The organism is Paenibacillus sp. FW126-R14 (genome assembly GCF_058789495.1).
Genome location: NZ_JBYTBS010000004.1, coordinates 173,015 through 271,602 on the forward strand (window position 1 = coordinate 173,015; position 98,588 = coordinate 271,602).

Here is a 98,588-nt window from a genome sequence, read left to right on the forward strand (position 1 = left end):
TACAGGGAAATCCCGTCGCCTAACACTTCAAACCAGATGGTGCTTGGGCAGCCCTTGACGTTCTTTACATCGTCAATGCCGATAACAGCTTTAAACTTGCCGTATCCCCCGCCAATGTTATATTTGATCGTTGAAATCGCATGCGTTCCGATCCCTTTCTGATACGTTGTGCCATTGATTTTAATCGGCGTGCTGGCGCTGTTAACGGCATGGTCCTTGAGCGGCGGATGACCCGACCAACCGCTAGTTGCGCTAGTCCAGGTCAAATCGGAAAGATAAGCCGGTTTGCTTGCCGGTTCAGGAAGTGTTTGCTGGATGATATAGACGAATGAGGCAACATCGCTGTCGTAGTATCCTTCCTTCACGGCAACAGCCTTTAACGAAGTCGATTTGGCTATGTCGATTGCCCCTGTATACGGCGTGCTGTTTTTCGTTGGCGTTTCGCCGTTTGTTGTATAATAAATCGCTGCCCCTTCCGTTCCTGAAGCTAATGTGACCCGGAACGCCTCTGCGTATCGTCCTGCCGCCTTGCTTGCTGTCGGCGCATTGGTCTTAGGCGGGACTATGGTATAAACGAAAGTCGCCGCTTCGCTGTTTACCCAACCCTCCTTTAGCGCGATCGCTTTTAATGTAGTTGTTTTGGAAATTGCGATCGGATTCACGTATTTTGCGCTGTTCTTTGTCGGTGCCGTTCCGTCCGTCGAGTAATAAATGTCCGCGTCTGCTGTGGTCGTACTCAACCTGACCGAGAAAGGCGCATTGTACGTGCCAGCCGCTTGATTCACAGTCGGCGTTTCAACTGCCGGCGCGTTAATCGTATAAGCATAAGAAACGACGTCGCTGTCCAACTTGTCTTCGCTGGCGGAAAACGCCTTTAACACAGCGCTTTTTTGAATAACAAACGGTCCCGTGTACAAGTTTGAGTCTCTTGTTGGCGTTTTGCCGTCCAACGTGTAATAGATTTTGGTATTGGGCGTTAAAGCCGTTAAGGTTGTTCTTACTGTGTTGCTGTATGTGCCTGCAGGCTTGTCGCTGGAAGGCGCCGCCGCCTTATCCGCTGTGCCGGAGCCGGTTGCCTCCGCTTGAGCGGTTGAACCGACAGGAACCGAAGCCGTGATATAGCTTACCTTCGAACCATTCACTGTTTTATGAAGTGCCGTTAGGTTGGTTCCGTTAAGGTTAATCGATGGATAGTCGCCGTAAAAGCGTGCTTCCCATGTAAGCGGCCCCGTGCCCGTATTATTTTGAAGCACGGTTATGGTGTTGCCGGTGTGGGCAACGCTGATCCGGTTATCTCCGATTGGAAGAAAATCAACCTTCACGTCGGGAACCTCGCTCGTAACCAGCCTAGGCGCCGTCGCTACCGTATGATTAGGCGCGTCAGGTTCAATACCCATCAGCCCTTCAATAACGTTGCCGATAATGGTGTAGGAAATTTCTGGATATTCGCCGTTTGTCTTCGTTCCGTTGTTATATTGCTCGTGTCTGTTAACCCTTGTCTCCATGAGGAATTTAAGCCATTTCCAGCCCTCGTTCACCCGGTTGTACGGGTAAAACGTATCAGGAAGATAGGAATACGCCTCGATATTCGTTGGAGAATTCGGCTTATCTTTCGTTGCCGCCGAGTCCAGACTGGTATATTTCAAGCCATTACCGATTTGGTCGGAAATAAAGTCCAGATAATTGCTGTTTCTTTGGCCCGGTTCGGTGATAAGCTTCATCGGCATGAACCAGCTGTTCTCTTTGCCAAAATCGGTATATTTCGTTTCTCCGTCAAAATCCAATGCCCTCGCATAGTTGCCTGTCGTGTCACCGTTCTTGACGCTCCATTCGGTGTTAAAGTAATCTTTCAAATTTTGCGCTTTGACGAAAAACTTAGCCGCTTCGGCATCCAACCCTTTCGCTTTTAGCATGTTTGCATAGGCAAGGAAGGCTTGATACTGCGAACCGATCGCGTCGCCGGCTTCGATAATTTTTTCGCCGCTTCTTTCGTTATAGCTGACCGCGCCGGAGAAAATGCCGTTGCCTGTGCCCTCGGCTATGCCATTGCCATTCGTATCGTGTTCCGTAATGAAATCGGTAACAACCTTCGTGTAGAAATTCCACAAGTAGGGATCATTGATATAGTCTGTGTTTCCTGTCCACAGGTATTGCCTATAAGCCTTTTGTACGAGTTCAAACTGGGCCGGCACCTCGCGGACAAAATTAGTGTCGCTCTTCCAGTCGATCGTATAGTTAGAGCCGTCAAAGTTAAAGGCCCATAGGGTGTACCACTTCCGCGCCTCCGTCATCCCTTTTGCAAAAGTTTTGAACATGCTGAGGTTCTCATTATCAAGCCCGATCATGTGCGCACCAGCCGACTGATGCACAAAGTCACGGCTATAAAACGCCGTGCGGTGTTTATACCCCGCCCAGTAAGAGGGGATATAGGCGAACGGTCCCGCTTGACCGCCTCCGTTGTTCACATTGTTCGGTCCCGTTTTGCCCGTTTGGACAAACTCAAGCGCCTGACCCGTTGCCCATTGAAACGTATCGTTCAGCAACTTATTGGACGATTGCAGCTTGACGAGCTTCTCAGCATCCGATTGGGCATCAGCCGCTATAGCAGTCCCTTTACCTGCAGGAAAAGATGACGCTAGCATGCAAAAGACCAAAACCATCATACTTACAATCCATTTTCTCATCTTGGACAATGTGATTTCTCCTTTATTAAGATTCTAAAATCATTCTTGCGATGATCGCCAGGTCTTCAATATCCACTTTGCCGTCGCCGTTCAGATCTGCGATGCGATAAAGATTCCACTGCTGATCGGTTGAGTCTTTGCCGTAGTATTTCGCAACAATCGCCAAGTCGCCGACAGTGACTTTACTGTCGCCGTTCACATCCCCCGGTACCCCGGTAATGATCGAATCCTTGAATGCTTGCAGCGCCGCGCTCAAATCTGCCGCTGCCTGCACTACGATCTGCGGCGTAGCCGCCGGATTGCTTGCCACCTCCTGCGCTTTATCGATTGCCGCGTTTAAGGTCGCTTTCGATCCCGCCGGATATTGCCCCGGCTGTGTGCCCTCCACCGCTGCGTTAAGCGTATTGTGCGCGTCGGCAATGAGAGCATATAGCGCTGCTTTGTCTACAAGTGTGATGTGCAAGTCGCGGGACGTCCTGCCAAGCTGCGTCTCAACTCCCTCGCCGCTCGCAACGACCGCCGATGTGCTCAGGCTTGCGGTTGCCGGCTGCGTCAGCGGTTTGGCTTCGCCGTGAATGACCAGCAAATCGCCGTTCGCATTCGCGGCTTTGTCGTCTCCGATCGCAACCGCAAGGATGCGAAGCTGGCCGGACACCGCATGTTGATCAACGATCACGAGTCCGTCTTTCAAAACATCCGCTGAGCGCAGCTCGACTTTGGACGGATCGTAATCGACGGCAATATCATATCCGTAGATGCTGCCTTTCACATGCTGCGCTCCGACCGTCAAATCGAACTGGCCGCCGGCGTAGACACTGTCTGTTCCGTGCATGGTGACCTGCGGCGATGCAGAGACAGGCACACCAGGTACCTGCACCGCAATGGCGGCAGTTTCCGCAGTCGCTCCGTCTGACAGTCTGGTCACTTCCAGCACGACATTCACCGTTTTATTCTCGCTCGGAGGGACTATCGTGCCGTCCGTCTTAATGACGGTAGGGTCATCCGACTGTTTAATCCGAATCGCGAATCCGGCAGGAACGCTCGGAAGCGCCAAATTTGTTGCGCCTTGGGCAGGAGCAGGAATCGTTGCAATGCCCTTGGCAATCATCCCGGGCGTTATTTCCAGTACAGAAGTTAATTTCAAATAATCCCACGTAACCGCATACCCGCTGCTGCTTGCATTTTTTCCGGTAATCGCAAATCTGAATTTATGGTCGCCGGCGGCAGCAAAAGTTACGTTGCCGAGATTCGCCGATGCGAATCCTTGCGCGCTGGCATACTCGTCTATCGGAGCGCCTTGCGCAGTACCGTCAATCGATAACTGAACGGTCCCTCTGTTGTTATTTGTTTTATAGCCGAAAATAACGTTGTAGGTGCCGGCGGCAGACACGTTAACCGTATATTCCAACCAGTTGCCTACAGCCGGTGTTCCGGTAAACTGGCGGTACGATCCGCCGCTTGCAGCCGTATCCGCTGCTGTGCTTGTTCCCAGTCCCGAGGTTGTAAACGGTGTCGTTTCACCCTCGTAAATCTTAGTGATCGCTAGTATCGTTATCAAATAATCATTTTTCGTTACCCCATCCTGCGCGGTGACAATCAACCTATCCCCGTTGTCCAGAATGCCCGAAGCTTTGGTCGCGTTTACCGAATCCGTAACGGCATAAGTCTGCGCCGATCCAGTCGGAGATTCGATTTGATTGATCAGATCTGCAACTGTCGTTCCAGGCACTACCGAAAGCACGCGCGCCGCAAGATCCAGGGAAGCCACGTTCGGATGATTTGCCTTCAGCTGAATCGTTGCATCTGACGCAACCAGGATCGTATAGACCGCTATGTCGCTGCCAATTTTAGCCGAAGAGGTCAGCTTGTCTCCGGCCGCCAGCACATCCGACGGTTGTTTGGCCCTGCCGCCTGCGTCCGTTAAGCTGAAGTTGTGGACCGCACCGTCCACGCCGGATAGCTGAGCGGCAAGCTGGCCTAATGTTGTGCCTGACAGTGCTGTGATGACACGCCCTGCCGCATCAAATTGGTGGATGTTCGGATGAACGGCGAGCGGCTGGATCTCCGGGTTCGAGCTTTGGATATTCGCCGCGTTCGATACGGTCCATGCCGGACCGCTGCTTGCCGTAACATTGACATGATCGAAGGAAACCGAATCGGCATATTGGACGGTCGCTCCCGCCGTACCGCGCAGGTTGACGTTCTTCATCGTGACATTTTGGACATTGCTTCCGTCCAGTCCGATAATCTCGAGTGCCGAGCCATTCGTGCCCGGACCTGTGACGATGTTTTCATAGTGAAGATCCTTGAAAACCGGCAGAACCGGTGCCGCATCTCCGTCGTTGTTGACCGAGTAATTTGCCGAAATTCTTACAGCCAGTCTCGTCTTGGAAATTGTAATGTCTTTGAAGGTTACATCCTCAACGATGCCACCGCGACCGGCGCTCGATTTGATATCGATGCCCTCCCAACTGATCGAGCTTACGGTATTGTTTTGAATCAGCACGTGTCTGACCGAGCCGGACATTTCGCTTCCGATCACATAACCGCCGTTCGAGCCGTCGATCACGTTATCGGTTACCCGGATATATTCCGTAGGAATGCCTAAATTATAGCCTTCCAGGTTTTTGCCCGACTTGATTGCCACCGAATCGTCGCCGGTATGGAAATAACAATTAAAAATGTTCGCATGACTCGATGAATCAGGATCAATTCCGTCGCCGTTGGCAATCCGGTAGGACGAATTTTTGGAAATCAGCTTTACATTATCGAAGGTGACATGATCGCTATAGATGAAATGCGTGGTCCATGCCGGACCGTAGCTTACGGTCAGATCCTTGACGTATACGTTCTGCGCATTCATCATCATAATTGCGCGTCCGCGCGATCTGTTGCCTAATGCCGCTTTCTGGGCGTTTCCAAGATCCAGCCCGTTGCCGTCGATCGTTCCCGTTCCGGAGATGACGACATTGGAAATATTGTACGGCCCTTTGGCATCCCGACGTCCGAGTGTCAACAGAGAAGCATAGCCATTCAGCTCGAACCCTTCAAAGCGGGTCGGGATGACCGGATAATCTTTCAGATTCGTCGTCCCTTTGAGCGTACCGTCGATCTTCATCGTCATGTTGCTTTTCAAGAACAGCGCGCCGCTCATAAACGTTTTGTTCGGGGGGATATAGACCGTGCAGCTTTCCGGACATTCGTCGATCGCTTTTTGAATCGCCGCTGTGTTGACTGTAGAGCCGTCACCAACGGCTCCGTAATCCTCAACATTCAACGTACGGCCGGAAGCTTTCGTCCGGATCGTTAATCCGGCGCTTGCTTCAGACAAGTTTCCGCTCGTATCCCTCGTCTTTAGTGTGAACGTATAAGAAGTGCCGGGAGATAATCCCGAAACCGAGAATCCCATTTGAGTCGTTTCCCCGACTTGCACGCCGTCCCTGTAAACGACATACTTAGCAAAATTGGGGACGCTGTAAATATTGGCCGGTTTATCCCACAACAAGAGCACGGAACTGTCCGTTAGCGACTCTGGAGGAGAAAACGCATTTTGCGGCGCCAGCAAATGGACTGTACCTTCATCCGCAGCCACTGTTGCAGCCGATTGATCTCCCGCCGCAAGCGCTCCCGAAAACGGCAAAATTTGCGCAATCATCAAACAAATAACAATCCGTATTAACCATTTCCGCTTCATCATTTTACCGTTCACCCGCTTTCATCGATCGGCAAGCACCGAATGGTTCATCGGTGCTTGCCTGTAGTAGAACTGATATCAAACCTGGATTACTTTACTCAAAGTCGAGAATTTTCTGAGCGATCATCGCAAGATCGGCAATGTCGATTACGCCGTCATGATTGAGATCCGCGAACTTGTATTGATCCCAATCGCTGTCTGCAGACGATTTTCCATAGTACTTCGCTGCAATTGCCAAATCTCCGATGCTGAATTTGCCGTCCCCGTTCACATCCCCCGGAATGCCGGTAATGACCAAAGCCTTGAACGCTTGAAGCGCTGCGTCTAAGTCAACTGCGGATTGCCCCACTTGCTGCTGAGTAGCTGCGGGATTGCCGGCTACCGCTTGCGCGCTGGCAATCGCCGCGCTGAGCGCAGCTTTCGAGCCTGCCGGATATTGCCCTGGCTGTGTGCCCTCCACCGCAGCGTTCACGGTAGATTGCGCGCTGGCAATCAGATCGTTCAGCAGCGCTTTATCGACATACGTGATGTGCAAGTCGTGGAACGCGCTGGCGAGCTGCGTCTCTGTTCCATCGCCGTTTGCGACAACCAGCGATGCGCGAATGCTCGCGGTAGCCGATTGCGCAAGCGATTTCGCCTTGCCGTGAATAACGAGCAAATCGCCGTTTGCGCTTGCTGCTTTATCTTCTCCGATGGCAACGGCAAGGATGCGAAGCTGGCCGGAAGCCGTCTTTTTATCCACGATCATGAGTCCGTCTTTCAAGGCTTCCGCCGATACGACATCGATCGTGGACGGGTCAACCTCAATCGTGAGATCATAGCCGTAAATACTGCCTTTCACCTGCTTCGCCCCAAGCGTCAGATCGAACGCCCCGCCGGCATTGACGCTGTCCCTCCCGTTCAACGTAACCTGCGGGGAAGCGGGTGGCTGAGACGCTTTGATTAAGCGGGCATCCGCCCAGTCGCTTGAACCGCTAACTCGTGGATTTGCTCCATCCGCACGGCCAAGAACGACTAATTTAAGTTCATTGATGCCGGTAGTACTGACATCAATCTCTTTCGGAAGCGTGTACGGGTTGGTCCGCATGATGCCGCTGTCGAACAGCAGCTGTCCGTCACCGTAAACATAGAACTGCACGGCAGTCGGTTTATTCGGATTCGTCAAGGTATAATCGTCGGGTCCTGCTACCGCTTTGAATCTCGCGTACTGGCCGTTCAGCATGTAAATGATTTCCGAATCGACATGCGTTCCGATCCCTTTGGCATACTGAACGCCGTTTATTTTGATCGGGTTAACGGCACTTTGTTCGTTCCGGTCTTTATTGACTCTGTTGCTTCCGCTAGTCGCGGAAATCCAGTTCAGATCGCTGAGATATACCGTATCCGTCTGCTGATCTTTGGATTTCGCCGGCACGGTCACTTGAATGCCTGCAGTGCTTGCCGTTGACGAATAATCGGTGGTATCCGTCACTTCCAGAACGAGCGTAACCGTTACCGGGGCATCCGGAGGGGTAATCGTTCCATCCAGCCCGATAATATCCGGCTTATCCGAGCTTTTGATTCCGATAATAAAGCCTGCCGGCACTGTCGGAAGCGTTAACGATACGGCATCCTTGGCCGGAGCCGCAATCGCCGTGATCCCCGCCGCAACCTGCGCGGAAGTTAGAACGGCATTGCTTTTGGCAGGCACAACCACTTGAATGGCCCCCGTTTCCGAAGTGGAACCGTCCGAAGCTTTCGTCACTTCCAGCACAAGCGTTACCGCCATATCCATATCCGGTGGAATAATCGTTCCATCCGTACGAATGACGTCGGGATTATCCGATCTCTTAATCTTGATCGCATATCCGGCAGGTACTGCGGGAAGTGCTAACGTTCTAACATCTTTACCCGGCGCTGTAACCGACGTTATTTTGGAAGCAACTGTGGCTGCATTGGCTTCCCCGATGCCGATTCGATCAAGATCCGGGCCATAGGCCGTATTATTATAAAATTTAATCGTGTTGCTGCCTGCTTGAAGCTCAATCGATATCATCGCCGATAATACCGTATTGAAATCAGGGCCGTTTAGCGGCACTTCTATGCCTGCACCGTTGTTGACGCTGATAAAGAAAGATCTGGGAGCGCCCGTTAAATAGTCGATTCTCAAGTTGTATAAACCTGCGACCGGGGCATTGATATTCGAAAATAGAGCATAATTGGCTGCATTATTGCCTATATATCCAATCTTTTTGCCGCCGGAACAAGGTGTGCAGCTGGATACTTTCGTAGTCGTGCTGCCTAGGGTTGCGTTCTCCGCCTCATAGAAGGAAGTGATCGTGCTCTTGGCCGGAACGACGACTTGAAGGGCGGCTGTAGACGCTTTGGAGTTATCGAAAGAGCGAGTAATCTCCAATACAAGCGTCACAGTCGCCGGATTAACCGGCGGAACAATCCTGCCGTCGGCTCCGATAACCGTCGGTTTATCCGAGCTTTTGATCGCAACCGTATAGTTCGCCGGTACAACGGGCAAGGCCAGAGAAGTCGCATCGGGCAAAGGTGCTTGCAGGGACGTAATGCCTGCGGCGATTTCCGCCGGTGTTCGATCCGCTAGCAACGCTGCCAGGGAGGGTACGCCTTCCCCGTTGGAGTTGCTTGCCGTGACTGTGTAGTTATATTTCGTATCCATCGGCGCGTTTAAATCCGTATATTCCAAAGCGGTTATTCCTGAAGCGATTTGAACATACGGTCCGCTGCCTTCGGCATCAGCCGATTTCTTATAAACCGAATAGGAGGAAGCACCGAACGTACTATTCCATTTCAATTTAGCTGCGCTGGCGGAAGTCCGGGCAACCGATACCCCGCTTGGAGCTGCCGGAGGCACCGAGAGCTTCGTATAGAACATAAAGGTTCCGATCAGTTGTTCATTTCCTCCTGCAATAGCCGAGATTCTCCAGAAGTATTGCTTATCGTTCTGAAGACCGGTCACGACTTTTGATACGGTGTTCACGGTGTTGTTAAATACGATTTTAGAAAAATTGGAATCCTCTGCGATCGTTAATCTGTAGCTGTCTGCATTAGGCACAGCAGCCCAACTGAAATTCACAGCCGCAGCCGTATCGATATCCATAGCACCGTTACCCGGCACGACCGCCAGCGCCGATAGCGGAGTTACTTTTATCACTCTTGATCCATGCGAAGCGATGGCAGCCGAATATCCGCTGTTAAAGGTGCCAAGCTCGGAGTGACTCCACAAATCCCTTACCCACGCCGGGCCTTGAATGCCCAAATCCGACCAATTAACGGAAACATTCGCACTTGATCCTCCTGTACTAAATAAGGCAACGTTAAACGAACCATCGGGAAGTTTCTGGTAAAACACTTGCGCCGACGATGAATTGGAAAGCCGTTTGCCCGCAACGCCGCTCTGGTTGACACCAATAATTTCGTCGTTTGTCATTAAACTCACGCCGTAATCGTCGAGATTCGTGAGATCGCTGCCAAAGTAAAAATGGGATGCCCCGATGGCCCAAAGGCTCACATACGTTTGTTTCTCGTCATCGGTCAAACCGTCATTGGCTCCGTTCACTACGTTAATGGAATCAAAATCGCTCCAACCTCCCGGACCGGCATAGGGAGCCCAATTCGCCGCCGAGTTGAATCTGCCGGAAACATGGTTCCAATCCGTCAACGTGGCGCAGTAACATTCTACGTCTCCTTGCGTTCTCCATCCGTTGGCCAACTGCTTCCATGTAGCCCCATAATTGATGTTTAAGCTATTGGACAAAGCCAAATGAATCGGTCTTCCCGAATTTTTTAGCGCCTTGGACCATGCTTCGATATCCGGAATATCAAAGTCCCCAACGCCGTCGAGTTTTAGGAAATCCGCACCGTATGAAGCAAACAATCGTGCCCACGAGTCGATGAATTCTTGAGCTCCCGGCTTTGAATAATCGATGTAATACATGTTTTTGTAGTTATAATTCTTTTCTGTTTTGGTCGTATCCGCGATATCTTTGGCATAATAAGGTGTTCCTTCAATCGGCGTGTTTTTATCCACTGCGCCTTTGGGAATGCCCGGCGTTACATAAATGCCGAATTTCAGCCCCAAACTGTGGATGTAATCTCCCAATGCCTTCATACCGCTCGGGAATCTGGCAGGATCCACGACCCACCTGCCGTAAGCATCGACATTCGTCGTCCAGTTCAGCATATAGAAGTCATCCAGATTCACGTATTCGTAACCGTGCGACTTGAATTTTGCGGCCAATACGTCAGCTTGCGCTTTAATCTTCGCTTCCGTCGGATCCTTTCTGATAAAACTCCAGCTGCTCCAGCCCATGATCGGTTTTTGGGCCAAGCCGTTATCCGAAGCCTTCGCTTCTTGCGGCAAAGCGGCAAACATCGAGACAAAACCGCTTACGAAGATGAAAAAAGAAAGCAAAACGGCGATCGGCATTTTTAATATCTTAAACATACTTTTCCTCCCCTGTTATTTGATATCATTCGAAATTGAGCATCAATTTTGCAATAATGACGAGGTCTTCAATGTCAATTTTGCCGTCGCCATTCAGATCCGCAAATTTGCAAGTATTCCAATCCGCGTCTGCGTTCGATTTTCCATAGTATTTAGCTACAATCGCCAGATCTGCGACACTAACTTTACCGTCTCCGCTTACATCTCCAGGCATTCTGGTGATAACCGAAGCGAGGAATGTTTGCACGGCAGCGTCCAAGTCCGCTTTCGCTTGATCGACTTGCTGCTGCGAAGCCGATGCATTGTCGGCAATGGCCTTAGCAAGATTAACTGCCGTCTGCAGAGCTGCTTTCGATCCTGCCGGATATTGACCGATGCCGCTGCCTTCGGCTGCTGCATCGTGCTTGCTTTGAGCATCTGCAATCAAGGCGTTCAATGCGGCCTTATCGATATAAACAATTTCGATATTTTCTTGTACTCCAACGCCTTCAGGCGTGACTTCTCCATTCCCGTTCGTCCCATCGCCTGCAACAACGACATTGGACAAGGTGATTGGCGATGCCGTAGAGCCGGTTTGCGCTATTGCTTTCCAATGAAGCTTCAGCAGCGCACCGTCTGTATTCACCGCATTGTTCCCGCCAAGACTTGCCGCCAGAATTCGAACTTTCCCGCCGGACACCTTGGTATCAACGATGACGAGATCGGTTCTTAAGGATTCCGCCGATAAAAATTGTATCTTCTCAGGATCAAAGCTTAACGTAATATCCTGCGCTAAAATGCCATTCTTAACATGCAGCAGGCCATAGGTCAGATCAAAGGTTCCGCCGGCATAAACGCTGCCGCCTCCTTTTAATTCGGCAGTTAACTTGGTATCGACCACAAACTTCGGAGTCAGCTTAAAGATCCGATCGTCGTTTGCTGCGGGTTTCGCTCCTGTGCCCGTACGATTGCTCGTCGAAAAATACAGATTCCCTTTCCTATCCTCGAACACGTCACGGATTCGGCCATAGGTGTTTTTGAAATAGGATTGCTGCGTCACTCTGCCATTATCGTCGAACGTGACCAGCAGCAGCTGCGAGCCTCTCAAATTCGTGACCAACAACTTGCCCGCCCATGGACCGTTCTTGATAAATGTGATTCCTGAAGGCGCCCACGTGTCGGAGCCGGCATGCAGGATTGGTGCAATCGTATTGACACCGTTAACTTTGGTTACCGCATCCCCTTGAACGATCGGCCAACCGTAATTGGCGCCTTTGATGATTTTATTAATCTCGTCGTGCGCAGTAGCTCCGTGTTCGGAGCCATAAAGCTGGCCTGATGCATCCCAGGCAAGACCTTGCGGATTTCTGTGTCCCCAGGAGTACACATAGGAGCCGGGGAACGGATTGTCAGCCGGAACGTCGCCATCCAGCGTCATGCGCAAAATCTTTCCGCCATAACTATTCAAATCTTGCGCAATATTTTGGTTGTAAACTTCGCCGACTCCGATATACAGATATCCGTCCGGTCCGATTTTAATGCGTCCTCCGCTGTGATTGCCGTTGGCATCGCTTCCGGGCAGCTGATCGAGCATGATTTTATCAACCGCCGCTTTGTCGCCGGCAGCATTGACTTTTAAGCGCATCAACCGGTTATAAATTTTATTCGTTCCAGCCTCCTTGTAAGTGTGGTAGACGTAGAGCAGGCGGTTCGTTGCAAAATCCGGGTGAAGAGCCAATCCGAGCAACCCGCTCTCGCCGGTAACGAATGTATCCGGGAATGTTATCATAGGTGCCGACAACGGCTGGCCTTCGCGAATAAAATGCAATGTCCCTTTGCGGTCCGTGACATACAGCGTGCCTTCATTGTCCATGTCTAACGCCCACGGCACCCACATATTCTCAGCCAACATGACAGGGGCATTATAGGGCATGTCGGTACCGGCCGGCACAGCCAGAGTTATATTAAATATGGCTGACATGCCATTCTCGGCCGTGACGACGACTTTATCGCCTGAAACGATCATGCCTGTTGTTTTGGGACCGCTGCCTGTATGCTGAACGGTATAGACCTGCGTCGAACCGTCCGTAGAACTGAGCGTCGCCAATAAATCTGCAGGGGTGGCGCCGCTGACGGCCGTGATCGTATGGGCTGTATTGTTCACCGCCGTCAAATAAGGGTTGGTGTTCTTTAACCGGATATCCGTATTGTCCGATCTGTCGGATAGTCCGGCCGGCACTTTTACCAATTCGGTGAAGTCGAAAGTCGTTGCATACGCGGAGCTGGCCGCATTTTTGCCGGTTATGACGAACTTGAATTTATGGCTGCCTGCCGTTTGGAAGTTTACGCTTCCCAGATTCACTTGGGTATAAGCCTGAATCGTATCGTATTGATCTATCGGCTTGCCCAGAGAAACCCCATCGACGGATAACTGGGAAATCGATCTGTTATTATTGGTTTTATAGCCGAAGGTGACACTGTATGTTCCGGCTTCCGGCACATCGAGCGTAAATTCAATCCAGTCGCCTGCTTTAGGCGTGCCTGTAAACTGCCGGTAAGTGCCTCCGCTTGCAGCCGCATCGTTGGAAAGATTCGTTGAGATGGAAGAAGTAAATGCGGTTGTTTCACTCTCATATCTTTTGGAAAAAAGCGTATCAATTTCATAGCTGGCCAAAGTCACTCCGTCTGACGCCGTTACAAGCAATTGATCTCCTGTAACAAGCGCTGCCGAGCCTTTCGGGTTGTGGGCGGAATCAACTACGGCATAGCTCTGTATCGACCCGTCCGTTGATTGGATTTGAGCCGTCAAATGACTTGCAGTCGCTCCGCTAATCACATAGATGATATGCTTGACGGCATCTATATCCAATATTTGAGGATGTGAATCTTTTAGTTTGATGTTCGTATTGGCGTCCTGCGCGACGAGAGTTAACGTATACTCTGCGGTTGCAGCTGCGTCTTCGGCCGTTACGACCAACTTATCGTCAATCGCAAGGGCTGCGCCATTATTTTTAGGAGTGCGGTTTTTATCAATGACGCCATACGTCTGTGCCGAACCGTCCGCCGATTGGATCTGAGCAAGCAGTTGATTCGTCGTTGTGCCGGTTACGGCGGTGATGATACGTTTTGGAGCAACGGCAATAGATACGAGATTCGGATGAGAGGCCTGCAGTTTGATATCCGTATTGGCGCTACCGGCTGCCAGTGCGCCAGACACGGTGACAACGTTGCCTATAATGAGCGAAAGAAGCATGACCATTACACACATCTTCGTAAACAAGGCGGTACGGTTTTTCATTTTCGTTAACTCCTCTTTTAATTTTCAAAAATTGCCCTGGCTATGATAGCAAGGTCCGTAATGTCAATGAAGCCGTCCCCGTTCACATCGGCAGATTTGCATTGCTCCCAATCCGGATCGGCGCTCGATTTGCCGTAGCATTTAGCCGTGATGGCCAAGTCGCCGACAGTGACCTTGCTGTCTCCGTTCACATCTCCGCGCACACCGGTGTTGACAGACGCAAGGAAAGCTTCAAGCAAAGCGCTCAATGCCGCCGCCGCTTCATCCACTTGCTGCTGCGTGGACGCTGGATTGTCAGCTAAGCTTTTTGCGCTTTCGATCGCCGCTTGCAGCGCTGCTTTCGATCCGGCCGGATATTGACCGGTACTGCCGCCTTCGACTGCGCTATCATGCTTGCTTTGAGCGCTGGCGATAACGTTGTAAAGCGCTGTTTTATCGACGATGACTATGGCTGCGATCGAGACGTGATGTGAAACGCCCTCAACTTGGGTTTCAACGCCTTCTCCATTCGAGATGATAACGCTGGATAAAGTCATTGCCGTTATTCTCGATTGGCTGAGCGACTTGGCTTTCCAGCTCAGTTTCAGTAAATCGCCGCCGTTATTTACCGTATTTCCCGCTCCAAGGCTTGCCGCAATGATGCGGACCTGCCCCGTCGTTTCCTTCCGGTCTACGATCTGCAGTCCGTCTTTCACGGATACTGCGGAGACAAACTCCACTTTCTCCGGGTCATACGTAAAGGTAATATCCTGCGCATAAATGCTGTCATTCACATTCGACAATCCGTAAGTTACGTCGAATGATTCGCCTGCTTTAACGCTCTCCGTCCCGCTTAATGCGGACTTTGTTGCACCGCTATCACGGATTGCCGTTAACTTGATGTAATCAATAACGATCGAGCCTGCGCTTTTTGCAACGAATCTGACCGGGTAGCTGCCCGCAGCCGCAAAGGTAACCTGGCCCAGATCCACCGGAATAAACAGATTGGCCGTCGCATTGTTTTCGTTGACCGGGGAACCTTTGGCAACCCCGTTGACATAAGGCTGGACGGTAGCTCTTCCCGTCGTATTGGTCTTGTATTGGAAAGACATTTGATAAGTACCCGCCGCAGGAACGGCAATACTCAATTCAATCCACTCTCCGACCGGTACGGCATTCGTTTGCAAATAGCTGATTCCATTCGTCGAAGAAGTCGAAAGCGTAATGCTTGGGATGCTCTTCACAACTGAATTCAGCTGCGAATCGGCTTTCAGCAGAATCTCAAGCGGAACGAAAATACGATAACTTTTCTTTGTTGTCCCATCTTGAGCGGTTACGACAAGCAGGTCTCCTGTCTCAACTAGTCCCAAATTTTTCGCTTTGTTTGCCGAATCCGTGACGGCGTAAGATTGTACCGTTCCATCCGTCGATTCCAGTTGGTTGGTCAGATCAGCTACTGTGGTTCCCAACGTCGCTGTAATCGTGAAGGCGGAAGTATCTAAATTCGTCAGATTCGGGTGGACCGCTTTCAATTGAATCGATGTATTGTGCGGGTCCTGTACAGCGAGCGGATAGCTTTGTTTTCCCGTTACCGATACATGACTCAAGTCTGCTAGAGCAGTAAGCTGATTGCCCCATGTATTTTTGTAGTAGGAAGTATTTGTCATGGTTATGTTGCTTGCATCCTTTAACTGTATGACCTTCGGGTTAGCGCTCCCTTTGACCATTTTCACATTGTCCAAGGCCGCATTTTTAACATCATCCAGCACGATCGCATACCGGTCATCGTTTTTCTCAAATCTTGTCGTGACATTGGTAAATGTAAGACCGTCCACGTGTCTTGCCCAGAAGCCGTAGGATGGCTGTTCCCCAATATCTGAGATGTTGTACTTGCCGACACCCAGCTCCGGAGGACTAATTTCCGCATCGGCAATGCTGTTGCCGCCCTTGACTAACACATCCACATTGTCAAAATGCAGATTCTCGATATAGCCAATGCTGCGTCCATCCGGCAGAACCGGCCCGCCATCGCCTACTTTGTAGCCTGCAATGATCGGTGTTGCCTTGTTCTGATTCGTATATGGAACCCATCTCTTGGAAGGATTGCTGTACTGGCTTCCTCCATACACTTCTTCGATATTGACATCCTTAATGAAAATATTTCTGACATGTCCGATATTGACATTTTTGCTTAACAATTCATCTCGCTGCACGCCGTTCTCCATCCATTTCATTCTGACGGCGTCGCCGCCGATCACACGTCCCCTATTGGATATCGAGATAAAGAACGGTGCCCGTGTGCGTCTCATTTGCGCCTTATGGTGGACTGGACCTGTTTGACCATAATTCAAATAAATATTTTCCACCGTAGCGCCGTCATTCGTGGAAATGGAGAATCCGGCTTTATTTCCCGCCAACACATAAATATTATCGACGTAAGCATTTTTAATGTCGTCAACGGTTTCACTGCCGATTTGGAACAAATTGCAGTTGGTATCGCCGATAATATTGCGAACATAGAAATTAGCTGCCGGTTTTGTAAAACCTAATGAAGAGTCGCTGCCCGGCTTGACAATATCGTCGGAGGTGCCTTTAGCATAAATATTTTTCGCGTACACATTGCTGGTTTGCATGTAATCAAAAACGTCTCTGGCACTGCCGCTCGCATCTTTACCGTAATAGAAGTCATGTGTATTGACATTTTCCGAGCCTGTTGAAAGCATTGCAAAATGCCCTGCCCTATCCACTCTGAGCATATTGCTGATGTCTTTTTGCTTCACTTCATTATTGCCGTCCGGGTCAATGCTTTGAATATAGTACGGTTCGTCCGTCGTCGGCGAATTGGTCTCCTCGTACCACAGGTCAAGCCCGTTATCGAAGCCGCCGAATTCAACGTTCGTACATAGTTTTACCGTAAGCATCTTATCGCTGCGATTGTCCGGAGCATTGTTCATAACCCCGTCGCTTGTCGTCAAATTGCCGTTGCCTGTAATTCTGCCGTTGCCGATAATCTTGATATTGTCTAATCGTTCCCCAAAAAACATGCTGTTTCTAAAGTAATGGTGGCCAACGTCCTGCTTGGTTAAGTAATTTTCAGGATCTTTGTATGGACCTGTAGACGTTGCCGACGTCCCCGAGCGATATCCTAAATCCGAGAAATAAGTAGTCTCCGGGGCATCGCCGCCTTTTAAAGCGGATAGAGTCGCATCTTGATTGACATACAAGTAGACATTGCTTTGAAGATGGACCGTTCTTACGTTAAACGTGCCGTTCTCAAACAGCAGCGTACCGCCGCCCAAAGCATTCAGATACAAAATGGCGTTATCGATCGCTTGCGTATCATCCGCTTTACCGTCGCCTTTTGCGCCCATCAGTTTGGCGTTGAATTTGCCTGTGTAAAATTTGGCGATATTGGAGTCTCCCGCATTCACTCCTCCGGCAACTGCGAGTTTAAAGTAGTACTCGGTATTGGGAGAAAGGTTTGCAACCTCTATTTCCTTACTTTGCGCACCAACGGAAGCGTTGCTCTCGGTCCATGTTGCTCCTTTATCCGTTGACTGCATCAATTTCATAGAAGCGGCACCTTTGGCAGCGCTCCAGCTGAATTTTGCCTTCGTGTACGTGTCGGCTGTTTCCTTATACGTAAGGCTCTTATCCAATACTCGATTAAAGTCGCTTATTGTGCTGACTACGTTTAAAGTTGCTCCGCCCCATGGGCTTGTTAATACTTCCGGCTCGGAAGTCGTGTAGGAAACCGCAAATTCATAGCTGCCTGCGGTCACTGTCACACCCTCAAAAGTAATTTGAAGATCCGCTCCATTGGCCGGTCTTAAATCAAGTCCCCTCAATGTAATGAGCTGGCTTCCATCCTCTTGGTTATCAATAGCTGCCGTGCCCACCTGCGGGAATCGGTATCCTGCTCCTGTTCTGCCGACAGATTGAGTCGCTAGTCCTGAGAGCTTTACTTTGCCTCTGCCGATTACATTTACCGATGTGTTATCCATCGTCGCTCCAATCCCCTTCGGAACCTTGAGCGCAACTTCCGTTGCCGGACTTCTCATCCCTGCAAAGAAATTCAGCACGACGTCAGCTGGCGTATTTGCCGTGATTGTGCTGCCCACGAGCTCTGTCTTGCCTCTCAATGCGCCTTTGATGACCTTTATCGCATAAACGCGAGAATCCGGTCCCGCTGTTACCGTTACAATGTCGCCCTGCTCAATCGGGTCCGTCATTTGCTTCGTCCCTTTTGCGCCCTTGACTGTGTAAGTTTGAGGGGCAGATGACGAAGCCGTAATTGAATTGAGCAGTTCTCCCACCGTTTTTATAGTCAAAGTAGTGCGGCCAGCGCCTTCTGCCGTATCGACTGTATACATATAGGTGTCGCCCGATGTAATCGTAATGGCATCTTCTGTAATCCCACTAACATAGTTGTAGGCGGGTTCTTTCAAGCGAATGCCCGTCGTATTGTCTTGTTTTACGCTTTTCGCAGGAACTGATACCGGAATGCTTGATGTGAGCGCTGTGGTATGATCGGAAGTTCTCGTAACTTCCAGCACCAATGTCACGGTGGTGTCGGTTTTCGGAGGGAAAATGGTGCCGTTTGTTTGAATGACTGCCGGATTATCCGAGCTTTTAATCGCCAGGGTAAATCCGTCCGGCACGGCTGGCAGCGTTAAGCTGGCGGCATCTTGTGCGGGTGATGGAATGGAAGCAATCGTTGCGGCAACTTGCGCTGCAGTGGATCCGGCAGGCACATCGATCGCGGACATGGCGTAGGCAACAATCGGCGTAACCACCGGACCGATTACGATTCTATCGAAATCGGGAGCCCATGCCGTATTGTTATAGACTTTAATCGAGTTCGTTCCGGCATTCAGATTCATAATTGTAAACGTATTCAAGATAGGATTGAAATCAGTGCCGGGTCCGCTCACGGATACTTCGGACGGCTCGCCGCCATTGACGCTGATAAAGAATGATCTTGATCCGGAGCCTATGCCATAAGCCATTTGCATAAAATATGCGCCTGCGGAAGGGACGGTAACGTTCTCAAAAGTTACGTATCTGTCCGGACTGTTCCCAAGGTTCTTTAACTTTTGTCCGTTGCCGGTGCCGGAGCAAGGTGTAGTTCCGCTGCAACTTGCCGTCGTAACAGGCTGAGCGGCCGTATTGCTCGTTATTGTCGCACTCTCGGCTTCATAACCGGTCCAGGCGACACTTCCCGTTTTGGCCGGTACGCTCACTGTGATGCTGCCGGTAGTAGCGGTCGTTACAGGGGTATCTGTCGTTCTCGTCACGATGAAAGTCAAATTCACGTTCGTATTCACAGCCGGAGGAATGATCGATCCGTATAATTTAATGACATTCGCGTTGCTTGTAGAATTAATCCTGATTCTAAACCCGTCGGGTACCGATGGAAGAACCAAATACGGCGCATCGGCAGGCGGAGCTGCTACCGACGTTATGCTTGCCGCAACTTCGGCAGCTGTCGGCATGACGGCTGCCGATGCGGTATTCGTATCCGCCGGTGAGAAAAACACGCTCAAACTGATTAACAAAGACAGAACTAGTGACACTGTCTTTTTCACAAATATATCACCTCATAGAATAGTTTTTCCTTGCTTGCGACAAGCGAAATCTTCCTTGATAAGAATCTTAAATCTTGCGGAACCGAACCCTAATTCTGCTTTATGCCGGTTGCGCCAGCAGGCCGTGCTTCTTCACCTCCATTAGATTTCAGTGTGGCCGGCATTCCCGCTAGCTTGTGACGATACCTGACCGCCGCCCATTGCCCCTTACTGTACATCACTTCTCCAAAGAGATGTGATAGGAGATCTTATCGAAAATGTATAAAATTTTAAGATGCAGGCATCCCTTTCATTGGACAATCCGGCTGCGGTATTCCGTCGGCGTCTCGCCCAGATACCGTTTGAAGGTTTGCCCAAAATATCGTGGATTATCATAACCGATATAATCGGCCACTTCTTGGCACTGATAGCCACGCTGCAATAAGACGCAAGCAATTTCAAGCTTTCTGGAAATCAAATACGCAAGAAAGGTCTGTCCAAGCTTTTGCTTGAACAGCGCAGCCAGATAGGTAGGAGCAACATTCGCCTGCTTCGAAACTTCAGTTAAGGTAAGCCGTTTGCGAATGTTGGTGTCGATATATTTTAAAGCGACCGTAATCGGTTTCTCATTTCGCTTGCTCTCGGGCACGATGACAAAGAAGGGCAAATCATCATCGTCCCCAATCATGATGCTGACGACATGCGTCCCCTTCTCTTTTAAGCGCTTTAACAGCTCCAAGCCGTCATCCGCAACGACAATGTTCATGCTGTAATCCCCCCTTTAGAAATAAGCAAACGTTATACGTTGGATTGGGAAATTGGAATGCCTTCGCAGTCAAAAAGACTGTCCTCCCAAGCTAGGAGAAGTCAGTCCATGATGACATCGTTGTAATTATGATGGATGAAATCACCCTTTTACCGCTCCGGAAGAAAGCCCGTGAATAAAATATTTTTGGAGAAACAAATATACCGCAGCGATTGGCATAGCCCCCATAAAGGAACCGGCGGCAACCCAGCCGATGTTGTTGTTATATTGTCCGAAAAAGCTGGAAAGCGCCACGGTGATCGTACGCATGGCCGGTTTTTGCAAGAAAAAGACAGAGAACTGATAGTCGTTCCAAATTTGGACACCGGCTAAAATGATCACTGTCGCCGTAATCGGCTTCAGCAGCGGCAAAATCACTTTGTAAAACAATTCAAAGCGACCGGCTCCGTCCATCATGGCAGCCTCGTCAAGCTCTCTTGGAATCGTCCCGATGAAACCCGTATATAGAAAAATGGTAATCGGCAAAAAGAAGGTAACATGCAGCAGCACAATGCCCCAGAACTGATTCATGCCGCCGATATCGACCATAAATTTATAAAGCGGTACGAGAATCGTTAATGGCGGAACGATTAAGGCAGAGATAAACAGCGTGTAAATAAATTTATTCCATGCCGTTCGGTGCCGGGCTAAAGGATATGCGGCAATCGAACCAAGAATGATAAGCAAAGCCACCGATATGGACGTTACCGTCGTGTTGTTGATAAACGCACTGCCCAGATTCGCTTCCCGCCAGGCGTTTTGGAAGTTATCCCAATATAAGTAACCTGGCATAATCCATTTGGAGCTCGTATCGTCCGCAGCCTTGAAAGAAGTGGTGATCAGCACGTAGAATGGTAAAATATGAATTAGACAAATTAACAGGGCATAGAAGTTTTTCCACTTTTGGCTGCTTCTCATGCTGTAACCTCCCTGCGTCTCAAATAAAGTAAAGACGTTAGACTGACGACCGATATCATGACGAACATCAGATTTCCGATGGAAGCGGCATAGCCCGCGTCCTGACGGCCGAAGTAGAGCTGGTACATGAGCGTGGACAACGATGCGGATGCATACCCGGGACCGCTGTTCGTCATCGCCGTAATAATATCGAACAACTTCAGTCCCCCGATCAGATTGAGCACGATACTGATCGTGAACGACGGTGCCAGCAGCGGCCAAGTGACGTTGGTGAAGCGGGCGAATGCCCCTGCGCCGTCAATCGTTGCGGCTTCATAATAATCCTTAGGAATGGTTTGCAGGCCCGCCAGAAACAGCACCATCGCGATGCCCAGGTATTGGTAGGTGTTCACGAACGTAATGATCCACACGTTAATATTGGGATCGCCGAGCAAATTCACAGGTTGATCCTGGAACAGCAGGAGAAAGTCGTTGATTGCACCGCCTTGGAATTGAAAGAAGAAGTACCAGACATAGCCCATAATGAGCGGACTAATGATAACCGGCAAATAGATGACGGTTCTTGCAAGACCCCTCGTCCGGATGCTTTGATTTAAGAATAAAGCGTAGGCAAGCCCGATCATATTTTGAAAAACCGTACTCCCGATGCCGTAAATGATCGTATTCTTGATGACTTTGATAATATCGGGGTCCGTAAACATGCGTTTGTAATTGCTAAGGCCAACCCGTTTGTATTCCTGCGAGTAGCCATCCCAATTCGTAAACGAAATCTCGATTCCTTTAATAAACGGATAAAAGATAAAGATGCCGAATAAGATCAACGCTGGCAAATACAGCAAGTTGAGGACGCTTTTGCTGCGGATCGTTCTTCGCAATAACCCGCTTTTCGTCTGCCGTTCGGCGGAAACAGGCATGATGGTCGTCTTTGTCTGTGGCTCCGTCATTCGTGCCCCCTCCTTGGATCTATAAGGTTAGGAAAGAAGGAGGGCGGACGCCCTCCCTGTCCCGCAATTATTTGTTGCGCAAGCGTTCCACTTCTTGCTTCATCTTGTCGGAGTATTGCTTCGGTGTTACGCTGCCTGCCAGCAGAGCCGTGCCTGTTTTACACATCACATCCCACATGCCGTTTGGCAGGTAGACCCTGTCAAAGTACGGGAAAACCCGGATGCTTGCATATTTATTGTAGTATTCCGTAAATTCATGCTTGGATTCTACGCCTTTCAAGCCAGGAGGAAGCTTAGACGCGTTGGCGATTTTCGCCATATTCTCAGGCTTCGCAAAGAAAGCGATCACTTTCTTCGATTCTTCAATATGTTTGCCGTCTTTCCAAACCCCCATCGTATTGCGCTCTCCGCCGGAGAAGTTCGGCGCATCGCCGGCAACCATGGAAGGCACCGGCATGAAGCCGATTTGCAGATCAGGCTTCACTTTATGAACTTCATCCGCGAAGGACGGACCGAGCAAGGAGAAGGCGACTTTGCCTTGCGCGAATTGCTGTGGCAGATCGCTGTATTTTGCAGTCAGCACATCTTTGTTGATGTAGCCCTTCTTCTGCATTTCGAGCAGTTTCTCAGGCAGCGCACTCCATTTATTCCAGTCGAATTTGTTATCCAGCAAGTTCTGTCCCTCGTTTTGCTGCGGGCTGATCAAGAGCGAAGTAGCGAAGTAATCGAAGAATTGGCCGATCATCCAGTCGTCTACACCGGAGAAGAAGAATGGCGTAACCTCTCCCTTGCTTTCGGTTTTAAGCTTCTCGGAAGCGGCCAGCAATTCGTCGAACGTCTTCGGCGGCTCTATGCTGTATTTTTTCAGCAAATCCGCATTGTAGGTCAAACCATCCTTCGCTTCGCTCAAGACAAGAACATGCACTTTGCCATCCTTATCGGTTACGACGTTCTTAATCGTATCTGTCATATTGGATACCCAAGGCTGGTCTCTCAAATCGGCCAAATATTTGCCGTAACGAATAATCGCCCAACCGTGCGTATCAAAAATATCAGGCAGATCATTGGCCGCCATTTTGACTTTTAAAATATTTTCATACTCGGAACCCGGGAATTGCAGATCCACATCGATCTTCGGATTTTCCTTCGCATAGTCGCCGGCAATGCCTTTATACACGTCTTGAACGGGTTTATCATTCGTGTTGAGGTAAACGGTGATTTTCGTTTTGTCGCCGCCTCCGCTACTGACTGTATCCGTACTTTTAGGCGCTTGCGTCGGTGCAGGTGTGGCGGCAGCCGGTGCAGGACTTGTATCCCCACCTGCTTGTCTTTGGGAACATCCCGCCAATGTTACGGATAGGGCCAGCATGGATAACATGCCGCTTAGTAGAACTTTTCTCATCTTATGACTTCCTCCCTTTTTCAATTAAGTTGTAGCTACACTTCTTGTTCGATACAAATCGTAACATAAAAAAGAGCGCTTACACATGTACTAAATCTACGATGTAAGCGCTCTTTTCTACAGTGCTGCCCAGCTCGGAAATCGGATTGACATCTAACCTTTAATCGCTCCATCCACCATGCCTTTGACGAAATATTTCTGCAAAACTAAATATACGATCGTCAATGGCAGCATACCGATGAGACAGCCTGCGGCCACCCAATTAACATTGCTCTGGAATTGAGAGATGAAGCCGGACAGTGCGACCGGGATCGTCATCATGTCCTTTTTTTGCAGGAAAAAGACGGAGAATTGGTAATCATTCCATACCTGTACACCGATCAAGATAACGACCGTGGCTGTAATTGTTCTCAGCAATGGCAGAATGATTCTGAAAAAAACACCGAACCTGCTGCAGCCGTCGATCAGACCGGCCTCATCAAGCTCTCTGGGTACCGAATGAATAAAACCCGTGAATAAAAAAATGGTAATGGGCAGCGAAAACGTCACCTGAGTCAAGATAACGGCCCAATAGCTGTTGATCCCGTTCAAATCTACTACAAGCTTATATAAGGGCACCAAAATGGTAAGCGCCGGTACAATGAGACAAGCGACGCTAAGCGTATAGACGAAGTTATTCCATTTCGTTTGGTATCTGGCTAGCGGGTAGGAGGCAAATGCCCCAATAAGAACAACAAGTACGACAACCGAAAAGGTGATGATGCTATTATTCAAAATAGCTCGATCCAGCTGTGCCGCCCGCCAGGAGTTCGTGAAATTTTCCAGATAAATGCTTGTAGGAAATAACCACTTGCTGCTTGTATCTTGCGATGATTTAAAGGACATGTTGATCAAAATATAAAAAGGAATGATGTGAATGATAGCTATCAAAGCTGCTATCGTATAGGCAATCAGTTTCCCGCGTTTGTTCACATTTTCACTTCCTTTCTACGCAGCAAATAGAGCGCAGACAGGCCGAAAATACAAATAAATACGAACATCACATTGCCTAATGCTGCTGCATAACCCGCGTCTTGACGCGCAAAATATAAGTTGTACATCATCGTCGACAACGATTGCGTAGCATAGCCTGGACCGCCTTTTGTCATTGCCATAATGACGTCGAATAATTTCAAGCCGCCGATGATATTGAGAACTACGTTAATCGTAATCGCAGGCATCAAGAGCGGTAACGTAATGGTCGTCAATTTCGCCTTCCATCTAGCCCCGTCGATATCTGCAGCCTCATAATACTCCTTGGAAATCGATTGAAGTCCAGCCAAATAAATAATCATAGAAATTCCCATATATTGGAATGTATTAACACAGCTAATGATCCAAACGGCGCGCGGACCTGAAGATAACCAATCAACCGGCCCCTTATAAAATAACAGAAACAGATCGTTGACGGCTCCCCCGTTGTATTGGAAGAAGAAATAGCTGATATATCCCATGATTAGCGGACTGATGATCACCGGCAAATAGACAACGGTCCGTATGAAACCTCTTCCGCGAATTTTTTGGTCCAGGAACAGGGCATAGGCCAAACCAAAAATATTTTGCAATAGCGTGCTTCCCAAGCCGTAAATCAGCGTGTTTTTCATCGTTAGCAGTATTTTTTTATCCGAAAACATGACCTCATATTTATCTAAACCTACCCAAGAATACTGCTGCGAATAGCCATCCCAGTTCGTAAAAGAGATTTTGATCCCTTGAATGAGCGGATAGAAAATAAAAATGGCAAACAGCAGCAGCGCAGGCGCATACATGATATTTAATGCAGCCGGCGATTTGAGGATGTGATGCTTAGGAGTTCGTTTTTCTCCAAATTTCATGAGATCCCATCTTTCTGTTATGGGAACAGCCCGCAGTGACATCCCGGTCAAACTGCGGGCGATTCGGTTTCCCTTTATTTCACTGCCCGGAGACGATCAAATTCTTTTTTCATATTTTCGGAATATTGTCTAGGCGTGATGGCACCGGCCAGCATGTCCTGCCCGTTTTTGCACATCACGTCCCACATGCCATTAGGGAGATACTCCCTGTCAAAGTAAGGAATAACGGCAACATCCTTATACTTTTCGAAATCTTTGGTCAAACTGCCGGCATCAATGGCTACGCCTTTGATTCCCGGAGGAAGCGCTTGAGCTTTGGCTACTTTGGCTGCATTTTCAGGCTTGGCGTAATACGCAACGAATTTTTTGGCTGCTTCTTGGTTCGGCGAGTTTTTCCAAACGCCCCAAGTCGTTTTCTCGCCTCCTGCAAAAGTCACCTTATCGCCGGCAATTGCCGCTTGAATCGGCATTAAACCGCCTTTCACATTCGGATTCGTTTTCTTAGCTTCTTCAATTAAGAACGGACCGTAGATCCCGAAGGCGGCTTTCCCTTCTGCAAATGCTTTGGCGGAATCATCATATTTTGCAGTCAATACATCTTTGTTCAGGTAGCCTTTCTTTTGCATGTCCAGGAATAGCTGGGGCAGTTGGTCGAAATTTTTCCAATCAAAGGAGCCGTCTTTCAGCTCTTTGGAGTAATTTTTGTTCCCGCTGATAAAGTAGGAGCTTGCCATGAAGTCAAAAAATTGACCGATGGGCCAGCTGTCTGCGCCACCAATATGGATCGGGGTCACTTTACCCCCGCTTTTGGTCTTAATTTCCTCGCATGCCTTCAGCAGCTCCTCTACCGTTGTAGGCACCGCTATTCCGTATTGCCCAAGGATATCCGCATTATACACCGGACCTGATTTATCTTGATCGATCGGCAGCGCATACACTTTTCCTGCGGCATCCGTAACAGCCGGCTTGATGTTAGCGTCCAGCTGGCTTACCCAAGGCTGATCCTTCAAATCGGCCAAATAGTTTCCATAACGAATCTTTGACCAGCCATGCGTAGAGAAGACATCCGGTAAGGAGTTAGACGCCATTTTAATCTTCATAATATTTTCATACTCGGCGCCCGGTGCGCTAAACTCAACGTGGATCGTCGGATTTTCCTGTTCAAAACTTTTGGCGATGTCCTGCAGCACATTGGCCGGCTCACCGACGATGTTCGTTGCTACGGTTAATGTTATTTTCTTATCATTAGCAGCTTTGCCAGCTTCCGGCGTACCGGTAGCGACGCTCTCACCGCTATTTGTCGCGCTTCCGCATGCCGATAGCATGGAACCCGTAACGAGCATGACAGACAAAACAGTAAACATCTTTGACTTCTTCATATATATCCCCCTAATGACATCTTATATAGCTTTCTGAACTATACTAACCACATTCTATCAATTCTGATGACGCTTTCATATGAGCGAGATCAACACAAGAAGCGCTCTTTTCTACACATCAGCCCAAGAGCTGGACGAACAATTTTGAAGTTGACCATTTCCTTTTCAATCTATATCCTGTTGATAAAGGAGTGGTTCTATGACGTTCTTCCATACGCTGCGTTTTAAATTAATCGGCATCTACTTACTAACGATCGTTACCCCCTTTATCATACTAGCCTTTATTTCGCCTTACTTCGCTCAAAGCCTGATTACCAAAGAAACGGAGAAATTAACCGGCGGCATCGTAAACTCCTTATCCCGAAACATCGAAACGTATTTGGACGACCTTGAACGGTTAACTTCCTCTCCCTATCTGAACGACAATGTGCTGCAAGCCTTGAAATTAAAAGCCAGCAACCGTTATGAAAGCGCTGACGCTTATACCCGATTGCAAACGGACCGTGCATTGACCTCAACGCTGCCCAATTTTTTAATTAATACTAGAAACGATATCTTATCCACCATTACGATTACGAATAACGACGTTTTTTTAACAACAAGACTCAATTTGTCCGGACTTGTGCCTAACTTTCCTTTTAGAGAACAAGACTGGTACAACAAAGCGATTGAGGCCGACGGCAAAGCCGCCTTTATCAGCTCGCATCCTCAAAATTATATATCCAATTCCAAAGCTTCCGAGGTTTTCTCTGTCGCAAGACTCATTAAAGATCCGGATTCCAGACAACCTTTGGCGGTTATTCTGGCCGATGCCGATACAAGGGTTCTAGAGAAAATAACGAATGACACTACCTTCAATGTGAGCTCGATTATCGTCATTTTGGACGAGAACAAGCGCATCATCTATGCCAATAACTTTGTGCCGGATGACGTCAAACAGCAATTGGAAAACAGCCGGGATCTGGATTCCATTAACACCCCTAACTATGTAACCGTCTCCAATAAGCTTACTACTTCGAATTGGAACGTTGTTGTTTTATTAACAAGAGCTGAGGTAAAATCTAAGGTTAGATGGATTTATAATATCGCCGTGCTTCTGTCGATTGGTGGACTTTTCGTAACCTTCTTTGTTTTTCACTATTTTTCACGCTGGATCGTAACACCGTTCAAACGAATGATTGAGATTATGAGAGAAGTAAAGAAAGGGAATTTGCAAGCAAGGTTTACCGTCAAGAGCAAGGACGAGATTGGACAGTTGGGCGATTCCTTCAACAAAATGATCAATCAGCTTGACGACTTGATCAACCGTGAATATAAAGCGGTATTAGCTCAGCGGAACGCGGAATATCACGCACTGCAATCGCAAATTCAACCTCATTTTTTATACAACACCTTAAACGGCATTATTGGGCTCAACCGGGCCGGGGAAACCAAGAAACTTGAATCCTCCGTCTTATCGCTAAGCGGGATGCTTCGCTACATTTTGGAAGGTAAACAACTGGCCTCTTTTAAAGAGGAGTTTGAGTTTTTGCAAAAATATGCGATGCTTCAACAGCTTAGGTTCGAAGAACGATTGTTCATGACATTTGAGTTGGACGATTCCGTAGCTTCCTTCCATATTCCGAAGCTGCTGCTCCAGCCCATTGTGGAAAATGCCATTATCCATGGTGTGGAGCCGTGCGATGAACCGTGTGAAGTCAGCGTATCGGCGAAGACGATACAGGTCGATGAGAATTACTTTATACTTGTGGAAATTAAGGATAACGGCGTAGGATTTCAAACCAAATCTTCCCATTCAAAGCAGCACATCGGCATCTCTAACGTCAGATCACGACTGCTTATGTCTAATGAAAAAGCGGAAATGACAGTTACCAGTTCCCCCGGTGCGGGAACGACGGTCGTGATCCGGATACCGCTGAAGGAGCGAAGGCTATGAATATCATAATTGCCGATGACGAACGACTGATTCGTTCAAGTTTATCCAGCATGTTGGACGAATTGGAGATCCAGGTTCATGTCGTGGGAGAAGCTAAAAATGGCGAGGAACTCGTGGAACTCGTCGAGCGATTGGCACCCGACCTTGTATTTGTCGATATCAGAATGCCGAAACTGACTGGCTTGGATGCGATCAAAAAAGTGAAGGATACAGCCCCATCTACGCAATGGGTCATCTTGAGCGGCTTTGCAGATTTCGAATACGCACGGGAAGCGCTTCAGTTAGGTGTACAAGATTATCTCCTTAAACCGGTAACTCCCGAGGAATTACATAGTTGCGTAAGTAAAATGTACCGTGTTTTTAAAGAGGATATGGCGGCAGCCAACCGCGTTTTCGAACACGAAGTCATCTTATTCGTTAACGGAAGCCGGTCTGTCCATGATTTTAACGATGATCCGAACTTTAAATATTTGGGATATATTTTTTATTTTGACAGTTATCTGACAGAAAAAGAAAAAGTACATATCCGAACACAGTTCATTAACCGAATGCAGGATCAATTGGACGGCTTATTGAGCAGTAGAACGATAAGATTCAGCTTTGCAACTTTACAGAACGGTAATTTCGCCGTTATTATCGCTTGGAATTCCGACCCGCATTCCGATGGGGAGAAAGTTAAAACAGAGATGGAAAACGAGATTGAACAAACCGTTAATCTGTACAGCAACGATACCTTTCTTACAACCGCTTTCAAAACCGGGTCCTGCTCAGATTTGCAGCAAATCACCGATCACTTCAGAACTTTCGACAGGCTATCGATGCTGCGAAGTATAGTAACAAATCGCGTAGTTCCCCTTTCTGGCTTAAACCATTTGGAGAAACAGAGCGGATTGTTGAATGTGGCCTACCGCCTTGAAACGATGTACAAGTTTATTCAGGAAAAGGATTTTTTCAACTATTCAAAGGAACATGCGCTTTTCAGGAAAGGGCTTTCTGAAAATGGCGTGCAGACCACTGTGATTAGCGCTGTTTCTAACTTTTTGAACGTTTCCATTAATTTCAAGATTCCTTCCGGCTCTAGCCAGAATGAATGGTTGGCAGCCTTGATTAGCCATGTAGAGAATATGCTCAGGGAAAGCCCTGGCGAAGAACGGCTGCAAGGAGATTGGATTCAACAAGTTATTTATTATGTGAACGAGAATTATATGAAAGAAATCAGCATCGGGCAAATGGCCGGCGAGTTTCATGTAACTCCGAATTATCTGAGTTCGCTATTTCATAAAAAACACGGCACGACCTTTGTGAAATTTCTAACAGAGACACGGATGCTCAAAGCGAAAGAGCTCCTCTTAAAAAATCCAACGATGAAGGTACAGCAAGTGGCTGAAGATGTGGGTTATTTAAGCACACGTCATTTCACGAAATTGTTTGTTGAATATTTTGGCTGCTATCCTTCTGAGGTGAATAAGAAGAAATAAGCATTTAAAAAGCCAAGGGGCTGGGGCTGTCATTCGAACAGACCGAGTGTCCTTGGCTCTTGCTTTTATTTAAATTCAAAGCATGCGCATCAACTATAGCCCTTCTTCATTCTGAATTTCTTGAAGAATGTCTGCAATTACGCCTTCTTTCCCCTCTACAAGTTCTCTTTTAAACCACGAGATGCATTCTTCTGAAAGGTTTTTGTGTTCATTTTTCAAGAACGAATTCACCCATGCGAAAACCTGTTTCGTTTCGGTTATACCCATGTAGAACATCGGACGAATAGCTATTTTCAAAAGCGCTCGATCTAGATTCGGACGCGCGGAGACGATCACAGGGATGACTTCTAAAAAACCGTCCGCAGCTGCTTTACAATTGTAACTTGGTATCCAGTTTCCGACCATTTCGACAATTTGGTCATCTTCAAATTCACACGAGCCTGCTTTAATGCTATCTAGCAAATTGCAAATGTCTTCCCAAGTTATTTTTGTCAAAGTGGCCTCCTTCAATTTCATCGTTAGCCTTATTGAGTTCTCGCTTTCCGTTATTTAAGGAATAGCTTCCGCGGCATATTACTCCTGTTGTTCTACTAGTTTTCCCGTTAGCAGAACGGGTTATATTACCGTCACCTTCTACGTTACATCTTGAACTTTATCAACTCGTAAAATCAGGAAGTTCGAGGCTGATCTTGTTTAATTTTTGGATTGAATATTATTTTATAAATATTAGAATAAAATAACCAAAGGAATACTAATCCTATCAAAAAGCCAATAATATTTAATATGATATCATCAATATCAAAGACTCGATGCGCATAATATAATTGGATTATCTCAATGATAACAGTCGATAAAAAAGCCAAAATAAAAGAAACAATAAAATTATATACTGCTTTCTTTAAAAGTGGCATCATAATAATCGGAACTAAAAAACCAAAAGGTACAAATAAAAGAACGTTACCGAATACATTTTTTAGTACATACTCAATACTTTGAGATTCCATAATACCAATAATTGAAGGAGTCAGTTTATAAATCGGCTCCCCTCTATAATCACTCATGACATGATTTGAAAACAAAGTAAGATATAAGAGAGAAAACATATATAGCGCTAATATAATAACTACTGAAATATAACTCTTGTTCAAATGAAATTCCTCGCCTTTACTTTTAATTTTAATTAAAAAAACTAGAAAGCAACAGAGATATTGAGAACTCTTTGCTTTCTAGTAAATTGTACAGTTTAATTGCTTACTGTGCCACTTCCACTAATATCACCGTCATAAATTTCACTTCCATTCACAAATTCAGACCAAGTAATACTTGGTTTAGTCATCTTAAAATATATTGTACCAGATGGGACATTATTCCATGTCCCTACTAGAGAACCGCTTGTTACGTTATATTTTATGGAACCCATACTATTTCCATTTGCATAAAGAGTAATATGATAGTAATTATAGCTTGAGCCTGTCCAATCCTTGTCGCTTGTATCATCCCAAGATACGCTTGTAGTTGTTATTTTTACAGTCGAATTGCTATTAGTGATTGACTGAGAAATTAAACTTGAATCAAAGTTAAATGTAAAATTATACGGGATACTTTCACTCAACGCCGAAAAAGTTTTTGATTCTGCAGCAAAAATAGGTTTTGCCTCACCAATTACATTTAGATTAATTGAATCTATCGTATTATCTTGAGATTGTTCATAAGTCTGAATTACATTAGTTTGACTAATTGGAACTTCTTTTGCAAAACTTACAGGAATAGACAGCATAGCTAACATCGAACTAATTGCTAGAGATAGAACAATTTTTTTCAAAGTGCAACCTTCTTTCTGATTTTATTTGTAATAACATGGAAATACAACTGTTTTATCCTCCTTTTGTTTATTTCCCTTTTTTATACTGCATTTATTTCCGTATATTAGTCAATAGTTTTCCAATATTTTGTAAAATTTTTAAATGTATCCTCTTGCTATTAGTCTCTCAAAACTAATCGTACAGTTTGGATTGATATAGTACAGATACGGTATAGTTGTGCTAAAAAAGAGAATTCATATATGTATCCAATGAAACACCTGTCCGCTTAGCCGTAGAATACGAAAAACCGTCAGGTTCCTCCTGACGGTCATTTTAGGTATAGCGAACATTCGTAATTTTGTAATCGTGCTCACGTTATTTACTGGCCGATACTTCAATTAGAAGAACGCCCCTCAACTATAGTTCTCCGCTCCTCAGTTCTTACGAGCCTACTTTTTTGCTGCCTTCCGTGGTATATTACTCCTGTTGTTCTACTAAAGTTTACCGTTAGCGAAACAGGTTATATCACAGTTAAAATTTGATTTTTATGATGATTATCGTGATCGTTGAACTCATGAATGATGTAAAGCAGTGAATACGGTGTGCCAGTGTGCGGGCAAGTTTCTACGCCGTTCGCGGTTACATGTTTATCAGCAAGGTCGGGATTAGCTAATAAAATGTCAACCAGCCCAAGACGAGTTTGCTTAAATTCATCAAGCAGGCGATCTTTTGTAATTCCGGATCTGGCATAGTTATACGCTATTTCATTGAACGAATCAAAATCCGGAAAAACCATTCCTTGACCTTTTTTAATGGCTGGAATGATCGTAGAGATGAGGTAAGTATCCCAATTTTTAAGATGCGAAATAATTTCTCCTACCGATGCTTTATTTTCGGCAATAGGTTGCAACCAAATGCTCTCGTGTACTTCATGTAAGGTATCCGTCCATTCTGTAAACTCTTTATACCGAAGAATCGTACTATTACCCAGGCTAATCATATTAGAACCTCCAATTATCGTATCTATCAAAAAGAGACCCCCAACAACAGGTTGAAGGCCTCCGTTATTTGCAAATCATGAAAGCGTACGAACCGGCGATCCGGCTAAATAAGCTTGGATATCTTCTACCACGTCTCTGTAAAAAGCCTCATAATTCGCTTCCGATACATAGCCGATATGCGGCGTAGTGAGAAGATTCGGAAGCGACCGGTAGATATCGTCTTTCGGCAGCGGTTCTACCTCGAACACATCTACCGCGGCGCCTGCGATCCAGTTGTTCTGCAGAGCCTCGGCAAGTGCAGCTTGATCCACGATCGGAGCGCGGGACGTGTTGATCAGATAGGCCGATGGACGCATACGCTTGAGCTCGGCGGCACCAATCAGCCCTCTTGTCCGCTCGCTTAATACGAGATGAATGGACACGAACTCGCTGCTCTCCAGAAGCTCCTCCTTGGAAGAAGCTAATTTCACTCCAACCTCGTCGGCCCGCTCCTTCGTTAAATTCTGGCTCCACGCCACGACATCCATGCCGAACGCCTGGCCAAATTTGGCGATCTTGCTGCCCAATTTGCCGAGCCCCAGTACGCCAAGCGTCTTACCGTACAAATCCATCCCAATCGTGCTCTGCCATTGACCGCTGCGGATTGCGTTGTGCTCCGCCACGATGTTTCGGGCAAGCCCCAATATCAAAGCCCACGTGAGCTCGGCGGTTGCATTGCCTGCACCTCCCGTGCCGCAAACGATCACGCCTTGCGAAGCGGCTGCCGCCAGGTCAATCGACGCATTGCGCATGCCTGTTGTAATTAGCAGCTTCAAATTGGGAAGCCTGGCAAGCAGAGATGCGCGGAAAGGTGTCCGTTCACGCATGATCACAACAATTTCGCAGTCGGCAATCTGTTCGACCAGCTCATCCAGTTGATCGATATGCCGATCGATGCTCTTCACTTCTACTTTGTCCATAATCGGCGACCAATCCACGGCAGTCAGCGCCACCTGCTGGTAGTCGTCTAATATCGCACAGCGTAACTTCATCACAACTTTGCCTCCTTCATCGTTCTCCCTCTTTTATCAATTGAGAGGTTCTGGAACCCGCATGTCTTTTTCCATAATAAAATCATCCATGACAAATCCATTCCCGATATCTGCAACTTGTTCCCGTACGGTTCGGAAGCCTTTTTTCTCATAAATCGCAATACTGGATTCGTTATGGCGATTGACCGTCAGCCAAATATGGCTTAGGTTTCGGTCTTTACACAGCTGCTCCAGGAATGCAAAAGCTTGACTGGCATAACTGCGTCCCCGGTGCTCCTTGCCGATATAAAACTTGCTCAAGAAAAGCTTCCCCGCTTCTTGTTTAGCTGACATATAGCCGACTGTCGAGCCATCGTGACGGATCAAATAATACTCGTAGCCCTGATGATCGATTTGATCCGTAATTGCCGGAACCGACTGGAATTTGCCGATCATGTAATCTATCTGCTCTAGTGTAATTAGAGATACATAATATTCGCGCCATATTTCTGCCGCCAATCGAGCTGCCTCTGCGATTTCCTCCGCAGTATTCACGCGTTGAAACATTAAACTCATGACAAGTGCCCGCCTCTCCTGAAACTCTCATCCCATACATGTTTACAATTAGCTCAAATATTTTCCCGTAATCGACTGCTCCGCATGGATGATCTGCGAGGGTGTACCCTCGAACACGACTTGGCCGCCTTTGCTGCCTCCATCCGGCCCCATATCGATAATCCAATCACCTTGGCTGATCACATCGAGGTTGTGCTCAATGACGATCACCGTATTGCCGGCATCCACGAGGCGGTTCATGATCTCCAGAAGGTGACCGATATCTGACATATGCAGGCCGGTCGTCGGCTCGTCCATCACGTAGATGCTGCCCTTCTTATGCAGCTCGCTTGCCAGCTTGATGCGCTGGCATTCTCCGCCTGAGAGCGTACTTAGCGGCTGGCCGAGCGTAATATAGTTCAGCCCCACATCGCTCATCGCCTGAAGCTTGCGCACAACCTCTTTTAGCTCAAAAAATTCCAAGGCCTGCTCCACCGTCATCTCCAGCACTTCTGCAATTGACTTGCCGTTCAGCTTGTAGGCGAGCACCTCTTCCTTGAACCGTTTGCCTCCGCATACTTCACAAGGGAGCTTCACGCTGTCGAGGTACGCAAGGTCTGTATACACAACACCAAGCCCTTGGCAGTTCTCGCATGCCCCTTTGGAGTTGAAGCTGAACAAGCCCTGGTTAACCTTGTTGGCTGAAGCAAACGCCTTGCGCACATCATCCATAATGCCCGTATAGGTCGCGGGATTCGAGCGCGTTGACACGCCTACCGCCGATTGGTCGATAACAATCGCATCCGGGTGCTGGCTGAGAAATACGTCGTTAATCAGCGTACTCTTGCCCGATCCGGCGACACCAGTTACTACTGTCAGCACGGCGGTTGGAATATCCACACTCACATTCTGAAGGTTGTGCAGGTTGGCATCCTTGATAGACAGCTTGCCGGAAGGCTGCCTGCAGCCGTGCTTCAGCTGGAGCGCCCGCTTCATATGAGTGCCTGTCAGCGTACCTGCCTCCAGCAGGCCTTGGAAGCTTCCTTCATAGACAATGTTGCCGCCGCGGCTGCCGGCGTGAGGCCCAACATCGACAATATGATCAGCCAACTTGATCACATCGGGATCATGCTCGACGACGATTACGGTATTGCCCTTATCGCGCAGCTTCTGAAGCAATCGATTTAGCCGGTGTACGTCACGGGGGTGCAAGCCAACGCTAGGCTCATCGAAGATATAAGTGACATCGACCAGACTGCCGCTCAGATGCTTCACCATCTTGACTCGCTGCGACTCGCCGCCGGATAATGTATCCGTCTCACGGTCCAGCGTTAAGTAGTCAAGACCGATATCCACCAGATGCTGCAGCCGCTCCGCCAGCGACTTGACGACCGGCGCAGCAACCGGGTCGTCAATCTCCCGAATGATGCGGATGAGCTGTCCAACCTCCATGGAGGACAGCTGAGCGATGTTGAGTCCATTGATCCTGCAGCCCAGCGCAGCCTGACTAAGCCTCGCGCCGCGGCAGCTGGAGCAGGGTCCCTCTGTCATGAACGGCGCAACAGCTTGTTGTGTGCGCTCGGACTTGGTTTTTACATCCTGCTTGATGTACTTGTTAGTGAACTTCTCGATGACGCCTTCTACGGTAATGTTCACTGCCTTCCCCGCGAACTGCATCTCCACTTTTCTCGCCTTGCCATACAGCAATTGCTCCAGCTCGTCATGGGAATAATCGTTCAGCTTCTTGTCGGGATCGAAGAACCCCGACTGCACGAGCATCGACGAGTCCATGCTGTTCACCGCATAGCCCGGCAGCAAGATGGCCCCTTCATTCAACGACTTTGACTTGTCGAGCGCCTTGCTCATATCGACGCCAAGCCTGCGGCCGATCCCGTTGCATTCGGGACACATGCCTAGAGGGTCGTTAAAAGAGAACATGTTCGCTTGTCCAACATAAGGCTGGCCCACTCGGGAAAAAAGCAGACGGAGAATGGGAGAGATATCGGTAATCGTTCCCATCGTGGAATGAGAACCGCCGCCAAGCCGCTTCTGATCCACAACAACAGACATGCTCAGGTTCTCTATCGCATCTGCATCCGGCTGTGGAAAACGCGGCAGAAAGCTGCGGACGAACATGCTGAAATTTTCGTTCAGCAGGCGCTGGGATTCGGCGGCGATCGTATCGAACACAATCGATGATTTGCCTGATCCGGAAACCCCAGTAAAGATCGTGATTTTGCGCTTAGGAATGCGCAAGGATACGTTCTTGAGATTATTTTCCCTTGCAGCCGAAATTACGATATACTCCTGATTAGATTCACTCATGCTTAACATCCTTTCGATCGAGTTAATTTCTGCCTATCTTCACATTGTACCATTCATCCGTCCTACGAAGAAGAACACCGTTAGGTGCGCTGTAAATATAATTAAAAATTTCCACATACTAACTGTCAATCCGTTAATATTATCAAATTTTATTTATACACTGTTTATATTCAGTTTAAAGTTGCACGTTATCATGACCCTATAAACTTTGATTTGGAGGAACTACCATGGAGCTTCAATCCAGAAACACCTATGAGCCGAACAATGGCGATTTGGCCGTCGAGGCACTCGGGCTGGTCAAAACGTTTGGCGATAACCGCGCAGTGGACGGTGTAAATTTGAATGTACGCGCCGGCTCCATCTACGGCGTGCTTGGCCCTAACGGCGCAGGCAAAACAACCACGATTCGCATGCTCGCCACACTGCTTCGTCCGGATAGCGGATCGGCCAAAATTTTCGGGCACGACGTCGAAAAGGAATCGCAAATCGTACGCCAATTGATCGGCGTCACGGGGCAATACGCTTCGGTTGACGAATCGCTCAGCGCAACGGAAAATCTCATCATCTTCTCCCGGCTGCTCGGACTGGGACGGGCGGAATCCAAGCGCAAAGCCGCGGAGCTGCTTGAAGAGTTCGGATTGACGGAGGCCGCAAAGCGTCCGCTCAAAAATTTCTCCGGCGGAATGCGCCGCCGGCTGGATTTGGCGGCGAGTCTGATTGCACAGCCGCCGCTCATTTTCCTTGACGAGCCGACGACCGGACTCGATCCGCGCACGCGCTCGCAAATGTGGGACACGATCAGAAGGCTCGTGAACACAGGCTCTACGGTGCTGCTCACCACGCAGTACCTTGAAGAGGCCGATCAGCTCGCTGATCGCATTGCGGTCATCGACCGCGGCCATGTCGTCGCAGAAGGCACCGTCGACGAGTTGAAAGCCTCCGTCGGCACTTCGTCCCTGCACCTGCGCTTGGAAAACCCGCTAGATATCGAGAGTGCGCGCGAAACGATTGAGCACGTGCTGAAAGTGCCGTCTACGGTCACAGCGGAAGCGGCTAAAATCACGGCTCCGATGACCAATGCCGACCTGGTGACGGATCTGCTGATCTCCTTGCGCGAAAAAGGCATCAAGCTTTCCGAGATGAGCGTCCAAAAGCCGACGCTGGACGAAGTCTTTTTAACGATCACAGGCCATGGGGTAAACCATAGCACCTCCGGCGCTACTGAAGAATCGAAAGAATTGGAGGCCGCAAAAGCATGAGCAATTATACGGCTAAAACAAGACATGCAAGACCGTTGAAAAACCATACGAGCTTCGGCCAAACGGTCCGGAACTCCCTCACGATGGCTTACCGGGGAATTCTAAAAATTCGTCGTACACCGGAGCAATTATTCGACGTGACGTTGCAGCCGATCATTTTTACCCTCATGTTCACCTATATTTTTGGCGGTGCGATCTCCGGCGATGTCGTTAGCTATTTACCGGTCATCATTCCGGGCATTCTCGTGCAAACGGTGATTACGACGTCCATCGTCACCGGGGTACAGCTGCGGGAGGACATGGATAAAGGGGTCTTCGACCGTTTTAAATCGCTGCCGATTGCCCGAATTGCTCCGCTCGCAGGAGCCTTGTTAGCCGATACGGTCAGGTATACGATTGCAACCGTACTCACGTTTACCATGGGCTATATCATGGGCTACCGGCCCGGCGGCGGCATTGAGCATGTTGCGCTCGCTGCGCTGCTCGTCATTTTCTGCTCCTGGGCCATCTCCTGGATCTTCGCATTTTTCGGTGTGATTTCTCGTACAGCATCCAGCGTTCAGGGAATTTCCATGCTTGTCCTTTTCCCGCTGACGTTCTTATCCAACGCTTTTGTACCTGTAAACACAATGCCGAATTGGCTGCAATTTTTCGTAAAAATCAACCCGATCTCGCATATTGTCACCGCCGTCCGTAACTTAACGAATACCGGAACGGTAGGTTCCGATCTCGTAATCTCCCTTATCGGGGCCATCGTTATCGTCGCGATCTTCGCGCCAATAACGGTTCGAGCGTACATGCGCCGCACCTAAAACACAAATCCCCTTGATCGTTGGGAATGCCAACAGCAAGGGGATTTCTTTATTTGCTCTCTAAGGTGTGGCGACACTCACAACCCCTTCGTTCATTCTTCATGAACGAAAATATGTTTCTTTTTTTCTTTCCTGTCTTCCACCATCCGGTTTCTGCTTCCTTTTCGATTTCCTGTTTCCGTTGATTCATCAATATCTCCATATCAAACCTATTCACGTTCATAACACCTCTCTTTGTTTTAGATTTGAGGACGATCAACCATCAGCCATTTTGTTTGACAAGCAATTCTTTATAGTAGCCGTTTGATTCCAGCAATTCTGTATGGATTCCCTTTTCGATAATCGTGCCATTTTTGAGAACAAGAATCTGATCGGCATGCAGCACGGTTGAGAGCCTGTGGGCAACCATAATAATCGTTTTCTCACGATCAATTTGGTGAATCGATGTTTGAACGAGGCTTTCGCTTTCGTTATCAAGCGCACTCGTCGCTTCGTCCAGTAAGATAATAGATGGATTTTTTAAAAAGACACGGGCAAGCGCAATCCGCTGCCTCTGACCGCCCGATAGTTTGACGCCTCTTTCGCCAATTTCCGTCTCATAGCCATTAGGCAGTCCGGCAATAAAATCGTGGGCATACGCTTTTTTCGCCGCAGCTATAATTTCATCTTCCGCAGCATCAAGCTTGGCGATTTTAATGTTATCCATGACGGAAGAACTGTATAGAAAGCTATCCTGCGAAACGACTCCCATTTGCTCCCTAAGACTAAAAAGGGAATAATTTTTTATATTCACGCCATCGATCAGAACTTCGCCGCGATCCACATCGTAGAGCCGGGTCAGCAGCTGCAGCACTGTACTTTTGCCCCCGCCGCTGCCTCCCACAAACGCATAAGTTTTGCCTTTTTCGAGGGTAAAAGAGATATCTTTAAGCACATCGCTTTTTCCGTCGTATGCGAAGGAAACTTGATCGAACCGGATTGAATCGCGGAACGATGCCAGATGAACCGGTTGATCGATGTCTTTAATGGCTGACGGCGTAGCGAAGAAATCGAACACTCTTTGCAAAGCCACACTTCCTTCCGCAATCGTCGGAAACGCTTGAACCAAAGCTGTAACGGGACTTTTCATCCGATCCACATACGCGAAGAAAGCAATCAAGCTCCCAAGCGTTAAACTGCCGTCGATGACATACAAACTGCCGATGGCCACGACAATGAAAGGAGTTACATCGCTTAGAACGTTTACGGAAGCTAACGAAATCGCATTGAGTACGGCTTGCTTATCCGTAATTGTTTCATACCGATCCAAGTGCTGATCCAGCTCTTCGGCATCCTTCTTTTCGGAGGAGAACAGGTTGGATAAGAAGGAGCCTTGGATTTTCTCCATAATAAAGCCGCTAAGAACGGAGCGGTAATTCAGCATGGATCGCGTCGTTTGTTTCAGCCTCTTAGAAAGCAAATGTGCCAGCGCAAATTGAATGCCGGTCAGCAGCACGGAAAGCAGCGTCAATTTCACGTTCAGAGTAAGCATCACGCCAATCACAAAAACCAATACAATCGTTTCAATCCAAACATTAGAGAAAACGGCTGTCATGAACCCTCGAATCCTTTCGATATCATCGAAAAACCGGGTTCCGATTTCTCCGCTTTTATGATCCGCGAAATATTTGGCATCCAAGGTGTGAACTTTATGGAAGGCGTCTTTGCGAAGCGCTTTGATCACATTGTTATTGCCCTTATGCATGAAAAACTGTCTCACATACTCCATCGGCGCGCGGATTATCAAAAAGACAGCGACCATCATAACCGCAATGACTATTAACTGCGCGATTTTGTCCGTGCGGGATAAGGTTTCATTTTGAAGAAGATTATCGAACAAATATCTGAAAACGAGCGGAATCGTGAGCGGGATTAGAAAACGAAATAAGCTGCCGACAAAGCCCAGAATGTATAGCTTCTTTTCTTTATTTACATAAGGCAAAAAACTTTTGAATGTACTCAAACGAAAAGCCTCCTTTACACGTCTGCGATGTTTCAGGTATCCGGCACATCCGGCCGTTTCCCCGTCTGAAAAATACCCTCCCGCAGGATTCACGTCCTCCTATAAGGCAGACCCAGCTGCCAGTTGTTTGTTATGAGACCATCATATACCCGCTTCGAACCTCCAAACGCGCAAAAGATGCACCGTCCCCGCGCAATTATTTGCGTCTTCGCGCAATTGTCACCTCGTCCCGACCGGCGGCATGTACCTAAAAATGCAAACAAAAAATGACGCCGCAATCGACGTCATTTCCACAATCATTCAATATAAGTCCTCAGTCGGTAAAATCCCCAGACTCTTGGCTTTTTTAATCACCTCAACACGCGAGCTCGCCTGCAGCTTCTGGAAAAGCTCCGTCAAGCTGTACTCGAGTGAACGCTGGCTGATCAGCAGCGCTTGTGAAATCTCCTTGTTGCTCTTTCCCTTCGCAAGCTCGCGCAGCAGCTTATCCTCCTCCTGCGTAATGGTCGTTTCCTCCCGCCCCTTCTCGCCCTGGACCACGATTTCCTGTCGTCTGAGCTGCTTCAGCAGAAACATCGGAACGATAGCTTCCTTCCTCGCGGCGCAGCGGATCGCTTGGATGAGCTGCTCTCTCGTGGACGTTTTGGCGATGAATCCGGACACGCCCGATTCCATCAATAAATTAAAATGCGGTGCGATCTCAAACCCCGAATAGATGAGGATGACTGCGTCGGGAACATAATCAAGTATTTTTCTCGCAAGATCTGCGCCATTGATACTCGGCATATAGAGGTCGAAAAGCATAACATCGAATTTCTTGAGACGCACGATATCAGGGACGCAGTATACATCCGTTTCGATCGTAACCTTCATGCCCGGCTCGGATTCTATCAACATCTTCGTCCCTTCCACGACCGAACGATGATCATCCACCAATAAAATTTCCATAACCCTCACCTATACGCTAATTTTTTGGAAAAGAAATCATGACCTGAACACCTTGCTGCGGTGCCGACTGAAACTCGATCTTCCCCTCCAGACTGAGCACGCGCTTCTCCATGCCGGCAAGACCCATATGCTGGAAAGACCCATCGAACGCAGATAAGTCCATGCCGATGCCATCGTCGGAATAAGTAAAATGCATACGGTTCCCATTTTCGCTCAATGACATTGTGACCTTCTCCGCCTTCGAATGCTTGGATGCGTTATTGAGCAATTCTTGAACGATCCGGTATATGCCGAGTATTTGTTCTTCGCTCAAGCCTTCCGATTGCTGCCCGGCATTGAATTCAATCTCGTAATTGGCGAACATCCTCGTATATGCGAACAGGCTTTTGAGAGATTCGACCAGTCCCATTTTCAAAAGAAAAGGCGGGCGAAGCTCGTTGCAGGTAATGCGGATTTGATGGATCGCATCGAGCAGCCCCTCTTCGATCTGCTTCAGCTCCCCCTGCGCCTCCGTACCGAACATGCCGTCGGAGCGCAGCGACTCCAGCCTGCGGTACCAGATAATCAGATCCTGCAGGACGGAATCGTGCAAATCGCTCGACAAAGCGAACCGCTCCTTCTCCGACAGCTTGAACAAGAGTCGCAGCATCCACTTCGGCGTCTGACTCGTTGTTACCAGATCCTCCAGCCGCTTCATGAGGTCTTCGATCAGACGAAGATTATCGTAAAGCAGCGTTACATAGCGGACGGCGGTCTCGAGCCACTGATTCTCAATCGGCAGGAAGGCATTCCTTGCAGCGATCCGCAAGTAAACGGGATGCTTTTTCTCACCGATCGGAATCCAGGTGTCCTTCGCGTCCATCGCGGCAGCCTCCTGGCCATGCGGCACTTCCTCAATCGAAGCGTCACTCACCTGCAGAACAGCAAGGACCTCCTCAAGAAGACGATGCTCGAGCTCCGATACCTTCATCACATTCGCCAGGTCGTTCGAAAGGCCATTCAATCTTTGCTGCAGAAATTTGTGCCGCTCTTCACTCTGGACAAGCTCCTGTTCCTCAAACTTTCTTCGCGTAATATCCTTGACGATCCCGTGAATCCCGTTCAAGCTGCCGGATAAGTAGATCGGCACGAACGTAATACTGGCAATCCGCTGCCCGTGATGGCTTAAGAGGCGGCATTCCAAATCCCGCGGCTTGCCTTGCTGCATAACCTCAAGGATAGCTTCGTAGATTTGCGGATGATCCTCATCATAGATCGTTCCCAGAAAGCAGCGGCCCTTCAGCTGCGATAGCGGGGCCCCGATAATATTTTCAAACGACCGGTTCGCATTCACAAAGTAAAAGCCGTTCAGTTCAATGGAGAAAACGCCATCCAAATTGTTCTCGAACAAAGACTTGTATCTCTGCTCGCTTTCCTCAAGCGCCAGCTCCGAACGCATTTTATCTGTAATATCAAGCAATAAACCGTTCAGACGTTCAACGACCCCAGCATGATTCTTCCATGGATGGATGATCAGCTCCCCCCATCTGATTTCTCCCTCCACATGGATGTAACGAATGGCTTGGCGGATTGAAAGGCCTTCATCCAGCTTGCTTTTGACCTCCCCCATAAGAATTACGTTGTCATCGGGGTGGATATGATCGTGCAGCCGTATCGGGTTGTTCATGATTTCTTTGCGAGGGATGCCCGAAATGGCCTCGATGCTCTCCGAGCAAAAGGAATATCTTCTAAAATCCTTATCCGTTGACCATACAGCCGCATTGACACTATTCAAAATGTTCTCCAAGAGTTCCTCGGATTCCTTGCGCCCGGAAATATCTCTGGCTACGGCCACAACGTACTTAACTTCACCGCTGCCGTCCAGCACAATCCTCACACTTGCTTCGATATGAACCAAATAACCTTCTTTATGAATCAGCCGATACGCGAGTTGTGTCGATTGCTTGGCCTGTACGGCATTCTGATGAACGGATCGTACCCGCTCCCGATCCTCGGGGTGGATGATATCGAAAGCATCGAAACCCTCATACTCATGTACGTGATACCCGCTTAATGTGAGAATGGAAGGAGACACGTAATGGACGATAGCTTGATGATCTACCAGCACAATCGTATCCGAGGTGTTCTCTGCGATAATCCGGTACCTGGCCTCCAGCTCCCAAGCTTCTGAATCTTCCTTGACTACTACGGAGTAAGCGACAGTCTCATCGTTCTCATTCACAATCGGTATCCTTTGGACTGCCGCCTTCACAGGGGGGACATTTACCTTTCCGTAGGTGGCCTCGTAAGCCTTATTGCCCCAAAGAAATCGCTCATGCAGGTCAATCACATACACGGGATCCGGCAAGTTCAGCAGCCACTGCCGTGCTCCCTTGATCACATCCTCAAATGCGCCCATGATGTTCTCCTTCTAAACTAATGAATTGGATACCCTCATTATAGCGGATTCCCGCTCATCCAATCGCGCAAAAAAATAGGGATGGCCCGCAAAATTTCAACGGTAATTAGGTAAGGAACAACATACCAATGACAGTTTGGACGATAAGTCTTAAAATTTTAGTAGAGTTGAAATTCATATTTTCATCTATGCTGACTTCATAGACTCACGCTGGAAGGGATGAAAGGATGAAAACTAAGAAACTTGTTATTGTCGCTATCATTCTGATCTTATTTTCCAATTGGAATTATGTTTATGCAGCAGATACTCCGGAACAGAGCGCCCAAGATTTAATCGCAACCTATAATCAACGTTTACAAGTGATCCAAAACTTAAGCAGTGAGCAAACGGAGATTCAAGGCCAGCTCGCATCGATTAACCGGCAAGTTTTTGAATACGATAAATTGGCTGCCGAGCTGCAGCCTCAGATCGATCAAGTGAAGAGCCAAACGGAGTCCTTGCAGAAAAATATAGCCGATGTTCAAAAAGATATTGACGCCCGCGATCTCCTGCTCAAAAATCGGGTAAATTATATGTATACGAGCGGAAATTTGTCTGCTTCTTATATGGATGTGCTTTTAGGCTCTTCCAGTTTTAGCGATTTCATAAACCGGATCAGCATGTTAATTATGATTCTCGGCCAAGATAAGCAAATTATCGATACGAAAACAGATGATAAAACCAATTTGACTAAAATGAAGGAAGAACTGGACCAGCAGCAGTCTTTACTAGTCGCCCAGCAAAATACGCTAAATGCTGCAAAAGCCGATCAAGAAAAAAAGGTCGGGGAACGTCTTGCTTTATTAAAGCAGCTGCAGCAGCAAAGCCAGAGTGAAGTTGACATGGCTCAGAAAGATGTGGAAAATTTATCGCTCGTCGATTCCCAGCTTGCACCCGAAGTGAAAGAACAGCTGAAGGCTGCCCTGGAAAAAGAAATTCAGAGCGACGGCACGTGGGTATGGCCGGTCCCCTCTTCCCATACCATCACTTCGGACTTTGGCCCCCGCGGCGAGGAATTCCACGCTGGAATCGATATCGGAGCGCCTATTGGTACTTCCATTGTCGCGGTTGATAACGGAATTGTGCTCTACGCAGGGAAAGCCAACGGGTTCGGCAACTGGGTCGTCATTAAACATCCCAATGGGTTAATGAGTGTGTATGGCCATATGTACGGAGATGGCATCTATGTATCCGTGGGCCAAGAAGTGCAGCGCGGCCAAGTCATCGCAGTTGTCGGCAATGACGGTCAGTCGACAGGACCTCATCTGCATTTTGCCGTGGCAGCAGGCATTACCGGCAATCAAATGAACTACATCGATCCTCGCCCTTACTTGAATAATCAGTCTATGTAAAAAAACAGCGGCCAACTAAGACTTGAAAATAAGGTCTTAGTGGCCGCTTTTTCGATTGCGCTCTCGTCTCAGTTGACTTCGTAGTTTACGATGTTGTCACATCAGCGGAGGTTTGCGTTACCGGCTTCGTCATATTAGAAACGAAACGATTATGAACAATGGCATGTCCGGCTTGCGTACCCAGCCTCTGACCCAGGCTGTTTCCCAATATTCCTCCGACGACTGATCCAACAACAGTCCCCACACCAGGGAGAACCGTTGTCCCCAGCATCGCTCCGTATTCAATTCCGGCCATGACGCCGACTGCTCCTGTTACATTTCCCGCTGTTTTCACAGTAAATTCTTTTTTATCCATTTGTCCGTTTGATAAATTTTTCACATCTTGGATTTCGGATATGCCTCCAGAAATAAGACCTGCCCATAATGAACCGCCTTGTAACATAGTGATCGCTCCTTCATGTTCATTTCACACAGTAGAAATTGTGCCCTATTTATTAAACAAATCATCCGTTAAAATATTTCCAGCATTTCCTCTTTATATCTCATTAGTAACGGGCTCTTCTACATCCTTCTTCCCCTCTATTTGTAAAGCTGCAAGATCCGATGTAAGCTCCTTGACTTGATCCTTTAACTCGAACCATGCTCCCGTACCTTTTACCGCAAATTTGCGTACGGCTTTTCTGCCTTGTGGAGAAACAGCCAGTGCAACAGCTGCCGCACCGAGCAGAATCGCGAAAAGTGATTTATTTTTCATGAGTTAACCCTCCATTGAAATTTATTTAAATAATTCCATAAAATGAAATTTTTTATTCGAAGGAAGGTTAAGTTTCGGGAAATAACCGATTGCATATTTCAAATATGGACTGTGAATAATAGCCTAACCAACGAAACAAGATCATTTCAACAAGGGGGAAGGAGAGTACAACATGTTGTCATTGCAAAGCAAGAACAGATTTCTCCACGTCTTGCCGGGGAGAATACGCTTGGAAATCAGCGGCCTGAAAGGCTGCAAACATACGGCTGATGAGCTTGTCCGAAGGCTCTCGGCATGTCAAGGAATTTACAAAGCAGTGCCTTGCACACTTTCAGGCAGACTGCTGCTGCTTTACGACGAGAAGCGGATTACTCAGCAAGACATATTCGAGATCATCCGCAATATGGAAGAGCAGATTGTTCTGCCAAAAAAACCGGTCACTATCTCTGATCAGACGGTTTATGCCGGGGAAGACATTCAGCAGGAAGTTGCAGCTGCAGCCGATATCAGCCATCGACCGCCTGAAGACATCCGAATTTTCCCTCATTTCCAAAACCGGGACAGGAAAAAAGCCATGGATTCAATCCCGCTTCCGCTGGTATTATCCATGGGCGGACTAGCTATTCTGGGAGCGAAGCAGCTGTTTATGGGACAATCGGCATTGGCACGAAGTCCGGCCCCTTTCTACTTGTCTGCTCTCGTTTCCGTAGTCACGGGCTACCCTTTCTTAAAACGGGGAATTCAAAACTTTTCAGACAAGAAACAAATCAATTCCGATCTCCTGCTTGGAACCAGTGCACTGGCTCTCGCGCTTATCCGGGAGAACTTAGTTGTATTAGCTGGACTGAGCATCCTGCAATTCGTTAACTGGAAGCGACATCAATCCGTCTTACACGCTGAACAAGAGGTATCTTTATCGCCAGCACTTCAGGCGTACAGTGAAAAGGCCGGCAAATTAGGCATAATTGCCTCCGCAGTAACGTGGGCGGTTACCCGAAATCCGCTGCGTGCAATCGCCGTTCTGCTGGCGGCAAATCCGCGGTCCATGATCTTGCCTGCCAAATGTGCATGGAATCAAGCAGAACTTGTTTCTAATGAAAGAAATTACATAGTTCCGGAAAAAGGATCGTTGTCTCAACTTGCCCGTACGAAAACCATCTTAATGGAAGACTCTTCCTTGCTTTTTGACCCGCCTCAAATTGAAGAGATGGATTGTCTAACGGAAAATCAAGAAGACACGGATAAAATCGTATGCAGCGCAGCATCGTTGATGGCAAAAAGCAGTCATCCTTGGAAAGAAGAGATATGGAACAAAGCTAAACAAACGTGCCGTACGATCCGCACCGCATTTCATGTAGAAGAAGAAGCGCATGGAATCAAAGGAAAAATAAACGATTCCCTTATTTTGCTCGGCAGTTTCAAGTATCTAGAGGAGCATGGCATTGATTGTACGGCATATGAACTGCAGGCCAAACGACTGATCAGAAAAGGCAGCAGTGTCCTGTATGTCGGAAAACAAGGATTTAAGAGCGGCGAATGCTTGGGTTTAATCCTCAGACATCAGGAAACCGCCATCAATGAGCAGGGCCTTGCGGCAGTCTCCTTCATGGACAAAGGCTGGCGCATCCGGCTCTTAAAAAACAGTCTGCAAATCAGCGACGAATTGCTTGCCAGATATCAGATGGATATAAGCTGGTTGGGATTAGAGCAGGGTGAAATCATAGAAAAAATCGCCATTATGCAGCAGCAAGGCGAAGAAGTGCTCTTCGTCTCAAGTTCGGAACACACCCCGTTCAACGCCTATTTGAAAGAAGCCGGGGTAGCTTCCATTGTCAGCGATGAGTTGAAAAACATTTTGGAAAGCTCCGAATACGCCGAGATCATCGATCAAACGGTCAACCATCATGCAGAAGTGACGAAAAAATGGAACTTGCTCGGGAGCGCTTTAGCGACATTCGGAATGATCAGCGCACCCGTCGTCAATCTAGCTGCAGATGCGCTATCGCTTGTTTTTATGTCCCGATCGAAAAAAATAAGCGAGTCCTTCCCAACCACGCCTGCAGCTGCGTACCAACCTGAAATCGCCGCTGCTGTAGAAGTTCCGATTTGGCATGCCCTTTCAAGCGAGCAAGCTACCAATAACTTCTATGTCGATCCGAAAGTGGGACTGACAACCGACCAGATTCATTCTCTCCGAAACCGCTATGGCCCCAACCTGCTGGAAAGCAAACAGCCCACTCCCTGGCTTGTCTCCTATTTGGGACAATTCAAAGAGTTTACAACCCTCATTCTGCTCGGCACCTCGGTTCTTGCTCTATTTACCGGAGGATTGTTCGATGGCATTGCAATGGGGTCCATTCTGCTTGCCAATGCGGCCATTGGAACGATTCAGGAGCGTAAAGCTGAGAAAGTCGTCGAGACGCTCAATCAATTTCAACCACCGGTTTGCAAAACAATACGAGGCGGAGTGCAGTCGGAAATGTCCGCAGATGAACTGGTGCCGGGCGATATCGTTTATTTTGAATCCGGGGACCGTGTCCCAGCCGATATTCGCTTGATTCATTCTTGGAGTTTGCGCGTTAACGAGGCGACTCTGACCGGCGAATCGTTGCCCATTGAGAAAAATGAATCGGCATTGCCAGCCCAGTGTCCGCTGTCCGAGAGAACAAATATGTTATTTATGGGGACGGATGTGTGCGCCGGTAAAGGGATCGGCGTTGTTGTACATACAGGGATGCAAACTGAGATGGGCCATTTGATGTACCTTTTGAAAAATCATGAAAAAGAAGTGACGCCTCTACAGGAAAAGGTAACATCGATTAGCAAAAAGTTTGTCAAAGGCGCTCTTGTAGCGGGGGGCCTCGTTTTCGTTACCGGCTTGCTGCGCGGCATACCGATTACGCAAATGGTAACAACTTCCGTCACTTTGGCCGCTTCCGCTATTCCGGAAGGACTGCCGGTTACCATTACCATTGCACTCAGTGCGGGCATTTTCCGGATGGCGAAGAAACACGCGTTGATCCGAAAGCTTTCTTCTTTGGAAACGTTAGGAAGAACGACGATCATTTGCACAGATAAGACAGGTACTTTAACGAAAAATGAAATGACCGTTAAGACCTTGTCAACCGTTGACCGGGCATGGGCAATAACAGGCGAAGGTTATGAACCGGAAGGCAAGTTCGAAGAACTTCATCCCGAGGTGGCCGCCGCTCTCGCTTCCGCAGCAACCGTCCAATCTCAAACGGATAGTGATCTCCCGATTGCAGATAATCCGGATATGAAGCGAATTCTCCAAATCTGCGTGTTGTGCAATAATAGCAAACTGGAACAAGAAGAAGGAAGATGGATAACTAAAGGGGATCCAACGGAAGGCGCTCTTCTCGCGCTTGCAGCCAAAACCGGCATGTGGGACAAGGATATGTCCCATTGGCATCGCGGACTTGAAATCCCTTTCGACTCCGGTACTGCCAAAATGAGCGTTGTTTGCAAAGACACACAAGCTGGGAACGAATGCTTTCTGTTCTCTAAAGGAGCCGTAGAAACCATTGTTCGCCATTGTAATCGATATCAAAAAAATGGTGACATTTTTCCTTTATCCGAAGAACAAAAACAGCTTATTTTGCAGCAAAATGAGAAGCTCTCCTCGGAAGCCTTGCGCGTGCTTGCCTTTGCGTACAGAAAGTTGGATGACCATACTCATGAAGAGGGCATGGATGAGAAGGAACTGATCTATGTCGGCATGGTTGGCATGATGGACCCTCCAAAACCCGATATCGAACACAACATCCGCGAGGCGCTAGAGTTAGGCGTAAAGCCGGTCATGATTACCGGCGATCATCCGATCACCGCGATTGCCATCGCAAAGCAGATTGGCATCTATAACGGGACTCAGAACGTTCTATCCGGCCATGAGCTTGAACGAATTTCCGATGAAGAACTGAATCGGATTGTGGACGAAATCACTATTTTTGCGAGGGTTACACCCGAACATAAACTTCGCATCGTAACGGCCTTGCAAAATCGCGGTCACATTGTCACCATGACTGGCGATGGCGTCAACGACACCCCGGCTATCAAACAAGCCAACGTAGGGATCGCGATGGGACGGACGGGAACGGAAGTAACGAAAGAAACGGCGGATATGGTTTTGACCGAAGATCAATTTGGAGCCATCGTTGAAGGGGTGAAAGAAGGGCGAACGATCATCGGCAATATCCGCAAAGCGCTCGGCTGTTTGCTGACCGGAAATTTAGCCGAAATCATTGTAACTAGCGCCGCGGTCATGGTCGGTCTGCCGATTCCCTTGGTGCCTATTCAAATTTTGCTGATGAATCTGCTGACGGATGCGCTACCAGCGATGATTTTGGCTGTAAATCCGGGGAATAAAACGAAACAGACCAAGCGGATGGATATCGTCGATAAGGAATTGTATCAAAAAGTGATCGCTCGAGGAGCCCTTCTAGGCTTAGGGTCCATCGGATTATTTGCCGCAAGCCTTGCGACCGGAGCGCCTGTCCCTGTCGCTCAAAGCATGGCGTTCGCGACCTTAGTTGCGGGGCAATTAATCCAAACCTTCTCCTGGCGTCAAGAGGGTTCGGAGGAAACGGTTCGGGATTGGACGAAGGATCGGTTTTTGCTTGGCGCGCTGAGCATCTCCTGGCTGACTTTACTAGCGGTCTTGTACCTTCCGCCTTTAGCCGGATTTTTCCATACCGCTCCCCTGTCGATTATGCACTGGCTGCCAATCATCGGCGTAGCCGGTTCCGTCTCGATTTTATCAAAACCGCTGCTTGCCCTTATTGCAAGAAAAGATGAAACCAAACGGTTCCCGTCTATTGGCGAACATGCGAGTGCTGCGGTTTAAAAAACCGTAGTATTCGCAGCTTTCCATCGTTTGGGAAATTTAATTTTAAAGGGAGAATTCTTATGATTCAAAAGAACATAGACAAAATTATTATCGGTACTGCGCTTACGGTAGCAGCCTCTGCTTTGCTCCCGATTGCCAAATCGACCTTGCAGCCGATCACCGCAGCCGGCCTGCAGGGCAGTGGCGGACTGCTCACGCGGGTCAGATCCCTCCTCCAAATTGCCCGGGAAGAAGTGGAAGATATTATCGCGGAAGCCCAGTTTGAACGAATGAAAAAGCAGCTTGATCGAGAAATCGCGTTGCTGGATGAAGAAGTCAAATCCCATGATGAATGAGGTGAATACGGGCAACATGGAACAAAGCATTGATTTTCATTTGCGCGAAGCATTATCTCATCTGGAAGCCGCAATGAACCAAAGCGTGAGGAGTGTCCTTGAAAACGACGGGGCAAAAAAAGAAATCGGCTTGAAATGGGAAAAATTCCTCGGAGAATTCATTGGCCAGGTCCGTGAAAAAGGTAAAAAGTCCCGGATCAATCTTCTCGGCTGGATTACTTTTCCCCGCATCCGTTAACATGGAAAGAACGCCTCTTGATCACACATTTAGTGAGCTGAGGCGTTCCTTTGTATGCATTTAGCTGCGCGCAAAATACGACTACTTCTTGGTAGGGAAGACTCCCAGCTTTCTGCCTAGCCACATGTACAATGGGTTCTTGATAGGAATCACTTCCCTTCCTATTAAACTTTAGGCGCTTTTTTTACAAACCTATTTTTCTCGCGGTCTCATCTTCATATACGACTATAATTTTTACCAAATTGGAGTGGGAAATCCCTGTGACGTCTACCGGTGTACGAGTGAGAGCTGAATCCTGAGAGGTATCGTTAATCAACACAAAAAACCTAGCCTGCGGCTAGGTCCTTGTCAAAACTCGTACGCTGGAGCGTGGGAATACCGTCTCACCAGCAGATCCCCCTAATTGGGGAACTCCATTCCCTTATTTCAGCGCAAAGTGGCATTTCCGAAGCTGGAGGGGAACTACAGGGCTTTATTTCGTGAAATTTGAACCCGTTCTACCCAAAATGGCGAAATAACGGCTCCTAGTTCCCACTCCCCCGCTCAAAAGGCTGAATCAGGCGAATTAGCGCCCTGTAGTTCGCTTCTCATCCAGAGGAAGCGGGAGCTGGTCGTTCGGGGCGAAGTAAATCCCCCATTACTCCTCAAAAATTTTTGTCAGCAGCTCGCCCAGTTCTTGCAAGGCTTGCTCCTCCTGCTCGCCGTCCGCTTCCAAGGTTACTTCCTCGTTCTTCTGAATGCCAAGCGTCAGCATGCTGAGTGAGCTTTTGCCGTTCACTTTTTTGCTGCCCTTCGTTACGTTGATTTTACATGGAAAAGCGCTGGCTGCTTGCACGAACACCTTGGTAGGGCGCGCGTGGAAACCGGATGGATTGAGTATGGTGAAAGTTTGGGATATCATGCTAAGTCACTCCTTGTCTTTTGTTTAACGAACGCATGGATGCTCTCTTGGGTGCTCATCGTCAAAATTTCTTCCGTGTACCCGGCCCACTCTTGATGGGATAAGCCTTTAATTAACGCTCTGGCCGGCAAAATAGAGCTGGCACTCATGCTGAATTCATGCAGTCCCAGTCCGAGCAAAATGGGAATGGCCGTTTCATCTCCCGCCATTTCTCCGCACATGCCCACCCACTTGCCTTCCTTCTCCGCTGCTTGAATGACCATGCGAATTAAACGCAGGATGGAAGGATGACAAGGCTGGTACAGGTACGCAACGTTCTCATTCATGCGGTCGGCCGCCATCGTATATTGAATCAGGTCATTCGTTCCGATGCTGAAGAAATCAACCTCTTTGGCTAAAAAATCAGCGGCAAGCGCAGCGGCGGGCACTTCGATCATAATCCCCATTTCCAGCTTGTCGGATACCGGAACACCTTCCCCAATCAGCTTCTCTTTCTCTTCTTGAAGAAGACGTTTGGCCTCTTGCAGTTCACCGGTTACCGCAATCATGGGAAACATGATTTTTAACTGGCCATAGCTGCTTGCCCGAAGCAGCGCTCTTAGCTGCGTGCGGAACATCTCCTGTTGGTCCAAACATAAACGAACGGCGCGAAGTCCGAGAAACGGATTGCTTTCCGCCGGGAGCTTCATGTAAGGCAGCTCCTTATCTCCGCCGATATCAAGCGTACGTATGACGACAGGCTTGTTGTTCATTCTTTCCAGAACATGCTTATACACCTGGAACTGCTCTTCTTCGCTTGGTATCGTGCTGCGGCCCATGTATAAGAATTCGGTCCGGAACAGACCGATACCTTCCGCCCCGTTCGCCAGCACCTTTTGCAAATCTTCCACGCTGCCGATGTTGGAGGCAAGCTCGACACGATGGCCGTCTTGCGTCACCGTCGGCTGGTCCAGCAGCTTGCGCAGCTCGCTTTTTCGCTCCTCATAAGCAGCTTTGCGCGCTTGGAACGTTTCGAGCTCCGTCTCGGACGGATCTACGAGAACCGTGCCGAGGACGGCATCCATGGCGATCATCGTTCCCGTCTCGATGTCCGCTGCCGCTGCACCCGCTCCGACAATGGCGGGAAGCTCCAGCGAGCGGGCCATGATCGCCGAATGGGAAGTACGGCTGCCGACCACCGTGATGAAGCCGAGCACATAATCCAAATTGAGCTGCGCGGTATCCGAAGGCGTCAAGTCTTCGGATACGAGCACGCACGGCTCATTGATTGCGGACACCGCCGCGTAAGACACTCCGCGCAGCAGGCTCATGACCCGCCCGGAGACGTCGCGAACGTCAGCCGCACGCTCTCGAAGCAGCTCATTGTCCATCGAGAGCAGCATGTCGATAAAACCGCCTGCCACCTCGTGCAGCGCATATTCTGCATTGATGCCCTCATTGGCAATATGTTCAATGATCGCATCGATCAGATCGGGATCTTCCAGCAGCAGCAAATGAGCTTCGAAAATCTCCGCTTTCGAAGCGCCCATCTTCTGCTCCGTCATCGTTCTGATTTGCTCCAGCTCTTGCTTGGCAGCTTCCACCGCTTGACGGAAGCGCGCCGTTTCTATGTCAGTGTCTGCTACCTTATCCGGCGCAGGCACGTAATGGTCTTGATGTAAGCGATACGCTTTGGCCATGGCTATGCCGGGGGAAGCGGCAATGCCGGTCAAACGTTTTGTCATCATTTTAGCCATGTAAGAACTCCCCTTTCTTAGGATTGCACTGCTTTCTTCAGCTGCTCATAGTGATGTACAATTTCGGCATGAATCGGGTGATCCTCGCGGATTGTCGTGAGTTTGGTTATCGTTTGATCAAGGCCCAAGTCATGTAAATCGGCTTGAATTTGCAGAGCTTCCGGATCGTCGGCAACGTCAAAACGGAGCGCCGCTGCCATCCCCATCGCAAGCTGCTTGGGAGTCATCCCCAGCTCATAGGCTTGCAGCGCAGGACGGACAAGGCGATCGTTGCTGGACAGCTTGCGAATCGGCGATCTGCCGACACGCGTGACTTCATCCGTCAAATACGGGTTGATGAAACGATGTAAAATTTTATGAATATAGTTCGTATGCTCCGCTGCGTCAAATCCATATTTCCGTTGAAGCACAGCGCCTGTTTCTTCCATCACTTGCTGCACAAGACCTGCAATCTCTTTGTTAGCCATTGCTTCTTGAATGGTAGTAAAGCCTTGCAAATACCCTAAATAAGCGGCAACACAATGTCCTGTATTGACTGTGAAAAGCTTACGTTCGATGTAGGGCTCGAGCTTGTTGACATAATGTACCCCTTCGATACGTTGAAAGCCGGGAATCATTTGCGATTCATCAATGACCCACTCGTAGAACGGCTCTACGATGACCTCGAGCGGATCTTCATTGTTCTGGATCGGCACGATGCGGTCGACGGCGGCATCCGGGAAAGCGACGACCCGGCTCACCTTCGCCTGCAGCTCCTCGCTTAAGTGGCTGAACACATGAGCTTTGAGCTGCGTGCTGCCACCGATCGCATTCTCACAGGCGATAATGTGCAGCGGCGCCGCACCGCGCTCCAGGCGCAGCTCCAGCCCTTTGGCGATACCGCCTGCAATGTGCTGCAAAATGTTCACGCCAACGGCTGTCGTGATGAGATCCGCCTGCGCTACCGCTTCAGCGACATCATTCCCGTTTTTCCCGTTAATCGCCGTAACATTCGCAACGTTGAATGAAGCATGATCAGCGTCCGCCAAGGATACTGTGTACGTCTGCCGCTTCTGAAGGAGCTCAACCAAGCTATCATTCACATCGGAGAAAATCACTTCGTATCCTGCCTGAGAGAGCACGAGTCCGATAAAGCCTCTGCCGATATTCCCTGCGCCGAAATGAAGAGCCTTCATGATTCCATCCCGCTTTCAAAAATGGCAACCATTTCTTCGGCTGTCGCTGCTTTCCTAATGTTTTCCATGCTATCATCATCCGAGCAAATCATGGCGACATTCGTCAAAATATCCAAATGATCGTCCCCTACGGCTGCAATGCCAATCACGAGGAAAGCTTTCTCGCCTTCTCCAAAATCGACGCCTTGCGGAATTTGCACGATGGACAGTCCCGTTGAGGTAATGAGCGACTTGGAATCCTGCGTGCCGTGCGGGATCGCTAACCCGTTCCCCATATATGTCGAGAGCGTCTCTTCCCGCTCCAGCATTTTGGCGATGTAGGCTTCAGAGGCGTGACCGGCGTCAACGAGCAATTGACCGGCCATCCGGATGGCTTCGAATTTGTCTTTCGGCTGTGCATTCAGCTTCACTTTATTGATCGATAAGATACTCATAGTAGGTTCTCTCCTATACTTCTATTTTTTATTTTCTAAAAAAGCCTCCAGCTCCTGCGATAAAAATTGTTTAATTTCCTGCTGGCTGCCTTCTTTGAGCAGTTCAATCATTTGCGGAATGAGCAGATAAGAGCTTATTTCGCTGAGCACCTCCAGGCTTTCCTTCGAAAGCTCCTGCGGGCCTAGCATCAGCAGCACTTGCCTTACTCCCGAAGGCGTAATCTGATCCAGCACCAAGTCCTGCGATAAACGGAATAAAGTCAATGACGGTACTCTCACGAATTCACTTCGGATATGAAAAAGGGCCAGCCCCGTATCCGGGATGACTTGACTGCTTTGACGTTCCCTTTTTAACAAAAGTTCAACAATCCGTTCTACATCATCGATAACATCGGTTAACTTGACATAGGAGCACATTTCCCGCAGCGTTGCCTGTAAACTATCGAACGGTTGCTCCAAACGATGAACGGTGAATTGATCGATGATCCTGACGATTTCGTTGACATACTGCTTAATACGATACAATCTGTCTGTTCTCATGCCGGCTTCGGGCAGCAATTCCGCCTGCTCCCTGCTGACGTCGTCTTTCTTCAACGTCACGTTTTGGATAAAAAGCCGCAGACGCTCCGCCTCTTCCTTCGTCAAAAGCGGGCTCAGCTTCATGTACTGCTCCTCATCCAAAGGTAAATCCACCGTCGAAATGATCAAATCGAACTCGCTCTCTGGAATGCGCGCCGCTTCAAACCAGGAAGCGTGGCCTACGATATCGATTTGCGGCAGCTCCTTCGTCAAACGAACAGCGAGCATTTTGGACGTTCCCAATCCGCTGGTGCATACGAGAATCGCTCTTACATTGCGGCGAAACTGCTTCTGCCTCTCCAGCGAAGCCCCGAAATGCATGACGAGATAGCCGATTTCTTCATCCGGTACGACAGCCTCGGTTATCGTCTCATTAACCGCTTCCCGTATATCTTCAAACAGCGCCTCGTAGTCTTTCTTAATTTGGGCGAGCAGCGGATTGCGAATATTAGCTCCTGTTCGCAGCTGCTTCAGCGCGGATTCGAGATGGCTTAGCAAGCCGTCCTTCAGGGAGCGATCGCTGCTGTAATTGATCCCGCTTCGCGCCTCCATAAGACGAATCAGCTTCCATACAATTTCCATGTAGCTGAGCTCTTCTTGCGGAAGGAGCTGATTCGGGTGAGAGTCATCCCTGGGTTGAAGCAGCTCGGCTATATAAGAGATTTCAGCTGTTGAGAATTCCATCTCAATGGCTTTGGACAAATAGCCGATCACATGGGTGAGCAGCTCGCTCTGGCGGACAGATTGCTTCTCCGCATGCAGCTCTATCGCTCTGCCAAGCCGAATTCTCGAGACCGCAATGGAGATGTGAATCAGCAGACTCGTATAATTGCTTTCGGATAACGCGTTCAGCCCCTCATCTTCAGCTTGCCATAAGGCTTCCTCTACTTTGGAGAAATGCTCCTTGCCGATAAGCTCAAGCAGCTTCGCTGTGACAGGCGTGAGCACTTGGACTGCGTTGCCGAACAAATCCGATTCGTCCAAATAATTTTTCGCCAATCGCGAAATCATTTTGCGCATGTTCGCTTCGGAGCCGCTTAAACCGACGCCGTATCCTCTTCTGCGAACAAGAATAAGATCAGCCTTCTGAATCCAGCCCTCCAATTCATCGAGGTCGCTTGTAATCGTAGGAATCGTAACGCTGAGTTCATGAGAAAGTGTAAACAGCTTGACGGGTTCGTCTTCCTGCAGCAGCATGCAAAGAATGAGCAGCTTGCGGTCTTGTGCGGAATATTCAACGGCTGAAGCGCTGAGCAGGTTCCGTTTGAAAGACTCCAGTGTCTTGGAGTCTCCTTGCAGAAGAATGCCTTTGCCCGATTTTTTTTGCAGCGTCAATCCTGAATCTGCGACAATTGCCTCCAGCTCCGACAGTTCTCTATGGACGGTTCTCGTGCTTACTTTGATTTCCGCAGCAATCTCCCCAGCTGTCACCTCGTCACTCCGGCTGAGCAGCAGCTCTAGAATTTGACGATGCCTGTGAGTCACTCTCATGTTCATGCCCCTCTTACCAAAATGGAGATAACGCCGGCAAAATAGCCAGCGTTAAACAGGTATACTAACTCAATCGTTTGACGAGCTCGTCATACTCAGGACTTTTCATAAAATTGTCGATAGAGATATGTTCCGCCTGCGGGGCTTGATTGCGCGCCCGGTCAGTCAACGATTTATGGGTGACGACGATATCGGCATCGGCAGGTATTTCACTGATCGCCGTGTTAATAACCGTAACGCCAACGCCAGCTTCTTTCATTTTCTTTCTCAAAACGGAAGCTCCCATCGCACTCGACCCCATCCCGGCATCGCAAGAGAAAACAATTTTGTTAACCTCGCCGGCCGGTTTCGTCACTGCCGCAGGGGCAGCAGCTGTGCTGGCAGCCTGCTTCATTTGCTTCATTTTCTCAGCAGCTTGCTCCAAATTCTCTTCGCCTTCGGACTGCTTGCTCGTTTTCAGCAATAGAGCGGCTACGATAAAGGAAACGACCGTCGCTGAAATAACGCCTGTGAAGATCGAAAGCATTCCGCCTTTTGGCGCCATTGCGATATACGCGAAAATACTTCCCGGCGACGGCGGAGCCACAAGACCTGCATTGAACATGGAGAACGTAAACGTTCCCGTTACCCCGCCTGCAATAACCGCAAGAATCAAACGAGGATTCATCAAAATGTACGGGAAATAAATTTCATGAATCCCGCCAAAGAAGTGAATGATTGCAGCACCTGGAGCCGATAGTCTCGCAGAACCGCGGCCGACTAACCAGTAGGCAAGCAATATGCCAAGTCCCGGACCCGGATTCGATTCCAACATGAACAGGATCGACTTGCCCGTTTTGGATGCTTGCTCCAAAGCAATCGGGCTGAGCACGCCATGGTTGATGGCATTGTTCAGGAACAACACTTTGGCTGGTTCGATCAACACGTTCGCCAGCGGCAGCAAGCCTGCATTCACAAGCGTTTGAACGCCATACGCGAGCGCTTTGCTTACGACCTGAACAGCCGGGCCGACAACCGTGTAAGCGAGAACGGCCAAAATACCGCCAATAATTCCGGAAGAGAAGTTGTTGACAAGCATCTCGAACCCGGATTTGACTCTGCCCTCGATCGATTTATCGAATCGTTTGAGCACCCAGGCTGCGAAAGGACCGACGATCATCGCTCCCATGAACATTGGGATGTCCGTTCCGATCACGACACCCATCGTCGTCACAGCGCCGATGACGCCGCCGCGCGTCCCGTGAATCATTGTCCCCCCGGTGTACCCGATAAGCAGAGGCAGCAAATACGTGATCATCGGTCCGACGAGCTTCGCTAAATATTCATTCGGAATCCAGCCTGTCGGGATAAATAAAGCCGTAATGAGCCCCCACGCAATAAATGCACCGATATTCGGCATCACCATTCCGCTCAAAAAACGGCCAAAACGTTGAACCTTTACGCGAGCACCACCCGTAGATGTTTGCCTTTGTGTAGCTGATGTATCCATTAGGATAACCTCCCATGATTAGAATCATGATATTGTTTTATGTACTTATCGTAAAGCAAAAGCGCTTTCATATTCAATCAAATCAAAATCCCTTTTCGTCATCATTATTGTTGCCATCATTTTTGACAACCGGTCAGTAAAGATGAAAAAAGAGTCCGTTCTTCAACAGCGAAGTCCGGGCTCTTAGTTATTTACTTCACGATTCTATTGCGAATGGCATAGACGACGGCTTGCGTTCGGTCTTCGACGCCAATTTTTTTCAAGATGCGATGAACGTGCGTTTTCACTGTGCTCTCGCTGATATGCAGCTTCGCGGCAATTTCTTCGTTCCGCAATCCGAACGCCATCTCCTGCAGCACTTCATGCTCCCGCTCCGTAAAATCTTCTATCATCGAAACCGGCATTTGCTCGGCCGCCGCTGACGCTTGAACGGCACTCGCAATCACTTTGGCCGCTACAGCCGTGCGAAAAATCGCTTCGCCGCGATGCGCAGCCCTAATGGCATCAATCAAATCCTCAGGAGCAGCATCTTTGAGCAAATACCCCACCGCCCCCGCACGGATACCGTCATAGACATACCCTTCCAAATCGAAGGTCGTCAAAATGACCACCTTCGTACCGGGATAGGCCACCATAATTTCACGGGTAGCCTCAATCCCGCTGCATTCGGGCATTTGCACGTCCATCAATATGACATTCGGCCGGGAACTGGCAGCAAGCTGCACGGCTTCCCGGCCGTTCGCCGCTTCCCAAGCCAGCTCCATATCCGTTTGCGCTCTAATCATATACCCGATTCCATGCCGGATGAGCTGCTGATCATCTACAATGGCTACGCGGATTTTGTCTTCTTTCATGACGGATCACCTTTCTCATGGCGGTTAGTAAGGGGCACCTTGAACGTGATGCCCAATCCATGCGGATCGCAAGGTTCAAATTGGCACGAGCCTCCGATTCTCTCGCAGCGCGCAATCATGCCGGACATGCCAAACCCCGGTGAAAGTTCCGTATCTTTCGTATATATGCCATCGTCTTTGACCGATAAAACGAGCATTTCCCGACTTTCATACAGATCAATCTCCACCTTCGTTGCCGCGGCATGGCGAATGACATTCGTCAAAGCTTCTTGCAGCAACCGATACATCAATTCCGAGATTCCGGCATGCCAGGGACGCATAGGGCCGGCACATGTAAACTTGATTGGCAAACCGCTCTGATGCTGCACGTTCCGAATCAGGTTTTGCAATGCGATGGGACCGTTGCCTGAATCGTCACTAGCCATTTGGTGAACAACGAGCCGCACTTCCTTGAGACAGTTCCTCGCCACATCCAATACATTGCGTATCGTTTGGTCCATATTACCGGGTTCCACTTTAATGACATAGGGCAACGCCTGAAGCTGAACAATGACGGAAGTGAGTCCGTGCCCGATACTGTCGTGAATATCTCTGGCAATTCTCGTTCTCTCTTCAAGTACGGCATACCGCTGCGACCGGGCCGTCGCTTCTTCCAGCTCGCGATGCGTCCTTTGAAGCTCTTCGTACGCCAGTTCCAATCTGGCATGCATGTGGCTTAATTCCTCCAAATGACGCCGGCTGCTTTCATTCGCTTCCCTTCTCATTCGCGCTCCCCAGAAGAGACCATATATCCCTGCGCCCGTTAAAGCGTTCAGCAGAAGTTCATTTAAGTCAGCTTGTTTCATCATGAAAAAAATCACTGTGTTGGTCGCAATTACCGCGATCGCTAGCGAGATGGAATGTACGGTCGGCAGCTTATAAGCCGCATAACCGATAAGAAAAAACATCAGCGCAATCGCCGGCCTTTCTCCATGCAGCAGAACCCAATAGCTTTCATTCGCCAGCCACAGCGCCGTGACCATGAACACATGCTTGTTCCCCCCCTTCCATTGGACCGGTATCCAGAGCAGAGCCAAACACGCAGCGATAAGCAGGATCCCCAGTCCTGTTTGTAAAACGGATTCCGATTCCATCGTTTTTGCGGTTATATAGATGAAGATGCCGGTAATCAAAATGACTCGGGATTTTTGAAGCACTTTGGCAATAATAGTTGATAACCGTTGCTGAGCTTGCATACGAACACTTTTCTCCCATCGTATTATCTGGTTGAGCCGCGTAATTGCTTATATCTTAAATACAGGAAATAACGTCTTGCACATACGCTCCCCAGCGAAATAAATAATAGCGCACTGCTTAATGATACCAGAAGATGCGCTTTCCCCCAAGATTCTGCAAGCATGCGCACGAGCATAATGCCCATGAATAAGACGATGCTGGCCCACGAGCTTTGTGAAGTTACTTTGCCCGTTTGCGGATGAACCCGGACTTTGTCAAGCTTTCCACGCCAAAGGCCGATGATTATGCCAACAAAGAGACAAATCACAAAGAGCAGGAGATTAAGCGGCGTCATAACAGCCTTTTGCAAAACGTTTGAAAAGATTAACCATACCAACAAAGCAGGTGTAATCCACATGCGCGACGGGCGAATTTCTCTTTCTCTAACCATGAGGAGAATAAGGACGACAAGCACAATTAAATAAGTATTCATTTTGAAGCCTCTCTTTCAATGTTTGGTAAACTCAGAATCAAGTATAAAATAAAATGCAATGAAAAAAGTCCACCCTCAAGTTGATTTTCGTGCTCTGCCCTCCACCTCTGGTTGGATCTGCATGCCTAATTTTTAATAAAAAAAGAAGACGGCCCCAAGGTCTTATTGACCTTAGAGACATCCTCTTTTTCATGTCAATCTATTTATTTGTCAGTCTTGGGAACTTCACCGGAAGGTGCTGCGCAAACGCCGTCCACACAAGCTTCACCGGCATCATCCGTGCCAGACGGGTTAAGTACAGTGAGCGGCTTCACTTCTTCCCAAGCTTTCTGCATGGCTTGAAGAAACACTTCGCTCGACTGAGCGCCGGAAATCCCATATTTCCGATCGATCACGAAAAAAGGCACACCCCGCGCGCCAAGCTGACTCGCTGTTTGCTCATCGCTGCGCACTTCCTTCGTATAATCGTCACCAGCAAGCATCGCGGCGACTTCGTTTTTATCGAGACCAATCTCTGCCGCAAGCTCGGTGAGCGTTTCATGATCTCCGATATGTTTCGATTCTGTGAAATAAGCCTTGAGCAGCCGTTCCGTCATTTCGTGCATTTTATTGTGTTTGGCAGCGAAAAGAGTCAAACGGTGCGCATCGAACGTGTTGGTCACAACCAACGTATCAAAATGGTAGGTTAGCCCGACGGATTGCGCCTGGCCGACCATTTGGTCATTCATCCCTTTGGCTTGTTCGCGGCTCATGCCGTACTTGGTTGCCAGCATATCGTGAACATCATAGTCCACATCTTTGGGGGCATTAGGGTCAAGCTCAAAGCTGCGGTAAATAACTTCCACTTCATTATTATTCGGGAACTGCTCCAATGCGGCTTCAAATTTGCGCTTGCCGATGTAACAGAACGGACATGCAAAATCAGACCAGATTTCAACTTGCATATTGAGACACCTCCGCTAAATGTTTCTTGTTACCCTCTCGATGTAATGATTATAGTTACAACGCGAAAAGAAGTCAACTCTGATGTAGATGATATACAAAAAGCTGCCCCTCCGTCATCTGCGATGACTTATGGGACAGCCTCAATCTTTAATTGGCTAAAATAATTTTTTGCGCTACAGCCGAAAGATCCAGAATATCGATGACGCCGTCGTTATTGATATCCGCGCTTGCCAACCAGTTCGGACTGCTCAAGGTTTCTCCATAGTGACTAGCCACAATGGCCAGATCGCCGATACTGAATTTGCCATCACCGTTCAAATCCCCTGATACGACTGTAATTTGTACCTGAATGGACGCGCCTTGCACAAGCGTTTCTACGCCGTGACCGTCAGAGACGACCACGTCGGACAAGGAAATCGTGCTGCTCGCCGGTTGCGCTGCCGGATTCGCTTGGAAGCTCAGCTTCAAGATCGCTCCGCTGTTGCTATCCGTAACGGCATGAGTGGCTCCTTGGCTGGCCGAAAGGATACGGATATGCCCCGGAGTTCCCGCTTGGCTCACAAACAGGCCATCGACCAACGGGGTTACCGCTTTTAGCTGCATTTTCGCCGGGTCATAATTCACAGTCAAATCTTGCGCGTAAATGCCTCCGTTAACGGTCGAGCCCAGACTGCTTAATCCATAGGTCAGGTCAAACGATTGCTCCGGATAGACGACGCCTGTTCCCGTTAGCGTAGCTGCCGGCTGAGCGATTTGCATCACCGTAATATTGGCCAAAGCCTTATAGGTTATGCCGGTTACGGTTCCTTGCACGCTGAAGCTTCCTACGGCTGCATATTGAGATGATGGAATGCTGTCCCAGAGGACAGGCAACTGCTTAGTCGTGCTGTCGCTGTAGACCGCTGTTACGACTGAAGGCAGTACTGGCGCCGTTCCTACTGTTGTCGTGACGCTGACCGGCGTAATGCTTGCAATCTGTGCCTGAACCGGCGTGTCAGCCAAGAAGGCCGGCGCCGAAATCATAAATTTACGGGAATATATATCCGTTCCCTTGGATCTTACCGCTACTTTGGACAAGTCAGCCAAGCTGCCCGGCAGCTCATAGCTTGTTGCACTTGCCGGCAAATCGGCAAGCACCGTAGCGTTGTTGTAAACCGTGTAGCCTTCGCTCAGAGCGTTGGAGTCCCATTTTAGAACTTTCGCCGGTCCGCTGTCATCCACTTTCAAATTCTGCGGAGGCGTTGGCGCATTAAACACTTGAGCTTGCGTAAGGCGCGGTGGCCCTGTAAGATCTGTGCCAGTGTTGCCTCCAGATGCATTTTCTACCGTAACCTTGATATATCTGGAGTGATAGGTCTTGCCAAGGTTAATAGGGTACGAGCTGTCTGCCGAATCCGTTCCGCCGCCGCTCACGGCTCCATACGTGTAGCCCTCCCCTGTCCGTTTATCCACTTGCGTAAATTTCACTGCGTCGAAATCGGCTGCCGAGGTATGGTTTGCGAAATCATCGGAAACATAGATCGTTGCGCCCTTTAATCGGGTCGATTTGGCAAACAATCGGATCTGGCTGAAATCCATGGCTTGCCCAAGGTCGATTACAAAGCTGCCTTTTCTCGCTCCGTCCGTACCCAGCCACGAATAATTTCCGATTTGATCCAAACTGCTCACATTGGTTACATTCCATAAAGTTGGATCTTGCAGTACGCCGTCGGTCAATTTATTGGCATTCCCGTATCCATTGCCCGCAGCGGACTGCATCTGGATCCCGTTAGCCCCTGCTGTCGGCCCTACGTTATACGCTTGTTTATTCAGCGCAAGGTTGACGGACGATATCCCTGACGCCACTTTGGTGATCGTGATGTCGGAAAGCTGGAGCTCAGCATCAAAGGCAGAGTTATTGCCGCCGTTGGAGCTGCGGTAAATCCCCCATTTAGGACGCTCATACTGGTCAAAAGCAGCCGGATACTCCGTCTCAAAATTGCTCCCTTTCTCCGGTCTTCTCCATAAATCTTTCGTCCCATCGCCTGCGCCTTGATTCGCAAACACTTGATAAACATCCGGGCTGTCAAAGGTATATACCTTCCCAGTTACCATATCGGTTATTTTAATGGTAAACCAGCCGGAATCGGAAATCAGCGCGTTAAGATCAACTTGAATCCAATGGCTGTCAATCTCTTTTAACGGAATGCTCATCACGGTCTTATCGCCGTCCGAACGGTTATGATTCACAACAAGATTCCTGCTGGTCGTTCCGGAAATCGAGAAGGCGAGAATATACGCGCCGTTCTCACCGCCGGTGTTGCCGCCCGGCAAGGTGTCAGCTTTCTGGGCATTCACAGCCTTCAACTGAAAAATATGCCTGAAGTTCGCCTGATTCCACTGATTGCCGTCCGGAATATTCCACTTCCATTGATAGGAAACCAGGTCGCCTTCATGGGCAACAAAATCGCCTGTAGAATCTTCGCTTGGGCGAATTTCAATTCTTTGCCTATCATTTATAGCGGCTCCGCCAACCACATAGCCTTTATCCCAGTCGAAAACGCCTTTATGGCCGTATTCGCCATCGCGGACCTTATCCGCGAATTCATTGTTCACGCCTCTGCCGTATTCGAATACCTTGAACACATTTTTGTTCAATACGCTGTCCCAGACGTTCGTGATATGGTCGTCGGCCGCAGTCGCCCGGGGCTGATCGCCATAATATTCGTGGTAAGCGTCTCTGATCCGCTTGGTCAAGCCTTCAACCGGTTCGTCGGTACCCATGGCGCCGCCCAATACGTTAAACGGAGATACGCCTTCAATTGCGTTCATCTTAATTGTTTTCGCATTCGCGCCATTCCCGCGGGCCGTTACATCCAATGCAAATAGGGATGGGCTGCCGGTGTTGAAATTGAACGTAAATTCACTCGTGCCCAGCGGCAATTTGGATAAGTATGAGGATGCAAATGTCACCGTACGGCCTGATACCGAGTAGTCGGTCGTTGGACGAAGCGCAATTCCGCCCTTTGTTATCCCTGTAAGGGTCTGCCCAGCGTTAAGCTGCATAGCAGTAGAAATAGGAGCACCCTGATCCCACGTACTGTAGGTACCCTTATCCGGTACAAGTACTGTTGAGTTAGAAACGGCATCTTTGCCGTAAATTTTCAATCCGGATATTCCCATCATGGATGCCGTATCGTCTGTGCGCTTATCGCGGGGGCCGACTAGAACGGTGTTGATCATCACATATCTGGCTGTAAACGGAAACAGAAATGTTTTGTTATCAAAGCCCCATTGTTGTCCGTTGTAGGTTACATAGGACCACAAGCCTTCCGTTTCCGTACCGCCGGCGAGTGTCCATCCGTTCGCCCTCCAGTCGTAATTGGCCGCCGAATCGGAAGCCGTAGGCGCACTTGCCCAAGAACTGGGGCTATTGGAATAATAGACCTCGAATCTTGTCGCATTGCTCTGGATATTGGCGATCGTGTTCGGTATTTCAAGGTGAAGTTTATCGATCGTTTTTGGAGTGCCCAAATCTAAGGTTAAGGCTAGTGAAGATGGCGAATAGTTGCCCATATAGACATTCGAGCTTGAATTGCGCCAATATCCGCTTCCTCCGGACCGCAAAGCATCTGCTCCCGGATGATTAGCGGAATCTTCCGAGCTTACCTTGAGATTCCCCCCTGCTATCGGTGTAAAACGGGACGGGTCCAATAGGTTGACCGAGCCTGCCCCTGCTCCAGTTCCCGTTACATTCACCGTGGAAGCGGCGCTCAATCTTCCAATCTTAGCGGTGATCACAGCCGTGCCTGCGCTTATGCCGGTAACCAGACCGTTAGCATCGACAGCTGCCACAGACGGGTTATTGGATACCCATGTTACCGTCTTATTGGTCGCTTCTTCAGGCAGTATTTCTGCACTGAGCGACTCGCTCTTGCCAATAGCAAGGCTTATGCTGTTCTTGTTCAGTAAAACTGAATCTACCAACGTAATATCTTCAGAGGAAGTAAAGTTTATCGTATACTTCGTTGCACCCATGGCTCCTGAAGGGTCAGATACCGTAACCGTTACAGGACCTGACCGGTAGTCGGACGGATACACGATATCGGCATTCATGCCTGCTGGTGCGGCCGCTTCTACTTTTGGCAATGTTGATGCTTGGCTCGAAAGGATTTGTGTATAGGCAGTTTGACCAGGTGTGAAGTTAGCGATGGTCGTTCCGTCTAATTTCAAGTCAACTAGCTCGACCTTTGATCTGGATGGCTCGCCGAAGATGTTGAATACATTACTGCGTATTCCAGCTCCTTTTCCGCTATCAAGCGTATTATTGACATCGGAGACAAGCAGCACATATTGCGCGGAGACCGGCTCGGTCAACGTGCGGTCAACCTTTTCGTTATTGCTAAGCGGAGTCGTTTTCCCCACGCCGGGAATTGCCTTCCAGGAGGCTCCATGTGCCGTCTCAAGAGGCTTTTCCGTTCCCTTGGAACTCGTTGTGAAGTTATTTCCCTCTACAAGCTCGTCGTACGCGGCTCCATCATTGGCATAGTAGACTTGGTAATTTTTCAAGTAACTGCTGTTATTCGTCCATTCAATTTGGATTCTGCTGATATCAATTTTTTTCTCCAATTGCACAGCCGCCCAGTATTGATGACTGCCTGCGTCTTTCGTGATCAGAGAGCTGTTCGCCTGCCAATAGGTGGCGGCATCGTTATCAATAAAGTTTTCTTTGACAATGCTGCCTGAGGATACGACCTTAATCTTAGCCCCCGGAATTACCGCCCAATTCTTATAATCGGAGAGACTAACTTCTATATAAGGCCTGATGCCGTTCGTATTCGTAATACCTAAGCCGCTAAAATCGCCATAAATCTTGGTTTTACCCGTGGTGTCAGGCTTGTAGCCATCCGGGTTCCACGTTACGTTCACCTTTTCGATATTCCCTGTACTCAGCGTGACATCAAGCTGCGAAGGCAACGGCAGGCTGCTAAATGCCGTGCCTTCCGAAGCCGCAATTTCTTTCGGCCTTGCCCAGGCTACAATATCTTTGGTTTGCGTCTTGGGATCCCAGCCATCTGGAAAAACAAAGCTCGCTTTATCCCTTTTGATTAAGTAGACATCCGACAGATACATCGTTGAAGCTTGGAATTCGTCTGCGTAATCCGCGTCTCCTGCGCCGTTATACATCCCGTGATACAGCCCCCATTTGGAACGGTTTTGCTGGCCTGCTTCAACAGGCAGGTCAACACGCTCGATGCGGCCTGTGACCGGGTTCACCGCTTCCGGGCGTCTGTAGGTTTCCGCCGTCATACCGCCTTGGAACAGCACCTCGCCTGTGCTCAGATCGACAAGTTTACCGTACATATAACCTTTATCGGCGGTCAAAATCGTTACTTGCAAATCAAGCCAGCGATCAACCACCTTATCAAAAGGAATCGTGAACAGCGGCTTTATTCTGTCCGCATAGAGAGAATCCGGATTGTTCCTGAATTCAAGCTGGCCTTTGCCATCGCTGGAAACAAGCGAGAGGGTAGCTACCGGTTGGCCCGCTGCGTTGCCGGCTACTTCTTTCAATTGAAAAATGTGCCAAAACCTGCGTGGATTAATGAAATCGCCAGCCTGATAGTTGCTAACATCCTGCTGGAACTTTAAAGTTTCAGACGGAAGCATAAGCCGCCAGTGGTGGGTCATTATGTCGCCGCCTACACTATTTGCATCGCTATTCGCTGCGTCCGTGCTGCTTTTAATCTCCAATCTCTGGCGGTCGCTGCCCACTGCGCCTCGATCGCCATCGTCCCGGCTCACGCCGCTTGGAGTCACGAAAGGTTTAAACTCGTGAAAGCGCAAAATGTCCGAGTTGAGCTTGTCCGTGCCGGGCACGTTGGCAATCCCGTATTTGGCAAGCATTGCCGCATCGTTCCTGCCTATGGTCTGCAGATACATGTTGTCTCCCAGCCAGGAGTCATTCACTGTAGAAGCCGCAGGGTAGTCACCTGATCGATCATAGACGGATTCCGACCATGCTTTTCCGCTATACGACGAGGGGCTGCCCGGTCCTTCTATGGCCCCCGTCGTGCTGCCATTGCCGATTCGGGACGCTCCCATAACGTCCCATGCGTCTTCGCCTCCCTTAATATTGAGCGGCAAATACTTGTCGTTTGCTCCCAAAGTGTCTGCAATTGGAGGAGGCACTTGACTATCAGCCGTAACCGTAATGGTGTATTTTCGGCTGTTGCTGCTCGCATTCCTATCCTTTACCACCAAATAATAAAGCGTAGTTCCGCTCGCTGAAAATTGATCCAATTTGGCGTCGCCTTTGTTGATGCCGCTGGCCGCAAAAGCGATCGCAGTCGTTTCGTTGCTTCTGTACAGTGTCGCAGTTGCGCCTGGGTTCGTTGTTACATTCAGCATTTGATATAAGCTGCCGTAGGGCATTGATATACCAATTGTTTCCAGGCTAAGATCCACTACTGCGTTTGCCGGTTTGTTCACTTTTATGTCCAGTATGTCTAAGCTGTCTCCCGCTGCTGCCATAACTGTTGACGCTGGAAAAACACTAATGATAAGCGAAAGCACAAGTAAGAATGAAAGAACAGAGCTTAATACCCTTTTTAGAACTCGCTGCTTATACATCTTAAAAGACATCCTAAAGCCTCCTAGAGTCAAATACGGATCATGAAACGGGGAATGCAAGACAATAGCTGCTTTCCGTGCGATTTACAAATGAATGCGCTGCGCTACCAAGTCCGCCTTTCTTGGAATCGCTTTCAAACTAATAGGATCAACTTCAGCTCCTTCCTTCTCCTAGTTTCATTATTGTAAAACACGAGCTTATTTTCGCAGATGGAAAAATTTATGATGGGGGTGTATTTTTTTAACATCTGGGGACGAAAAAAACACGATCCCAAAAAGGTTCGTGTCAACAACAATAGTCAGTCGAACATACAAATTTCACTTATGTACAATCAGACCATATTTGATTTTAATCCGCTCCAATTTCTCAATCATCGGACCAGAAATAACGAAAAGAAAGAACACGGTAGCCACTGCATGCACCATATCAAACCAAAAACCTGAAATGTATACGGCAAGCAATCCTTCCCAAGTCAGCGTGGTGGAAACCATCATCAGAGAGCCCAGATTGATAATGCCGCCATAGATGATCAATGTGGATAAACCGCCGAACAGGCATAGCGAGAGCCTGCTCTTCTTAAGCCATCCTTTTTGAAATAAAATACCTGCCACAAAGCCGATAAGTCCAAAACAAAACATTTGCCAAGGTGTCCAAGGTCCTTGCCCGAAGAAGAAATTAGATACGAACCCGGCTGCGGCACCCACTAGAAAACCGGCTTCCGCACCGAAGCAAACTCCTGCAATGATAACAATCGCAACAACGGGCTTAAATTGGGGAAGCATGAAGAATGCCCCGCGACCCGCTACGGCAATAGCCGCCAGCACGGCGATCACGATGAGCTCTCTTGCTTGCGGTTTGCGTTTTTCAAACACCATAGCAAAGGGGATCATCGTATATAAGATAATCAAAAGACTGATAAAATAATATTTTCGATCGTCGAGCACATAAATGCCTAACGCCATTGTTGCCGGAATGACAATAAAGATAAGCAGCGCCGAGAGCAGCGTTCGTCTGCTCAAGCGTTTGTCGGCTGCAAGCTTTTCTGACATAAGTCAATCACACCTTCTATGGTTACTGCATCATGCCAAATATGACGCGCCATTCGATTCGCTGCTGTCGTATAGAAGCTGTTGCCGGAGAAAAAGGCATGAGCAGTGTTGGAAGTAATGATGCTTCCATCAAAAAACATCGCGCACTCCTCCCCATACTTCGCACAAAACTCAATATCGTGCGACACCATAACGATGGTAACGCCCTCTTTATGAAGCTTTTTTAAAAACAAGCCTAACTTGTCTTTAAAAAATGCATCCAACCCTTTCGTCGGTTCATCGAGCAGCAGGATGCTCGGCTCAAGCAGCAGCACTTTGGCTAACGCAGCTCGCTGCTGCTCGCCTCCGCTGAGGTCATAGGGATGCATGCCCAGCAAGTTTTCGAGCTCTGCCAATTGAATGACTGCCTCAACTTTAGCTTTCTTTTCTTCCTTCGTGAGATTTGCCCCGGAAAGCATCTCGTAGAGATCCAATTCGACCGTCTTCTTCACAAATAAGGCTGCTGGATTTTGCGGGAGAACGCCCAAGCGATTAACAAACAGATCCTTAGCTTTCATTTTAGCTGGATTCTCGCCATGGATGCGTACTTTCCCCCGATAAGGCTGCAAAATACCGTTAATGAGGGATAAGGTCGTCGTTTTCCCTGTGCCATTGCCTCCGACAATGCAATAGAACTGTCCTTTTTTGACCTCGAAAGAAAGATCTTTGATCGTGTCGGGGCCATTGCGTTCATGCCTGAACCAGACCTCTTTGAACGAGATGGCAGCAGGGCCGGATGGGGCATTGCTTCTTGTGTTTTTTGCGCTTTTTTCGCTTATTTCGGCATTTCGCGCGGGTGTTTTGTCAGCCAAGTAGGCGCTCAGCCATTGCCGGCCTTCCTTGACGGTAACCGGACACGCTAAACCGTTGGAAACTCCGGCATAAATCTGCATCGGAGTGGGCATAGCGGCAAACATCGGATGGTGCAAGGATCGTAATACCTCACCAACACGGGGCGGTGTGTCATCGGCGATCACTTTGCCTTGATCCAGCACAATGAGCCGGTCCGTAAGAGGCAGCACCTCCTCTAAGCGATGCTCGGTCATAATGATCGTCGTTCCCAGCTCCCGGTTAATTTTGCTTACCGTTTCCAAGAAATCCGCAGCCGCGATAGGATCTAATTGGGATGTAGGCTCATCCAAAATGAGCACAGCAGGATGCATCGCCATAATCGACGCCAGATTCAGAAGCTGCTTCTGCCCGCCGGACAGCTCTGTCACACTTTTGTGAAACCAGGTTTGAATCCCGAAAAAACTAGCCATTTCAGCGACACGCAAGCGAATCGTCGAGAGGTCGTATCCCAGGCTTTCCAGCCCGAAAGCAAGCTCATGCCAAACTTTATCCGTCACAATTTGATTGTCCGGATTTTGAAGAACAAACCCAATCTCGGATGCTTGTGTGCGTTGGTCTACTTCATCGATGATTTTTCCTTGGAAAAAAATATCTCCACTACGCTTGCCGTGCGGGGTCAGAACCGTCTTAAGCTGCCTAAGCAGCGTGCTTTTACCGCAGCCTGATTTGCCGCAAATCGTAATGAACTCTCCGCTATGGATCTTAAGCTGAACAGATGACAGCGCGTTCGTTTCATTCATCGGAAATGCAAAGCTTAGATCCTTGATGTCATATATCTCCATTTGATTTCCTCCACAATTTGAATGATCACCGGCAGCAGGCACAGAAAGGCGTAGGCGATATATACGAACACACTTAACGGTGAAATGGCTTTGACATGAATCGATGGGAAATAGCGAATCGTATTCAGTCCGAACCACGCGCCCGCGCCTACAACGAGTAAGAGTCCAATCAGCACCAAACACACAACCTTATCCCTGCTATCGAAGCGGAATGTCGAGAAACTCGTACGGCCGGGCAATCCGTATCCTCTAGACTTCATGGAATCCGCTGTTTCGATGGCATTTTCCAGTGCCCAGGTCGTCATGATGGAGAGAATTCGAATCCCGTTGCGAGCTCTAGTAACGATATTGCCTTGCGTTATATCTCTGCCGATGCATTTCTGAGCATTGGAAATCACTTTTAGCTGCGCTAAATACCGGGGGACAAAACGAAGCACCATAGAGAGTATCAGCGACAAGGCGGGCAATATTTTACCAAAAATAAAAATAAATTTATCCGAAGTCATCACCGCATTGTAGCAGGAAAACCACACAATAACCGTGACATACATGCACGCGGCGGCTATGCCGTACAAAATAGATTCAAGGGTAATCGGATTCCCATTTTGCAGATAAAACAGAATCGTAACCCCCGCATGACTAAAAACAGGGTTCATAATGGCCATCACCACAAGGAGCGGAATCATGTAAAACAGGTTGAATTTGACCGCTTTCTTCCCTTTGAGCATGATGGCGTACAGGGCGGCGCTCATAAGCGCTATTGCTTGAAAGACGGGATGCATGAACACCATGCTGCACACGAGTACGGCCACGAAATACATGAAATTAACGAAGGGGTGAAAGGTAGAAAAGGAATCTCTCATTACTTTGTCCCTCCTCCGGCAGCCTTGCCGTCTCCGACATCGCGTCCAAGATCGCACGTGTAGACCCAGTCGATGACATCGCCATCTTTGAGCATATAGCGGCTGGCCCCATAATTAGGGAACCATCCGTTTACCTTATACATCCAACCGCTCAGTTCACCGCAATCAAACTCATAAATATTATGAATGCCCTCGATATAATTGCTGTTATAGATAGGCGTCATGGAAAATTCCATATGAATTTTGTTCTTCTTCATCTCTCTGAGCAGCACATCAAAGACAGATTCTCCCTCATAAAAGGTAACGGTTTGCGCTGCATAAATCACGCCGTCCTTCGGCAATACCTCCAGTTTATCTTTATTGAAGCTGCTCATGTTATCCAGGATTGTTTTGCAGGTGACAGATAATGTCGCTGTTAATGCCTTTTTCTTATTGATGGTGACATCCTGCCATTCGACAGGCTTTGGTTTTCCCTCGGGAATAGGTTCGGTTAAATATTTATCCTTCTTGGGTTCTGGTTCTTTCGTGCCCGCTTGGGGCTGCGTTGAAGGTTCCGGCTTGCCGGTCTCAACAGCCGGCGGGTCCGAATTGGTAACCACGGGTGCTGCCGGTTTATCGGCAGGGGTTGCTGCTGGAATGGATGATGCCGGCTTAGTTTCCTGAGGAATATCCGGCTTACTGGGTTCATCCTTCTGTGCAGCAGCCTCCGGTTGAGAAGATTCCGCAGCCTGTTTGGTTTCCAACTGCTTCTCTGGCATTAGCGTTGAAGTTGGCATTTCGCCGGGCTGAGAGGCTATGCCGCTTACAGCTGTCTGATTCGAACTTTTCGGACTGCTGCCGCCCCAGAAGAAAGCGATCGCCAAAACTCCAACAATTCCAATCGCAACGAGCCATTTCTTCATCGACATGTTGAATTCACACCTTTAATGAATAAGCAAGGGCAATATCTGCCCCTGCTTATAGATTCATATTCTTATTTGATATCTGTCATATCATATAGACGAGTTTGCCCTTTTAGAAGTCTATCGTAAGCAACCAGCGCATACATCGCCTGATCGGTTGCCATGGGATCTACTTCGCCGGGTCTTGCACCGCCATTATCGGCGCCGCCCGTTTTGATATGATAAAATCCTCCGTCTGCAGCAGCAAAGCTAAGCAAAGCGTCAACCGCTGAGCTGCCGTTTTTGATAAACCTTGCATCCGTGTGCGGATTAATGCCAAGACCCGTCAGCGCTACAACAACTTGAGCAATGCTCTCGGAATTCGTGGATTCCCCACTGGCGTAACCGCCGTCTGCTTTCTGCGCCTTGGACAGCCACACAAGTGCGCGATCTACAGCAGCTTGTACGTTTTTGTTCGTTTTGTAATAAGGCGTCAGTCCTTGGATGGCCATCGCCGTTATGTCCGGATCGGGCTCATCTGCTTTTTCACCTAGCGCCCATCCTCCGTCTTTTATTTCCCTTTTTAAAATAAAGTCAATTAAAAGATCTCTAGTAGTCTGTGTTTTGACACTCGCGACTGTCGGAATGTCAAAAGATTTGCTATCCAGCGCGATAAGCGCAAAGATAGGACCATTAATGCCCTGCTTGATCAAAGTGTCATAATCAGCCAGCCACTCTCTTAAGTTGTAGCCGGCTACTTGATCAATGCCGCGGCCGATCGACGTGAGGCCCAGGATCACCCGATCATACTCCGTGTATTTTACCGCGTGCAGCTTGCCTGATTTTTCCTTTAAAATCTTCTCTACATTGGCGTAATACTTGGCGTAGTAGGCATCTGGAACTGGAACGCCGGAGCGTGCCAGTCCAAATACAGTCCAATCTCCACCAATGGAGGCTACCACTGGATCGGTTACGGTTTGCTGCATGAAAGCAGCGGTCTTGTTAATTTGCTTCTCAACAAGCGCTTTTTTAAGCAGATCGGGCTGAGCTGTTTCTTTTTGAGCATCGTTCTTATAGTGGTAAGCTCTCATAGCAACAACGGCTGCCATTTCACGCGTTACCTCGTCGCTAGGCTGGAACCGGTTGTCCCATCCGGACATAAGCTGATGTGCCATAATCGTTTGAACATCATCTTTCGCCCAATCGGATACAAGGTCTAAGTCTTTAATGGTTGGCGCTTGCCCGCCGGCTTGAATGCCCAGCGCTTTGACCATGATGACCGCCATTTGCTCCCTTGTCAGTTTCTCGTCAGGATGAAATTCATCGTTCGTGAAGCCTGTAATAAAGCCTGCTTTATACGCTGCATTCACATAAGGATAGAACCAATCCTGCTGAGAGACGTCTTTGAAGTTAATGATGCTGCTCGTCTTTACGTCTATTCCGAGAACGCCCACTAGAATCTTCGTGAACTCTGCTCTTGTAATCGTGGCTTGCGGATTAAATTTCCCATTGCTGCCGTCAATAAATGCTTTCTGAGAGGCTTCTGTACTGGCCTCCAATGCCCAATTTGAAATGGCATGGGTGTCTGCATACAGATTTTTCAGATCGAACGGCTTCGCCGTCTCCTGCTGACCTACAGAATAGGAAACAAAATTCGTGAAATGATTTGTTTTAATGATAAGATCGTTGTCTTTTACAAATGCATAGGTAATTTTTTCATTCCCTTTTACAGCCTCGGCACCTTTGGCTTCCGACTCATAAATCTCAATCGGTGTAAAGGTATTCCCTTCGATAAATCCAACACTTTGATCTTTAGCACCTTTGATGACAAAAGTAAGCGGCTTATCGAAAATAACGGATTGATTCGCATTCCCCATGGCAAAAGCATGAACCAGCTTAATAGGGTTCGTACTTCCAACGCTTAGACTGCTTTGGACAAGTTGAATAAGATTGGTATCGTCGGTACTTAAGGAAGTTAGGAACTCTACGTTGCGATCTCCCGACTTCAACGCCGTACCCTTATCAATTGAAACGGTGATATCGCCTTTAGTAGCGGTGATTTGTGGAATGTTGTCTTGAACAGCCTCTAAATTTAGAATGACTTTTGCCTTCACATTAGGAATGTTAACCAAGATCTGTTCTTTGTCTTTCATTTCCTTCGTAATGTTCAAGGTGTAATCTTTATCCAGATTATCAGGGATTTCGATGACTTGTTTTTTGTCATTCGGAATAATGCCTCCAGATGGCCCTGTTAACGGTGTATCAGGAAGTGCAACTCCTAAATCTACACCCAGATTTGTTGTGTAACGCCATTGGATCTTGTCACCCTGCTTTAAGACATACGAACTAGCTCCATAACCTGGGTAAGTACCATTTACACTGTACATCCATCCACTGCCACTGCCATGGTCGAACTCACCATCGCCATCAATAGATTCGACATAGATACTATTATATTTTTTATACCATTTAGATATATAGCTAATTCCACGACTGTTTAGTTCTCTCTGGAACACGCTCCAAACCGAATCCCCAGACTTTAGTTCAACATTCGATTCAGATATTACATAACCTTTGTTAATCGTAAGCTTATCTACAGATAAGCTTACTTGTGCAGTTGTTGGTGGATTCGTTCCTCCAGGACCGCCTGGCGTCACAACAACCGTACTTGTGGAGAAAGCGATAAAATCGGTAAAATGCTTCGTTTTGACAATCAGATCGTTGCCGCTGTCATAGGCATACTCATTTTTTTCGCTGGCTTTACCTGCCTCGTCGTTTCCAAACTTCTGAATCGAGTTCAGTGATCCATTCTGGATAAAGGCAGCATCTTTGCCTTTCATGCCAGTGAAAGTCAAAGTGACAAATTGATTAAACTCTACTCGGTTAGTACCGCCAAGCGTGATGGCCTGATGAACGGTATCCAGTTTCTTGCCGTTCGCAATGATTGTGTTTATTTTATCTTTTAATGAAGAACTCGTTGCATCATTGGTTGTAATTAACTCCAATCCAGAAGAATCCCCGCTAATAATTTGGGCTCCCTTAGGAATGACCATGGAGATGCTGCCTTTGACAGCCTCAATTTGAGGCAAGCTGCTGTTCGAAGGCAAATTGACTTGAATTTTCGAAAGATTATTGCTAGGAATTACTATCGTTATTTCTTTATTTGCATCGGCATTCGTTACAGGAACGATGTAGTCTTTATTGTCGGTCGGGATCTCAATCTTAGGGGTATCGCCGCTCGGTAACGGGAGCTCATTTTCGCCTAAAGTAGGGACATCCGTCATATCATACAGACGATTGTTTCTATTCACGAATCGATCATAGGCTACTAATGCATATGTGCCTTGATCCGTAGCCATGCCATCGACGGCTCCCGATTTAATATGCTTAAAGCCGCCATCCGCTGCTGCAAATGACATTAAGGCATCTAGAGCAGATTTTCCTTTTTTAATAAATCTCTCATCGGTGTTTGGATCTATGCCTAACGCAGTTAACGCGGTAATGACTTGCGCGATGCTTTCACTGCTTTCGCCAAATCCGCCATCTTCGCCCTGCGTTTTTGACAACCAAGCAACTGCACGCTCTCCGGCGCTTTTTACGTCTTGTCTTGTAGAATAATAAGGTGCAAGAGCTTGCAGTGCCATTGACGTTATATCGACATCAGTTTTACCTGGTTCTAACGACCATCCGGCGGCTTTGCTTGTTCCTTTATTTACTTCTTTTTCTAAAATAGAATCGATCAGCTTATCTCTTGTAACTTGTTTTTTCCCTGCCTGTACGACCGGAATAACAAAGTTTTTGGTATCAAACGCAATGAGGGCGAAAATAGGGCCATTTATGCCTTGCTTATTGACATAATCATAATCCGAAAGTGCCTGCGTAAGATCATAGCCCCCGACTTTTTTTGGATTTTTTCCAATAGAAGCTAGGCCAAGAATCGCTCTTGAGTGCTCTGTTCCTTTTGATTTATCCAAAACTCCTGAGTTTTCAGCCATTAAATATTTTACTTCTTGTTCTACATTATTGTAATAAGACTGGTAATAGCCATCCGGGACGGAATAATTGGCCCTTGCCAAGGAAAGGACGGACCATTCCCCGCCACCTGTACCAAAAACCGGTTTATCTACCGTTTTCACAATATAGGCTAGATTCTTATTTAAAAGTTGTTTCGGGTTGCTTACCGTATTAGCTTTGTAAGTAATCGTAAACGATTGCTCAGCTGTATTCCCGGAGGCATCAGTGGCAGAAACAGTGATTGTGTTTGCTCCAGCTGTAAGAACAACGTTGTATTTTTCATCAGCCTTAGGGATTACTGTCCCGTTTAGCTTTACTACCGTTGTGATTACTCCAGGTCTATTATCGGATACTTGGACTCCGAAGCTTAGATTTGGCTGGGATACTTCTTGGTTATTCGTTAGACCGGTTACGGTTATGCTTGGTTTTTCTGTATCTTCTACTACAGGTTGATAAGTTACTATATAAGTTTGTTCTGTTGTATTACCAGATGCATCCGTCGCTTTTACAGAGATTGTGTTTGCTCCGGCGTTAAGAACAATGTTGTATTTATTATCAACCTTGGGAATGACTGACCCGTTCAGCTTCACTTCCGGTGTGATAACTTCAGAGCTGTTATCTGTCACGTCAACACTAAAGCTTAGGCTTGGCTGGGATACTTCTTGGTTATTCGTTAGGCCACTGATAATTAATTTCGGTTTTTCTGTATCAACAAATGTAACTGTATAGGTCTGCTCCGCCGTATTGCCAGAAGTATCAATTGCGGTAACAGTAATTGTGTTTGCTCCAACACGAAGAACAGCTTTGTATACTCCATCTACTACGTTGACGACATTTCCGTTTAGCTTTACTACCGTTGTGATTACTCCAGGTCGATTATCGGTTACTTGAACTCCAAAGTTCAGAGTTGGCTCTGAAAATTCTTGGTTATTCGTTAGGCCGGTTACGCTTATGCTTGGTTTTTCTGTATCAACAACAAATGTAACTGTATAAATCTGCTCCGCCGTATTGCCAGAAGAATCTGTTGCAGTAACAGTAATTGTATTTGCTCCAACACGAAGAGCAGCTTTGTATACTCCATCTACTACGTTGACAACATTTCCGTTTAGCTTAACTACCGTTGTGATTACTCCAGGTCGGTTATCGGTTACTTGAACTCCAAAGTTCAGATTTGGCTGGGATACTTCTTGGTTATTCGTTAGACCGGTTACGGTGATGCTTGGTTTTTCTGTATCAACATCCGTCATGTCATACAGACGGTTGCTTCCATTCACGAATCGATCATAGGCTACAAGTGCATACGTGCCTTGATCAGTTGCCATAGAATCTACTTTTCCTGTTTTAACATGCTTAAAGCCGCCTTCGGCTACGGCAAATGACATTAAAGCATCCAAAGCGGATTTACCATTTTTAATAAATCTTAAGTCTGTGTTTGAATCTATACCGATTGCCGATAATGCGGTTACCACCTGTGACAGACTCTCGCTGCTTGTACTTCCGAAGCTTGTATAGCTTCCTTCACTATTTTGAGTTTTGGAAAGCCAACTAACAGCTCTAGCTAGTGCTGCTTTGACATCTTCTTTCGTCTGAGCATACGGAGCAAGTGCTTGCATCGTCATTGAAGTGAGATCGACATCAGGTTTACCACCAGGAGAAAGTCCCCAGCCTCCTTGATCGGCGTTACCTTTGTTTGATTCTCCATCTATCAAATACTTAATGAGATTATCTCTAGTAGTTTGTACTTTTCCTTCTGCAGCTGAGGGAATTATGTAGTTCTTAGAATCGAATGCAAGAAGAGCGAAGATTGGACCATTCATGCCTTGTTTAATGACATAATCATAATCCGAAAGTGCCTGTAAAAGATCATAGCCTCCAACATCTTTGGGATCTTTGCCAATCGAAGTTAATCCCAGGATGACTCTTGAATGCTCTGTACCTTTTGTTTTATCCAAAACTCCGGCATTCGCAATCATTTTATCTTTTACTGTACTAGCTACATTGTCATAGTACGATTGATAATAGCCATCAGGTACCGAATAGTTAGCTCTGGCCAATGAAAGAACAGACCATTCTCCGCCGCCAGTTCCAAACTTCGGTTTATCTACCGTTTTTAGAATATAGGCTAAGTTTTTATTCAACTGTTCTTTCGTATTGTTTACAACACTAGCTTTGTACGTTATGGTGAGATTTTGCTCTACCGTATTGCCGAATGCACCTTTGGCAGTGATGGCAATTGTGTTTATTCCTGCGCTTAGAACGACATTGTAAGCTCCGCCTGTCTTCGAGATAACAGTTCCATTCAACTTGACTACGGGTGTAATGACAGCCGAGGTGTTATCCGTCGCTTCCACATTAAAGCTAATGTTAGCCTGGGATACTTCTTGCTTATCCGTTATCCCGGTTACTTTAATTGTCGGTTTAACATTACCGTTCAGACTGGCTACCATGCTATCAATGTCATTCTGCTTGCTTTCCATATTGGTAAGCAACGAATACGCTTGATCATATAGGGATTTAACAACAGCATTAGATAGAATCGCTGCTTTATTCGGATCGCTGTTAATCTCTGCGATCCTAGCCGTCAGTGCATCCTTGTTAGCTGTTTGTATAAAGCCGGGACTCCACTCGTCGCCCCCCAGCGATGCTCCAAAGCCATACACAGTAAACTGAGTCCGCACGACGTCGCCATCATGAGGAATATAGTCGGACATCCCTACATTTGGGAAAGCATTATTTACGGCATACATCCACCCAGACATAGATGTATAATCGAATTCTCCCAGCCACTGCTCATTATTCTTTGTTCCTAATTGAACTCCATCCGCATTCATTTGCTCTTTGATATAATTGGGCACATTTACTTGAGTGCTAGCGTCTTTAATCCTAGATAAGTAAAAACGTTCTTCAATAGTTCCGGTATGCAGTATATTATCCTCACCCAAAACGCGCGTGAGTACAGCTGCTACATTTTCACCTTCGTAAAAAGGAACTTTAACCGGCTCTTTAAAATAACCTTGCCCTAAAGTAAATTTCTCAACGGAAAGCGTTAGATTCCCAACCGGAATGGCCGGTACCGTACTTACAGTCAATGGCTGAGTAGCTCTGACGATTCCCGGTGCTGATTTCGCACGATAATCCGTAACTTCAAGCGAGTAATTTCCTGCACTTACGCCTTTGTCAAATGCAGCTATACCGCTCGGATTCGTTACGATGGCTGTCCCACCGACAGTTACTTTCACACCGCTAGCCGGAGAGTTAATAAATTGGTTATTTGTCCAATCATAAGTGCTCTTCGTTACCGTAACAGAGAAAGGCTGGTTGGCCTTGACATCACCTGGTTGAATCGAAATGGATTGAACCAATTGCGTAGTAAAATCACCGTAATACACACTAACTTGGTCATTGCTTTCTAATTCAAACTGATCCATGCCTACAGCAGGTATGATCCATTGTCCTTGACGCTTGACGGCAAAGTTCCATCCATCATAGCCGTTAAATAGTCCTGCGTGTATTCCATCAATTCCTGTCACATACGGACCATAGGGTGAATTTTCAATGACTAATGGAATTTGGGCTTTGCTTAAATCAGCTTGCAGCGCTTCTAACGCATTTGAACCTTCCGCCACTCCTTCGTGGATAAGACCTTGCGGTCCTTCGACGTGAAGCGCAACTGAAACAGGTCCTTGATTCGCAGCGAAAACTGGATTAGCTGGCGCAATGACGTTGAATAATACAGATAATGTCATTACTAATGCTAAAAAGGACGACATAGCTTTACGATGCAATTTGCTTAACATACTGTTCTTATCTCTCCTTCAAGTTTCTTAAAAAGCAAAAAAAGGCAAACCCCACAGGTGGGGTTTACCTTTGATTCCAACATAAAAAAACTACATGCGTATGCCAAAAATGACATAGCAATGCCAACTAATTTCTCACCCCCCGGAGAAACAGTGCGACAAGCAAAATAGGCAGGTATCCTGGCTCATGCATCCTCGTAAACTTTTCGCCTTCCCATCCCCTCAAGTGGGGACAGTGGCCTGATAGAAAAGCAACTCCGCATTTACAGTGGCGGGACCGCGCAGGTGTTGCACCTGACTTCCCTTTTAAGCACTTTCGTCTTTGTGATCGATTGTACACCTTATTTGCATTTATTTAGTTATACTGCCCATACTAGCTGTTAATCTTTTATTTGTCCAGTAGATTCATAGGATGATCCTTAACCCATTCGGAGGCAATCAAATATACTTTGTCTTTCATTAAGGGGCTAAATGTTGGATCATTCATAATCTCAAACTGTTTCGGAATGGCATCTGCCAGCATGACAGCGTCAGTTTCAAACCCGCCCGGCAGCTCTCTAAGCCTCCTAACCTTTGCAGCATAAATATTTTTCACAAAGGCAAGATGATCTTTTTCGAAAATCAAATATTGTCCAATCCTTTCAATCGAATCGAGTTCTCCTCCAGCCTCTTCATACATCTCCCTGATCACCGTTTGCAGATCGGTCTCCCCTTCTTCCCTGCTCCCTCCAGGCAATTCCCAACCGCGACAACGATGTTTAACAAGAACCAATTTCCCTTGAAAGAAAGCAAAAATCAGGACACAATTCGCTTCTTCCATTAGACATTCCTTGGATAATAGTATATTTTGATTTGGCAAAGCTCCGGAAAACTCATAAATCACGATGACCACCAACTTACTTTTTGTGAGATACTTTTAAACACTTCTACTAAATAAAAAAAGTATTTGATCCGAAGATCAAATACTGTGCCCAAATTTAAGGCAAAATAGGATATGCTCCCTCGCGGTTCGCTCTCTTAGTAGCTCAAGCCCGGATAAAGTGGGAATTGTGCTGTCAGATCATTTACCATACCGCGCACTTTATTGTGCACCGCTTCATCCGATGGATTTTTCAATGTCAGAGCTATGATTTTGGCAATTGTTTTCATAGCTTCTTGATCCATGCCGCGGGCCGTAACTGCCGGAGTACCGATCCGAACTCCGCTTGTAATCATCGGTTTAGCGGGGTCGAACGGAATCGCGTTTTTGTTCACCGTTACTCCGACTTCATCCAGCAAGTGTTCAGCTTCTTTTCCGCTGATGTTAAGACTGCGCAGGTCGATCAGCATCAGATGGTTATCCGTACCTCCGGATACAAGATCAACACCTTCTGCCAGAAGTTCTTCTGATAATGTTTTGGCGTTATTAATAACATTTTGAGCATACGTTTTAAAAGCCGGTTGGAGCGCTTCGCCAAAAGCAACGGCTTTAGCGGCGATGATATGCATCAAAGGTCCGCCTTGCGTTCCGGGGAATACGGCTTTATCAATCGCTGCAGCCCAAGGCTTGCGGCAAAGAATCATACCGCCGCGGGGGCCGCGAAGCGTTTTATGCGTAGTCGTCGTAACGAAATGGGCGTATGGAACAGGGCTAGGATGTAACCCTGCTGCAACCAGCCCGGCAATGTGAGCCATGTCCACAAAGAACAACGCGCCTACATCATTCGCGATCGAACCTAAAGCTTCGAAATCAATGGTGCGTGGATATGCGCTGGCACCGGCCACGATCATACGGGGCTTATGCTTGAAGGCCAATTTACGAACCTCGTTATAATCGATATACCCATCGCTTTCTCTGACTCCGTAAGGAATAAAGTTATACAAGATACCGGAAGCATTAACGGGACTGCCATGCGTCAAGTGACCGCCATGCGCCAGATTCATGCCAAGAACCGTATCTCCGGGTTGAAGAGCGGCCAAATAAACAGCCAAATTCGCTTGTGCTCCGGAATGCGGCTGCACGTTTGCGTGCTCAGCGCCGAATAATTCTTTTGCACGATCACGCGCGATGTCCTCAACGATATCGACATGCTCGCAGCCACCGTAATAGCGTTTACCTGGGTAGCCTTCTGCATATTTGTTTGTCAAGACTGTTCCCATCGCTTGCAAAACAGCTTCACTAACAAAGTTTTCTGAAGCGATCAATTCGATTTTGTCGCGTTGACGGCCAATCTCCAAATTCATAGCTTCTACAATTTTAGGATCTTGTTGACGTAATTGCTCCACAGTAACTTTCTCCTTAAAATAAGATTGTTTCTATTCGTTTAAAAGCTTTACAGATCTTAGTTTGAATCCGTATGTTTTACACGAGCAATTTTCGTCGCTTCCACCATGTTGCGTAAAGAAGCAACGGTCTCTTCCTGTCCGCGGGTTTTCAGACCGCAATCCGGATTGATCCAGAACAACTTAGGATCCAATACACGCAGAGCGCGTTCGATCATACTCGTCATTTCGTCGATACTCGGAACCCTCGGGCTATGAATATCGTATACCCCTAAACCGATGCCCAGCTTATAAGTATTCAATTCGAAGCTATGAATCAATTCGCCATGGCTGCGGGAAGTCTCAATGGAAATGACATCAGCGTCCATCGCTTCGATTGAATCAATCATGTCATGAAATTCGCAATAGCACATATGCGTATGAATTTGTGTTGTTTCCTGCACTGTGCAGGTTGCGATGCGGAAAGCTTTGACCGCCCATGCGAGATATTCGGCTTGTTCCTCTTCCTTCAGCGGGAGTCCTTCGCGCACGGCAGGTTCGTCGACCTGAATCATGCCGATGCCGGCGTTCTCAAGCGCCTCAACTTCTTGTCTAAGCGCATAAGCGAGTTGGTACGCAATATGTTCGCGCGGGATGTCTTCGCGGACGAACGACCAGTTCATAATTGTGATCGGTCCAGTTAGCATTCCTTTCACCGGACGGCTTGTGCGAGACTGTGCATACTTGGTTTCTTCGACAGTCATCTCTCCCGTGAAAGCGACATCCCCGAAAATTACCGGAGGCTTCACGCAGCGGGATCCGTACGATTGCACCCATCCGTTTTGTGTAAACACAAAGCCGGCAAGCTTTTCACCAAAAAATTCAACCATATCGGTACGCTCAAATTCCCCGTGAACGAGAACGTCTATTCCGATCTCCTCTTGAAGTTTGATCCAGATATCGATTTGCTCCCGAATGAACGCCGCATACTGCTCATGGCTCCACTCGCCTTTACGCCATAATTGTCGCGCTTTGCGAACTTCCGCAGACTGCGGGAAACTTCCGATGGTTGTAGTTGGAAAAAGCGGCAGCTGCCATTTGGCTTGTTGCGCGACATGACGCTCGGCGAAAGGACGGACACGTTCCGGCTGCTGAACGCGAAGTTCAGCGACCTTTTGCTGAATATCGCTACGGTTGCGGGCCTCCGATTGCTGAAGAGCTTGAAGCGCACGATCGCATTTCTCCAATTCCTCTGCGATCCCAGCGCTGCCTGAGGACAATGCTTTCGTAATCAAGACTAACTCATCCAGTTTTTCCTCGGCATAGGCGAGCGCATCTTTCAGTTCAGGAGCAAGCTTCGTCTCCCGCTCTGTCGTTACAGGGACATGTAGCAAGCTGCAAGAAGATTGGACAAGCAGTTGTTCGGTCGATACGAACTGATTGAGTTCTTCCAGCAACGCCAGTTTCCCACGAAGCGATGCTTTCCAGATCCCGCGCCCATCGATCACTCCCGCGCCTAATACTTTGTCTGCCGGGAATCCGAACGTTTTCAACGACTCTAAGTTACCGTTAAGGCCATGGACGAAATCCAGACCAATCCCCTTGACTGGCAGGGAGATAATGTCAGCGTAGCGATCTACAGCTTCAAAATAAGTCTGCAGCACAATATTCAGGTTTGGCACGGATGCGGCAAACGTTTCATAAATCGTTTTAAGTCTCGCAATGTCAGCATCTTTCAGCTTTGTTACAAGAATCGGCTCATCGATTTGAACCCATTGCACGCCTTCTTCAGCAAGCTCTTGAAGAATCTGAACGTACAGCGGAAGCAACCGGTCCAACCAAGCATCTGTTTCCGCTGCACTGTATCCTTTGGATAGCTTCAAGAAAGTTAATGGACCCACGATAACCGGTTTTCCTTCGATACCGAGCTTTTCCTTCGCTTCCCGGTAGGCAGCTAATGGCTTGTTCTCCGTAATGACAGGGGATGCATCTGTCAGTTCAGGTACGATATAGTGATAGTTGGTGTTAAACCATTTCGTCATCTCACTTGCAGCGGCATCCTTTGTACCCCGAGCAACTCCGTAATAGACGGACAAGGGGACAGCACCGCCCTCAAAAGCAAAACGTTTTGGGATAATGCCAAACATGGCGGCAGTATCAAGAATGTGATCATAATAACTAAAATCATTGACAGGAATCAGATCGATCCCCTTCTCCTGCTGCTTGCGCAAATGATTTAAGCGAATCTCCTGCAGCTGCAGCTGAAATTCCGATTCTTCAAGCTTGCCTGCCCAGAAAGCTTCAAGGGCTTTTTTCCATTCCCTATCAGCACCGATACGCGGGTATCCCAAAACACTGCTTCTGACCATCTAAAAAACTCCTCTACAATATGATAAGGAAAAGATATCATAAAGAAGGAGTTATAGAGTAACTGGATTTACCTATATCTAGATATAGGTAATAGCTATAACAAAGGTGTTATTGACATTCTAAGTTTTCAATAAAATATCGCCTCATGAATGTCATACAATACTACCTTTTGCGTAAAATATAGGATACAAGAATGACAGTAGGATTCAACCGAACAAAGAATTGCCGGCAATTAACAAAAGCATAATCCCACTCAGAATGGTCCCGAATTGGCCAACGGTGAAAGAACCAATCCGAATCCCCGCTACTTTTCGGCCGAGAACAACACCGAACCATACCGTAATGAAACTACCGAAAGCGGCGGTTAAGGATATAGCCAGAGGCGATAATCCAAGTAAACCTGCACCCAAGCCATTTGTAATTGCATTTACAGATAGCGCTACCCCCAGAATGAGTGCCTCACCTAAACCAATATCTCCCGATTTATCAACATCTGCCATTTCAGGATTCTTCAGAATTGATTTCATGGAGGCCGCATCATCCATTTCAATAGGTTTAACCTCTTTGGATACAGGTTGCTTCTTTCGTGGGAGGGCTAATAAAATAATGCGGATCCCCACAATAAACAATAGAAATGCACCTGCCAAGACAGGGTAAATACCTGGTAGAACTTGCGAAAGCCAATGTCCAGAAACAATCCCAAACATGCTAAAAAGAAAACAAATAATGGCGATTACGACATTAGAAGAAAAACCAATACGAGTACCACGAATCCCATAAGAGATTCCAACACCTAAATTATCCAAACTTGAAGATACGGCAAATCCCAGGATCAGAAGCCATGCTGTCATTGTATTTCACTCCTCCAACTGTTTACAGTCAGAGTATTGAAGATCCTGCAATAAAGTGCTTTTCCAAATAAAAAAATGTTGAGATTTTTTCAACACTAAGCCATAAGGGGTGAAACCATAGGATGTCCGACAAAAATAGGGAAGAAACGCTGGGACTTACGTTAACCGCTTTATTAAAAGCACGTTCCTTTTCAATGCGGAAACTAAGTTCACTCACGGGGATTGATACAGCTACCATTTCTCGAATCATCAGTGGAAAGCAAAAGGCTAAGCTCAACCATTTGGAAGCCTTTGCCTTCCATCTCGGAGTTCCAACCGCTCAGTTATTTCAAGCTGCAGGATTCGATATCACCATGCCTCAAGCTGAAACGCACTCGGACATATACACGTCCATAAGCAGTGTGCAAAAAATTTTGCAGTCCTCAAATTTAATTGATCATTCGTTCACAGCCGAACTTGTCCAGAAAGAACTGAGCAAGTATGAGCAGTATGCCCTAACAGAAGAAGGACGGCAAATCATCATCGACGACTTCCCTTCCAAAGTGGCAAGCGTCAATGGAGCCGGACCTTTCATTGACGGGCTTAAACAAATGTATCTGCAATTTTGCGAAAATGACAACACCTCAGAGAGACGTGCACTACTCGGCAGCGCACTGCTTTATTTTGTGATGTCCGCCGATCTTATTCCCGATTATGTTTTTCCACTCGGCTATTTGGACGATGCCATTGCCGTGCAATTGGTACTCGATCGTCTAAATCAATCTGACAATTAATTTGATGCAATGAATAAACTTTGTTCAATCCCCTTGCGTCAAAATTTTTATGCAATAAAATAAGTATGAGTATTTATGCTTTACTACGATCAGGGAGACACGGAGAATCATGGAGTTAAAGAACATCGTTGTGCCAAATCATAGAACCAGTGTCCGCTGGCGTTGGCTGAAAAAGACATTTCTTGCAATAGGCGCTTTTGTCATTATATGCTCGGTGCTCCTATTCATGACACCTTGGGGGATTGATCTTCGGACAAATCTTGCCGAGATGGTGATTAATACCCAGCACCGTGAATGGGCATGGGTTTTGGTTGGCGCCAAAAAGCGCGATGATATGGTTGATCAGATGCAGAAGCAAATCGATGTTTGGGGAGTCGACAAGCAGCATGATAGCTTGATCAAGCTGGACAAACGCAAACGAACAGCTAGTGAATTAATAAAGGTCGTTGACATTCAGGATGAAACTCACAAGAATCCTACTTGGCGCGGTAAAAAAATGTATGTTTACGATCCAAGAACAATCCGTCTTGTAACAACTAGCCATAAACAAGAGGGTGAAAAAATAACGGACATGGTCAAACGGACAGGTGCGCTTGCAGGCGTTAATGGCGGAGCGTTCGATGATCCCCAAGGCTTGGGCAATGGCTTTGCGCCGATTGGGTTTCTTATGTCAGGCGGCCAAGTCGTTCTTACGGAATATGACGGCAGCGTCAAGCAGCACGTTGTTGGGTTTACGAAGAACGGAATTTTGAAAATTGGCTTATATTCCATTGATGAGCTGATTAAGGATGGCGTTACCGATGCTGCCTTCTGGAAACCGCGCATTATCGAAGACGGCAAGGGACTCATCACCAGCGGAGACGGCGGGGCGGGACGCGATCCGAGGACGGCCCTTTGCCAGACAGGAAACGGAACGATCATCTTTCTCGTTATTGACGGACGCCAGCCGGGGTACAGCATGGGAGCTACACTAAAAGAAGTGCAAGATATCTTTCTATCGGAGGGATGCCTGAATGCGGGCTTTCTGGATGGAGGGGCCTCATCCGAATTAGTCGCTGACAGCAAACTGCAGACAAAGCCTGCAAGTCGTTACGGCGAACGCCGCTTGCCTGACGGTTTCCTGGTATTGGCGGATCCAAGCAGCTATAAAGCAGACAACATGTGGGAAGGTCTAACGAAGATCGATGCTGGCGGTGCCTATGACAATCCTGGATTCCAGCAGGAGCAAGCTAAGCTGCATGCGAAAGCGGAGCATAACTCCCCACCACCAAAGCCAACAGCAACCCACAAACCACAAGCTGGCAAAGGACTTGATCAGTCCCCAGCAACGACACCAAGAACTTCGTCGCCGAGCCCTGCGCCTACCAAAGGCAAATCGGCAGCTAAACCTACTCCGAGCAGCAGCCCGAGCGAGGAAAAGACAAGCTCTTCGAACAAGAAATAAGGAAAACTAACCAATTAAAAACTGCTTCTCAGTAGATTATCTACTAGGAAGCAGTTTTTTTGTGCTTACTTTTACTTTTGTATTGCCAACGCTCTAAGTATGACAGTTACGGCTTTAGCCCGGGTCGTGTTCGCCTGCGGTCTCACTGTATTATCTTCATATCCATTTACCAATCCTTTGGAAATGGAGGTCTCAAGAGCCGAACGAGCCCAGCCGGATACCAACGAGCGATCCGAATAATCGATGTTCTTGGCAACCGGATCGATCTTTGCCGCACGAATTACGATGGCTGCCATTTGCTCTCTTGTTATGAAATCGTCAGGCCCAAAAGTCTGTTCCGAATAGCCGTTAACAACACCAAGTGCTGCTGCAGTTGCAATCGCGCTTTTTGCCCAATGCGTTGATGTGTCTACAAAACTTTTTCCATCCTGAGCTTTGAGATTCATCGCTTTGACGATGATAGTAACGAATTCCGCTCGCGTAATTTTGTTGTCCGGTTTAAAAGAATTGTCCGGATATCCGTTGATCGCACCTTGTTTCACGAATTCGCGAATGCCGGCTTCGGCCCAATGTCCCTTGATATCGGTAAAACTAGCCCCTTCCGGATTGGCAGCTTTTTTATCGGACATCAGCACAGCAAATTTCGTGAAATGCTTGACAGATCCGGAAGCCGTCCCGCTCGCTGGATCCACTTGCTGATCGTCTAATTGCACCCATGTACGGGTTTGTTCATTGAACCAATATACGCCGACCAGCGACTTCGCAAAGTCCACGGCAGTCTTGTCGAAAGGCAATGTGAGAACAACGGATTTGTTAAAATCGCCATCTTTATCTTTTTTGATTTCGTAGACACCGCTTATTAATTTAAGAGATTTGTCAACAGGCAGCATGGACGTATCGCTTAATTTATCGACAGTCACTTTCGTACTGCCAGTCAGTGCTCCAGCCGGCACTTCGATTTTTGCGCCATTTAAGGTTAACGTTCCGCCCTCAGTCGTAATCGTTCCTGTGTTGGATGGCGCCCCGCCTCCGCCTCCGCTGCTGCCGCTGCTTCCATCATTACTTCCAGTCGCAGGGGTATAGCTGGCAAATTTGGTAAAGTGCTTAGTCCAAACCGCAAGGTCGACGCCGACCTTTATTTTTGCATCTCCACCAGCCGTGATTGTCAAATCTGCCGCTGCTTGACTATCTTCCGAAATCGTGCCGGTAATGGGTGTAAAAACGCCATTTTTCACGTACCCGGCAGATTTATCCCCCTGGTTCGGAAGAAGTAGACGTACCGCTTTGTCGAAAGTCAGCGTAACATCCGGCGAGCCTACTTCAATGACGGCGCTCACGCTGCCACCGCTAATGGCTACGCTGCTGCTGCTCAGTACTTCCGGCAGCTTAATTGTACCATCCCAGCTATCGGGAGCCGTGATTTGGGTGCCTTGTGGAATAGAAACACCAATCGTACCTACAGAAGTGGCTGCTTGCACATCAACCAAAGGCAGCACCGCTTGCTTCGAACTGCCTACCGTGTTCGTTTCCACTTTAATCGACACATTGGCTGCATCGCTTGGAACAGCAATGCTTACAGGCTCAGTGCCTACTTGGATCGATTCGCCTGGAGCCGCTGTTTGCATAGCTGCTCTTTTAACAGCTAGGTTGTATTGCTTTTTTGTCACTCCATCTTGAGCGGTAACTTCGATGGAAACAGCATTAAGACCTTCTTTTAAATCAATATCCTTGCTTGTCATTGCTTCATTATTAATTTTCACAGCTGCCTGAACATCATCCGCAATTGCAGTAACGGTTACGAGGCTAACACGGTTAGCGACACTTGCCGTATAGTCAGTTTGATCAGCCGAGAAATCGATAGGAATGGAGCTCAATTGCAAAGATTTTAAGTTGGCGTTTGTACCTTCTGCCGGTGCTTGCGTTACGGAGAACGCCTTGGATTCTGGCGCATCAATACCGCCAACAAAGGCCGTATAATTACCATTTTCCAAGGTGTACGGACCAAATGAATAATTGCCGCTCACTGCCGCTTTAACTTGATCCGCCACAAGATTACGGCTGTAGCTGTCAACTATGCGCAGCGTAAGAGCTTTTCCAGCATAGGAGGTATTGCCTCCTGTAACTGTCACCTGATTGTTGTTTACAGAGACAACTACATGATAGTTATCCGCAGCAGCATACGCAGGAATAAGCGCGAAAACTAATGTTAGTGCCAAAAGTAGGCCAAACAGTTTATTTTTGAACATAAATTCTCCAGTCTTTTTGTATTTCTAATCCAATCTTCATAGATTTCATAGAGGAGCTCTCAGAGCCCCTCTATGAATGATCACTATTTGGCAGCAGGCGTTATAACGGCATCTTGTGGTTGTGCTTTAGCCACTTGATTTTGAAGATCATCCCAGACCAGTACTTTAACTGTGTAATTTTTGAATGCCGGCAGGTTGAATTGTGCCGTAACTTCTTGAGCGCCCTGGATATCATTTTTAATGGACACGAGCTGAACCGGAGTTGTGCCATCCATTAATTGGAAGATAACAGTAGCTTGTTCAGATACGTTCAACAGATCTTGAACGGTCGCTGACACCGTCGCTGAAAGCCCCGTTACCGAAACATTCGGTGTGCTGATGCTGTACCCGTACGTATCCTCATTCTTCACAATACCGAACTGATCGATAATGAACGGAACGCCGTTATTGATATTTTTATCGATTTCATAGCTTACAGCCTTCATCTTGTTGCCATCGATTGTGACACCGACGAAATTCTGTACTTGCCCACGCGCTTTAGTCGTTGTATCCCCATACTTCTTCGCATGGTTCTCTTCCGATCTCTCGAATAGATTCAAATACGCTTCGTCCAATTTGGTATTCTTGAAATATACCTTTGCACCGGCTGCGGCTGGAATTAAATAAATAGTGCCATCTGGTTTTACGGCATATTCAATTGTTTGACCGTTCAATATTTCTGTTATTTTCTCCACATTTTCTGCAGTACCATCTTTCAAGATCGGCTTTGTACGTGCATAGATGTGGTCATGTCCTTGGAAAACGAAATCGATGCCCAGTTCGTTCATCAGCGGGGCAATTTTGTTTCTCTCGCCCTTAGCTCCGCTAATATCGCTGTCTGTCGCATGGTTTGCAGTTGTGTACGGACCTTTGTGGATATTAACTAAAATCCATTGTGCTCCTGCCGCTTTAGCAGCTTGTACATCTTGCTTCATCCACTCAACCTGAGCGTCCGAAAAATTATCGTATACTGTGGATTTATTTTTCTCATTCGAATTCAACACGATCACATGAGCGTTGCTGTAGTCGTACGAGTAGTACGCTCCTGTTGAAGTATCTGAGTTCTCTACTTTCTTAATATTAAAATGTTCAAAGAAGGCATTGCCGGATTCTTCATGATTGCCTGCTGCCGGTACAATCGTCGTGTTCAGCAGGCTTTGCTGCGAATGACCAAGCAGCCAATTCCATTCTTGCTCCGTCGTGCCGTGTTCTACGACATCGCCATTATGAAGGACAAATTTGGCATTCGGCACCGTTGCCAGCGCTTTGGACAGCGTCGCAGCGGAAATGGCCGCCTCTTCTTCGTCCTGTGCTTGCGTATCCGTCAAATCGATGAAGGAAAACGCTCCGCTTGTCGGTGCGGTCAGGAATGTACCTGTGTCGCTCCAAAGATTCAACTTCTTATCGCCGACCCGGAAGAAATAGGTCGTATTCGCTTTCAAGCCTGTTGCTTCGGCTTTATGTACATTTTCTTGTGCGGAATTCGTCGCTTTGGACGAACGGCCCGTAAATGCGGTTGCTTTGGTAAAATCAGGTGCAGCACCTGTTTTTTCTACTACTTGCAAGTCGCTGTCTGTTGATTCAAGTGATGTATACCAAGCAAAGCCTTTCGAGCTGGTCGGGTCTCCGTTGAAGGTTACCGTTACCTTGCTTACACTTGCCACAACTGGAGCATCAGCAACAGCAACAAGTTTCATATCGAAATAGAGATCAGAACTGCCGTCACTTTGCTGATGAACTTCAACCGCAAGCTCATTATCGCCATCATGAAGATTCGTTTTTAGTGCTTCTGTAAGATCAACCGTATCGTAAATAACAGGAAGGTCTTTATTGGAAGTTGCCTTCGTTGTATATGTAATTTCGCCATCCGGCATGCCGAAGCGAGTAATTTCCGTTCCATTCACATAGAGAACTGCACCGTCATCGATTGCAAACGTACCGAGTATTTGACTATATGTATCAATCTTGCTTTTATCTACATTCAATACTTTGCGGAAATAGGTAGTCGGATATTTTTTGCTTTTATTTGAACCGTAATCTACTGTCGTTTTCAACGGCCCGAACAGTGTGGTCGTCACTCCGGTTCCATTATCCTTATATCCGAAAGGGGCGCTGCCAGAACTCCATGCCGTGTCATCATACGTGGATCGCCATACTGTACCTTGATCCATACCTTTGTCATAATACTTCCATTCCGAATTACCTTGCAGCAAAATAACCGGATCTGTCGACTCAGCCTTTACGGATGCCGGAACAGTTACACCTAGCATCCCAATCAATAATGCAAAACATAACAAAACGGATAATGCTCTTTTGATAACGATGTTCATCCTAATCTCCTTTGTAAATGTATTTACTGCTCTTAAAAGCATTGAGAACCTCATTGTATCAATAGATTGTCAACCAGACGTTTACCATAGGTAAATATTATGTAAACAAAACAGGAGCGATTTTCCAAATGCGCAAAAAAAACTGCTTCTCAGTAGATCATCTACTAAAGAAGCAGCTTTGCTTTGCATAGGTTTACTTTTGTAATGCCAACGCTCTAAGTATGACAGTTACAGCTTCGGCCCGGGTCGTGTTCGCCTGCGGTCTCACTGTATTGTCTTCATATCCATTAACCAATCCTTTGGCAATGGCGGTCTCAAGTGCCGAATGAGCCCAGTCGGATACCAACGAACGATCCGAAAAATCGATATTCTTGGCAACCGGATCCATCTTTGCCGCTCGAATGACGATGGCTGCCATTTGCTCTCTTGTTATGAAATCGTCAGGCCCAAAAGTCTGTTCCGAATAGCCGTTAACAACACCAAGTGCTGCTGCAGTTGAAATCGCGCTTTTTGCCCAATGCGTTGATGTGTCTACAAAACTTTTGCCATCCTGAGCTTTGAGATTCAACGCTTTGACAATTACGGTAACGAATTCAGCTCGCGTAATTTTGTTGTCCGGTTTAAAGGAGTTGTCCGGATACCCGTTGATCGCACCTTGTTTAACGAATTCGCGAATGCTGGCCTCGGCCCAATGTCCCTTGATATCGGTAAAACTAGCACCATCCTGATCGACAGCCTTTTTGTCGGACATCAGCACAGCAAATTTCGTGAAATGCTTGACAAATCCGGAAGCCGTCCCGCTCGCTTGATCTACTTGCTGATCGTCCAGTTGTACCCAGGTACGGGCTTGTTCATTGAACCAATATACGCCTACTAGCGACTTCGTAAAATCCACGGCAGTCTTGTCGAAAGGCAATGTGATGACAACGGATTTGTTAAAATCACCTTCACTGTCTTTTTTGATTTCGTAGACACCGCTTATTAATTTAAGAGACGCGTCAACAGGCAGCATGGACGTATCACTTAGTTTATCCACGGTCACTTTCGTGCTGCCAGTTAGCGCTCCAGCCGGCACTTCGATTTTGGCGCCATTTAAGGTTAACGTTCCGCCCTCAGTCGTAATCGTTCCTTCGTTGGATGGTGCCCCGCCTCCGCCTCCGCTGCTTCCACTGCTTGTATCATCGCTTTTAGTAACAATCGTATAGCTGGCTGCTGCTGCATTTGTCGTAGATTGAGGCACTTTGGAGTCAATAAGCATAATATCTTTCAAAGCGATGTTGGCAGCACCGTTACCCGTCTTCGTGAAGGTAAAGGTTGCCAAATCCAAAGATCCGTTATCGCCCGCCACGTTCCCTGACTTGGTATGGGCAAAGACCAAATGCGTTCCGCCCGCCTCGGAAAATATAACTGGTGCACGAAAGCCAACCGTGGATGTCGATTCGCTCCCCAGCTTGAACTTTAATTGACTGGGATCAAAGTAAAGTGAAAACTGATAGGCATACAAATCTTGGAGATTGCTGCCCTTTACGGTAATTGTGAAGTCTTCGCCAACGTTCAGGACATTCTTGGAAGCTTCAATAGAAACCGACGGTGAAGTCGTTGCCGCCATAATATGTTGTGGCACCAGCATGATTAACATCACTAGCATCATTAATAGAGTTCGTTTTTTACGCCGCATATCCAGGTTCGTCCCTTCTCATATAATGAATCGGATGACATTGTCCTCCTTGCCGGTTATTTCTAAGGCAGCGCTGGGACACTTTTCGGAGCTACCCGGTTATGCGTGGCTTGCTCATAGGAATAGCCGAGTTTGATTAGCTGACCTTCCTCGTAAGGTCTGGCAAGCATCTCGATGGCAATCGGCGTTCCGTTGGCTACGTATCCGGCCGGTACGCTGATCGCCGGGAAGCCGGAGAACGGACTCAAACGATTGGCGTTACCACCGCTCGTAGGCGTCGTTGTAGCTGGATAGAGCAAGACATCAAGATTATTGTCGGCCATCAGACCAAGCAGCGATTGCTGAGTGAGACGCGTCCTGAATAACAGAATATCTTTATAGTCCTGGTTCGTATCGAGCGGGGCCACATTGTTTCTCGTGGTTAATGTACTTTTCAGCGAAGCTAAGAAATCCGTTTGCGAATTGACGATATCTGTAAGTGAATGATAGCGAACCGAGTTCGGATCGACCAAGCGTGGGTTTGACAAATAGTCATTCAAGTTATATTTGAACTCGTAGGCGCTTAAGCTCGAATAACCCACTATCGTGTCTGCATTAGGAATGTACACATTCGTGACAACCGCGCCTTGTTCGCGCATACTATCAGCCGCTTTGTTCAGCAGGCCAAGCACTTCTTTGTTGGTTCCTATTATGGATGAATTGGCGACAAGCCCGATCCGTGCGCCTTTTAGCCCGTCTTTAACCAAATAATTCGTATAGCTGGTCGGCTTTTTGCCAATGCTGCCCGCTGTAACAATATCATTAGGATCATAACCGCTAACCGTGTCAAGCATGATAGCCGCATCCGCTACTGTCCTGGTCATCGGACCGCCAACATCTTGAGACAGGGCCAAAGGAATGATGCCGTCTCGGCTAGTCAATCCGATCGTAGGTCTAATCCCAACGATGCTGTTGTAGGAGGAAGGAATTCGGATCGAACCGCCCGTATCCGTACCCAGACCTGCAACCCCGAAATTAGAAGCAATGGATGCGCCTGTTCCACCGCTGGAACCGCCCGGATTTTGGGTCAATACGTATGGATTTTTCGTTTGGCCTCCCAGTGAACTATTCGTGTCTGTATTAATGGCAAATTCACTCAAATTGGCTTTGGCCAAAATGATGGCTCCTGCATCCTTTAACTTTTTAACCATAAAAGAATCGCTTACCGTCTGGTTATCTTTCAGACATGTGCATCCGGCGCTTGTAGGCATGTCGATTGTGTCATAATTATCCTTCACAATGATTGGGATTCCGTGCAGCAGGCCGCGCGGACCTTTGTCATTGCGCTCTTGATCCAGACTGGCTGCAATCGCTAAGGCATTTGAATTGATCGTAATGAGAGATTTAATCGTCGGTCCCTGCTTGTCGTATGCGGCAATCCGATCCAAATACATCTGAACGAGCTGAACCGAGGTCAGCTTACCGGCCGCCATTGCATTCTGAATGCCCATAATATCAGCTTCCAGCAGTTGGAACGGCTGTCCGTTTTCGTAAAGAATTTTTTTGCCGAGATAAGCAAGATCGGAAATATTAATAATGCCGTCATTATTGAAATCTGCGGATGAAACCAAGCCCCAATCTGAATTGTTGGAATCAAACCCAAAATAATTCATCAATAAAGCGAGGTCGCCGACATCTAACACATTATTGCCGTTAAGATCGCCTGGGATCAGGCTGGAAATTTGGAGCGGAATGGAAGCTGCCTGTGTCAGCAAGGTGCTGCCGTCGGAGAGCCCCAGCTCTACGGAACCGGTGATTCCGCTAAGGCTAGTCGCCGTCTTGGCTTTGAAAGCCATTGTAAGTACGGGATCGTTTGTAGTCAGCCCTCCTGCAGAATCGGTGACAAGAACACTCACTTTGCCTGGCTCGTTATTTTCACCGACGATGCTCAGACTGGATTTGGCCGATGTCGTTTTTATGTATTCAAATGATGTCTGATCGTATACAAACACAAACTTACCCACTGACGCATTGTTCGGTGCTCCGACTAGAGAAACATTCACGTATACTTGGTCGCTTACGCTAATGGAAGCTGGACCTGACAGTTGAACTGTCGCTGTAGACGGATTGGTGACTGTAGAAGCGCTGGCAAGAGAAACTCCAAGTGGATTGATTAAGACCAGGACATTCATCGTGATACTGAAGAGCAGTAATATTGCAATTTTTGAAAAGAATCTATGAAATGATTTATTCATGACTTCCTCCTTGTAAATAAATATGACATGTTATTAGGGAATACAATGAGTTATCAATCGAAATAAATAAAAAAGTGACTTGTAATGTTA

Annotated in this window: 58 protein-coding genes and 1 riboswitch (1 of these 59 cut by a window edge); of the genes, 10 read left to right on the forward strand and 48 right to left on the reverse strand. The window is 47.8% G+C overall.

The window, feature by feature from the left end:
- From AC3WRW_RS04275 to AC3WRW_RS04330, 12 genes are all read right to left on the reverse strand, one after another.
- Positions 1-2,684: the 5' portion of a chitobiase/beta-hexosaminidase C-terminal domain-containing protein gene (locus tag AC3WRW_RS04275; protein ID WP_492545179.1), read on the reverse strand. The gene continues 1,258 nt to the left of window position 1, outside the view; the window shows 2,684 of its 3,942 coding nt (coding positions 1-2,684); the start codon lies at positions 2,682-2,684; its stop codon lies off the left edge, out of view.
- A 25-nt stretch (positions 2,685-2,709) separates the two neighbouring features.
- A complete protein-coding gene (locus AC3WRW_RS04280) occupies positions 2,710-6,381 on the reverse strand; it encodes a glycosyl hydrolase family 28 protein (RefSeq protein ID WP_492545122.1) in 3,672 nt (1,223 codons plus the stop codon).
- Positions 6,382-6,472: 91 nt separating this feature from the next.
- Positions 6,473-10,834 (reverse strand): NPCBM/NEW2 domain-containing protein, encoded by a 4,362-nt coding sequence (locus tag AC3WRW_RS04285; protein WP_492545123.1) that lies wholly within the window; start codon positions 10,832-10,834, stop codon positions 6,473-6,475.
- Between the two features lie 25 nt (positions 10,835-10,859).
- Positions 10,860-14,111, reverse strand: coding sequence for a PQQ-dependent sugar dehydrogenase (locus tag AC3WRW_RS04290; RefSeq protein ID WP_492545124.1), 3,252 nt, complete (start codon positions 14,109-14,111; stop codon positions 10,860-10,862).
- A gap of 17 nt (positions 14,112-14,128) precedes the next feature.
- Positions 14,129-19,678: a cohesin domain-containing protein gene (locus AC3WRW_RS04295; RefSeq protein ID WP_492545125.1), complete on the reverse strand. Its 5,550-nt coding sequence runs from the start codon at positions 19,676-19,678 to the stop codon at positions 14,129-14,131.
- Between the two features lie 289 nt (positions 19,679-19,967).
- Complete coding sequence (locus tag AC3WRW_RS04300; RefSeq protein WP_492545126.1) at positions 19,968-20,423, reverse strand: helix-turn-helix transcriptional regulator; 456 nt, start codon at positions 20,421-20,423, stop codon at positions 19,968-19,970.
- Between the two features lie 141 nt (positions 20,424-20,564).
- Positions 20,565-21,380, reverse strand: coding sequence for a carbohydrate ABC transporter permease (locus tag AC3WRW_RS04305; RefSeq protein WP_492545127.1), 816 nt, complete (start codon positions 21,378-21,380; stop codon positions 20,565-20,567).
- The gene (locus tag AC3WRW_RS04310; protein ID WP_492545180.1) at positions 21,377-22,294 is read right to left on the reverse strand and encodes a carbohydrate ABC transporter permease; all 918 of its coding nucleotides are present in this window, start codon (positions 22,292-22,294) and stop codon (positions 21,377-21,379) included. Before AC3WRW_RS04310 ends, AC3WRW_RS04305 begins: the two co-directional genes overlap by 4 nt.
- Before the next feature lie 97 nt (positions 22,295-22,391).
- Positions 22,392-23,726 carry an ABC transporter substrate-binding protein gene (locus AC3WRW_RS04315; protein ID WP_492545128.1) on the reverse strand — a complete coding sequence of 445 codons (1,335 nt, stop codon included), beginning with the start codon at positions 23,724-23,726 and terminating at the stop codon, positions 22,392-22,394.
- Positions 23,727-23,879: 153 nt separating this feature from the next.
- Positions 23,880-24,698 (reverse strand): carbohydrate ABC transporter permease, encoded by an 819-nt coding sequence (locus AC3WRW_RS04320; protein ID WP_492545129.1) that lies wholly within the window; start codon positions 24,696-24,698, stop codon positions 23,880-23,882.
- A complete protein-coding gene (locus AC3WRW_RS04325) occupies positions 24,695-25,600 on the reverse strand; it encodes a carbohydrate ABC transporter permease (RefSeq protein ID WP_492545130.1) in 906 nt (301 codons plus the stop codon). The genes AC3WRW_RS04320 and AC3WRW_RS04325 overlap by 4 nt, the downstream gene beginning before the upstream one ends.
- A gap of 74 nt (positions 25,601-25,674) precedes the next feature.
- The gene (locus AC3WRW_RS04330) at positions 25,675-26,979 is read right to left on the reverse strand and encodes an ABC transporter substrate-binding protein (RefSeq protein ID WP_492545131.1); all 1,305 of its coding nucleotides are present in this window, start codon (positions 26,977-26,979) and stop codon (positions 25,675-25,677) included.
- A gap of 199 nt (positions 26,980-27,178) precedes the next feature.
- Here AC3WRW_RS04330 and AC3WRW_RS04335 point away from each other — a divergent pair, with 199 nt between their 5' ends.
- Both AC3WRW_RS04335 and AC3WRW_RS04340 read left to right on the forward strand, forming a co-directional pair.
- On the forward strand, positions 27,179-28,915 hold the full coding sequence (locus AC3WRW_RS04335; RefSeq protein ID WP_492545132.1) for a cache domain-containing sensor histidine kinase: 1,737 nt from the start codon (positions 27,179-27,181) through the stop codon (positions 28,913-28,915).
- Positions 28,912-30,393 (forward strand): response regulator, encoded by a 1,482-nt coding sequence (locus AC3WRW_RS04340; RefSeq protein ID WP_492545133.1) that lies wholly within the window; start codon positions 28,912-28,914, stop codon positions 30,391-30,393. The genes AC3WRW_RS04335 and AC3WRW_RS04340 overlap by 4 nt, the downstream gene beginning before the upstream one ends.
- A gap of 93 nt (positions 30,394-30,486) precedes the next feature.
- Here AC3WRW_RS04340 and AC3WRW_RS04345 read toward each other — a convergent pair whose 3' ends face one another.
- The 7 genes from AC3WRW_RS04345 to AC3WRW_RS04375 all read right to left on the reverse strand — a co-directional run bounded on the left by AC3WRW_RS04345 (position 30,487) and on the right by AC3WRW_RS04375 (position 37,086).
- Complete coding sequence (locus tag AC3WRW_RS04345) at positions 30,487-30,888, reverse strand: hypothetical protein (RefSeq protein ID WP_492545134.1); 402 nt, start codon at positions 30,886-30,888, stop codon at positions 30,487-30,489.
- Between the two features lie 173 nt (positions 30,889-31,061).
- On the reverse strand, positions 31,062-31,541 hold the full coding sequence (locus AC3WRW_RS04350) for a VanZ family protein (RefSeq protein ID WP_492545135.1): 480 nt from the start codon (positions 31,539-31,541) through the stop codon (positions 31,062-31,064).
- Between the two features lie 95 nt (positions 31,542-31,636).
- Positions 31,637-32,215, reverse strand: coding sequence for a hypothetical protein (locus AC3WRW_RS04355; protein WP_492545136.1), 579 nt, complete (start codon positions 32,213-32,215; stop codon positions 31,637-31,639).
- Between the two features lie 500 nt (positions 32,216-32,715).
- A complete protein-coding gene (locus tag AC3WRW_RS04360; protein ID WP_492545137.1) occupies positions 32,716-33,195 on the reverse strand; it encodes a DinB family protein in 480 nt (159 codons plus the stop codon).
- Positions 33,196-33,270: 75 nt separating this feature from the next.
- A complete protein-coding gene (locus AC3WRW_RS04365) occupies positions 33,271-34,227 on the reverse strand; it encodes a D-2-hydroxyacid dehydrogenase family protein (RefSeq protein WP_492545181.1) in 957 nt (318 codons plus the stop codon).
- A gap of 36 nt (positions 34,228-34,263) precedes the next feature.
- Positions 34,264-34,782, reverse strand: coding sequence for a GNAT family N-acetyltransferase (locus tag AC3WRW_RS04370; protein WP_492545138.1), 519 nt, complete (start codon positions 34,780-34,782; stop codon positions 34,264-34,266).
- A gap of 48 nt (positions 34,783-34,830) precedes the next feature.
- The gene (locus AC3WRW_RS04375) at positions 34,831-37,086 is read right to left on the reverse strand and encodes an ATP-binding cassette domain-containing protein (protein WP_492545139.1); all 2,256 of its coding nucleotides are present in this window, start codon (positions 37,084-37,086) and stop codon (positions 34,831-34,833) included.
- A 227-nt stretch (positions 37,087-37,313) separates the two neighbouring features.
- Between AC3WRW_RS04375 and AC3WRW_RS04380 the strand changes: the two genes are divergently transcribed.
- Both AC3WRW_RS04380 and AC3WRW_RS04385 read left to right on the forward strand, forming a co-directional pair.
- Positions 37,314-38,345 carry an ATP-binding cassette domain-containing protein gene (locus AC3WRW_RS04380; protein ID WP_492545140.1) on the forward strand — a complete coding sequence of 344 codons (1,032 nt, stop codon included), beginning with the start codon at positions 37,314-37,316 and terminating at the stop codon, positions 38,343-38,345.
- Positions 38,342-39,157: an ABC transporter permease gene (locus tag AC3WRW_RS04385; RefSeq protein ID WP_492545141.1), complete on the forward strand. Its 816-nt coding sequence runs from the start codon at positions 38,342-38,344 to the stop codon at positions 39,155-39,157. Before AC3WRW_RS04380 ends, AC3WRW_RS04385 begins: the two co-directional genes overlap by 4 nt.
- Before the next feature lie 262 nt (positions 39,158-39,419).
- Here the strand turns inward: AC3WRW_RS04385 and AC3WRW_RS04390 are convergent, their stop codons facing one another.
- The 3 genes from AC3WRW_RS04390 to AC3WRW_RS04400 form a co-directional block, all read right to left on the reverse strand.
- Positions 39,420-41,159, reverse strand: coding sequence for an ABC transporter ATP-binding protein (locus AC3WRW_RS04390; protein ID WP_492545142.1), 1,740 nt, complete (start codon positions 41,157-41,159; stop codon positions 39,420-39,422).
- 300 nt (positions 41,160-41,459) lie between these two features.
- Positions 41,460-42,107, reverse strand: coding sequence for a response regulator transcription factor (locus tag AC3WRW_RS04395; RefSeq protein ID WP_492545143.1), 648 nt, complete (start codon positions 42,105-42,107; stop codon positions 41,460-41,462).
- A 16-nt stretch (positions 42,108-42,123) separates the two neighbouring features.
- On the reverse strand, positions 42,124-44,505 hold the full coding sequence (locus tag AC3WRW_RS04400; protein ID WP_492545144.1) for a sensor histidine kinase: 2,382 nt from the start codon (positions 44,503-44,505) through the stop codon (positions 42,124-42,126).
- A 227-nt stretch (positions 44,506-44,732) separates the two neighbouring features.
- On the opposite strand from AC3WRW_RS04400, the gene AC3WRW_RS04405 reads away from it, so the two are divergent.
- Positions 44,733-45,896: a murein hydrolase activator EnvC family protein gene (locus AC3WRW_RS04405; RefSeq protein ID WP_492545145.1), complete on the forward strand. Its 1,164-nt coding sequence runs from the start codon at positions 44,733-44,735 to the stop codon at positions 45,894-45,896.
- A gap of 85 nt (positions 45,897-45,981) precedes the next feature.
- On the opposite strand, the gene AC3WRW_RS04410 is transcribed toward AC3WRW_RS04405, so the two are convergent.
- Together AC3WRW_RS04410 and AC3WRW_RS04415 are read right to left on the reverse strand one after the other, a co-directional pair.
- Complete coding sequence (locus AC3WRW_RS04410) at positions 45,982-46,338, reverse strand: glycine zipper domain-containing protein (RefSeq protein WP_492545146.1); 357 nt, start codon at positions 46,336-46,338, stop codon at positions 45,982-45,984.
- Between the two features lie 93 nt (positions 46,339-46,431).
- Positions 46,432-46,650 carry a hypothetical protein gene (locus tag AC3WRW_RS04415; RefSeq protein ID WP_492545147.1) on the reverse strand — a complete coding sequence of 73 codons (219 nt, stop codon included), beginning with the start codon at positions 46,648-46,650 and terminating at the stop codon, positions 46,432-46,434.
- 172 nt (positions 46,651-46,822) lie between these two features.
- Between AC3WRW_RS04415 and AC3WRW_RS04420 the strand changes: the two genes are divergently transcribed.
- The 3 genes from AC3WRW_RS04420 (at position 46,823) to AC3WRW_RS04430 (ending at position 52,090) form a co-directional block, all read left to right on the forward strand.
- Positions 46,823-51,514, forward strand: coding sequence for a cation-translocating P-type ATPase (locus AC3WRW_RS04420; protein WP_492545148.1), 4,692 nt, complete (start codon positions 46,823-46,825; stop codon positions 51,512-51,514).
- A 62-nt stretch (positions 51,515-51,576) separates the two neighbouring features.
- The gene (locus AC3WRW_RS04425) at positions 51,577-51,852 is read left to right on the forward strand and encodes a DUF5132 domain-containing protein (protein ID WP_492545149.1); all 276 of its coding nucleotides are present in this window, start codon (positions 51,577-51,579) and stop codon (positions 51,850-51,852) included.
- Positions 51,842-52,090, forward strand: coding sequence for a hypothetical protein (locus AC3WRW_RS04430; RefSeq protein ID WP_492545150.1), 249 nt, complete (start codon positions 51,842-51,844; stop codon positions 52,088-52,090). The genes AC3WRW_RS04425 and AC3WRW_RS04430 overlap by 11 nt, the downstream gene beginning before the upstream one ends.
- A gap of 637 nt (positions 52,091-52,727) precedes the next feature.
- Here the strand turns inward: AC3WRW_RS04430 and AC3WRW_RS04435 are convergent.
- From AC3WRW_RS04435 to ytaF, 20 genes are all read right to left on the reverse strand, one after another.
- On the reverse strand, positions 52,728-52,991 hold the full coding sequence (locus tag AC3WRW_RS04435) for an HPr family phosphocarrier protein (RefSeq protein ID WP_492545151.1): 264 nt from the start codon (positions 52,989-52,991) through the stop codon (positions 52,728-52,730).
- Positions 52,988-54,715: a phosphoenolpyruvate--protein phosphotransferase gene (ptsP, locus tag AC3WRW_RS04440; RefSeq protein WP_492545182.1), complete on the reverse strand. Its 1,728-nt coding sequence runs from the start codon at positions 54,713-54,715 to the stop codon at positions 52,988-52,990. Before ptsP ends, AC3WRW_RS04435 begins: the two co-directional genes overlap by 4 nt.
- 29 nt (positions 54,716-54,744) lie before the next feature.
- Entirely contained in the window at positions 54,745-55,902 is a 1,158-nt protein-coding gene (locus AC3WRW_RS04445; RefSeq protein WP_492545152.1) for a mannitol-1-phosphate 5-dehydrogenase, read from the reverse strand.
- The gene (locus AC3WRW_RS04450; protein ID WP_492545153.1) at positions 55,899-56,336 is read right to left on the reverse strand and encodes a PTS mannitol transporter subunit IIA; all 438 of its coding nucleotides are present in this window, start codon (positions 56,334-56,336) and stop codon (positions 55,899-55,901) included. Before AC3WRW_RS04450 ends, AC3WRW_RS04445 begins: the two co-directional genes overlap by 4 nt.
- Positions 56,337-56,357: 21 nt before the next feature.
- Positions 56,358-58,406, reverse strand: a complete 2,049-nt coding sequence (locus AC3WRW_RS04455) for a BglG family transcription antiterminator (RefSeq protein ID WP_492545154.1) — start codon at positions 58,404-58,406, stop codon at positions 56,358-56,360.
- Between the two features lie 64 nt (positions 58,407-58,470).
- Positions 58,471-59,895, reverse strand: a complete 1,425-nt coding sequence (locus tag AC3WRW_RS04460; protein WP_492545155.1) for a PTS mannitol transporter subunit IIBC — start codon at positions 59,893-59,895, stop codon at positions 58,471-58,473.
- A 191-nt stretch (positions 59,896-60,086) separates the two neighbouring features.
- Complete coding sequence (locus AC3WRW_RS04465) at positions 60,087-60,749, reverse strand: response regulator (RefSeq protein WP_492545156.1); 663 nt, start codon at positions 60,747-60,749, stop codon at positions 60,087-60,089.
- On the reverse strand, positions 60,746-61,984 hold the full coding sequence (locus tag AC3WRW_RS04470) for a sensor histidine kinase (protein WP_492545157.1): 1,239 nt from the start codon (positions 61,982-61,984) through the stop codon (positions 60,746-60,748). The genes AC3WRW_RS04465 and AC3WRW_RS04470 overlap by 4 nt, the downstream gene beginning before the upstream one ends.
- 23 nt (positions 61,985-62,007) lie before the next feature.
- On the reverse strand, positions 62,008-62,457 hold the full coding sequence (locus tag AC3WRW_RS04475; RefSeq protein WP_492545158.1) for a CcdC protein domain-containing protein: 450 nt from the start codon (positions 62,455-62,457) through the stop codon (positions 62,008-62,010).
- 203 nt (positions 62,458-62,660) lie between these two features.
- A complete protein-coding gene (locus AC3WRW_RS04480) occupies positions 62,661-63,401 on the reverse strand; it encodes a DsbA family oxidoreductase (protein ID WP_492545159.1) in 741 nt (246 codons plus the stop codon).
- A 148-nt stretch (positions 63,402-63,549) separates the two neighbouring features.
- On the reverse strand, positions 63,550-70,026 hold the full coding sequence (locus tag AC3WRW_RS04485; protein ID WP_492545160.1) for an Ig-like domain-containing protein: 6,477 nt from the start codon (positions 70,024-70,026) through the stop codon (positions 63,550-63,552).
- Between the two features lie 306 nt (positions 70,027-70,332).
- Entirely contained in the window at positions 70,333-71,064 is a 732-nt protein-coding gene (locus AC3WRW_RS04490) for an ECF transporter S component (protein ID WP_492545161.1), read from the reverse strand.
- On the reverse strand, positions 71,031-72,737 hold the full coding sequence (locus AC3WRW_RS04495; protein ID WP_492545162.1) for an ABC transporter ATP-binding protein: 1,707 nt from the start codon (positions 72,735-72,737) through the stop codon (positions 71,031-71,033). Before AC3WRW_RS04495 ends, AC3WRW_RS04490 begins: the two co-directional genes overlap by 34 nt.
- Positions 72,710-73,600 carry an energy-coupling factor transporter transmembrane component T gene (locus AC3WRW_RS04500; protein ID WP_492545163.1) on the reverse strand — a complete coding sequence of 297 codons (891 nt, stop codon included), beginning with the start codon at positions 73,598-73,600 and terminating at the stop codon, positions 72,710-72,712. Before AC3WRW_RS04500 ends, AC3WRW_RS04495 begins: the two co-directional genes overlap by 28 nt.
- Entirely contained in the window at positions 73,600-74,508 is a 909-nt protein-coding gene (locus AC3WRW_RS04505) for a DUF4430 domain-containing protein (protein WP_492545164.1), read from the reverse strand. The genes AC3WRW_RS04500 and AC3WRW_RS04505 overlap by 1 nt, the downstream gene beginning before the upstream one ends.
- Positions 74,509-74,573: 65 nt before the next feature.
- Positions 74,574-82,292 carry an S-layer homology domain-containing protein gene (locus AC3WRW_RS04510; protein WP_492545165.1) on the reverse strand — a complete coding sequence of 2,573 codons (7,719 nt, stop codon included), beginning with the start codon at positions 82,290-82,292 and terminating at the stop codon, positions 74,574-74,576.
- Positions 82,293-82,445: 153 nt separating this feature from the next.
- Positions 82,446-82,651, reverse strand: a riboswitch (cobalamin riboswitch).
- A gap of 29 nt (positions 82,652-82,680) precedes the next feature.
- A complete protein-coding gene (locus tag AC3WRW_RS04515) occupies positions 82,681-83,175 on the reverse strand; it encodes an NUDIX domain-containing protein (RefSeq protein WP_492545166.1) in 495 nt (164 codons plus the stop codon).
- A gap of 134 nt (positions 83,176-83,309) precedes the next feature.
- A complete protein-coding gene (gene glyA, locus AC3WRW_RS04520) occupies positions 83,310-84,557 on the reverse strand; it encodes a serine hydroxymethyltransferase (RefSeq protein ID WP_492545167.1) in 1,248 nt (415 codons plus the stop codon).
- A gap of 56 nt (positions 84,558-84,613) precedes the next feature.
- A complete protein-coding gene (gene metE, locus AC3WRW_RS04525; RefSeq protein WP_492545168.1) occupies positions 84,614-86,902 on the reverse strand; it encodes a 5-methyltetrahydropteroyltriglutamate--homocysteine S-methyltransferase in 2,289 nt (762 codons plus the stop codon).
- A gap of 207 nt (positions 86,903-87,109) precedes the next feature.
- The gene (gene ytaF / locus AC3WRW_RS04530; protein ID WP_492545169.1) at positions 87,110-87,754 is read right to left on the reverse strand and encodes a sporulation membrane protein YtaF; all 645 of its coding nucleotides are present in this window, start codon (positions 87,752-87,754) and stop codon (positions 87,110-87,112) included.
- 122 nt (positions 87,755-87,876) lie between these two features.
- Between ytaF and AC3WRW_RS04535 the strand changes: the two genes are divergently transcribed.
- Positions 87,877-88,527 carry a DUF1232 domain-containing protein gene (locus AC3WRW_RS04535; protein ID WP_492545170.1) on the forward strand — a complete coding sequence of 217 codons (651 nt, stop codon included), beginning with the start codon at positions 87,877-87,879 and terminating at the stop codon, positions 88,525-88,527.
- Between the two features lie 109 nt (positions 88,528-88,636).
- Positions 88,637-89,971 (forward strand): phosphodiester glycosidase family protein, encoded by a 1,335-nt coding sequence (locus AC3WRW_RS04540; protein WP_492545171.1) that lies wholly within the window; start codon positions 88,637-88,639, stop codon positions 89,969-89,971.
- A gap of 71 nt (positions 89,972-90,042) precedes the next feature.
- Here AC3WRW_RS04540 and AC3WRW_RS04545 read toward each other — a convergent pair whose 3' ends face one another.
- The 4 genes from AC3WRW_RS04545 to AC3WRW_RS04560 form a co-directional block, all read right to left on the reverse strand.
- Positions 90,043-92,217, reverse strand: coding sequence for an S-layer homology domain-containing protein (locus AC3WRW_RS04545; protein WP_492545172.1), 2,175 nt, complete (start codon positions 92,215-92,217; stop codon positions 90,043-90,045).
- 83 nt (positions 92,218-92,300) lie between these two features.
- Positions 92,301-94,586, reverse strand: coding sequence for a purple acid phosphatase family protein (locus AC3WRW_RS04550; RefSeq protein ID WP_492545173.1), 2,286 nt, complete (start codon positions 94,584-94,586; stop codon positions 92,301-92,303).
- 193 nt (positions 94,587-94,779) lie between these two features.
- Positions 94,780-96,234: an S-layer homology domain-containing protein gene (locus AC3WRW_RS04555; protein ID WP_492545174.1), complete on the reverse strand. Its 1,455-nt coding sequence runs from the start codon at positions 96,232-96,234 to the stop codon at positions 94,780-94,782.
- Positions 96,235-96,326: 92 nt separating this feature from the next.
- Positions 96,327-98,498 carry an amidase family protein gene (locus AC3WRW_RS04560; RefSeq protein WP_492545175.1) on the reverse strand — a complete coding sequence of 724 codons (2,172 nt, stop codon included), beginning with the start codon at positions 98,496-98,498 and terminating at the stop codon, positions 96,327-96,329.
- Positions 98,499-98,588 lie beyond the last annotated feature (90 nt).

Excerpts from the sequence above, each read along its gene's own strand:
- AC3WRW_RS04280 (WP_492545122.1), bottom strand. The coding sequence starts at position 6,381 with ATGATGAAGCGGAAATGGTTAATACGGATTGTTATTTGTTTGATGATT.
- AC3WRW_RS04285 (WP_492545123.1), bottom strand. The coding sequence starts at position 10,834 with ATGTTTAAGATATTAAAAATGCCGATCGCCGTTTTGCTTTCTTTTTTC.
- AC3WRW_RS04290 (WP_492545124.1), bottom strand. The coding sequence starts at position 14,111 with ATGAAAAACCGTACCGCCTTGTTTACGAAGATGTGTGTAATGGTCATG.
- AC3WRW_RS04300 (WP_492545126.1), bottom strand. The coding sequence starts at position 20,423 with ATGAACATTGTCGTTGCGGATGACGGCTTGGAGCTGTTAAAGCGCTTA.
- AC3WRW_RS04305 (WP_492545127.1), bottom strand. The coding sequence starts at position 21,380 with ATGAGAAGCAGCCAAAAGTGGAAAAACTTCTATGCCCTGTTAATTTGT.
- AC3WRW_RS04310 (WP_492545180.1), bottom strand. The coding sequence starts at position 22,294 with ATGCCTGTTTCCGCCGAACGGCAGACGAAAAGCGGGTTATTGCGAAGA.
- AC3WRW_RS04315 (WP_492545128.1), bottom strand. The coding sequence starts at position 23,726 with ATGAGAAAAGTTCTACTAAGCGGCATGTTATCCATGCTGGCCCTATCC.
- AC3WRW_RS04325 (WP_492545130.1), bottom strand. The coding sequence starts at position 25,600 with ATGAAATTTGGAGAAAAACGAACTCCTAAGCATCACATCCTCAAATCG.
- AC3WRW_RS04330 (WP_492545131.1), bottom strand. The coding sequence starts at position 26,979 with ATGAAGAAGTCAAAGATGTTTACTGTTTTGTCTGTCATGCTCGTTACG.
- AC3WRW_RS04335 (WP_492545132.1), top strand. The coding sequence starts at position 27,179 with ATGACGTTCTTCCATACGCTGCGTTTTAAATTAATCGGCATCTACTTA.
- AC3WRW_RS04340 (WP_492545133.1), top strand. The coding sequence starts at position 28,912 with ATGAATATCATAATTGCCGATGACGAACGACTGATTCGTTCAAGTTTA.
- AC3WRW_RS04360 (WP_492545137.1), bottom strand. The coding sequence starts at position 33,195 with ATGATTAGCCTGGGTAATAGTACGATTCTTCGGTATAAAGAGTTTACA.
- AC3WRW_RS04365 (WP_492545181.1), bottom strand. The coding sequence starts at position 34,227 with ATGAAGTTACGCTGTGCGATATTAGACGACTACCAGCAGGTGGCGCTG.
- AC3WRW_RS04370 (WP_492545138.1), bottom strand. The coding sequence starts at position 34,782 with ATGAGTTTAATGTTTCAACGCGTGAATACTGCGGAGGAAATCGCAGAG.
- AC3WRW_RS04375 (WP_492545139.1), bottom strand. The coding sequence starts at position 37,086 with ATGAGTGAATCTAATCAGGAGTATATCGTAATTTCGGCTGCAAGGGAA.
- AC3WRW_RS04380 (WP_492545140.1), top strand. The coding sequence starts at position 37,314 with ATGGAGCTTCAATCCAGAAACACCTATGAGCCGAACAATGGCGATTTG.
- AC3WRW_RS04385 (WP_492545141.1), top strand. The coding sequence starts at position 38,342 with ATGAGCAATTATACGGCTAAAACAAGACATGCAAGACCGTTGAAAAAC.
- AC3WRW_RS04395 (WP_492545143.1), bottom strand. The coding sequence starts at position 42,107 with ATGGAAATTTTATTGGTGGATGATCATCGTTCGGTCGTGGAAGGGACG.
- AC3WRW_RS04400 (WP_492545144.1), bottom strand. The coding sequence starts at position 44,505 with ATGGGCGCATTTGAGGATGTGATCAAGGGAGCACGGCAGTGGCTGCTG.
- AC3WRW_RS04405 (WP_492545145.1), top strand. The coding sequence starts at position 44,733 with ATGAAAACTAAGAAACTTGTTATTGTCGCTATCATTCTGATCTTATTT.
- AC3WRW_RS04410 (WP_492545146.1), bottom strand. The coding sequence starts at position 46,338 with ATGTTACAAGGCGGTTCATTATGGGCAGGTCTTATTTCTGGAGGCATA.
- AC3WRW_RS04415 (WP_492545147.1), bottom strand. The coding sequence starts at position 46,650 with ATGAAAAATAAATCACTTTTCGCGATTCTGCTCGGTGCGGCAGCTGTT.
- AC3WRW_RS04420 (WP_492545148.1), top strand. The coding sequence starts at position 46,823 with ATGTTGTCATTGCAAAGCAAGAACAGATTTCTCCACGTCTTGCCGGGG.
- AC3WRW_RS04425 (WP_492545149.1), top strand. The coding sequence starts at position 51,577 with ATGATTCAAAAGAACATAGACAAAATTATTATCGGTACTGCGCTTACG.
- AC3WRW_RS04430 (WP_492545150.1), top strand. The coding sequence starts at position 51,842 with ATGATGAATGAGGTGAATACGGGCAACATGGAACAAAGCATTGATTTT.
- AC3WRW_RS04435 (WP_492545151.1), bottom strand. The coding sequence starts at position 52,991 with ATGATATCCCAAACTTTCACCATACTCAATCCATCCGGTTTCCACGCG.
- ptsP (WP_492545182.1), bottom strand. The coding sequence starts at position 54,715 with ATGACAAAACGTTTGACCGGCATTGCCGCTTCCCCCGGCATAGCCATG.
- AC3WRW_RS04445 (WP_492545152.1), bottom strand. The coding sequence starts at position 55,902 with ATGAAGGCTCTTCATTTCGGCGCAGGGAATATCGGCAGAGGCTTTATC.
- AC3WRW_RS04450 (WP_492545153.1), bottom strand. The coding sequence starts at position 56,336 with ATGAGTATCTTATCGATCAATAAAGTGAAGCTGAATGCACAGCCGAAA.
- AC3WRW_RS04455 (WP_492545154.1), bottom strand. The coding sequence starts at position 58,406 with ATGAGAGTGACTCACAGGCATCGTCAAATTCTAGAGCTGCTGCTCAGC.
- AC3WRW_RS04460 (WP_492545155.1), bottom strand. The coding sequence starts at position 59,895 with ATGGATACATCAGCTACACAAAGGCAAACATCTACGGGTGGTGCTCGC.
- AC3WRW_RS04465 (WP_492545156.1), bottom strand. The coding sequence starts at position 60,749 with ATGAAAGAAGACAAAATCCGCGTAGCCATTGTAGATGATCAGCAGCTC.
- AC3WRW_RS04470 (WP_492545157.1), bottom strand. The coding sequence starts at position 61,984 with ATGCAAGCTCAGCAACGGTTATCAACTATTATTGCCAAAGTGCTTCAA.
- AC3WRW_RS04475 (WP_492545158.1), bottom strand. The coding sequence starts at position 62,457 with ATGAATACTTATTTAATTGTGCTTGTCGTCCTTATTCTCCTCATGGTT.
- AC3WRW_RS04480 (WP_492545159.1), bottom strand. The coding sequence starts at position 63,401 with ATGCAAGTTGAAATCTGGTCTGATTTTGCATGTCCGTTCTGTTACATC.
- AC3WRW_RS04485 (WP_492545160.1), bottom strand. The coding sequence starts at position 70,026 with ATGTCTTTTAAGATGTATAAGCAGCGAGTTCTAAAAAGGGTATTAAGC.
- AC3WRW_RS04490 (WP_492545161.1), bottom strand. The coding sequence starts at position 71,064 with ATGTCAGAAAAGCTTGCAGCCGACAAACGCTTGAGCAGACGAACGCTG.
- AC3WRW_RS04495 (WP_492545162.1), bottom strand. The coding sequence starts at position 72,737 with ATGGAGATATATGACATCAAGGATCTAAGCTTTGCATTTCCGATGAAT.
- AC3WRW_RS04500 (WP_492545163.1), bottom strand. The coding sequence starts at position 73,600 with ATGAGAGATTCCTTTTCTACCTTTCACCCCTTCGTTAATTTCATGTAT.
- AC3WRW_RS04505 (WP_492545164.1), bottom strand. The coding sequence starts at position 74,508 with ATGTCGATGAAGAAATGGCTCGTTGCGATTGGAATTGTTGGAGTTTTG.
- AC3WRW_RS04510 (WP_492545165.1), bottom strand. The coding sequence starts at position 82,292 with ATGTTAAGCAAATTGCATCGTAAAGCTATGTCGTCCTTTTTAGCATTA.
- metE (WP_492545168.1), bottom strand. The coding sequence starts at position 86,902 with ATGGTCAGAAGCAGTGTTTTGGGATACCCGCGTATCGGTGCTGATAGG.
- ytaF (WP_492545169.1), bottom strand. The coding sequence starts at position 87,754 with ATGACAGCATGGCTTCTGATCCTGGGATTTGCCGTATCTTCAAGTTTG.
- AC3WRW_RS04535 (WP_492545170.1), top strand. The coding sequence starts at position 87,877 with ATGTCCGACAAAAATAGGGAAGAAACGCTGGGACTTACGTTAACCGCT.
- AC3WRW_RS04540 (WP_492545171.1), top strand. The coding sequence starts at position 88,637 with ATGGAGTTAAAGAACATCGTTGTGCCAAATCATAGAACCAGTGTCCGC.
- AC3WRW_RS04545 (WP_492545172.1), bottom strand. The coding sequence starts at position 92,217 with ATGTTCAAAAATAAACTGTTTGGCCTACTTTTGGCACTAACATTAGTT.
- AC3WRW_RS04550 (WP_492545173.1), bottom strand. The coding sequence starts at position 94,586 with ATGAACATCGTTATCAAAAGAGCATTATCCGTTTTGTTATGTTTTGCA.
- AC3WRW_RS04555 (WP_492545174.1), bottom strand. The coding sequence starts at position 96,234 with ATGCTAGTGATGTTAATCATGCTGGTGCCACAACATATTATGGCGGCA.
- AC3WRW_RS04560 (WP_492545175.1), bottom strand. The coding sequence starts at position 98,498 with ATGAATAAATCATTTCATAGATTCTTTTCAAAAATTGCAATATTACTG.